General features: G+C 62.4%; 89 protein-coding genes, 2 tRNA genes, 3 pseudogenes and 1 other annotated feature. Of the genes and pseudogenes, 61 read left to right on the plus strand and 33 right to left on the minus strand.

What is annotated here, in order from left to right:
* Positions 1 to 15: 15 nt before the first annotated feature.
* Positions 16 to 288: pseudogene (locus tag BSP239C_RS15155) on the minus strand (transposase); the annotation flags it as partial.
* 297 nt (positions 289 to 585) lie between these two features.
* Between BSP239C_RS15155 and BSP239C_RS15160 the strand changes: the two are divergent.
* Positions 586 to 813: a hypothetical protein gene (locus tag BSP239C_RS15160; protein ID WP_180959057.1), complete on the plus strand. Its 228-nt coding sequence runs from the start codon at positions 586 to 588 to the stop codon at positions 811 to 813.
* 40 nt (positions 814 to 853) lie between these two features.
* Here BSP239C_RS15160 and BSP239C_RS15165 read toward each other — a convergent pair whose 3' ends face one another.
* A complete protein-coding gene (locus tag BSP239C_RS15165) occupies positions 854 to 1123 on the minus strand; it encodes a DUF3263 domain-containing protein (RefSeq protein WP_101574202.1) in 270 nt (89 codons plus the stop codon).
* Positions 1124 to 1256: 133 nt separating this feature from the next.
* On the opposite strand from BSP239C_RS15165, the gene BSP239C_RS15170 reads away from it, so the two are divergent.
* The 5 genes from BSP239C_RS15170 to BSP239C_RS20780 all read left to right on the plus strand — a co-directional run bounded on the left by BSP239C_RS15170 (position 1257) and on the right by BSP239C_RS20780 (position 3435).
* Complete coding sequence (locus tag BSP239C_RS15170; protein ID WP_101574203.1) at positions 1257 to 1892, plus strand: hypothetical protein; 636 nt, start codon at positions 1257 to 1259, stop codon at positions 1890 to 1892.
* 24 nt (positions 1893 to 1916) lie between these two features.
* Positions 1917 to 2321 (plus strand): hypothetical protein, encoded by a 405-nt coding sequence (locus BSP239C_RS15175; RefSeq protein ID WP_101574204.1) that lies wholly within the window; start codon positions 1917 to 1919, stop codon positions 2319 to 2321.
* A gap of 120 nt (positions 2322 to 2441) precedes the next feature.
* Entirely contained in the window at positions 2442 to 2651 is a 210-nt protein-coding gene (locus BSP239C_RS15180) for a hypothetical protein (RefSeq protein WP_101574205.1), read from the plus strand.
* Entirely contained in the window at positions 2651 to 3292 is a 642-nt protein-coding gene (locus BSP239C_RS15185) for a hypothetical protein (protein ID WP_101574206.1), read from the plus strand. The genes BSP239C_RS15180 and BSP239C_RS15185 overlap by 1 nt, the downstream gene beginning before the upstream one ends.
* Positions 3289 to 3435: a hypothetical protein gene (locus BSP239C_RS20780; RefSeq protein ID WP_180959058.1), complete on the plus strand. Its 147-nt coding sequence runs from the start codon at positions 3289 to 3291 to the stop codon at positions 3433 to 3435. Before BSP239C_RS15185 ends, BSP239C_RS20780 begins: the two co-directional genes overlap by 4 nt.
* 4 nt (positions 3436 to 3439) lie before the next feature.
* On the opposite strand, the gene BSP239C_RS21185 is transcribed toward BSP239C_RS20780, so the two are convergent.
* The 4 genes from BSP239C_RS21185 to BSP239C_RS15200 all read right to left on the minus strand — a co-directional run bounded on the left by BSP239C_RS21185 (position 3440) and on the right by BSP239C_RS15200 (position 5930).
* Entirely contained in the window at positions 3440 to 3697 is a 258-nt protein-coding gene (locus BSP239C_RS21185; protein WP_257930243.1) for an IS110 family transposase, read from the minus strand.
* Positions 3595 to 4425: a transposase gene (locus BSP239C_RS15190; protein WP_257930239.1), complete on the minus strand. Its 831-nt coding sequence runs from the start codon at positions 4423 to 4425 to the stop codon at positions 3595 to 3597. Before BSP239C_RS15190 ends, BSP239C_RS21185 begins: the two co-directional genes overlap by 103 nt.
* 273 nt (positions 4426 to 4698) lie before the next feature.
* Positions 4699 to 5688, minus strand: coding sequence for an IS3 family transposase (locus BSP239C_RS15195; protein ID WP_101574207.1), 990 nt, complete (start codon positions 5686 to 5688; stop codon positions 4699 to 4701).
* Positions 5542 to 5658, minus strand: a sequence feature (AL1L pseudoknot). It overlaps the preceding gene by 117 nt.
* Positions 5619 to 5930 carry a transposase gene (locus tag BSP239C_RS15200; protein WP_101574208.1) on the minus strand — a complete coding sequence of 104 codons (312 nt, stop codon included), beginning with the start codon at positions 5928 to 5930 and terminating at the stop codon, positions 5619 to 5621. Before BSP239C_RS15200 ends, BSP239C_RS15195 begins: the two co-directional genes overlap by 70 nt.
* 214 nt (positions 5931 to 6144) lie before the next feature.
* Here BSP239C_RS15200 and BSP239C_RS15205 point away from each other — a divergent pair, with 214 nt between their 5' ends.
* The 3 genes from BSP239C_RS15205 to BSP239C_RS15215 all read left to right on the plus strand — a co-directional run bounded on the left by BSP239C_RS15205 (position 6145) and on the right by BSP239C_RS15215 (position 8126).
* Positions 6145 to 6573: an organic hydroperoxide resistance protein gene (locus BSP239C_RS15205; protein WP_101574209.1), complete on the plus strand. Its 429-nt coding sequence runs from the start codon at positions 6145 to 6147 to the stop codon at positions 6571 to 6573.
* Positions 6574 to 6642: 69 nt separating this feature from the next.
* Complete coding sequence (locus BSP239C_RS15210) at positions 6643 to 7206, plus strand: hypothetical protein (RefSeq protein ID WP_101574210.1); 564 nt, start codon at positions 6643 to 6645, stop codon at positions 7204 to 7206.
* Positions 7203 to 8126, plus strand: a complete 924-nt coding sequence (locus tag BSP239C_RS15215) for a dihydrodipicolinate synthase family protein (RefSeq protein ID WP_101574211.1) — start codon at positions 7203 to 7205, stop codon at positions 8124 to 8126. The genes BSP239C_RS15210 and BSP239C_RS15215 overlap by 4 nt, the downstream gene beginning before the upstream one ends.
* A 29-nt stretch (positions 8127 to 8155) precedes the next feature.
* Here the strand turns inward: BSP239C_RS15215 and BSP239C_RS15220 are convergent, their stop codons facing one another.
* The 9 genes and pseudogenes from BSP239C_RS15220 to BSP239C_RS15260 all read right to left on the minus strand — a co-directional run.
* Positions 8156 to 8974, minus strand: coding sequence for a siderophore-interacting protein (locus BSP239C_RS15220; protein ID WP_101574212.1), 819 nt, complete (start codon positions 8972 to 8974; stop codon positions 8156 to 8158).
* A gap of 50 nt (positions 8975 to 9024) precedes the next feature.
* Positions 9025 to 10344: a glutaminase gene (locus BSP239C_RS15225; RefSeq protein ID WP_101574213.1), complete on the minus strand. Its 1320-nt coding sequence runs from the start codon at positions 10342 to 10344 to the stop codon at positions 9025 to 9027.
* Between the two features lie 95 nt (positions 10345 to 10439).
* Entirely contained in the window at positions 10440 to 11690 is a 1251-nt protein-coding gene (locus tag BSP239C_RS15230; RefSeq protein WP_101574214.1) for a Zn-dependent hydrolase, read from the minus strand.
* A 21-nt stretch (positions 11691 to 11711) separates the two neighbouring features.
* A complete protein-coding gene (nhaA, locus tag BSP239C_RS15235; RefSeq protein ID WP_101574215.1) occupies positions 11712 to 13019 on the minus strand; it encodes a Na+/H+ antiporter NhaA in 1308 nt (435 codons plus the stop codon).
* Positions 13020 to 13389: 370 nt separating this feature from the next.
* A complete protein-coding gene (locus BSP239C_RS15240) occupies positions 13390 to 14919 on the minus strand; it encodes a SulP family inorganic anion transporter (protein ID WP_257930240.1) in 1530 nt (509 codons plus the stop codon).
* A gap of 39 nt (positions 14920 to 14958) precedes the next feature.
* A complete protein-coding gene (locus tag BSP239C_RS15245) occupies positions 14959 to 15687 on the minus strand; it encodes a DUF2993 domain-containing protein (protein WP_101574216.1) in 729 nt (242 codons plus the stop codon).
* A gap of 49 nt (positions 15688 to 15736) precedes the next feature.
* Positions 15737 to 16504, minus strand: a complete 768-nt coding sequence (locus tag BSP239C_RS15250; protein WP_257930241.1) for an LUD domain-containing protein — start codon at positions 16502 to 16504, stop codon at positions 15737 to 15739.
* Positions 16501 to 18048 carry a lactate utilization protein B gene (locus BSP239C_RS15255; RefSeq protein WP_374701038.1) on the minus strand — a complete coding sequence of 516 codons (1548 nt, stop codon included), beginning with the start codon at positions 18046 to 18048 and terminating at the stop codon, positions 16501 to 16503. The genes BSP239C_RS15250 and BSP239C_RS15255 overlap by 4 nt, the downstream gene beginning before the upstream one ends.
* Positions 18049 to 18350: 302 nt before the next feature.
* Positions 18351 to 19040 (minus strand): annotated as a pseudogene (locus BSP239C_RS15260) ((Fe-S)-binding protein); the annotation flags it as partial.
* A 221-nt stretch (positions 19041 to 19261) separates the two neighbouring features.
* On the opposite strand from BSP239C_RS15260, the gene BSP239C_RS15265 reads away from it, so the two are divergent.
* Both BSP239C_RS15265 and BSP239C_RS15270 read left to right on the plus strand, forming a co-directional pair.
* Complete coding sequence (locus BSP239C_RS15265; protein ID WP_101574218.1) at positions 19262 to 20014, plus strand: FadR/GntR family transcriptional regulator; 753 nt, start codon at positions 19262 to 19264, stop codon at positions 20012 to 20014.
* A 36-nt stretch (positions 20015 to 20050) separates the two neighbouring features.
* Complete coding sequence (locus BSP239C_RS15270) at positions 20051 to 20971, plus strand: SCO6745 family protein (protein ID WP_101574219.1); 921 nt, start codon at positions 20051 to 20053, stop codon at positions 20969 to 20971.
* Positions 20972 to 21045: 74 nt separating this feature from the next.
* On the opposite strand, the gene BSP239C_RS15275 is transcribed toward BSP239C_RS15270, so the two are convergent.
* From BSP239C_RS15275 to orn, 3 genes are all read right to left on the minus strand, one after another.
* Positions 21046 to 22737 carry a SulP family inorganic anion transporter gene (locus tag BSP239C_RS15275; RefSeq protein WP_101574220.1) on the minus strand — a complete coding sequence of 564 codons (1692 nt, stop codon included), beginning with the start codon at positions 22735 to 22737 and terminating at the stop codon, positions 21046 to 21048.
* Positions 22734 to 23159: a helix-turn-helix transcriptional regulator gene (locus tag BSP239C_RS15280; RefSeq protein ID WP_101574221.1), complete on the minus strand. Its 426-nt coding sequence runs from the start codon at positions 23157 to 23159 to the stop codon at positions 22734 to 22736. The genes BSP239C_RS15275 and BSP239C_RS15280 overlap by 4 nt, the downstream gene beginning before the upstream one ends.
* Positions 23160 to 23244: 85 nt before the next feature.
* Complete coding sequence (gene orn / locus BSP239C_RS15285; protein WP_101574222.1) at positions 23245 to 23850, minus strand: oligoribonuclease; 606 nt, start codon at positions 23848 to 23850, stop codon at positions 23245 to 23247.
* A gap of 169 nt (positions 23851 to 24019) precedes the next feature.
* On the opposite strand from orn, the gene BSP239C_RS15290 reads away from it, so the two are divergent.
* The 3 genes from BSP239C_RS15290 (at position 24020) to BSP239C_RS15300 (ending at position 28574) form a co-directional block, all read left to right on the plus strand.
* Complete coding sequence (locus tag BSP239C_RS15290) at positions 24020 to 25639, plus strand: hypothetical protein (RefSeq protein ID WP_101574223.1); 1620 nt, start codon at positions 24020 to 24022, stop codon at positions 25637 to 25639.
* Between the two features lie 224 nt (positions 25640 to 25863).
* The gene (locus BSP239C_RS15295; protein ID WP_101574224.1) at positions 25864 to 26808 is read left to right on the plus strand and encodes a tetratricopeptide repeat protein; all 945 of its coding nucleotides are present in this window, start codon (positions 25864 to 25866) and stop codon (positions 26806 to 26808) included.
* A gap of 53 nt (positions 26809 to 26861) precedes the next feature.
* Positions 26862 to 28574 carry a hypothetical protein gene (locus BSP239C_RS15300; RefSeq protein WP_101574282.1) on the plus strand — a complete coding sequence of 571 codons (1713 nt, stop codon included), beginning with the start codon at positions 26862 to 26864 and terminating at the stop codon, positions 28572 to 28574.
* Positions 28575 to 28690: 116 nt separating this feature from the next.
* Here the strand turns inward: BSP239C_RS15300 and BSP239C_RS15305 are convergent, their stop codons facing one another.
* Both BSP239C_RS15305 and BSP239C_RS15310 read right to left on the minus strand, forming a co-directional pair.
* Positions 28691 to 29083 (minus strand): hypothetical protein, encoded by a 393-nt coding sequence (locus tag BSP239C_RS15305; RefSeq protein ID WP_180959063.1) that lies wholly within the window; start codon positions 29081 to 29083, stop codon positions 28691 to 28693.
* A gap of 92 nt (positions 29084 to 29175) precedes the next feature.
* Entirely contained in the window at positions 29176 to 29526 is a 351-nt protein-coding gene (locus BSP239C_RS15310) for a hypothetical protein (RefSeq protein WP_101574284.1), read from the minus strand.
* A 408-nt stretch (positions 29527 to 29934) separates the two neighbouring features.
* On the opposite strand from BSP239C_RS15310, the pseudogene BSP239C_RS21190 reads away from it, so the two are divergent.
* The 11 genes and pseudogenes from BSP239C_RS21190 to BSP239C_RS15365 all read left to right on the plus strand — a co-directional run bounded on the left by BSP239C_RS21190 (position 29935) and on the right by BSP239C_RS15365 (position 43893).
* Positions 29935 to 30663, plus strand: a pseudogene (locus BSP239C_RS21190) (lysostaphin resistance A-like protein).
* Positions 30664 to 30721: 58 nt separating this feature from the next.
* Positions 30722 to 31933, plus strand: a complete 1212-nt coding sequence (locus tag BSP239C_RS15320) for a cysteine desulfurase family protein (RefSeq protein WP_101574225.1) — start codon at positions 30722 to 30724, stop codon at positions 31931 to 31933.
* The gene (gene mnmA / locus BSP239C_RS15325; protein WP_101574226.1) at positions 31930 to 33123 is read left to right on the plus strand and encodes a tRNA 2-thiouridine(34) synthase MnmA; all 1194 of its coding nucleotides are present in this window, start codon (positions 31930 to 31932) and stop codon (positions 33121 to 33123) included. Before BSP239C_RS15320 ends, mnmA begins: the two co-directional genes overlap by 4 nt.
* 86 nt (positions 33124 to 33209) lie before the next feature.
* Entirely contained in the window at positions 33210 to 35258 is a 2049-nt protein-coding gene (locus BSP239C_RS15330; RefSeq protein WP_101574227.1) for a S9 family peptidase, read from the plus strand.
* The gene (locus tag BSP239C_RS15335; RefSeq protein ID WP_101574228.1) at positions 35251 to 36384 is read left to right on the plus strand and encodes a hypothetical protein; all 1134 of its coding nucleotides are present in this window, start codon (positions 35251 to 35253) and stop codon (positions 36382 to 36384) included. The genes BSP239C_RS15330 and BSP239C_RS15335 overlap by 8 nt, the downstream gene beginning before the upstream one ends.
* Entirely contained in the window at positions 36381 to 38549 is a 2169-nt protein-coding gene (gene ligA, locus BSP239C_RS15340) for an NAD-dependent DNA ligase LigA (protein ID WP_101574229.1), read from the plus strand. Before BSP239C_RS15335 ends, ligA begins: the two co-directional genes overlap by 4 nt.
* A gap of 116 nt (positions 38550 to 38665) precedes the next feature.
* Positions 38666 to 39187 (plus strand): hypothetical protein, encoded by a 522-nt coding sequence (locus tag BSP239C_RS15345; protein WP_101574230.1) that lies wholly within the window; start codon positions 38666 to 38668, stop codon positions 39185 to 39187.
* Between the two features lie 123 nt (positions 39188 to 39310).
* Positions 39311 to 39616 (plus strand): Asp-tRNA(Asn)/Glu-tRNA(Gln) amidotransferase subunit GatC, encoded by a 306-nt coding sequence (gene gatC, locus BSP239C_RS15350; protein WP_101574231.1) that lies wholly within the window; start codon positions 39311 to 39313, stop codon positions 39614 to 39616.
* On the plus strand, positions 39616 to 41118 hold the full coding sequence (gene gatA, locus BSP239C_RS15355) for an Asp-tRNA(Asn)/Glu-tRNA(Gln) amidotransferase subunit GatA (RefSeq protein ID WP_101574232.1): 1503 nt from the start codon (positions 39616 to 39618) through the stop codon (positions 41116 to 41118). The genes gatC and gatA overlap by 1 nt, the downstream gene beginning before the upstream one ends.
* Complete coding sequence (gatB, locus tag BSP239C_RS15360) at positions 41115 to 42596, plus strand: Asp-tRNA(Asn)/Glu-tRNA(Gln) amidotransferase subunit GatB (protein ID WP_101574233.1); 1482 nt, start codon at positions 41115 to 41117, stop codon at positions 42594 to 42596. Before gatA ends, gatB begins: the two co-directional genes overlap by 4 nt.
* 115 nt (positions 42597 to 42711) lie before the next feature.
* Positions 42712 to 43893: a hypothetical protein gene (locus tag BSP239C_RS15365; protein ID WP_257930242.1), complete on the plus strand. Its 1182-nt coding sequence runs from the start codon at positions 42712 to 42714 to the stop codon at positions 43891 to 43893.
* A 36-nt stretch (positions 43894 to 43929) separates the two neighbouring features.
* Here the strand turns inward: BSP239C_RS15365 and def are convergent, their stop codons facing one another.
* Positions 43930 to 44502, minus strand: coding sequence for a peptide deformylase (gene def / locus BSP239C_RS15370; RefSeq protein ID WP_101574285.1), 573 nt, complete (start codon positions 44500 to 44502; stop codon positions 43930 to 43932).
* Between the two features lie 502 nt (positions 44503 to 45004).
* Between def and cysK the strand changes: the two genes are divergently transcribed.
* The 11 genes from cysK (at position 45005) to BSP239C_RS15425 (ending at position 58505) form a co-directional block, all read left to right on the plus strand.
* Positions 45005 to 45931 (plus strand): cysteine synthase A, encoded by a 927-nt coding sequence (gene cysK / locus BSP239C_RS15375; protein ID WP_101574235.1) that lies wholly within the window; start codon positions 45005 to 45007, stop codon positions 45929 to 45931.
* Positions 45932 to 46058: 127 nt separating this feature from the next.
* Entirely contained in the window at positions 46059 to 46739 is a 681-nt protein-coding gene (gene epsC, locus BSP239C_RS15380; protein ID WP_101574236.1) for a serine O-acetyltransferase EpsC, read from the plus strand.
* A gap of 286 nt (positions 46740 to 47025) precedes the next feature.
* A complete protein-coding gene (locus BSP239C_RS15385) occupies positions 47026 to 48204 on the plus strand; it encodes an LLM class flavin-dependent oxidoreductase (RefSeq protein ID WP_101574237.1) in 1179 nt (392 codons plus the stop codon).
* Complete coding sequence (locus BSP239C_RS15390; RefSeq protein WP_101574238.1) at positions 48204 to 48914, plus strand: NAD(P)H-dependent oxidoreductase; 711 nt, start codon at positions 48204 to 48206, stop codon at positions 48912 to 48914. The genes BSP239C_RS15385 and BSP239C_RS15390 overlap by 1 nt, the downstream gene beginning before the upstream one ends.
* Positions 48915 to 48916: 2 nt before the next feature.
* Positions 48917 to 49381 (plus strand): MarR family winged helix-turn-helix transcriptional regulator, encoded by a 465-nt coding sequence (locus BSP239C_RS15395; protein ID WP_101574239.1) that lies wholly within the window; start codon positions 48917 to 48919, stop codon positions 49379 to 49381.
* Between the two features lie 87 nt (positions 49382 to 49468).
* A complete protein-coding gene (locus BSP239C_RS15400; RefSeq protein ID WP_101574240.1) occupies positions 49469 to 50416 on the plus strand; it encodes a 2-hydroxyacid dehydrogenase in 948 nt (315 codons plus the stop codon).
* A gap of 157 nt (positions 50417 to 50573) precedes the next feature.
* Positions 50574 to 52286: a dihydroxy-acid dehydratase gene (gene ilvD / locus BSP239C_RS15405; RefSeq protein WP_101574241.1), complete on the plus strand. Its 1713-nt coding sequence runs from the start codon at positions 50574 to 50576 to the stop codon at positions 52284 to 52286.
* Positions 52287 to 52746: 460 nt separating this feature from the next.
* Entirely contained in the window at positions 52747 to 53730 is a 984-nt protein-coding gene (locus BSP239C_RS15410; protein ID WP_101574242.1) for an ABC transporter permease, read from the plus strand.
* Position 53731: 1 nt separating this feature from the next.
* Entirely contained in the window at positions 53732 to 54649 is a 918-nt protein-coding gene (locus tag BSP239C_RS15415) for an ABC transporter permease (protein WP_101574243.1), read from the plus strand.
* Positions 54642 to 56747, plus strand: coding sequence for an ABC transporter ATP-binding protein (locus BSP239C_RS15420; protein ID WP_101574244.1), 2106 nt, complete (start codon positions 54642 to 54644; stop codon positions 56745 to 56747). The genes BSP239C_RS15415 and BSP239C_RS15420 overlap by 8 nt, the downstream gene beginning before the upstream one ends.
* 60 nt (positions 56748 to 56807) lie before the next feature.
* Positions 56808 to 58505, plus strand: a complete 1698-nt coding sequence (locus BSP239C_RS15425; protein ID WP_101574245.1) for an ABC transporter family substrate-binding protein — start codon at positions 56808 to 56810, stop codon at positions 58503 to 58505.
* A gap of 109 nt (positions 58506 to 58614) precedes the next feature.
* On the opposite strand, the gene BSP239C_RS15430 is transcribed toward BSP239C_RS15425, so the two are convergent.
* Positions 58615 to 59184, minus strand: a complete 570-nt coding sequence (locus BSP239C_RS15430) for a PH domain-containing protein (RefSeq protein WP_101574246.1) — start codon at positions 59182 to 59184, stop codon at positions 58615 to 58617.
* A gap of 77 nt (positions 59185 to 59261) precedes the next feature.
* On the opposite strand from BSP239C_RS15430, the gene BSP239C_RS15435 reads away from it, so the two are divergent.
* A complete protein-coding gene (locus tag BSP239C_RS15435; protein WP_101574247.1) occupies positions 59262 to 60203 on the plus strand; it encodes a D-2-hydroxyacid dehydrogenase family protein in 942 nt (313 codons plus the stop codon).
* A 99-nt stretch (positions 60204 to 60302) separates the two neighbouring features.
* Here BSP239C_RS15435 and BSP239C_RS15440 read toward each other — a convergent pair whose 3' ends face one another.
* Positions 60303 to 61124, minus strand: coding sequence for an aldo/keto reductase (locus BSP239C_RS15440; protein WP_101574248.1), 822 nt, complete (start codon positions 61122 to 61124; stop codon positions 60303 to 60305).
* Positions 61125 to 61412: 288 nt separating this feature from the next.
* Here BSP239C_RS15440 and BSP239C_RS15445 point away from each other — a divergent pair, with 288 nt between their 5' ends.
* The gene (locus BSP239C_RS15445; protein ID WP_219618913.1) at positions 61413 to 62345 is read left to right on the plus strand and encodes a hypothetical protein; all 933 of its coding nucleotides are present in this window, start codon (positions 61413 to 61415) and stop codon (positions 62343 to 62345) included.
* Positions 62346 to 62392: 47 nt separating this feature from the next.
* On the opposite strand, the gene BSP239C_RS15450 is transcribed toward BSP239C_RS15445, so the two are convergent.
* Positions 62393 to 62911: an adenine phosphoribosyltransferase gene (locus BSP239C_RS15450; RefSeq protein WP_101574250.1), complete on the minus strand. Its 519-nt coding sequence runs from the start codon at positions 62909 to 62911 to the stop codon at positions 62393 to 62395.
* 76 nt (positions 62912 to 62987) lie between these two features.
* Here BSP239C_RS15450 and BSP239C_RS15455 point away from each other — a divergent pair, with 76 nt between their 5' ends.
* Entirely contained in the window at positions 62988 to 63611 is a 624-nt protein-coding gene (locus BSP239C_RS15455; protein ID WP_101574251.1) for a protein-L-isoaspartate O-methyltransferase, read from the plus strand.
* Positions 63612 to 63765: 154 nt separating this feature from the next.
* On the opposite strand, the gene BSP239C_RS15460 is transcribed toward BSP239C_RS15455, so the two are convergent.
* Positions 63766 to 64164, minus strand: coding sequence for a hypothetical protein (locus tag BSP239C_RS15460; RefSeq protein WP_101574252.1), 399 nt, complete (start codon positions 64162 to 64164; stop codon positions 63766 to 63768).
* Positions 64165 to 64595: 431 nt separating this feature from the next.
* Here BSP239C_RS15460 and BSP239C_RS15465 point away from each other — a divergent pair, with 431 nt between their 5' ends.
* Entirely contained in the window at positions 64596 to 65624 is a 1029-nt protein-coding gene (locus BSP239C_RS15465) for a hypothetical protein (RefSeq protein ID WP_101574253.1), read from the plus strand.
* A 113-nt stretch (positions 65625 to 65737) separates the two neighbouring features.
* Here BSP239C_RS15465 and BSP239C_RS15470 read toward each other — a convergent pair whose 3' ends face one another.
* Both BSP239C_RS15470 and BSP239C_RS15475 read right to left on the minus strand, forming a co-directional pair.
* Complete coding sequence (locus BSP239C_RS15470) at positions 65738 to 67588, minus strand: ABC transporter ATP-binding protein (protein ID WP_101574254.1); 1851 nt, start codon at positions 67586 to 67588, stop codon at positions 65738 to 65740.
* Positions 67585 to 69378 (minus strand): ABC transporter ATP-binding protein, encoded by a 1794-nt coding sequence (locus tag BSP239C_RS15475; protein WP_308298072.1) that lies wholly within the window; start codon positions 69376 to 69378, stop codon positions 67585 to 67587. Before BSP239C_RS15475 ends, BSP239C_RS15470 begins: the two co-directional genes overlap by 4 nt.
* A gap of 333 nt (positions 69379 to 69711) precedes the next feature.
* Between BSP239C_RS15475 and BSP239C_RS15480 the strand changes: the two genes are divergently transcribed.
* From BSP239C_RS15480 to serA, 5 genes are all read left to right on the plus strand, one after another.
* The gene (locus BSP239C_RS15480) at positions 69712 to 71649 is read left to right on the plus strand and encodes an acetolactate synthase large subunit (RefSeq protein ID WP_101574256.1); all 1938 of its coding nucleotides are present in this window, start codon (positions 69712 to 69714) and stop codon (positions 71647 to 71649) included.
* Positions 71646 to 72158, plus strand: coding sequence for an acetolactate synthase small subunit (gene ilvN, locus BSP239C_RS15485; protein WP_096178825.1), 513 nt, complete (start codon positions 71646 to 71648; stop codon positions 72156 to 72158). Before BSP239C_RS15480 ends, ilvN begins: the two co-directional genes overlap by 4 nt.
* Positions 72159 to 72292: 134 nt before the next feature.
* On the plus strand, positions 72293 to 73324 hold the full coding sequence (ilvC, locus tag BSP239C_RS15490) for a ketol-acid reductoisomerase (protein WP_101574257.1): 1032 nt from the start codon (positions 72293 to 72295) through the stop codon (positions 73322 to 73324).
* A 129-nt stretch (positions 73325 to 73453) separates the two neighbouring features.
* Positions 73454 to 74746: a GNAT family N-acetyltransferase gene (locus BSP239C_RS15495; protein ID WP_101574258.1), complete on the plus strand. Its 1293-nt coding sequence runs from the start codon at positions 73454 to 73456 to the stop codon at positions 74744 to 74746.
* 111 nt (positions 74747 to 74857) lie between these two features.
* Positions 74858 to 76450 (plus strand): phosphoglycerate dehydrogenase, encoded by a 1593-nt coding sequence (serA, locus tag BSP239C_RS15500; protein ID WP_101574259.1) that lies wholly within the window; start codon positions 74858 to 74860, stop codon positions 76448 to 76450.
* Between the two features lie 35 nt (positions 76451 to 76485).
* Here serA and BSP239C_RS15505 read toward each other — a convergent pair whose 3' ends face one another.
* Together BSP239C_RS15505 and BSP239C_RS15510 are read right to left on the minus strand one after the other, a co-directional pair.
* On the minus strand, positions 76486 to 77310 hold the full coding sequence (locus BSP239C_RS15505; RefSeq protein WP_145997469.1) for a phosphatase PAP2 family protein: 825 nt from the start codon (positions 77308 to 77310) through the stop codon (positions 76486 to 76488).
* A gap of 15 nt (positions 77311 to 77325) precedes the next feature.
* Positions 77326 to 78177 carry a CoA ester lyase gene (locus tag BSP239C_RS15510; protein WP_101574260.1) on the minus strand — a complete coding sequence of 284 codons (852 nt, stop codon included), beginning with the start codon at positions 78175 to 78177 and terminating at the stop codon, positions 77326 to 77328.
* A 190-nt stretch (positions 78178 to 78367) separates the two neighbouring features.
* Here BSP239C_RS15510 and BSP239C_RS15515 point away from each other — a divergent pair, with 190 nt between their 5' ends.
* Positions 78368 to 79405: a 3-isopropylmalate dehydrogenase gene (locus tag BSP239C_RS15515; RefSeq protein ID WP_101574261.1), complete on the plus strand. Its 1038-nt coding sequence runs from the start codon at positions 78368 to 78370 to the stop codon at positions 79403 to 79405.
* Positions 79406 to 79589: 184 nt separating this feature from the next.
* Entirely contained in the window at positions 79590 to 80681 is a 1092-nt protein-coding gene (locus BSP239C_RS15520; RefSeq protein ID WP_101574262.1) for a branched-chain amino acid aminotransferase, read from the plus strand.
* Positions 80682 to 81017: 336 nt separating this feature from the next.
* On the opposite strand, the gene BSP239C_RS15530 is transcribed toward BSP239C_RS15520, so the two are convergent.
* Positions 81018 to 81200, minus strand: a complete 183-nt coding sequence (locus tag BSP239C_RS15530) for a hypothetical protein (RefSeq protein WP_101574264.1) — start codon at positions 81198 to 81200, stop codon at positions 81018 to 81020.
* 101 nt (positions 81201 to 81301) lie between these two features.
* Here BSP239C_RS15530 and BSP239C_RS15535 point away from each other — a divergent pair, with 101 nt between their 5' ends.
* The 9 genes from BSP239C_RS15535 (at position 81302) to BSP239C_RS15575 (ending at position 91566) form a co-directional block, all read left to right on the plus strand.
* Entirely contained in the window at positions 81302 to 82762 is a 1461-nt protein-coding gene (locus BSP239C_RS15535; protein ID WP_101574265.1) for an MFS transporter, read from the plus strand.
* Between the two features lie 281 nt (positions 82763 to 83043).
* Positions 83044 to 84420 carry a DUF222 domain-containing protein gene (locus tag BSP239C_RS15540; RefSeq protein WP_374701039.1) on the plus strand — a complete coding sequence of 459 codons (1377 nt, stop codon included), beginning with the start codon at positions 83044 to 83046 and terminating at the stop codon, positions 84418 to 84420.
* A gap of 143 nt (positions 84421 to 84563) precedes the next feature.
* Positions 84564 to 85202, plus strand: coding sequence for a GNAT family N-acetyltransferase (locus tag BSP239C_RS15545; RefSeq protein WP_101574267.1), 639 nt, complete (start codon positions 84564 to 84566; stop codon positions 85200 to 85202).
* 67 nt (positions 85203 to 85269) lie between these two features.
* Complete coding sequence (locus tag BSP239C_RS15550) at positions 85270 to 87579, plus strand: prolyl oligopeptidase family protein (RefSeq protein ID WP_101574268.1); 2310 nt, start codon at positions 85270 to 85272, stop codon at positions 87577 to 87579.
* A 78-nt stretch (positions 87580 to 87657) separates the two neighbouring features.
* Complete coding sequence (locus BSP239C_RS15555) at positions 87658 to 88746, plus strand: biotin/lipoate A/B protein ligase family protein (protein ID WP_101574269.1); 1089 nt, start codon at positions 87658 to 87660, stop codon at positions 88744 to 88746.
* A complete protein-coding gene (locus BSP239C_RS15560; protein WP_226830989.1) occupies positions 88725 to 89615 on the plus strand; it encodes a peptidase E in 891 nt (296 codons plus the stop codon). Before BSP239C_RS15555 ends, BSP239C_RS15560 begins: the two co-directional genes overlap by 22 nt.
* 143 nt (positions 89616 to 89758) lie before the next feature.
* Positions 89759 to 90544: an FAD-dependent thymidylate synthase gene (thyX, locus tag BSP239C_RS15565; protein WP_101574270.1), complete on the plus strand. Its 786-nt coding sequence runs from the start codon at positions 89759 to 89761 to the stop codon at positions 90542 to 90544.
* Between the two features lies 1 nt (position 90545).
* On the plus strand, positions 90546 to 91124 hold the full coding sequence (locus BSP239C_RS15570) for a maltokinase N-terminal cap-like domain-containing protein (protein WP_101574271.1): 579 nt from the start codon (positions 90546 to 90548) through the stop codon (positions 91122 to 91124).
* Between the two features lie 7 nt (positions 91125 to 91131).
* Positions 91132 to 91566 (plus strand): HIT family protein, encoded by a 435-nt coding sequence (locus BSP239C_RS15575; RefSeq protein WP_101574272.1) that lies wholly within the window; start codon positions 91132 to 91134, stop codon positions 91564 to 91566.
* Between the two features lie 49 nt (positions 91567 to 91615).
* Here the strand turns inward: BSP239C_RS15575 and BSP239C_RS15580 are convergent, their stop codons facing one another.
* The 3 genes from BSP239C_RS15580 to BSP239C_RS15590 form a co-directional block, all read right to left on the minus strand.
* On the minus strand, positions 91616 to 92668 hold the full coding sequence (locus BSP239C_RS15580) for a zinc-binding dehydrogenase (protein ID WP_101574273.1): 1053 nt from the start codon (positions 92666 to 92668) through the stop codon (positions 91616 to 91618).
* Between the two features lie 119 nt (positions 92669 to 92787).
* Positions 92788 to 93663 carry a 3-methyladenine DNA glycosylase gene (locus BSP239C_RS15585; protein ID WP_180959061.1) on the minus strand — a complete coding sequence of 292 codons (876 nt, stop codon included), beginning with the start codon at positions 93661 to 93663 and terminating at the stop codon, positions 92788 to 92790.
* A 71-nt stretch (positions 93664 to 93734) separates the two neighbouring features.
* Positions 93735 to 96548 (minus strand): ATP-dependent RNA helicase, encoded by a 2814-nt coding sequence (locus tag BSP239C_RS15590; RefSeq protein WP_101574275.1) that lies wholly within the window; start codon positions 96546 to 96548, stop codon positions 93735 to 93737.
* 73 nt (positions 96549 to 96621) lie between these two features.
* On the opposite strand from BSP239C_RS15590, the gene BSP239C_RS15595 reads away from it, so the two are divergent.
* The 5 genes from BSP239C_RS15595 to BSP239C_RS15615 all read left to right on the plus strand — a co-directional run bounded on the left by BSP239C_RS15595 (position 96622) and on the right by BSP239C_RS15615 (position 100657).
* On the plus strand, positions 96622 to 97428 hold the full coding sequence (locus BSP239C_RS15595) for a fumarylacetoacetate hydrolase family protein (protein WP_101574276.1): 807 nt from the start codon (positions 96622 to 96624) through the stop codon (positions 97426 to 97428).
* A 143-nt stretch (positions 97429 to 97571) separates the two neighbouring features.
* Positions 97572 to 98984 carry a glutamate--tRNA ligase gene (gene gltX, locus BSP239C_RS15600; protein ID WP_226831013.1) on the plus strand — a complete coding sequence of 471 codons (1413 nt, stop codon included), beginning with the start codon at positions 97572 to 97574 and terminating at the stop codon, positions 98982 to 98984.
* A gap of 2 nt (positions 98985 to 98986) precedes the next feature.
* Positions 98987 to 100276: an alpha/beta fold hydrolase gene (locus tag BSP239C_RS15605; protein ID WP_101574278.1), complete on the plus strand. Its 1290-nt coding sequence runs from the start codon at positions 98987 to 98989 to the stop codon at positions 100274 to 100276.
* 199 nt (positions 100277 to 100475) lie between these two features.
* Positions 100476 to 100547: transfer RNA gene (locus BSP239C_RS15610), tRNA-Gln, on the plus strand.
* A gap of 37 nt (positions 100548 to 100584) precedes the next feature.
* Positions 100585 to 100657 (plus strand) — tRNA-Glu (locus tag BSP239C_RS15615).
* The last annotated feature ends 187 nt before the right edge of the window (positions 100658 to 100844 follow it).

Below are 100844 nucleotides of genomic sequence, written 5' to 3' on the forward strand. Positions count from 1 at the left end.
GTTCGGGGCTCAGAATTTTCCCCGCGCCACCTCGTTCAAAATGTCGATGGCCAGTTCCTTTTCCGCCACCAGCTTCTTCAATCGGGCGTTTTCTTTCTCGAGGTCCTTGACCGCTTTGGTCTGCGTGGCGTTCTTCTCGGACCCGTACTGCTGAAGCCACCGATACCAGGTCGCCTCGGTGATCTGCAGCTCCTTGATGACCTCGATCATCGGGCGACCTTCATTGAGCATCTTCTGGCCCTGACGCACTTTCGCGATGACCTGATCCGGGGTATGTCTACGTGCCATGATCTGTGAATTTCCTCCTTGCATCCATTATCGGATGCGAAACTCACATAGTCACCGGACTCCTACTCGGGGACCCAACCAGGCTCTTCTTCGGGAAGCTGAGAAACCATCTACTGCATTCTCTTTCAGCCCCCCTGGACCTTCGTCGCCTTCCTGGACTCGGGCACTGGATCTGTGGGCTTGGCAACGGAGCCACTTCTAAACAATGCCCGACTAGATAGTTCAGCCAAGAAACTATTGCGCGAGGCTGGCGATAAGGTCGTCATTAGTGGCCACATTCGACCTCACCTTGAGGCGATGGTTGACCACTACAAGTGGCTAGTAAACACTGCCGTTGCTGAGCAGGTCGACATTATCCAAGAACACGACCAGCTAGTTGAAAGACGCAACCTCATTTTGGCTGGTGGTAGAGATGATGGGCGTGACATGGACGTGAAAATCGCTGACCTTGAACGCCAGCTCGCGGAACACCGGGCCCAGGAAGACAATGGCGAAGCAGGGCAGCAGGCACAGCACGAACCGTAACCGGGCACTGGTCGAGGTTGGGATGACATGCGGTGTCGCGCTAACGCACGAACGTCTTCCACCGTCCTTGTCGTCGTTCGAACGCGAACCGCTCCGCCCGCAACAGCCTGACCCGCTCCACAACGTCTGGCGCGTAACTGTAAGCCGCGTCCGTATCCACCAGCCCCTCGAGCACAACAGCGTACTTCTCGGGCGGCAGATCAATGCGCCGGCACAACGCTTCACGGGCTTCGGCAGATGACGCTGTCTTCTCGAGGTCAAGGATCATCCGATCATGCGCGGACAGCTCGTTCACAGTGCCAGGAACCATAGAGGCCAGCGTGGCAGAAGAGGCTGAACTTCATATTTTCATGGGATGTGCGGCAAGGGCGAAGTCGGGTAGCTTCTCAGGTGCCGCTGAATGGCGGTAAGTTAACTTGGGCAAAGAACGGAAGGTTAGTCTCATGAAACTGATGAAGACACTGGTCGCTAGCGCCGCAGCGGCCACAATGCTCGTCAGCCTCGCTGTGACTCCAGCTGCAGCGACAACCCCCAACCAAATCTCCGATGAAGATCTGAATACCGTACAAGGCTCCTCACCTTACGTCGAAGCAGAGACTGAAGAGGAGGCGATGAAGAAGCTCGACAAGATTGAGCAGGAGAACCCTGGGGGCGTGTCAGCACAGGCTGGGAGTGCCAGATTCGGTCCGTGCAAGCTCTATCCTGAGAGTTTCCACACGCGAGATTCGGGCAACCACGATTACGGAGGAGTCAAACCAGTCACTGTGTGCACGAAGAAGGTGACTGGGATCAAGATGGCCTCCCAACTGCGCTACAAAAACGCTTTGATGTGGGTGAAAACCGGTATTCAGGTACCGCAAACCGCGCAGGCCAAAGATCTCAAAGTTGGTAAGTATAAATACAAGGACAAGAAAGACTGGGCGGTCAAGTTCCAGCAGAAGAACATGAACTACCTATGCAAAGGTAAGAAGAAGCACAATTGGTCAGCCAGTACGATTGGCCGGCTCCGCTATCACGGACACACATACTGGGCTCGCGTATACGCAAGCCCACGCAGCGCAAACTGCGGACCGCACTGATTCTCCTAGAGAAAGACTAGAGACATGAGCAACCAAACTGTGTATCTGTTATTCGCTGAACAGACCTCCCCCTTCGACGATGAAGAATTGATCGACCCGTTGGTTGGTATTTTTGCTAGCAGAGCCGAGTGTCTTCGCGTCCAGAAGGAGCAGCCAGAATACAAAATCAGCTGGGAGGAACGTGAGGTCGAGGATGCGGACGACCACACGATCGAATCCGGTGACACCGTTTACGCATACCACTACATGGCGACGTACAGACCGACTCCCGATGGTGGAGAAGCGATCGAGCTCTTGAGCGATGCCGCAGTTGAGGACATCTTCTTCCAAGAAGAGAACGCCCGGAAGAAGCTTGAGGTCGGTGACCTCCAGGTGATCAAGGTCGGTGAACTTCGGCTGAAAGGTGATTTTCAGATTATCGAAGGCTAACGCGCCAGAGTAGTTTCAACCTTGAAGAGTGGCCCACGCAAACGCGCTAGGGCCACTCTCTTTTTGTCTCCCGCGTGTCGTCTCTGGCATCTTTCCCGTGTCCGGTCGCATGCTCCGTGCATGATAGTTCGCAACCTCACCGCCGACGCCCTCGGGAAGACAGTCACCCTCCCGACGTTGGCACACCTCGGTCGCTGCGCACGCGGCACACTCCACAACATCACCCTCGAAGCCGCCACCGACACCTCCACCCTCACCATCGGAGACCACCGGCACTCGGCCCCCAATGACGCGACCATCCACGTCACCACCGAAGTCAGTGGGCTCTGATGGTCAAGCGCAAAGACATCGATCGCAGCGGGTGGGACCCGGCCAAGTGCCAAGGATTCAGCAAGTCCACCCAACGGCAGTGCAACTCCTACCCCGTGCACGGACTCACCGTCTGCCGGGTGCATGGGGGATCCAGCAAGCGCGCCAAGACCGCCGCCACCCGCAACCTCGAGCAAGAGAAGCTCACCCGTGTTGCCCGACGCCTCGGCACACCCCACACCGACCTAGACCCCGCACAGGCACTCCTGGACCTCGTCGCGTCCAAAGCCGGCGAGGTCGAATGGCTCAGGCATCAGGTGGAGCTCCTCGAAACGGACGGTGAACTCTGGTGGGGGAAGACGAAGGAGTCCGAGGAAGACAACCCTATGGGCGGAAAGTCTGAGACCGTCCAGGAAGCCCGTCAGCACGTTGTCTACACGCTGTTGCACAAAGCTCAGGACCAGCTCGCCCGGTACGCCAGCGAAACGTTGAAGGCGGGTGTGGATGAGCGACAAGTCCGCATCGCTGAGCGCACTGGTGAACAGTTCGAAGCAGTCATCACCGCCCTGTTGCCCGCGATCGGTGCCACCCCGGAGCAGATGAAACTCGCGGCAGCCGAGAGCCCGAAGATCCTCCGCAACGTCGGGGGAGGCGCCAAGTGACGATCCAGCAGGTGCAAGCCCAACGTGAACGCATCCGCCGTGCTGCCGGTCTCCTCGCGGTCGAACACCATGCGGCAGGCTCCACGCCCGCAGGCATGACGATCAAAGCCCACGCCCTGTCAAGCTCCGGGACGGTTCTATAGATTGTCAAGCGATTCCGAGGTCCACTTTGAGATCATTAAATACCTCTCTAGCAATGAATCGCTTCAAGCACCGCATGACGTCCTTCTTCGACAGTCCCACGCTCTGCCGACGCTCCATGTACGCGATCATCCTCTCGTCGTATCGCAACCGGCAGACTGTCACCATGTGCAGTGCTCGATTCGCTTGCCGATCACCACCACGATGAAGCCGCATTCGATGCGACTTTCCTGACGAAACTGGTATCGGAGCTGTGCCACACAGTCGGGCGAACGCTGCCTCCGACACGCCAACCGGTCGATATTCTCTCCGGCAGTGATCACGAACTGAGCAGCGTGCCTGGTGCTGATTCCGACTCGTGACAGCAGAGTCGGTGCCACAATCGTGACCAGCTTGTCCAGATGACCATCGAGCGTGGCGATCTCTGTGTCGAGGTCGCGTACTCGGTTGGCCAGTCCATGCAGACACAGTTTGGCGGCCTGTGCGGGGTCGTCAAGACGATCGCCATCTGCTCGAAGCTTGGCGCACTGTCTGGCCAGCCCTTGGCCCGATCGCGCATCCAAGTGCTCACGAAGAGAAGCGGGAGCAGTGATGGCAACGTCTTGGAGCTGAACAAGAGCCACAGTACGCGCTTTAACCGCCGATGCCCGGACCACGGTTAGCTCTCTGATGGACTCGATGATCTCGGTCGACACCTTTGGCACCGCGGTTGCTTCACCGGCCAGTGTCTTGCGCACATCGACCTCATGATCGACCAGGAATCTTGACAGGCCTGCAGCGTACGAGCCCGTTGATTCCAGTCCGATCTTGTCGACGGCCCCGAACCCAACTACCCAGTCCAGCAGTTTGTTGTATCCGCTGGTGGTGGCGTTGAACTGCCGATCAGCGATCTTTTCGCCTGTCCGGGTCAGTATCGTCACATGGTGAGTGTCCTTGTGCGCATCGACTCCCGCGATGATGGTTTCGTGAGTCGAAACAGGTAAGGCCTTCATGATGTGGTCCTCTCCTTCACGAGTAACGTGTTGGATGACTCGAGCCGGGCCGGGAGGACACAACAGTGATGAGACATGTTGAACAGGGTCCTATGAAGTCACATCCCCGCTCAGCCTGGTCTTCCAGACTTTGCTCGAGGCTCCTGGCGGTATCGACGAGTCCTGGGCAGGACAACTCCGAAAGCCGAAGCGTCAGTTTCATAGGAAGTCAGATCCCGCCAGAAGCCTCACTACCATTCTCGCTGTTTCGTAGAGGCTGTTTTCCTTGGTTTCCTAAGCGGCTACCGACTCGATGTCATCCTGGTTGATCCACGCAGCATGCACCTCGAACGGCGGCCGGTACCCGATCGCCGAATGCAAGCGTTCCTGGTTGTACCAAAAAACCCATTTCGACGTCTCTGCCATCACCTCAATCAACCCCGACCACTCTTTCCGATCAATTAACTCAGCCTTATAAACCGAGTTCAGCGCCTCAGCCATGGCATTGTCGTAGGAATCCCCACGGGACCCCACAGACGCCACGACCTCTGACTCCGCCAGGGTCTCGCCATAGCGAATCGACCGGAATTGCACGCCGCGATCCGAGTGGTGGACAAGCCCGGATACGTCCTCGCCGGCACGGAATTTCGCAGCCAGAGCCATCGTCAACGCATCCCTGGCTAGAAACTCGCGCATATGGTTCGTCACCTGCCAGCCCACGATCTCACGATGGAAGACATCGAGGATGAACGTCGTGTACACCCACCCAGCAGTCGTCGGCACGTACGTGATGTCAGCGACCCAAAGACAGTTCGGTCCCGCTGCTGAGAACTCGCGTTCGACGAGGTCGTTCGGGCACTCCTCGGCCCTGGCCGAGGCCGTCTTCGGACGCTTCCGCTTCCGACGGATCCCGTCGATGCCCAGCCACCTCATCAACCGCTCGACCGTGCACCGGGCGATGTTGCCGAACCGATCTGCGTAGTCACGGTTGATCGCCTTCCACATCTTGCGTACCCCGTAGCACGAATAGTTCGCCTCATAGACGTCCTTGATGACGACTATGAGTTCCCGGTCCCGAAGAGTCCGGGCAGAGGGCTGCCGCTTTCTGAAGGCGTAATACGAGCTCACAGCAATCCGCGCAGCAGTCCCTGACAGGGCGCGCACGATTGGCTCGACTCCAAACTCGTGTTTGTTCTCGTCGATGAAGTCAACGATCACTTTGATGGGCGGTCGAGCTCCGCCGCGAAGAAAGCCGAGGCCTTCTTCAGGATCTCGTTGGCCCATCTTGACTCGGCTAACTCGGCTCGCAGACGGCGGTTCTCAGCTTCAAGGTCGACTGACTCCGTCGGCGTAGCTTTACCGGAGTCCTTGTGTTTGCGCACCCAGACTCGCAGGGTTTCTTTGCTCAGCCCGAGTTCGTTCGCGACGCGGGTGATGGCCCCGTTCGCAGTATCGGGGTCAGCTTGGGCATGCATGACGAGCTCGACGGCACGAGCCTTGAGTTCGTCGGTGTATTTCACTGGCACGAGAGAATCTCCTTCTTCCAATCTCCCTGCCTCTATTATCCCCGGAGCGATTCACTTTTCGCATACCCGGGACTCGTAAATTTCCTCTTTCAGCTGATCAGGGGTCCGCAGGTATGGACTTCCGTCGGCGAAGTGACAATACTCGGTGCCAGGTGCCTTCTGCGTGAAGGACCACGAACTGTGACATCACGATTCGACGAACAGGAGACGTGTTATGAATACCCCAGAGAGCATTGCCTACACCGCAAGGGCCGAGGTCACCGGAGGCCGCGACGGTCATGGAACCACGGATGACAAGGTCCTCGACGTCGACCTGCGCAGCCCCAAGGAAATGGGCGGACCCGGTGGCGGAACCAACCCGGAGCAGCTCTTCGCCGTCGGCTATGGAGCCTGCTTCCAGGGCGCAATGGGCTTGGCCGGCAAGGAACTCGGTGTCGACACCTCGAAGTCCGTCGTCAACTCCGAGGTCGGAATCGGCAAGGAGGGCGAGAGCTTTGGAATCAGCGTCAAGCTCACCGTGACCATCCCCGGCGCCGATCAGGACACCGCACAGAAGGTCGTCGATCGCACCCACGAGCTGTGCCCCTACTCGAAGGCCACTCGCGGAAACATCCCGGTCGAGCTCGTCGTCCACGGCTCCTGACCAACAGCCACCGACCATGCCGGCACCCGAGAAGCTACTCGGGTGCCGGCATGAGTTGTGGGAGTACACATGAGCATTGACCTCGCTCTCACCGTCGTCGGCAGCATCAACGCTGATATCATGGCCACCACCCAGCGCCTGCCCGCAGCCGGTGAGAATCAGATCGCGGTCTGTGAAGGGGCGAATGCGCATGTGAGCCTCGCCGGGCGAGAATTCCACGCCCATGAGTCCGTGCTCACGCAGCTCGAAATCTCCCTTGACCTCATCAAAGAACTGTCACATTCCGTGCGCGGGCGATTCGTCATCAACGCCGCACCGGCATTGCCCTTACCCGCCGAGGTGGTCGAACGCGCCGATCTCATCATCGTCAACGAAACCGAATACGACCTGCTCCCGCAGCTGCCTGAGGCGAAGCTGGTTGCAGTCACGTACGGCTCGCAGGGCTCGGCCCTGTACGAACACGGTCGGCAGGTGGCCTTCGCGAAGGCACTGCCCCGCAGCCCGGTCAACACCGTCGGCGCCGAAGCAGTGATGGACCCGTCTTCCCAGCCCGACTTCCACCAGCTTGAGGACTACCTGCGATCGGTGGCTTCCACTGACACCGAGGCCACTTCCACGGAGACAATGACATGACAGATCCAGCCGACCATTCCCACTCCCTGTTCACCGGTCTGAGCGCCTTCCCGCTGACCCCGATCCGGGACGAGGAGATCGACGAGGCTGCATATGAAGGACTGATCGGTCGCCTCGTCGCAGCCGAAGTAGATTCGATCACCGCACTGGGCTCGACCGGATCATACGTCTACCTCACCCCGGACGAACGTGCCCGGGTCGCCCGACTGACCGTTGACCATGCCGCCGGGATTCCCGTGTTCGTCGGGGTCGGTGCACTGCGCACACGGGAAGTGCTGGCCAACGTGCGTGCCGCTGAGGCCGCCGGCGCCCAGGGTCTCCTGCTCGCTCCCGTCAGCTATCAGCCGTTGACCGAGGACGACGTATTCGAACTCTTCCGGACGGTCACCTCGGCGAGCGATCTGCCTGTTGTCGTCTACGACAATCCCGGCACCACGCACTTCACCTTCACCACCGACCTCTACGCGCGCCTGGCCGCGCTTGAGGGCGTGGCCTCGATCAAGATCCCCGGACTGGCGATGTCGCCCCCGGATTTCACCGCTCATGTCGAGGCGATCCGTGCCGCCACCGACGATCAGGTGAGCATCGGGATCTCCGGCGATGCCTTCGGGGCGGCCGGGCTCAATGCCGGCTGCGATGCCTGGTACACGGCAGTCGGCGGAACCCTGCCGAGCCCAATGCTCTCAATCACCCGGGCCGCTCTCAACGGTGAGGCCGAGAGAGCATCGGAACTCTCCGCACAGCTCCAGCCGTTGTGGGACCTCTTCGCCGAATTCGGCGGCAGCCTGCGGGTCACCGCCGCCATCGCAGAACATCTCGGACTCGTCGGCCCCTCGTCCCTGCCTCTGCCGATCCTCGGCCTGACAGATACTCAGAAACAAAGGATCGCCGAGGTGGTCGAGACCCTCAATCTCAGCTGATCGACCGAAGGTGCTGTTGGGCCACAGGTTCAGTCGATCTTGCCGATGGGTTCGCGTTTCTCGGCCTGGAACTGGTCCTCGGCCCGACCGCGGGCCCAATAGGCGGAGATCGACAGCGATTCGCGTGGCACCTCGTGTTCCTTGAGGACCTTCCGGATCGTTTTGATCGTCTCCCGCTCGCCATGGGCGAAGACCTGCGGTGTTCCCTCGGGCCAGTCGAGACCGCGAACAGCGGCAATGAGCTCATCGTCATTGTCGACCCAGACCACGGTGATGCCGGCCGGTGTCACCGGAAGCACTCGGTCTGCTTCCTCGGCCACGGCGGCGATGACGGTTCCCTTCGCCTCGGCGTCCATGGCTTCGAGGGCCGTGCTGACGGCCGGGATCGCGGTGTGGTCGGCGATGAGCAGATGCCATGGGGCATCCGGATTCGGCTGGTATTTGCCTCCGGCTCCGACCATGACCAGTGTGTCGCCGGGCTGAACCTGTTTGGCCCAGGGTCCCGCGACGCCCTCATCGCCGTGGATGACGAAGTCCAGGGACAGCCACTTCTCGTCCTCATTGAATTCCCGCACGGTATACGTACGGTTACGGGGAAGCATCTCCGGAGAGTTCTCACGCAGATCCGTCAGGTCGTAGGGCGGGGTCAATCCGTGCGCGGGATCTGCGAACATGAGTTTGACGTATTTGTCCGTCGCCTCGTTGGGCGAGATCGCGTCGAAGCCGTCGCCACCGACCTTGATCCTGATGAGATTCGGGGTGATGTCCTTGATTTCTTGCACGGTCAGGACAGCCTGTGGGCGAGGCGGGCGCGGGGCACGAGTCTCTGAGACCGGTGGGTTCGTCATGAAGCTCCTTCTCATTGGATAAGTTAGCCTCACCTTAGCAAAGGGGTTTGTCAGACGGCTCTCTGGGACCAATCCTCACGCAGCCGACGCAGACCCTTGAGCGCCTTGGGGGAGTCGACGTATTCGACGTCGGGCAGGGACGAGCTCGGGCTCTTGCACAGTAGCATGTCTTCGGGGTCCATGAGCGCGATGCGTTTTCCGTCCTCCTCGAGCCGACTCATCGCCTCGGTGAGCATGCGCCTGGCCACCCCATTGATCTCGTTGACCCTGCGCAGGTCGAGGACGAAGGCCTCAATATTGGATTCGGGCGCATCCATGGTTCGGATGACGTTTTCGGCACCGCTCCACTGGATGAGGCCCTGCAGACTGCAGATGCGAACCATGACGCCCTGAGAATCAACGAAGCGCCGGTCACGACGAATGATCGAACGAGCCGGTTCAGGAGCGTCCATGATGTGCAGACTCAGCTCGCGTGAGAGAGTCCGGAATATATTGGCCCCACGAACACTCGTCCCGTGCTTGTCTAAGCGCGGAGAGAAGGTGGCGATGCCGACCTGCCCGGGCAGGACCCCGAAGACTCCGCCGGAGACGCCGGACTTGGCGGGTATGCCGACCTCCGTCATCCAGTCACCGGCAGCGTCGTACATGCCACACGTCATCATGACGCCGAGGACATGTCGGTTCACACGGGGTGAGAGCACCTGCTTGCCGGTGATGGGGTTGACCCCGCCAGCGGCCAGAGTGGCGGCCATGATTCCCAGATCTTTGGTGGTGACGACGACCGAGCACTGGGCGATATAGCCCTGGACCACCTCGTCGGGCTGGTCGGTATAGACACCATAGGACCGGAGCATATTGGCGATCGCGACATTGCGGTAGGCCTCACCCCATTCGCCTTCGGCCACTGAATCATCGATGTGCAGCTCGCGACCGGCGAACTCGGACAGGCCGGCTCGAACGATCTCGATCCGTTCGGCCAGTGAGGTGCCCGGCTCACCCAGGAGCGAATGGATGACCATGGCTCCGGCATTGATCATCGGGTTCAGCGGCTTACCGGACATCTTGTCCAAAGAGATCTCGTTGAAGGCTTCGCCGCTGGGCTCGACACCGACCATCTCGAGGACCGCTGCCAGCCCTTCCTGCTCGATGGCCATGCCGTAGATGAACGGCTTCGACATCGACTGGATGGAGAACTCGTATTCCGAATCACCCGAGGCATATTCGACCCCGTCGAGGGTGGAGATGCAGATGCCCAGTTTCTCCGGATCGGCCGAGGCCAGATCGGGTATGTAGTCCGCGTTCTCACCGGACCGGTCTGATCTGTGACGATCGAGAGTCTCGTCCAAGAAATCAGGGATAGGGGATCGCATTGCACCTCCTGCAGTGTGATGAAATTCGGCTGAGTGTGTTGGGGCCCGCTGCTGCCCGCCTGCTATTCTCACATACCCCTGTGCAGGTGGGGAGACTATCCTGAGAGTGCGGTCCCGTCGAGGCGCAGCACGGTCTCGAGCAGAACCTCGATTCCCGGGAGAATGTCATCGAGTTCGGTGAATTCTTCGGGACAGTGGCTGCGGCCATCGCGCGAGGGCACGAAGATCATGCCCACCTGTGTCTTGGCGGCGATGATCCCCGCATCGTGACCGGCACCGGAGAACATTGTGGCGCGTGTGTGACCAAGCTCATCGGCCACCTCGGCGATGGTGGAGGTGATCGGTTCATGCAGCGGCACGGGCGCATCGTCCGTGGTCCACTCCATCTCCACGTGCACACCGCGTGCATCAGCATTCTGACTGGCGGCATCGGTGAGCCTGCGCTGCACCTCCTGCAGCCATGAACCGTCGGGGCCGCGGAATTCGCCTTCGACGCTGGCATTGGCCGAGACGACATTCACGGCCTCGGGAGTGAACTGGATCTGACCACTGGTGCCGCGGGTGTTCGTCCCGGACTCGGCGATCGATTCGACGGCGAGCACGGTGCCCGCGGCCGCACACCCTGCGTCGGCGCGGACATCCATCGGGGTCGTACCGGCATGATCCTGACGGCCGGTGAAGAGTGCCTTGAAGTGGTTGATCCCGGTGATCGTCTCAACCACGCCGATCTGTTTGCCCATCCGCTCCAGCTCCGGCCCCTGCTCGATGTGAAGTTCGAGGAACGCGATGACCTTCGAGAAGTCGTAGCGTGCATCGAGGAAGGCTTCGGGATCGATGCCGGAATCGGGCAGTGCTTCGGCGAGGCTGCGTCCACCGGTGTCCGTGGCTGCCAGAGTGGTGCGGTCGACGAGTCCGGTCATCGCCCGGGAGCCGACGCAGAAGAAGCCGAAATCATTGGGCTCCTCGTTGAAGAAGACCACGACCACAAGATCATGGTCGAGTCGAACGTTGTTCTCCCGCAGCAGCCGCACGACCTCGATGGCGCCGAGGACGCCGGTGATCCCATCGAAGCGGCCACCGCCGTCAACGGTGTCGGTATGGGACCCGAGCATGATCTCTCGCCCGCCGAGGCGACCGGGCAGCACCCCGATGACATTGCCGGCCCCGTCGATCCGTGTCGTTAGGCCCGCCTGCTTCATCAGTGTCCGAGCGTAGTCGCGACCGGCGACGTCGAACTCGCTCAGCGCTCGCCTCGTCCAGCCCGGACGGTCCGAGTCGACGAGAGTGGCAAGCTGGGTGAGTTCGGACTCGAAGCGTTGTCCTACCGGGGTGATGGTGCTCATCATTGAGCCTTTCTGGTGGTGCCGTCAGAGGTGGTCCACATCCAGAGTAGCGTTCTCTGTCTTGCGGTACCGGCGGTTCCTGCCGCCCAAGACCACCGATGCCAGAAGCGCCGCGATGACCGAGGCGCTGAGAATCGCGACCTTCGCATAGTCGTGGTCCGGGGAGCCCGGGGTGAAGCTGAGTTCGGCGACGAGCAGGGACACAGTGAACCCGATTCCTGCGAGCAGACCGACCCCTGCCAGATCGGGCCATTTCAGGCTCTGGTCCAGTCCGGCCGAGGTGAATCGGGTGACCAGCCACGTCGAGGTCAGAATCCCCAACGGTTTGCCCACAATTAGGGCTGCCATGATCGCAAAGGTCAGCGGCTGTGTGAACGCCGTGGCCAGCCCCTCGAGGCCGCCCACGGCGACACCCGCGGCGAAGAAGGCGAACACGGGGACCGCGAACCCCGCGGACAGGGGGCGCAGGCGGTGTTCTATCATTTCGGCGAGGTTGGGCCGCTCTTCGTCGCTCTGAGCGTAGAGGCGGGAGCCCTTCGCCTCGCGAGCCTGACGTCCCTTTCGTCGGCTGGCCAGGGCGGGGATGGTGAACCCGAGCAGCACGCCTGCGATTGTGGAGTGGACACCGGAGGAATGCATGAGCGCCCAGGCGATGAGTCCCAACGGCAGCAGGATGACCCAGGCTGCCCAGGCGCGGTCGACGAAGAATGTTCTGAACCGGGAGGCGATGAGTCCGTAGGCGATGATGGCCGCAACGGCCGCCAGGAGGGGGACGAAGGTAATGGTCTCGGTGTAGAAGACGGCGATGATGCCGATCGCCAGCAGATCATCGACGGCGGCGAGGGTGAGGAGGAAGACGCGCAGCGACTTGGGCAGATGGGAGCCGATGATTGCGAGGATCGCGACGGCGAACGCGATGTCCGTCGCAGTGGGAATCGCCCACCCGCGCAACAGCTCCGGGTGGGAGACCATGAGCACCGTGTAGATGAGGGCAGGGACGATGACCCCGCCGGCAGCAGCAGTGATCGGGACGATGGCCGTGCGGAAGCTGCGCAGATCCCCGTGGGTGAACTCGGTCTTCAGCTCCACCCCGACCAGGAAGAAGAAGATCGCCAGCAGACCGTCGGCGGCCCACGTTCCCAGACTCAGCTGCAGGTGCCACGGGGCGAAGCCGACCTCGATGTCTCTGAGCGCGAAGTATGAGTCAGAGAGCGGAGAGTTCGCCCAGATGAGAGCCGTGAGAGCGGCGATGACGAGGAGTCCGCCGCCCACGGTGTCCTTGCGCAGGGACGTGAACAGGCGAAAACCGGTGGCGGGGGATGGTGAAGTCACGATGGGTCCATTTCATTGCCGGAAGGTGTGCTTCTCCGGCCCGACACTTGTGCGGGTGCTCTGATGAAACAGTCAGTGATCGAACGCCGAGGCGGTCGTGCTCATGACGGCGTGTTCAGAGGGCAGTCTGTTCAGTCAGCAGTCTGCGCAGATAGCGGGCCGGGGTTGGTCACCGGCCAGAAGTGGAGCTGTGCCCGACATCATCAGTCCCCACGAGGTGATGTAACCATTTGTGCCTGAGTGCCCAAGGACCCACACCTGCGGTGTGAATACGGAGTCGGGCTGTGTGGGAATCATCGGGGCCAGTTTACCGGACGCCCCTGCACGTTCACGAGCCCAGCCTGCACGTTCACGAGCCCAGCCTGCGGGCTCAGGACCCCAGACCGCCGGAGAGCCGGGCGTGGAGGCGCTCTGTGTACTCATTCATGCCGATGAGTTCTACGCTCTTGCCCAGCTGCTCGTATTTCGTCACGATCGCATCGAGGGCTGCCACGGTCGAGGCATCCCAGACATGGGAGCCGCTCATATCGATGACGATGCGATCGGGATCGTGCGAATAGTGAAACTGTGTTGTCAGATCATTCGACGAGGCGAAGAACAGCTCGCCGGTGACCCTGTAGTGGGCGCTCGCCCCAGCTGCGGCTCCAGCCTCGGTGACCTCTCGGTCGACGGTGACGAAGTGTGCGACGCGTCGGACGAAGAGAACACTGGCGATGAAGACTCCGATGACCACGCCGATCGCAAGGTTTCCGGTGAGAACCACGACGACCACTGTTGCGATCATGACGAAGGTTTCACTCTTGGGCAGCAGCTTCAGAGTCGAGGGGCGGATCGAATGCCACTCGAAGGTGTCGATGGACACGATCATCATGATCGCCACGAGTGCGGCCATGGGGATGATGCTGACGATATCGCCGAGTACGACGACGAGGATGAGAAGGAACGCTCCGGCCATGAACGTCGATATGCGAGTTCGCGCTCCGGAGGCCTTCACATTGATCATCGTCTGACCGATCATGGCGCATCCGCCCATGCCGCCGAAGAGGCCGGAGATCATGTTCGCCACCCCCTGCCCCCAGCTCTCACGGGTCTTGTTCGAATGGGTATCGGTGATCTCATCGACAAGTTTGGCCGTCATCAGCGACTCCATCAGACCGACGAGCGCCATCGCCAGCGCATACGGCGCGATCGTGGTGAAGGTGTCCCACGTAAGAGGAACATCTGGGATGAAGAGTTGGGGCAGGCTGCGGGGCAGTTCACCCTGATCACGCACCGTGGGCACATCGACGGCGAAGAGCACTGTGATGGCGGTGATGAGGACGATGGAGACTAGAGGCGCGGGGACGATCTTCGTGAGTTTCGGCATCAGCACCATGACGAGGATTCCGAGTCCCACCAGTGGGTAGACAAGCCACGGCACTCCGATGACATGGGGCAGCTGGGCGGAGAAGACAAGGATCGACAGTGCATTGACGAAGCCGACCATGACGCTGCGGGGAATGAAGCGCATGAGCTTGGCAACCCCTGAGCCCGCCAGCAAGATCTGGAAGACTCCGGCCAGCATGACGGTGGCGATGAAGAAGTCCATGCCGTAGGTGCGGGCGACGGGGGCGATGACCAGGGCGACGGCCCCCGTCGCGGCTGAGATCATCGCCGGCCGGCCGCCGAGGAAAGCGATCGATACAGCCATGATGAAGGCAGAGAACAGCCCGACCTTCGGATCGACCCCGGCGATGATGGAGAACGCAATCGCCTCCGGGATGAGCGCCAAGCCCACGACGAGTCCGGCGAGAACCTCACGAGTGAGCAGTCGCGGTGAACGCAGTGCAGCGAGCACGGAGGGTTCAGGGCGGTACCGAGCGGGATCGTCGCCTAAGTCAATGATGGGTGATGTCGTCACCAGACGAACATTACCGGCTCGTCTCCGGCTCCGTGTAAGTCAGTTCAGCGAGACGCCGGTGCCGTGGAGGCTGACGACCAGGCCGCTATCGGTGGCCTTGATATCGGTGAGTTCGAGGCCGGCAGGCAGGGAGTCGAGGTCGATGACGATGTCTGAGATCGACGAAGTCAGAAACGAGGGGATCGAATCGATGTCGACCTCAGCTGATCCGAGCCTGATCGTGGTGGCATCGACGACGACCTGTCGGGACTGTGCCTTGGGTTCGATGCCGACGAGCAGATCCTGACCGAGCAGTGAGCCCTTGAGGAAGAGCTTGTCGTCGATCGTGGTGAACTTCATGCCGCTGGGCAGCGTGGCGTGTTCGGCGGCCAGCGAGTCGATCGTCTCCAGCGGAATCACCCCGCTTGCCTCCACCGTGCCGATGGGTCGTGAGGTGTCGACGGGAACGTCGAAGAGTTTCGCATCGACGTCGGTGAAGTCGACGTTCTCATAGTGGGCCCGATCGGCAGTGACATGCACAGTATTGAGCTTTCCCCCGGCCATCTGCGTCAGCACCGGGAAGCCCTCGACGTTCACATCGGCATCGCCGTAGGGCTTAAGGCCCTCAGCGATCTTCGACTCGGTGGTGAAGTCGACCACCCGGTCGGCGGCGATGAAGCCGATGAGCAGCGTGGCCACGATGATGACAGCGGTGACGATGAGTTTCGTCCGCCGCTTTCGTCGCCGAGGTGGTTCGTGCGGGTACTCCAGAGTTCGAGCCGTCGTCATGGGCACCATTGTCGCGTACCGTGACTGTCCCTGTCGCAGTGGGACCGATTCACTCCTCGACGATGACCACGTCGAGGGTGCGCGGACCGTGGACGCCCTCGACGCGTTTGAGTTCGATGTCGCTCGTCGCCGAGGGCCCGGAGATGAACGTCAGTGCCGCCTCCGGAGTCAGACGTGCGATCCCCTCGGGCACGATATCGACGATGTCGGCGACGCGGACGACACACACGTGATGATCGGGTACGAGCGTGATCGCCCTTCTGCCGCACTCCGGTGATCCGTCGAGGACGATGGTTCCGGTCTGCGCGATCGCCACCGCCGAGGCGGTCACCACTGCCGCCTGCGTGTCGAGTTCGGGGACGCTGAGCTCCTGACCCGGAGTGTCGACCGAGATCTCACCGGAGAATTCCTGCAGCCAGGCCTCGTCGAGTCCGCGGGGCACGACGATGTTCGAACCCGTCTCAAGGAGTCCTGCGATGGTCGCAGCAGGGTCGCCGGTGACGCGGTGGACGTTGGCTTTGTAGTCCTCAAGTCGGTCGACGAGGAGTTCGATGAGGTCCTCGCCGGAATGTGTGCCGGTGCGCAGATAGTCCGCGCTCTGATTGACCATGCCCCCGCCGGCTGCGGGAGTCGTCGAACCGGCGTCATCGGAGGTGTCCTCGGCGCCGTGGCCCGCACCGGTCCTGGACCCCGCAGCTTCAGCGGGTGAACCGGTGGGGACGGTCCCGGAGGCGGAGGAGACGTACTCGCCCCCGCCTCGGCGACCGAGGGCCTGATTGATGCGGCCGAGGATTTCTTCTCGTGCGGTGTCCGTCATGTCTCGTCGTCCTCTTCCTCTGCACGGGCCTCGTCCTGGGTGCGGGCTTCGTCCTCGGACCACAACGCCCTGAAGCTCTTCTCCGGCAGCCCGGGGATGTCACGGCTCGAGGTCCATGCGCCGGCGATGCCCGGCAGCGAGTTGATCGGATTGCCTCCGGTGGCCTTGTGGGCGAGGGGCAGACCGGATTCGGCCGCGGCCATCCTCTTGCCCTCGCTCATCATCCACGACGCTCCGGTCAGCGCTGTGTCGAGCTGGGAGGAGACAGGGGAGTGGTTGGCTTCGACGTCCTCGTTGCGCAGGTGGACGAGGATCTCGGGAATGTTGATCTTGACCGGGCACACGTCGTAGCAGGCTCCGCACAGGCTCGAGGCATAAGGCAGCGACCCGTTCTCCTCGGTCTTCACGCCGGTCATCAGCGGTGAGAGGATAGCGCCGATCGGACCAGGGTAGGTCGATCCGTAGGCGTGGCCGCCGGTGCGTTCGTAGACGGGGCAGACGTTCATGCACGCCGAGCAGCGGATGCAGTTGAGCGCCGTGCGTCCGTGCTCATCGGCCAGGGCGCGGGTGCGTCCGTTGTCGAGGATGACGAGGTGCACGTTCTGCGGACCGTCACCGGGAGTCTTGCCCGTCCAGAAGGAGGTGTACGGGTTCATCCGCTCCCCGGTCGAGGACCGGGGCAGCAGCTGCAGGAAGACCTCGAGATCGTCGAAGCTGGGCAGCAGCTTCTCGATGCCCATCACCGTGATCAGGGTCTCCGGCAGGGTCAGGCACATGCGGCCATTGCCCTCTGATTCGACGACGCCGAGCGTCCCGGTGTCGGCGATGCCGAAGTTCGCTCCGGAGATCGCGACCTTCGTCGTCAGGAACTTGGAGCGCAGATATCGTCGGGCTGCCTCGGCGAGGACTGCCGGTTCGTTCGTCAGCTCATCGGCGTCGGGCATCTTGTCCATGAAGATGTCGCGGATCTCATCGCGGTTGCGGTGGATGGCGGGGACGAGGATGTGGCTGGGCTTGTCGTCGCCGAGTTGGACGATGAGTTCGGCGAGGTCGGTTTCGAACGCATCGATGTCCTGAGTCTCGAGGTGCTCGTTGAGCCCGATCTCCTCGGTCGCCATCGATTTGACCTTGATCACCTCACGACGCCCCGAGTCGAGGACAGGAGCGTTGGCCTCGACGAGTTCGGTGACGATGGCGTTGGCCTCATCGGCATCGCGTGCCCAGTGGATGATTCCGCCGGCAGCGGTGAACTTCTCTTCGAACTGCGCCAGATACTCGGGCAGGTTCTCCATCACATGATTCTTGGCTCGTGATCCCGCCTCGCGCAGGGCCTCCCAGTCATCAAGTTCGGCCACGACCTCGGCGCGTTTATCGCGGATCGAGGCGGTGGCATGTCCGATGTTGTCGCGCAGCTGTTGGTTCGACAGATGTCGGTGCGAGACCTTCGCGAAGGACTCGTCTTCGATGATGTTGCCCTGCCCACCGGGGATCTCATGGTCGTCGTGGTGTGTGGACCGCAGCAGCGGCATTCCCAGAAAGGTCATCGCAGGCTCCCTCCACTCACGGTTGCTCCTTCACTTTGGACACGCAATGGGTCCTCCTTGGTCGAAGCGAGGATCCGAGCCAGGTGGACCGTGGACTGCCCGACTCGCAGACCCGACTGGACTTTGCTCGGCTCCGTCGGGCGCGTGCTGTCTCCGCTCGAGCCCAGGTGGTCATCGCCACCGGCGCCGACGACAGCCGTGAGGTGGTCCGTATTGTCATCGCACGGATCGTTTGAGCTCGTGTGCTTCACATGCACGGCCGTGACGTCTGGGGTGCCCTCGAAATTCCCGGTGCGTTGGAAGCGGGACATTCCGCCGCCCATGTGCAGGAGACAGGACGCGTCTCCGCCGGTGCAGACCTCGGCGCCGGTCGACTGGACGGTGCGGATCTTATCGGCGAGCATCGCCGAGGAGACCTCCGGGTTCTTCACCGAGAACGTCCCTCCGAAGCCACAGCACGAGTCCGCGAGCGGAAGTTCGACGTAGTCGATGCCCTCGACGGAGCGCAGCAGATCGGACTGCCGATCACCGAGACGCAGCAGGCGCATCCCGTGGCATGAGGGGTGGTAGGTCACGCGGTGGGGGAAATACGATCCGAGGTCCGCTGCGGCATCCGTGACGCCTTGGACATCGGTGAGGAACTGGGAGAGTTCATAGGTGCGTCCGGCCACTTCGGCGGCTTCCGAGGCCAGGGCATCGTTGCCCATCCGGCTGGCGACCATGGGCTGTTGGTGTCCCAGCGAGGCCACACAGGAGGCGGAAGGGGCGACGGCGACGTCCCATTCGGTGTCGGTGAAAGCCCGAACGTGGTTGGCGATGACCGGTTCGGCCTGCGCGAACTTGCCGGAGTTGATGTGCATCTGACCGCAACAGGACTGGCCTTCGGGGAAGATCACCTGATGTCCGAGTCTGCGCAGAATCGTCACGGTCGCCTGAGCGACCTCCGGGTACATGGCATCGACGATGCACGTGGCGAACAGTGCAATCTTCATCTGACCTCCAAGCCGAGTTGCCTGCAGCGCCAAGAATCGGATCCGGGGCATGGCCTCTGGGCGGAGGTCGATCGAATGCGACGGAAGTGGTTCTTGTCACAAATGTGGTCAGACCATATCATAGAGGAAAGTTCCAGCAAAGACCTCGGTGCTGGTGACATCGGCACCGCGCAGATGCCGGGCCTTCTGACTGACTCACGGACGGCGAAAAGACAATTACGATGAATAAGGCTTATGAAATAGTGCTTGCCGGAATCGAGCGTGCGTTCCTCGACGGCAGCCTCACCCTGGGCGACCGGCTGCCGGGGGAGCGGAGCCTGGCCGAGCGCTTCGGCGTTTCGCGCTCCAGTGTGCGCGAAGCCATCCGCATCCTCGACGCCGTCGGCCTCATCCGCTCCGGCGTCGGATCGGGGCCAGGAGCCGGATCGGTCATCGTCTCCGAGCCCTCGGTCGGCCTGTCACGGGCCCTGAAGCTGCACGTCTCGGCCCGACATATCGCCCCTGCGGATGTGCTGACGACACGAGTCGTTCTCGAATCCGATGCGGTCGCCACCGCCGCAGAAGCTGTCGCTGCCGGTCACGATGAGGCCGGGGCAATCGTCCCAAATGGGGGACTGGGTGAGGCCCACCTCAAGCGAGCGGATGAGCTCCTGGCTAAGATGCGCGAACCCGGCATCGTCAAGGAATCCTTCCACGATCTCGACGCCCGATTCCACCGTGAACTGTGCGCTGCCGCAGGCAACCCGGTCACCGACATCATCCTCGCCTCACTCTCGAGCAGCATCATCGACTATGTCTCGTCGGCGGCCGCCGCGACCCAAGACTGGGCCTGGGTGCAAGCCGAACTTACGAAACAACACGCCGGTCTCCTCGACGCCATTCTGACCGGCGATGCTGACCGGGCGCGGCGCGAATGCGCGGCCCATATTCACTGGTTCGCCAGCACCACCGACATCGGTGCGGCACGAACATGACCAGCACAACAGGAACCTGACCCTAGGATTGGCACCATGAACCCTTCACGCACACAGAACATCAGGACCGTCTCTTCGCGTCTCAACTCATTCCACTCGGCCATGTACTTCTCCGAGACCGTGGGGCAGGAATATGCCAAACACGGACTCGAAACCGGAGTCGAAGGGACCCTGGCGGCACGGTCGGCGCCCTTGGGTCGCGTGAACGCCGGGGTCGTCAGCGCCGCCTACTACAACTACTCACACGCCTTCCTCTCAGACCAGTTCCCGAAGCTGTGGGAGAAGGTCTCACCGGAAACCATGGTCCAAGCTCGCTTCGATGCGGTGGCCGTCTTCATGGCCGAACTCTTCGAATCCCGCGAGGACATAGCCCTGCTCACCGAGGCGGCCACGGAGCTGGCCACAGCCATGACGCCGGTGCTGGCGAATATGGACTTCTCGGGTCGGGTGTTGGCCCAGGCCACAGCGGACGCAGTCTCCGCGCACACGGCCAACACCGCGTTCGAGCAGCTATGGGACGTGGCGACGATTGCCCGAGAATTTCGGGGAGACGGCCATGTGGCCTCGCTCGTGACGGCAGGTGTTCCAGGCATCGACGCACTCATGCTCGATGTCGCCACGGGCGCCTCGTTCAAGCCGCGTGCGGCGCAGAAGACCCGTGGATTCACCGATGAGGAATGGAAGAGCGCGCAGACGCGCCTGGCCGAAGCCGGACTCATCACCGTCGATGCCGACGAGCGCGGCTTCGACCTGCCGGCCATCACCGATGCCGGCCGCGATCTCAAGGAACAGGTCGAGCAGCTCACCGACGGCACGGTCGCCGCCGCCTGGTCAGCACTCAGTGATGAGGAGATCGAGGCACTCGTGTCTCCGAGCCGCAGCCTGATCAAAGTCCTGGCCCAGTCGGGTGCCTTCCCGGCCACGATCTTTGCCCAGCCGGCCAAGAAGGCCAGCTGAGCGTCGGACCAGCGTTGGGTCTGACTCGAGACAGCGTCGAATCAGCATCGAGGCAACTTCGAGCCAGCCTCGTATCAGCGTCGAGTTGAGGCCCTCTCCACGTGGGAGCGGGCATGCTCGATCGCACAGGGCAGGTCATCGAAGAGGTGCCTTTTGTCCCTGAGCGCACCGAGGACACCGACGTGCCGAAACAGATCGACGTGGGCGTCCTTGACGCCCTTGATGAGCACCGTGATTCCGCGGCGTTCGAAGGTGTGGACCACCTCGGCGAGGATGCGTGCACCGGAGGCATCGACGAGTTCGAGCTGAGACATCCGCAGAATCACGACGAGGATCCCGTCGAGTTCCATGACCTCGTCGAAGACCCGATCGGAGGAGGCGAAGAACAGCGGCCCATCGAAGCGCACGATCGAGATCGAGTCGTCGCCGGGCTGCGTGTCCTCTCCAGCGGAGACCTCTTCGATCGTCACTCCTGTCGTCCGGGACAGATTGCGCAGCGCGAAGGCAGCGGCCACCACCATGCCGATTCCGACGGCGATGATGAGATCGAAGGAGATCGTGATCAGCGCGGTGATGACGAAGCCTGCGGCATCGGAACGCGTGGAGCGCATGATGGCACGCACCGTGGTCAGATGAACCATTCGCACCGCGGTGACGAAGAGGACTCCGCCCAGTGCCGCGAGGGGAATCTGGCCTACCGGCGCGGCCGCGGCGAGGACGATGGCCAGCAGAACGAGGGCGTGGACGATCGATGCCAGCCTGGTGCGACCACCGGCCCGGATATTGACCGAGGTGCGAGCGATCGCACCCGTGGCGGGCATGCCGCCGAAGAGTGAGGAGCCGATGGACGCAATGCCCTGTCCGACCAACTCCCGATCTGGACGGTAGGCGCCCGCATCCGACATCGAGGAGGCCACCCGTGCCGAGAGCAGCGATTCGATCGCGGCCAGCGCCGCGATCGTCCCCGCCGCCGGCAGCAGCCCACCGATGGCACCGAGGTCGATGGCCGGGACAGAGGGCAGGGGCAGCGAGCGTGGAATCGCTCCGATGGTCGCCAGAGGATTGGGCACGAGAGCGGCGAGGACCGTGGCGATGACGATGCCGACGAGCGAACCCGGGATCGAGGAGTGGATCTTCGGTGCCAGGACCATGCACACGACGACGATCGCGACCGCCGTCAGAGAATAGGGCAGATAGGACCAGTCAGCCTCGCCGATGAGCTGAGCGGCCGCGACGAGCGCATTCGTACTGTGCTCACCGGGCCGCGAATCTGCCGGCGTGGTGACGAACGGGACCTGCTGCAAGAAGATGATGGAGGCTATGCCCAGGGTGAACCCCTCGATCACCGGCCAGGGAATGAATGAGACCGCGCGCCCCAGACGCAGCAGCCCGGCCGCCACGACGATGATCCCGGCGATGAGCGTCACCACCACCACAGCCTCGGCGCCCTGAGAGGCGACGATGGGCACGAGCACGACCGCCATGGCACCGGTGGGTCCCGAGATCTGGACATGCGAGCCACCGAAGACCGCAGCGAGCAACCCCGCCACGATGGCAGTGATCAGGCCCTGCTCCGCCGTGAGGCCCGAACTCACACCGAAGCCGAGCGCCAGCGGAAGGGCGACGATGCCGACGGTGACACCGGCAACGAGGTCCTTGGGCCAGGAACGGCGGGTCTCGCTGTAGTCGGAGACGCCCGGCAGCAGAGAACGCACCCGCTGGAAAGCGGCCCGCAGGGTCGCCGAGGTGGTGGTAGGCGAAGTCATGACGTGGGCTCGCCCGTGGCCGCGGTGCTGCCCGCAGTCGCGGCGTTGTCCACAGCTGCAGGGCCACCTGGAATCTGCGGCAGCGTCTGGGCCTGGGCTAAGCGGCCCCCATCGTCTTCGAGCATCGACAGCAGCAGCGACCTGGCCACGGAGAGCAGTTCGGCGGTGCGCCGGTCGGCAAGGCGGTAGTAGACATGGCTGGCCCGACGCTCGGATTCGACCAGGCGGTGTCGGCGCAGAACGGCAAGATGCTGGGACAGATGGGAGGCTTCGAGCTCGGTCTCGGCCTGCAGATCGGTGACACTGACCTCCGGAGCACCGGCGAGGAGCTCGAGGATCCGGATTCGATACGGGTGGGCCAGGCCCTTGAACAGGTTCGCTTTGACCTCATACAGAGGCCGCTGCATGTGATTTAGTGGCATGATGAAGTCATCATTTCACAAGTACGAAGAAAACGGCGCATTGCGCGGTTTTCTTAAATCGGTGCGGGAGCGCTGCGATGCCGGCTCAGCGCGAGATATGTGACCCCACCTCGGCGGCAATGGACTTCGCCTCTTCTGACGTCGGCCCCTCAGCTGAGAAGACGGCCTTCCGGTAGTACTGGAGCTCCATGATCGAGTCGAGGATGTCGCCGAGGGCACGGTGGCCGCCGTGCTTCTCCGGGGACTGGAAGTAGGCGCGGGGGAACCACTGCTTGCTCAGTTCCTTGATCGAGGACACATCGATGATCCGGTAGTGGAGGTGATCGACGAGCTCAGGCATCTGCTTCGTGAGGAACACCTTGTCCGTGCCCACGGAATTGCCGCCCAATGGTGCCTTGCCGGCCTCCGGGACATGCTGTTTGATGTACTCGAGCACCCGAGCCTGCGCGTCGGCGACCGTCGTTCCCGCATCGAGTTCGGTGATGAGTCCCGAACTCGTATGCATCTGGGTGACGAAGTCGTTCATGTTCTCCAACGCCGCAGCGGAGGGCTTGATGACGATGTCGATGCCCTCGTCAAGGGGATTGAGGTCGAAGTCGGTGATCACAGCCGCCACTTCGATGAGCTCGTCCCTGACTTCGTCGAGGCCGGTCATTTCACAGTCGATCCACACAATTTTGTCGTTGCTCACCAGCCCAGCTTAAAGCAGAGCGTGGGCCGTGGGCATCTCGCTTCGCTGTGCGCACCGACACACGCTGAGTACACGCACAAAAACAATACGCGCGCAGTGACTTAAACTTGGACTGTCCCACGGGTCAACGTGGGACCAGAAGAGACTTTGTTGAGGGAAGGGTTCGTACGTGCGCTACACACTTGCTGTGATTCTCATGGTGGTGGGTGTCGTTGTCGGAGGCCTCGGAATTCTGCAGAAGACCCTGTGGGCGCCGGACGACCAGATCACCGCGACCACAGAGATCGATGCAGACACACCGGCTGTCGTCGTCGACCCCGGAATGCTCAATCTCTACGAAACCCCCGCGACCCTCGAAGCCAAGGGCTCCGGTGATCTGACGATCGCTCAGGCCCCGATCGAAAACGTCGACGCCTGGACCGGAAACTCCCCAGTCGCACACGTGACGGGACTGGCACCCGATGGCGGACTGACCGTGAAGCCCGAAAACGGCGATGCCAAGATGCCCAGCCCGGCCGGAGCCGACCTCTGGACCGCTGAAGTCACCGGAGCAGACTCGGTCAAGCTCGACTGGACCGATGATGCGAACCGGACAGGCTTCCTCATCGCCGGCAGCGGTGAACCAGGCGACGTCAAGACCGTCACCATCTCCTGGCCCAACCACGCGGAGACCCCTTGGGCCATCCCCCTGATGATCATCGGCGGGGCACTGATCGTCGGCGGCATCGTCGTTCTCTTCTTCAACCGCAAGAGCGCGAAGAAGGAGAAGAATCGGCGCACGGCCCGCCAGGAACGTCGCCGCAAACTGGCGGAATACGGAACCGCATTCGCGATCGTGCCGGTGCTGGCTCTGAGCGCCTGCGGACCTGAAGAGCTGCCCAAGCCTGAGCCCTCGGAGGCCCCGAGCACTGCAGCAGCCGGCGTCAACGACGACCAGGCCAAACGAATCCTCGACTCCGTGGCCGACGACATCAAGGCTGCGGATAAGAAGACTGACAGCGCCAAGCTGAAGAAGCGTGCAACCGGGCCTGCCCTGCAGCAGCGCGAAGACGCCTACAAGGTGCAGGAGAAGGTCGAGAAGCAGAAGCTGCCGCCGGCAGTGGCCAAAGAGAAGGTCGTCGTCAACTACACCGCGGCCACCGATTCTTGGCCGCGCATGACCAGCCTCATCACCTCGGCGGGCAATGACACCCAGCTCCTCGTCCTGACCCAGGAAGATCCGCGCTCTGACTACAAACTGTGGTCACAGACCCAGTTGGTCCCGGGCACCAAACTTCCGGATATTCCCGACTCCCGACAGGGATCGGCACTCCTTGATCCGAAGACCAAGGACTTCGTGACGACCCCGGAGAAGGCAGTCTCCGACTACGCCAAGGCGCTGGGTTCGGGGAAGGACTCGAAGGAAGCCAAGAAGTTCGAGGCCGATGACTTCTCGAAGTCGATCTGGAAGAACCAGGCAGCACAGAAGAAGAGTGCCGAAGACGGCAAGGCCGAGGTCGACTACAAGTACACCCCGGGCAAGGAGATCGTCGCGCAGGGGACTGCCGGAGACGCCGCCGTCGTCACCGGAGTCGTCGAGGCCGAGTCCACGATCTCTCCGGAATCCGTTGACGGACGCACCGGAACCCTGACTCTGTCCACCCCGCAGAAGGAGCTGACCGGATCCGACAGCACCCAGAAGCCGGTGACGACGAAGACAACCCAGGTCCTGACGTTCCTCGTGCCCAAGGATGGCAAGGTCCGCCTCATCGGCGGCCTGGAGACTCTCAGCGGCGTCGAACTGAAATAGCCCGGGCTTAGAATAGTCGGCTGGTCCCGAGGCTGAATAGTCGCAGGGCCGCAGTTTGAAATAGTCGCGGGCCCGGCGGTGTTGATACGTTCTATGCTGGATGTCATCAGCACCGTCGGAGCTTAAGAATTCCCGACGGACCTCAGCACTGTAGGATTCCCGACGGATACGCACCACGCACCGTACGAATTCGCACTTCCCGCAACAAAGGAGACCACGTGTCAATGGATCCCTCGCAGGACAACGCACAGCCGAACCAGGGACTCGACCTGTCCGCGGTGCGCAGCAAGAATCTGCCGCACGAGGAGCAGCGCGGTGGACCGGGGCAGGTTGCCAACGCAGCGGCGGACCCGAGTGCGGTTCCAGTACCGGCCTTGGTATTCGACGTCGACGAGGCCAGCTTCAACGACGTCATCGCGATCTCTGACCGGGTTCCCATTGTCATTGACCTGTGGGCTGATCGCAGCGAGGAGAGCAAACAGCTCTCTCCGGTCATCGCACGCCTCGTCGAGTCCTTCGGCGGTCGGCTGGTCCTGGCACGCGTCGATCTCGACGCCAATCCGCGCCTGCAGCAGGCCTTCGGCGTCGAGTCGATCCCGAACGTCATCGCCATCGTCAAGGGCCAGCCCGTACCTCTGTTCCAAAGTATGCTGCCCGAGCCGCAGGTGAAGGCCTACTTCGATGAGCTGCTGAAGCTGGCCGGCGAGAACGGTGTCACCGGTCATGCTGTGGTTGCCGGAGCCGAGCAGGAACCAGCGGGCCCCGCCCACCCCGAGGCAGAAGAGGCCCTGAGCCAGGGAGACTTCGACACAGCCGAATCCCTGTTCAAAGCTGCCCTGGCCACATCGCCGGCAGATGAGGAAGCGAAATCCGGTCTGGCCAGAGCCGGACTGGGGCGTCGCCTCATCGATGCCGATCCTCAGCAGCTCATTGCCACCGCCGATGCGAATCCGAAGGACGCCGAAGCGGCCAAGGCGGCTGCCGATGCAGAGATCGTGGGAGGCAACCCGAGCAGTGCCTTCAATCGACTGATCTCTCTGATCCGCGTCAGCGCAGGCGATGAGAAGGAAGCGCTGCGTCTGCGGGTTCTCGAACTCTTCGAAGTCCTGGGCGCGGATGATCCGGCCGTGACCAAGGCACGCACAGCATTGATGAGGGCCTTGTTCTGAACCAGAGAGTCCGTCTCACCACAGCCATTCTGTTCGCGGTCGCAGCGGTGATCGTGGCAGTACTGGTGATCTCAGCGCTGTCCGTCGTCGGCACCGACGAGGTCACCGAGACCGACGCCTTCAAGGTCAAGGACGGCGCCTATGCCGTCGTCCTCGACGAGGCGATCGTTCCCTATTCGGGCACCAGCGTCACCGTTGAGGCCGCGAATGCCGACGGTAAGAAGCTGTTCGTCGGCACCGCCAACGGCGTCGACACTGACAGCATCCTCGATGGTGTGGCACAGGAGCAGATCAGCAACGTCGAGTTCCCGAACACTCTCGAGCACCGATTCATCCCCGGCGACGCCGCTCCCGAAGCGACGCTGACAGACAGGGACTGGTGGACCAGCAAGGACACAGGGGAGAAGGTCGCGAAGACCTTCGACCTCGACGCCGACCCGCAGGTGCTCGTCATCTCCGCCGCAGACAAGGGCGAGAATCTCGATGGAACCACGGTCTCGCTGAAGATGCGTGTGGAGGGAGTCCTGGCATTGAGCCTGCTCGGCATCGCATTGGGCATCATCTTCGCCGGATTCGCGGCCTACTTCTTCCTGCGCTGGTTCAATTGCCGGATCCGACCGGAGAAGAAGCCGGTCGCGCGAAAGACTGACCGCGGGGCGGGTCCAGGGGCCGGCCTCGGCGCTGGGGCGAACGCACAGGATTACACGACGGGCACCGGTCGGGTGCGAAGCTCCCGCCTCGTGAAGAACCCTGATGAGGCGAAGGCAGAGCCACCTCGGCGGAGGAACACACGAGGCAGGCGCTCACTGCGCTCGGTCACAGCGTTGAGCCTGACGACGGGAATGGCCTTGAGCGGATGCAGTGCGCTGCCCGTGGCGCAGCCGCACAGCCCTGAGATCACGCCCTACGAGCGCACGGCGATGCGCCCGGGTGAGGCCGGGAAATTCATGACCGACTACACCGAGTCGCTCGATAAGATCCTCGACGACGGAGGCACCGACCTCGAGAAGATTCAGGGCGAACCCCTGATCGATCGGACCCGCGCCCAGATGCAGATCGCGAAGAAGGCTAAGCAGAAGCTGCGGGCACCGAATTTCAGCGAGGTCGTCGCCGGTAGCCCGAGCTTCACCGAGTACCCGATGTGGTTCTACGCCTTCGGCACCTCCGACGGTGATAAGAAGCTCACACAGGTCCAGCTCGCGACCCGGGAATCGGCGGCGGCGGATCCGATCGTGCGCACCGCCTCCTACATCCCGACCGATCAGACGCCGACGCTCATGGCCGACGGACACGGGGCAGTCAAGCCCGGGCCCAAGGGATTCGACGATGAGATGACGAAGACCGCGGACCAGGTCTCGAAATTCCTCGCCGACGGCAAGGCCGATAAGGCCGATGCCAAGGGGCTGAAAGAAGGCGGGTTCAAGGATTTCAGGGGCTACCTGGGCGACCTGCGGGGTAAGGACTCCGGATTCGACAAGGTCGATATCTCCTGCAAACCCTACGAGAAGCTCGACTTCACCTCGATGACCCTGAGCACCGAGCACGGCGCCATCGGGATGGGCGAGGTCCGCTGCACCCTGACGATCAAGGTCCCCGACGACTATTCGGTCGACCTGGGTGACACCATCGAGGCAGTGAAGACTAACGACAAGGACGGCAACACCGTCAAGGTCGACACCGCCCATCCGTATGTGCTGATGAAGACCAAGGATGAGCTGAGCGCCGTGTCCACCGACTGGAACGTGCTGTCCTCACACATCGAGTGACAGTCTCGTACATCGAGTGAGACTCACGCATCAATTGACAGTCAGGCCCCGCCGCGGTTGGGCCTGACTTTTCAATTTGGGTGGTCTTCGCTGGTGCGGCCTCGGTCGGTGTGACCTCAGCTGGCGCGGATTCTGCGGCCCACGAGGGAGAGCCACCAGAGTCCGACGAGCGGCAGGATGAGCGGGATGAACCCGTAGCCGCTGCCGAAGGACGACCACACGGAGGGCTTCGCGAAGTCTTCCGGATGGGTGAAGCTGAGGATGCCGACGACGATGACGCCCACGAACTCGATCACGCAGGCGCCGATCGCAATCCGGTGCGAGATGCGGTTGCCGATGACCAGGCAGATTGTGGCCACGATGTAGATGATCGCGGCGATCACGGACAGCGAATACGCGACCGGTGCCACGTCGAACTCGCGGATGACCTGATAGCCCGCGCGAGCTGTGGCCGATAGAGCGAAGACTCCGTAGACGGCAGTCAGTGCCCGGCCCGGGCCGGTGTGCATCGCCGAATACGGTGAGCGATTGCGTTTCGCGGCGCGGTCCTTCTTCGCCGAGGCGGCCGCTAAGCGGACACCGCCACCGTCGTGTCGCTTCTTCAGTGCCAAATCTGGTCCAATCTCTCGATCATGACGATCACCGTCAGTCCTGCTGCTGCGAGCACGCCCGGCCCCCATCTGCTCAGTTCCGCGAACGCCCAGAAACCAGCCAAGGCGATGACGAGGATCGCGGTGATGACGTAGCCGAAGTACAAGAGCGGATCGACGCCGTGGGTCGACCCGAACGTGGCGATCGAGAGCACCAGCTGCACGATGAGCAGCAGCAGAAGCAGTGCAGTCGCGCCGAGCAGCAGTTTGCCGGCGGGTCTGTTGCGGATGGTTTCGACGATCGACCAGATGGCCAGAACGGCGGAGACGGCATAGAGCACGATGGTGAAAACGGTGAACACCCGACCCAGTTTAGTCGGCACCGGACTAAGAACTGTCACCGGAGCACTCCTAAGCACTCAACGGTGCGCAACAGAGCACTCAACTGTGCGCGAAGAGAGTCCGCGCCCAGATTCCACGGACCTGTAGAACAATAGATGTTGTTGATACTGTCGGAGCATATGCCTGACACCTTCGATGACTTCTTCCCACGCACCTCGACAGTAATGGACCGTGGGGACCGCCTGCGCAGAGTTCCTTGGGCCGCGTTGGTCACCTTCGTCGCCGTCTCCTTCGGACTTGCCTGGCTGGTGAGCATGCCTCTCTGGCTGGCCTCAGGGGACAGCCAGGCATCGGCTCTGTTCAACCGCATATTGCCGGTGGTTACGATGTTCACTCCGCTCATTGCAGCAGCGGTCGTGGTGTTCGTCATGAAGGTGCCCCGTCGCGAGTGGGCACGGTTCCTTGGCCTGTGGCCGCTGCGGCCCGCCAAGCGAGTCGTCTGGTTCGCGGTCATCATGACGGTGGCGCCCATGGTGCTGGTGTTTGCATGCATCGCCATCTCGGCCCTCTTCGGGTGGATCCACCTCGATCTCGTTCACTTCTCCGGCTTCCAAGAGACGCTCGATGCCCGTATCGAAGAGTCCATGCTGCGGCCGATTGCCCTGGCTTCGGTGGCGGTCATTCCACTGGCGTCGGTCTTCAACGCGCTGCCGGCCTTCGCTGAGGAAGCAGGCTGGCGGGGCTGGCTGTTGCCCGCATTGCGGCCACTGGGAACCTGGCCGGCACTGCTGCTCAGCGGGGCCATCTGGGGGTTGTGACATTCGCCGATCATCCTTCTGGGCCAGAACTTCGATGAGCCGAACATCTGGGGCGTGCTGCTGATGACCGGCGGTTGCATCGCCTGGGGAGTGCTCTTCGGCTGGCTTCGTCTGCGCACCGGGTCCATCTGGCCCGCCGTCATTGGTCACGGCTCACTCAATGCTTCGGGCAACCTCGTCTTCCTCGTAGGTACGGCGGGCGACTCCGCGAATCTTCCTCTGGTCAATCCGCTCGGTGTCTCCGGCTGGATCGTCATCGGCATCGTCGTCATCGTTCTTGCCCTGACCGGACAGTTCAAACGCGAGCCGCAGCTCCGCCGACAGTCGGTCCGGCAGTGACTATGAGATGCGGCACTGATCCTGGCCGAAGTGCCGATCACGACCTAAAATAGGGAGAGTGCCGATTTACCTTGACCACGCAGCCACCTCGCCGATGCCGGCAGAGGTGCTCGACGTCTACACCGACGAACTGAGCCGACGGGCCAATCCCTCGGCTCTGCACACCGTGGGTCAGGCCGCGCGGATGCGTATCGAGACCGCCCGCGAGGACATCGCCCGTGGCGTCGGCGCAGCCACATCATCCGAGGTCATCTTCACTTCCGGCGGCACAGAAGCCGATAACTTCGCACTCAAGGGCCTCTACCTGGCCCGCAACGACTCCACCTTCGAAGCACCGGTTCGCCCGCGCGTGCTCACAACGACGATCGAGCATCATGCGATCCTCGACTCGGTGGAGTGGCTGGGCACTCAGGGTGCCGAAATCGTCTACCTCGACGTTGACGAAGAAGGCCACCTCGATCTCGATGCCGCCCTGACCGAACTGCGCCACGCCCCCGAGCGCACCGCTCTCATCTCCATCATGGCCGCGAACAATGAGATCGGCACCCTCCAGCCGATCGCCGAAATCGGCTCGTGTGCCAAAGATCTTGGTGTTCCCTTCCACATCGACGCCGTGCAGGCACTGGGCCAGATCCCGCTGAACTTCGCCGAGCTCGGCGCGACCGCCATGTCGATCACCGCCCACAAGATCGGCGGGCCCGTGGGCATCGGCGCACTGCTGCTCGACCGCGCCGCCGTTCCTGCGCCCATCCTCCACGGTGGGGGACAGGAACGTGGAGTCCGGTCCGGCACACTCGACGTGGCCGGTGCTGTGGCCTTCGCGAAGGCCGTGGACCTCGCCACTGCCGATATCGACGCCCGAGCCGCCCGCTTCTCATTCCTGCGCGACCGGCTCATCTCCGGCATAGAGGACACGATTCAGGGCGCCACCCTCTCCGGTCGCCGAGGTGGAGGCAGACTCCCCGCGAACGCGCACTTCACATTCTCCGGGTGTGAAGGCGATTCCCTGCTCTTCGGCCTCGATGCGAGAGGACTGGCGACCTCAACGGGCTCAGCCTGCTCGGCCGGGGTCTCCCGTCCCTCCCACGTGCTGCTGGCCTGCGGCATGAATGAGGACGTCGCCAGATCAGCACAACGATTCAGCCTCGGCCACGACTCGACCGAAGACGAAGTCGATCGCCTTCTCGAGGTTCTGCCCGAAGTCGTCGAACAAGCACACCAGGCTGGAATGGTCTCGGCCACTCCACGCTGGATGCAAGGAGCATCATGAAAATTCTCGTCGCCATGTCCGGCGGAGTCGACTCATCAGTCGCCGCAGCACGCGCCGTCGACGCAGGCCACGAAGTCGTCGGAGTCCACCTCGCCCTGTCCCGCATGCCCGGAACCCTGCGCACTGGTTCACGCGGCTGCTGCACCATCGAAGACTCCCGGGACGCCCACCGTGTGGCCGGAATGCTCGACATCCCGTTCTACGTGTGGGACTTCTCCGAGAGGTTCAAAGAGGACATCGTCGATGACTTCATCGCCGAATACGCGGCCGGGCGCACACCCAACCCGTGCATGCGCTGCAATGAGCGCATCAAGTTCGCGGCCCTCCTCGATCGTGCCCTGGCACTGGGCTTCGACGCCATCGCCACAGGCCATTACGCCGAGGTGCTGCGCGACGAGAACGGACTCCCCGAACTTCACCGCGGAGAGGACCTCGCGAAGGATCAGTCCTATGTCCTCGGCGTACTCTCCGGCGATCAGCTCGAACACTGCTATTTCCCGATCGGCGCCACCGCATCGAAGGCGGAAGTCCGCGCCGAGGCGGCCGAGCGTGGGTTCTCCGTGGCCAACAAGCCTGACTCCTACGACATCTGCTTCATCCCCGACGGCGATACGAAGGCGTGGCTGGCGGACAAGATCCCCATGCGTCCGGGCCTCATCAAGGACGCCGAAGGTGAAACCCTGGGCGAACACGATGGTGCGATGACCTACACCATCGGCCAGAGAAAGGGCCTGGGCATCCAGAAGCCCGCCGCCGATGGTCAGCCGCGCTTCGTCACCGGCCTCGACCCGGCCTCGAACACGGTCACGGTCGGCTCCCGCAGTGATCTCGGGGTCTCTCACCTGACCGGCATCCGAACCACCTGGGCCGGTCCGGCACCGGCCGATATCGGCACCGAACCTGCAACCGCCATCGACTGCGAGGTCCAGATCCGGGCGCACAGTGACCCGGTTCCGGCCAGGGCGTGGCTCGGCGACTACATCTCCGAGGCGCCCGAACATGAAGTCAACCCGATCGTCGATGAGGTCGAGGTTCCGGCCGCACGACCTGCCGGGCAGCTCATGCACATCGACGTCGATGAGGAACTCTCCGGCGTTGCTCCCGGGCAAACCATGGTCATCTACCGTGGAACCCGGGTTCTCGGGCAGGCCACCATCGACGTGACAGCCAAGGACCGCCTCGGCGTCTGAGGACGATTCGTCCGGCTCGGCGTCTGCGGGCAAAGACTGCTGCAGCGTCTGAGCTGTGGTCTTCGCCCCTGCGTTAACCTGGGGGTATGAAGGAATTTCCCCAAGATGTCGTCACGGCACCTTTCGGAACCTGGTCGTCTCCGCTGAGCGCGGCGGAGGTGGCTGCGGGCTCCGCACCGATCTTCGATGCCGCATTCCGTGGTGAGCACATCTACTTCTCCACGAAGGTCCCAACGGAGAATTCGCGCACAGGCCTTATCCGGACGTCACTGTCACATCCGGGGCTGAAGGAGCAGGTGCTGCCCGCAGACTTCAACATCAGGTCCTCGGTCCACGAATACGGGGGAGGCGCATGGGCACTGGATCCCAACAGCGATGTCATCTACTTCGTCAACGCCTCAGACCAGCGGATCTGGCAGATCATTCCAGGCCGATCTCCGCACGCCCTGACCCCTGATACTTCCGGCCGCATCCGGTACGGCGACCTGACGATGACCCGCTGGGGTCTGCTGTGTGTGCGCGAGGACTGCCGGTCCACCCGCAGAGAACGAGCCATCGTCCTGATCACCAGGCACGGGACGACGAATGTGCTCTCACGCCATTCCTACTTCATGGCGTGGCCCCGCCTGTCACCAGATGGTTCGACACTGGCGTTCATCGGCTGGGAACATCCCAACATGCCCTGGGACCAGACGAACCTGTGGCTCATCGACGTTCGCACCCAAGACACTCCCGTCGCCGGCGTCATGCGCGGACACGATATATCGCTCCTGCAACCCGAATTCACCTCGGACTCCTCGCTCATTGTGAGCTCGGACCAAAACGGTCACTGGGCCCTGTACTCATTGGACTTCGAACCGATCGACTGTCTGGTGCGCGACCGCCGGGCTGCCAAAGAGTCCAGGCAGACGAGCACAGACTCCACGGATAAGTTCAAGGACTCCACGCGGACAAGCGAATTCGCTGATGAGCTCGACGTCACCGCTCTGCGACCGCTCCTCGACACCGGCAGCGAGATCGGCGGCCCACTCTGGCAGCTGGGAGCGATCTGGCATCTGAATGATGACGAGGAGATCTGGGCCCACTCCCAGTCAGCGACCTCTTCCCTCGTCAGAACACGACTCCCACGGTCGGGCAACGACGTCCTCAGCAGTGACTTCGAAGAGATCACCGCACCGGGAGAGCCGTTCGGCAGCCTCGAACTCCACGACTTGAGCCACAGCCATATTCTCCTGACCGCGAAGTCCGCGGACTCGACCGGTGCCCTCTACGCCGTGGACCGGGCCACCGGCACCTTCATCGAGATCGCCCAGGAACGCCTCGACGCACACCAGGATTACTGCTCGCGGCCTCGAACGCGAGAGCTCGGCGGCGTCCCTGTCGTCATCCACCCGCCGCACAACCCACGATTCACCGCCCTTGAGAGCGAACGCCCGCCCTACGTGATCTCCATCCACGGAGGACCGACAGGTCAAGCGACCCCCGACATGTCCGCCCGGTTCAGCTACTTCACATCCCGAGGCATCGGGGTGATGGAGGTCAACTACGGCGGTTCGACCGGCTACGGCAGGGCCTGGCGCAACCGTCTGCGCGGCCAATGGGGCATCGTCGACGTCTCCGACACCCTGGCCGCGGTCGACGCATTGGTGGCTGAAGGGCTGGCCGACCCCCACCGGATTGCGATCTCCGGAGCCTCCTCAGGCGGGTGGACGGTGCTGACCGCGTTGGCCTCCTCAGAGACCTTCGCCTGCGGCACCTCCTACTTCGGGGTCACCGACCTGATGCGCTTCGTCGTGGACACCCACGACTTCGAGAAGCACTACATCGACGGACTGGTCGGCCCCTGGCCGGAGGCCCAGGACGCCTACATCACCCGGTCACCGATTCGACGTACAACGCACATCACTGTCCCCGTGGCCATCATGCAAGGCGATCGCGACCCGATCGTCCCACCCAGTCAGGCCCAGGAATTCGTCGATACCTTGGAATTGACCGGAGTGGAGTACATTTACCGTCTGTACAAGGGCGAATCCCACGGGTTCGTCCGAGCTGAAACCATCATCGATTCCCTGGAAAGCGAGTTCGGGTTCTATGCCGACGTCTTCGGAATCCCACACAGCCGCAACCATGGCTGAACCGACCGAAACCCCTGCCAACCTCGCACCCGCGGGAACGACCACCGGCATCTGGATCCCCGGCCCCCGGCCCGAGGCCGAAGCTGGTTCCCTGTCCGGGGCCGCCGGCTACATCGCGAACAGCCCCGTCCGTGAGGCGGCCGCAGCGGCGTTTGATCACCTCGGCGAGCAGCTGCCGCCCGTACCGCTGAATGCTCACCGGGCCGAGGACCGGTGGGGCGCAGACGCGATCGGGCGAGCTGTCGGTCTGCTCACCGACCTTCACGTCGACCGAGCGTCCTTCGGTTGGCGCCTGACGAGCGCAGCGGGTCGCGACGAACGACTCGAATCCTCTGCACTCAGCGAGGCCTTCGACGCCATCGCCGAGTACGGTGACGGCTACACCGGTCAGGTCCAGGTCTCCCTGCCCGGACCGTGGACCGTGGTCACCGCCCTGAGCCTGGCCTCCGGGGCCCCTGTCCTCGGTGATCTCGGAGCCCGCCGCGATGTCATCCAGGCCTATGCGTTCGGACTGGCAGCCTTCGCCGACAAGCTCTCCACACTGGGCATGGCGCCTGTGATCCGCCTCGTCGAGACCCGCCTGCACCCGGTCCTCACCGGCACCTGGCCCACGGTCTCCGGCTGGGCCACCCTGCCCGCGGTGTCCGAGAATCAGGTCTACGCCGCTCTGCAGTCGACGCTGCGGCATCTGCCCCCGGTGCTGCTCAGCCTCCCCGATTTCGATTCCATTGCGCTGCAGGGCAAGGAGATCACCGCCGCCGAGGTGGTCCGCAATTCCGGTGCCACCGCTGTGTCAGTGCCGTTGGCTAGCCTGAAGGCACACGGGTGGGAGCAGCTGGCCATGATCTCCGAAGCGGGGGTCGGGACATGGATGGGTCTGCCGCCGGCCGCAGGAGCGCGTCCGAAGGAGGTCAAGCACTGGTTGAACAGGATCATGACGCCGTGGAACCGCATCGGCATGAGCACTAGAAGTCTGCGTGATTTCGGAGTCCTCGCGGGCGAAGAGCTTCCGATGACCTATCCGCCGCTGCTGACCTCGGTCGACGGAGACGGTGCCGAGAACATCAGCACGGGAACGATGATGATCGCCGCAGGTCTGCGGCGTGCCTTTGAGGAGATCGAATGACAGACACGCCCGATAACTCAGACCTGTCGGATGCCAGCTCTCGGGCTCAGGCGCATGCGGAACTCGTGGAGAAGATCGAAGAATATCGTGGGGCGTACTACCAGGACTCCCTGCTCGTCTCCGACACCGAATACGACGATCTCGTCCATCGCCTCCAAGACCTCGAGGAGAAGTTCCCCGAGCTCATCACCGACTCCTCACCGACCCAGACCGTCGGCGGCGTCATCGACACATCGACCTTCGACCCGGTCGAGCACATCGGCCGGATGTACAGCCTCGACAATGTCTTCGACGTCGAAGAACTCAGAGGATGGTACGACCGGGTCCGCGCGGCCACCTCGGCGAAGTCGAAGTTCCTCTGCGAACTCAAGATCGACGGACTCGCCGTCAACCTCCTCTACCGCAACGGTGAACTCGTGCGCGCCGCCACCCGCGGTGACGGACGTATCGGTGAGGACATCACCGCGAATGTCCGCACCATCTCCGACATCCCGGACAAACTCGACACCGACTACCCACCCGCCGAGGTCGAGATCCGCGGGGAAGTGTTCTTCCCTCTGGAGAAATTCACCGAACTCAATGCCGCTCTCGTCGCAGAGGGCAAGGCCCCATTCGCGAACCCCCGCAACTCCGCCGCGGGATCCCTGCGCCAGAAGGACCCCGCCGTCACCGCTGTACGTCCGCTGCACATGCTCGTCCACGGCATCGCAGTTTGGACACCGGCCGATGATTCGCATCCCGAACCCGCACATCAGTCCGAGGTCTACGAGGCGTTCAGAAGCTGGGGACTGCCCATCAGCGAATACTTCAAGGTGCTGGACACGGTTGACGAGATCGAAGACTTCATCACCTACTACGGTGAACACCGCCACGATGTCACCCACGAGATCGACGGCATCGTCATCAAGATCGACGATATCGCCGTCCAGGAGACCCTGGGCTACACCTCACGTGCACCGCGCTGGGCGACAGCCTTCAAATACCCGCCCGAAGAGGTCACCACGAAGCTCCTCGATATCCAGGTTCAGGTGGGCAGGACCGGTCGAGTAACCCCGTTCGCGGTGATGGATCCGGTCACCGTGGCCGGATCCACGGTGGAACGTGCGACCCTGCACAACGGCTACGAGGTGGCCCGCAAGGGCGTGCTCATCGGTGACATTGTGACCCTGCGCAAGGCCGGCGACGTCATTCCCGAAGTCCTCGGTCCGGTCGTCGCCCAACGCAACGGCAACGAGTACGAGTTCGTCATGCCCACTCACTGCCCCTCGTGTGGCACGAAGCTGGGGGAGCAGAAGGCAGGCGATAAGGACAAACGCTGTCCTAATGCCCGGTCATGCCCGGCCCAGCTGGCTAATCGCATCTTCTACCTGGCATCCCGTGCGGCCTTCGACATCGAGGCCCTGGGTGAAGAGGCGGCTCTGGCTCTGACCGCTCCAGCCGAGCCCGAGGCGCCGCCGCTGACCTCCGAAGCGTTCCTCTTCGACCTCACGGCTGAAGATCTGGCCGAGGTGAAGATCTGGCGCAACAAGAAGGTCAAAGGTGTGGAGACGGGGGAGCGCGAACTCGTGCCCTATTTCTACACCCGCGCAACTGCGAAGAAGCCGAGTGCTCCGAGCGCGAACACGAAGAAGCTCTTCGATGAACTCGACAAGGCCAAGGACCAGGACCTGTGGAAGGTCCTCGTCGCACTCTCGATCCGTCACGTGGGTCCAACTGCAGCACGCACCCTAGCCGGACATTTTCGAACCCTCGAAGCCATCCGGGCTGCTGAACTCGAAGAGCTCTCAGCCGTCGACGGAATCGGATCGACGATCGCGGCGAGCATCCGTGATTGGTTCGCCGTGGATTGGCATATCGAGATCGTTGAGGCCTGGGCAGCCGCCGGAGTCCGGATGGAGGACGAGCCTCAGGAAGCCGGAGCCCAGACTCTGGAAGGTCTCACGATTGTGGCCACCGGTTCGCTGTCCACGTTCACCCGTGACGGAATCAAAGAGGCGATCCTCGGCGCCGGCGGCAAGGCGGCGAGTTCCGTGTCGAAGAAGACCGACTATGTGGTGGCTGGGGAAAACGCCGGGTCGAAGTTGGAAAAGGCCGAATCGTTGGGCGTCAGGGTCCTCGACGAGGACACGTTCCGCACGCTCCTGGAGACTGGCAGCCTCGACTGACGATCTGTGACGAGCCGTGATCTGGCGCACTCCTGCCACGGATTCGTCACCGAATATCAAGGATCATCTCAGCAGCAGTGAAGTGGGGAAACAGTTTGATCTGGAAGAGTGATGGTATGAAAGCAATTCCCCGATTGATTGCCGGCACTGCCGTCGTTCTCGCCGCAGTACTCACCACGGCACCGGTGACGGCAGGCATTGCCGACTACATCCTCAACCCCGGACAGCAGCCGATCAAACGTGCCGCTCCCGCACTGACCGGTTCCTCAGCTTCACCGCTCGCCCCCACCCGAACCCGCGATGACGACAAGTCTCGCAACGGTGACACCACCGGCGACGACACTCGCAACGGTGATCAGAATCGTGAGAGTAACCACGCCGCCAATGCGCAGCCCCACACGGAGACGACGCCCGACGGCGGGCTCGACTTCGTCAGCGCCACGGCACCGAGTGAGAGTGCCGGTCTGGTGGCACACACCGTTGCCGACGCTCAATCACGAGTCAACGACCTCGCCGGCGATCTGCAGGCAGGAGTCGCGTCCGGAGAGTTCTCCCAAGCTGACGCCGACAGGGTGCTCGGGGACATCTCGAGCTACATCAGAGGCGAACGCACCTGGCCCGAACAGTCCGCCACCTGAGTGACCCGCCTCGGCGAAGCCACGCACTGATGCCCCGGCGAACCTCACATCGTTCCCTTCAGAACCGGTCCGGCAAAGAGACTAGACTTGCTGACGAGTAAACAGACCGATGAAAGGCAGGGAATGACGGAGTCCTCCGCAATCACCCCCGAGCAAGTCGAGCATTTGGCTTCGCTGTCTCGGATCGCCATGGGCGAAGACGAGCTGAAATCGCTCGCCGGTGACCTGAGCACCATTTTGAGCAATGTTGCCAGGGTCAATGAAGTGGCCGGCGATGATGTGCCGGCAACCAGCCACCCGATCGCACTGTCGAACGTGCTGCGCCCCGATGTTGTGGGTGAGACCCTGACCAACGAGCAGGCTCTGGCCTCGGCCCCAGCATCTGCTGACGAGAAGTTCCTGGTCCCACAGATCCTTGGGGAGGAATGATGAGCGAACTGATCAATAAGAGCGCCCTCGAACTCGCCGCAGGATTGAAAGCCGGCGAGTTCTCCTCCGTCGCGGTGACCCAGGCTCACCTGGATCGCATCCACGCTACCGAAGCAGACTTCGGTTCGTTCATCACCGTCACCGACGAACTTGCGCTGGAGACGGCGAAGTCGGTCGACGCCAAGCGCAGCGCCGGCGAAGAGGTTCACGCCCTGGCCGGAGTGCCCGTGGCGCTCAAGGACCTCATCGTCACCGAAGGTGTGGCCACGACCGCGGCGTCGAAGATGCTCGAGAACTGGGTTCCACCCTACGAATCGACCGTGCATAACAAGGTCAAGGCCGCCGGACTCCCTGTCCTGGGCAAGACCAACCTCGACGAGTTCGCCATGGGTTCGACGACCGAGCACTCTGCTTTCGGCATCACCCGTAACCCGTGGAACCTCGAGCACGTGCCCGGGGGCTCCTCCGGCGGTGCGGCCGCTGCTCTCGCAGGTTTCCAGGCTCCGCTGTCGGTCGGCACGGACACCGGCGGTTCGGTGCGACAGCCTGCCGCGTTCACCGGAACTGTCGGTGTGAAGCCGACCTACGGTTCGATCTCCCGCTTCGGCATCATCGCCATGGCCTCAAGCCTCGACCAGGTCGGACCCATGGGCCGCAACGTCGCCGACGCCGCAGCTCTGCACGAGCTGCTCGCCGGTCACGACCCGCTCGACTCGACCTCGCTGCCGGACCCGGTGGCAGGGTTCGTCTCGGCGGCACAGACATCGAACCTGGGGGGCAAGAAGCTCGGCGTCATCAAGCAGCTGCGTGGTGAGGGCTACCAGGACGGCGTCCGCGATGTGTTCTCGACCGCCCTCGACGTGGCGGCTGCGGCCGGTGCTGAAATCGTGGAGGTCGACTGCCCCTCGATCTCCTACGCACTCGACGCCTACTACCTCCTCATGCCCTCCGAAGTGTCGTCGAACCTGGCCCGCTACGACGGTATGCGCTACGGACTGCGGGTCGAGCCCGAGTCCGGTCCGGTCACCGCTGAGACGGTCATGGCAGCGACCCGTGCTGCCGGTTTCGGTGATGAGGTCAAACGCCGCATCATCCTCGGCACCTATGCACTCTCCGCCGGCTACTACGACGCCTACTACGGGTCTGCCCAGAAGATCCGCACCCTGGTGCAGAATGACTTCACCAAGGCGTTCGAGTCCTGCGACGTCCTCGTCTCACCGACGGCACCGACGACGGCTCTGAAGTTCGGCGCGGAGGCGGCATCCGACCCGATGGCCCTCTACCTCGGCGACGTGGCGACGATCCCAGCCAACCTGGCCGGAATCCCCGGACTCTCCCTGCCAGCAGGACTGGCCGACGGTCTGCCCGTCGGATTCCAGATCCTCGCCCCGGCACGACAGGACGTGAAGATGTACGAGGTGGCCGGCCCACTCGAAGCCGCCTTGGAAGCCTCCGGGACTCGAGTGCTCGATACTCTCGCGGAAGGACTGACCACCAAGTGAAATACGAAGACGCGATCAAGAAATACGATCCGGTCATCGGCATCGAGGTCCACGTCGAACTGGGCACCGCGACGAAGATGTTCGACGCCGCACCCAACACCTTCGGCGGGGGACCGAACACCAACATCACCCCCACCTCCTTGGGGCTGCCCGGCTCACTTCCCGTCGTCAACGAGAAGGGCGTCGAGTACGCGATCAAGATCGGCCTGGCACTGGGCTGCGAGATCGCGGAGACCTGCCGTTTCGCCCGGAAGAACTACTTCTACCCGGACGTGCCCAAGGACTTCCAGACAAGCCAGTCCGATGAGCCCATTGCGGCCGAGGGACAGGTCGAGATCGAACTCGAAGACGGAACGATGTTCACCATCCCTGTCGAGCGCGCTCACATGGAGGAAGACGCCGGCAAGAACACACACATCGGCGGCGCCACCGGTCGCATCCACGGAGCCGACCATTCCCTGGTCGACTACAACCGTGCCGGTGTGCCCCTGGTTGAGATCGTGACCCACCCGATCACCGGGACAGGGGATCGGGCCGCCGAGGTGGCTTCCACCTACGTACGGACCCTGCGCGACATCTTCCGTGCCCTCGACGTCTCCGAAGCACGCATGGAACAGGGCAACGTCCGTGCCGACGTCAACGTGTCCCTGCGCGAGAGCCCCGATGCTCCACTGGGCACCCGCACAGAGACGAAGAACGTCAACTCCTTCCGCTCGATCGAACGTGCGGTCCGCTACGAGATCGCCCGCCAGGCGACCCGTCTGGAAGCCGGCGAGAAGATCGTGCAGGAGACCCGTCACTTCCACGAAGGCACGGGGGAAACGTCATCGGGGCGTCCGAAGTCAGATGCCGATGACTACCGGTACTTCCCGGAGCCGGACCTCGTTCCGCTTGTGCCCAGCCGTGATTGGGTCGAAGAGCTGCGGGCGACTCTGCCCGAGCTGCCGGCCCAGAAACGCCGTCGCCTTGCAGGCGTGTGGGGCTTCTCCGATCTGGAGATGCGCGACGTCGTCAACGCAGGTCTGCTCGAAGCCATTGAGGACACTGTGAGCGCGGGCGCCAAGCCCGCCGCAGCACGCAAATGGTGGACCGGTGAGGTGGCCAGGTTGGCCAACCAGAAGGAACAGCATCCCACTGAGCTTGTCACACCGGACCAGGTCGCAGCCCTGATCGGGCTGATCAACGACGGCAAGCTCAACGACAAGCTCGCGAAGGACGTCCTCACAGCTGTGGCCGACGGAGAAGGCGAACCCGCCGAGGTGATGAGCGCCCGTGGTCTCGAGATCGTCGAAGACACCGGTGCACTCGAAGCCGCAGTCGAGGAGGCCATCGCTGCCAACCCTGACGTGGTCGAGAAGATCAAGGGCGGAAAGATGCAGGCCATCGGTGCCCTGATGGGACCGATTATGAAGGCCACCCGCGGTCAGGCCGATGCCGGAAAGGCCAAGGATCTGATCCTTGCCAAGATCAACGGCTGAGTTCGCAGTCGTCTGACAAGGATCGGTCGACTGAACAGGATCAGGCGACTGAACAGAACTCAGGATTGATCCAGCCACACCCTCTAGACTTGAACATCAAAGAAGTCCGGAGGGTGTGGCTGTTCTCATTCTCACGGGCCAGGTGCTGACTTCGCCGGGCATAGAACCGGTGGATTCGGCGTGCGGGTGCCATCCGTATGTGGAGGTGAATGCGGTGTCCCAGTCGTGGAAGTCGTTGTGGAAGAGCGAATGCGGGAAGTCTCTCCCGGTCTATCGCGTCCTCGTGCCCGAAAGCGTCAACAAGGGCATCATGAAGGCCTGGAATGCTCGCGGTTACCGCTACACCGCGGGGTCCCCGAGCGCGATCATGCTCACCGGGGGAATGCGCCGAAACTTCTTCCGCTCCAGCATGCTCTTCAAAGGCGGAACCGGAACCGGAGCCGCTGTCACAGCCGGCTTTGCCGCCCCCGGTGGACTGGCACTGCTGTCGGGCTTCGCCGATGCTGCACTGGCTTTCGGGGCGCTCGGGGGAGTGACTGCAGTGGGGACAGGTGTGTTCGCGGCAGTCACCGGACCGAAGTACTTCCGTGACCCCAAACGGTTGAGCCGGAAGAACCGCGCTCAGGTAGGACAAGCGCAGTGGATCACTCCGGCGTCGCTGGGATTCCAGCCTGGCCGCAAGGAAAGCCGCGACACCGACGAACAACGACTGTTCCACCTCGCAGTGACCATCGCGCGCAAGATTGTGCGCACACGAGCCTGGACCCACCCGATCCTGCGTGACCATGTCTCACGTGTCGATCTTGACCATGCTGTCGCCTCAATCGGTGTGCGGTTGGCCGAACTGGTTCGGCTGCGTGAAGAGATTGAGAGCATCAGGGACGAAGGAACCGCGAAGTCGGTGGAGACGTACCTGTCGAAACTTGCTGTGGCCTTCACCTCGATGGCCAACCGGGTGCTGTCCATGCATGAGTACTACGAGCGTCTGACCGAACTCGACCAGCAGCTGATGCTGCTTCACAATTCCGAACGCTCACGTGAACTCGGCGACCGGGTCCTCGATGTTCTGTCCCGGACAGCGGCCGATGACTCCGCGGACTGGCAATTCAGAGAGCTGCGGATCGACGCCGAGTCGCAGTCATCGATCATCTCCGGTCTTGTCGCCGAGCTCGACCAGACAGCAGACGACTTCGACGATTTCGACGCACGTCTGGCCGCTGCCCAGGAGTCGATCGACGCAATGGAATCCGCACCGTCCTCCTCATCCTCACCGGAAGACGACCGCCGGCCGGAGTGATCCGTCTGCAGTCAGCCGGGCGAACTCAGTGCCGACTCAGTGACCGAACGGATCGGGGTCGACGCCGGGCATCCATGAACGCCCGGGAACGGTGTATCCGTTGGCGGCCTGCTCCTTCTTCCACTTCTTAGACCAGCGCTTGTCGAGACGATCGACATAGAGCATGCCCTGCAGATGATCGTATTCGTGCTGCATGATGCGCGCGAACCACCCTTCGGCGGTCAGAGACACCGACTGGCCGGTCTCATCGAGACCATTGACCGTGACCCGCTCCGCGCGTTTGAGCGGAAAGTCGAGGCTGGGCACCGAGAGACATCCCTCGGTCTCCTCGTCGGGATCCGGGCGGGTATCGGGAACCTTCGAGGCGATGAGCAGCGGGTTGATGAAGGTGCCGCGTCTGCGGACTCCGTCATCATCCTCGGCGTTGAAGACGAAGATGCGTTTGCCCACGCCGATCTGGGGAGCGGCCAGACCGACACCATTGCTGGCGTCGAGGGTCTCGTGCATATCAGCGATGAGGGTTGCGAGTTCGTCGTCGAAGTCAGTGACCTTCTCCGCACGCTGATGCAGAACAGGTTCTCCGTAGATGACGATGGGATGAATAGCCATGAGGACAATCGTATCGGCTTTCCCGCCGCGTTCCGTCTGCGAAGAGTTCATCCGAGCGCTCACCTGCCCGCCTGTCGTTCCACAAGGAATTCTGCGCTCCGACCATCTCCCTGACCACCCCGGCGTCTCATATTCGCGTCTGAGCAGCCGTGCGGCTGGACTGGCGATGGGCACCGGAACCGTAGAGTTAAGAGAGCTGACAGTGAAGAAATCCACCACAATTGTTCAGCGGTTCGGCCGCTCGACGCGTTCAGCGCCACGGTGCGAGGCGCGCAGTTGATCGCCTATGACGCGCCATGACATCATATTTCGCCGGAAGCGAACATGGATTGTTGAGCAACCATCTCGGGAACAACAGCAGGTGGCGGGTGGTTATGATGGTGTCGAACCGTCTCGGTCCACGAGATGAGATCAGCAGCTGAAGCCTTTGGCTGGTGGTTGAGTGACGTCTTCGTCACAGCCCTCACTGCCGGGCGAACAATTAAGCGTGAAAGGACATGTCTTGACCATCTTCAACAATGTTTCCGAACTGGTCGGCCGCACACCGCTGATTCGTGTGAACAAGGCCAGCGAACGCTCCGGCGCGGAGATCGTCGCCAAGCTGGAATCCTACAATCCTGCGAACTCGGTCAAGGACCGCATCGGCGTCGCGATGATCGATGCCGCCGAAGCTTCGGGAGAGCTCAAGCCGGGCGGAACGGTCGTCGAGGCCACGTCGGGCAACACCGGTATCGCATTGGCGATGGTGGGCACTTCGCGCGGATACAAGGTTCTGCTGACGATGCCGGAGTCCATGTCGAAGGAACGCCGCGCCCTGCTGCGTGCCTTCGGTGCCGAGCTCGTCCTCACCGACAAGGCCCAGGGCATGAAGGGTGCTGTCGACAAGGCTGAAGAGATCGCAGCAGATGGTGCCGTCCTCGTCCGCCAGTTCGAGAACCAGGCCAACGCTGACATCCATCGCACCACCACCGGCCCCGAGATCCTCGCCGACACCGACGGCAAGGTCGACATCTTCGTCTCGGGCATCGGAACCGGCGGAACCATCACCGGTGCCGGAGCCGCACTGCGCGAGGCGAACCCTGACGTCAAGATCGTTGCCGTCGAACCCGCTGCATCGGCACTGCTCTCCGGTGGTAAAGCCGGCCCGCACACCATTCAGGGACTGGGCGCGAACTTCGTCCCCGGCGTGCTCGACACGAAGATCTACGACGAAGTCGTGACCATTGAGAACGATGACGCCTTCACCCGCGCCCGCGAGGTTGCGAAGGAAGAGGGGCTGCTCGTCGGAATCTCCTCCGGTGCCGCACTTGTGGCAGCCGAAGAGCTGGGTGCACGCCCGGAGAACGCAGGCAAGCGCATCGTCGTGATTCTGCCCGACTTCGGTGAGCGCTACCTGACCACACCGCTGTTCGCCGAGTACATGGACTGAACAGAGGAATTTGGACTGGGCACTGCCTGAGGCGGATGCCGATTCCGCGGTGTGAGGGCGCCAAACACATGTTTGGCGCCCTCACGGCATAGAGGATTGACGATCACGAGCACGAAGGACTGTTGAGATGAAGGCACTGTGGACTGCAGCTGCTGCGGCGATCGGCGCGGTCGCCTATGGGCTGAGCCGCCCGGGGGTGCGCGCAACTCTGCGCGAAGATCTCGATACCGTGCGCAGGCGTGACCCTGCGGCCACCAGCGATTTCGTCTCGCTGGTCTCCTATCCGGGCATGCATGCGATCTGGGCGCACCGCGGTTTGCACCGACTGTGGCAGAACGACACCACGAAGGTGCCCGCCAGGCTGATGTCTCAGGCCGTGAGGACCCTGACGGGAGTGGAGATCCACCCCGGCGCGCAGATCGGGCGACGCTTCTTCATCGACCACGCCAACGGAGTCGTCATCGGCGAGACCTCGGAGATAGGCGACGACGTGATGCTCTACCATCAGGTCACCTTGGGCGGGACGTCGATGGAGCAGGCGAAGCGGCACCCGACCATCGGCAATCACGTCCTCGTCGGGGCCGGGGCGAAGATCCTGGGCCCTGTCGTTGTGGGCGACAATTCCTCGGTCGGCGCGAATGCTGTCGTCGTCAAAGACGTCGCCGCCGACTCGAGTGCGGTCGGAATCCCCGCGAAGGTCAGGCCGTATAAGAAGTCCACCGGCGCCGAGGCGGTCGCCACGGAATCCGGTGACACCAGTTCCAAGTACGCCGACTTCGAACTGATCGACCCCGCCATCTGGATCTGAGCCAGAGGCCCACTCACCGAGGCCACCCGTCACCACTGCCACCCGCAGCAGCAGTCATCGCCGGGTCCACCCAGCCGACATCCCCGGAGGATTTCGACTGGGAGGGCCTGGCGGTTTTCGACTATGAAGGGTCGGCGATTGCTGTGTCTCGGCTTCCCCGAATCTTGTGTGACAAGGCTCGGGAATACTTCACGCATACTGTCTGTTAAACTTTCAACTAGTTACTTCAAAACTGAAGCAATTCAGTTCGACGAGGGTTCGCGAGCGGCGAGCAGAAGGAGCAGACATGGAATTAGGAATCTTCACCATCGGAGATGTCACCACCGATCCCACCAATGGGTCCACGGTGTCTGAGAATCAGCGGATCAAGAACACTGTCGAGATCGCCAAGAAGGCCGAGGAAGTCGGCCTCGACGTCTTCGCCACCGGTCAGCACCACAACCCGCCGTTCGTCGCCCCCGCGAACCCGCCGGTCCTGCTCTCACACATCGCGGCACAGACGGAGAAGCTGCGTCTGTCGACAGCCACCACGTTGATCACCACCACCGACCCGGTGCGCATCGCAGAGGATTACGCCTATGCTCAGCACCTTTCCGATGGCCGCATCAGCCTGGTCATGGGACGCGGCAACACGGGTCCAGTCTACCCCTGGTTCGGCAAGGACATCCGTTCGGGCATTCCACTGGCGGTCGAGAACTACAACCTGCTCTACCGCCTCTGGCGTGAGAAGAACATCGATTGGGAAGGCAAGTTCCGCACGCCTCTGGGCGGGTTCACCGTGACACCGACACCACTCGATGACGTTCCACCCTTCGTGTGGCATGGCTCGATCCGCAGCCCCGAGATCGCTGAACAGGCCGCGTACTACGGTGACGGATACTTCCACAACAATATCTTCTGGCCCGTGTCGCACACCGCCCGCATGGTCCAGCTCTACCGCCAGCGCTACGAATACTACGGACACGGCGCGGCGCACCAGGCGATCGTCGGACTCGGCGGTCAGGTGTTCATGCGCAAGAACTCGCAGGACGCCGTCAACGAGTTCCGTCCCTACTTCGACAACGCACCGGTCTACGGGCATGGACCCAGCCTCGAAGACTTCTCGACGCAGACCCCGCTGACCGTGGGATCGCCGCAGCAGGTCATCGAACGCACACTGAGCTTCCGCGACTGGGCCGGGGACTACCAGCGTCAGCTCTTCCTCATCGACCATGCGGGACTGCCGCAGAAGACGGTGCTGGAACAGCTCGACCTCCTCGGCGAGGAAGTCGTGCCGGTCTTGCGGAAGGAATTTGCGAAGGACCGTCCGGCCGATGTCCCCGATGCACCGACACACGAATCCCTCGTCATCCGCCACCGCGAGGGTCGGGACCCTATCCCCGGCGGTGGCCCCGGATCGCGTGCCTATGCCGATCGTCAGGCCAGGGCCGCGGAGCAGACTGCCACGGAAGGAGCTGATCGCTGATGCGGATTCTCAGCATCACGACCTCGTTGAGCGAGGACTCAACCACACTGAAACTGTCGAACAAGATCATCGCAGCGGCCACTTCTGCGGCAGACGATGCGGGATTGAGCGCGGAGACCGAGCACATCAACGTGCGCAATCTGAGCTCGGACCTCACCGATATGGCACTGACCGGATTCCGCTCGGAGAACCTCGAAGAGGCATTCGCCAAGGTTGCCGAGGCGGATGTGATCGTCACCGTCGCACCCGTGTATAAGGTCGCGCCGGTGGGACTGCACACCTTGTTCTGGCAGCTCATCGACGAAAAGGCCCTGGCGAACAAGCCCGTGCTCATCGGCTCCACCGGTGGCACACCGCGGCACTCGATGGCGGGGGAGACCGTGCTGCGCCCGATGCTGTCCTACCTCAAGGGCATCGTCGTGCCGACGACCATCTTCGCCGCGACCGATGACTGGGGCAGCGTCGAGGGCGGCCGCAACCTCAACGCTCGGATCGCCCAGGCCAGCGACGAACTGATCGGTTTGGCTGCGAGCCTGCACAGTGTCGCTGCTGATTCGGCTGCCGACAACGCAGACAAGCCCGACGACGCCGGTGCAGCGTCGGCGACGACCGGTGAGTTCGGAAGCCGCGGCGCGCGGCGGGATCCGAGTATCAATGATGAGTTCGATCCCGAGCTCATCACGCCGTTCGCCCAGTTGCTTGAGGGCTGAAGATGGTCGACATCAAGCTCGGCCGGGACAGTGACGCACTCGCGCAGGAGTCGTGGCGTGCCTACTTCGAGACCTCACAGCGCATCCGGCAGAACTTGGAGGGCAACCTCAAGGACAGGGCGGGTCTGACCGTCAGCGACTACAACACATTGCTGCTCCTGTGGGAGGAGCCGACCCATCTGCTGACGATGAGCGTGCTGGCCAAGAAACTCGTGTTCTCGCCATCACGGCTGAACTACCGGATCAAGGTGCTTGTAGACGCCGGCCTGGTGACGAAGACAGAATGTGCGGACGACAAACGGGCACACAACGTCGGCCTCACCGAGGTCGGTGCTCAGGTTTTCCTCAATGCGGGACGCCAGCACCGGGAGAACATCGACGATGTCTTCCTCTCCCACGTCAGCGATGAGGAACTCGAAGTCATCGGGGCTGTGTTCGCACGAATCGGCCGCGCCCTGCCGGAGTGAGACTGTCGCCCTGCCGGAGTGAGACTGTCGGAATAGGTCTGGCGGACAGCCCTGCCCGAGTGGGACAGTTCGTGGGACAATGTGGCTATGTCGATCAAGACCATTGCCTTCCCAGATTCTGAACTCCGCAACCGCGTCATCGCCCGGATCCCGGCGCATCAACGCGCCAACGTCGACCTCGTCGTTTACTCGGATGCCGAGAAGTCGGCGAAGCTGAGCCGAGACGATGTCGATGTCGTCGTGCTCCCGTACCTCAATTCGGGACCGACTATCGAGTTGCTCGACGATCTGCCGAACCTGGGTTTGGTCATCACCCAGACCACCGGCTACGATCCGGTTGCGCACCTGCCTGAGCGTGGCATCGAGGTGGCCACCGCCTCGGGCGTGCACACCGGCGGAACCGCAGAACTTGCGCTGACGCTGACCCTGGCCAGCTTGCGCGGCATCGACGATGCCGTGCGTGCCCAGAGTGCACGCATCTGGAACCACAAACGCAACCGCTCCCTGCAGGACCGTCGCGTCATGATCATCGGCGCCGGTGAGATCGGGTCGGCTATCGCCGATCGGTTCGCACCCTTCGAAGTCGACCTCACGCGGGTCGCGACGAAGGCACGTGAGGATGATCGTGGCCACATCCACGGCGTCGATGATCTGCCGAAGCTGCTTCCTCACACCGAGGTGGTCGTGCTCATCACACCGCTGACCGAGTCCACGAACAAGCTCGTCGACAAGGACTTCTTGGCCCAGCTGCCCGACAACGCTCTCATTGTCAACGTCGCTCGGGGCAAGGTCGTCGACACCGAGGCACTCGTCGCCGAACTGAGCACGGGCCGTCTCCATGCCGCTCTCGACGTCATGGATCCCGAGCCGCTGCCGGAGAACCATCCGCTGTGGGGGACACCGAATACCCTCATCACACCTCATGAGGGAGGCGACACCTCAGCGTTCGAACCACGGGTGGTGCAGATTCTGGCCGAGCAGGTCCGCCGCCTCAACGATGGCGAAGCGCCGCTCAACCTCGTCTCGACGGAGTGATCGCAGCAGTTCTCGATCTATCGCTCAGCGGTTCTTCTCGAACCGCTGAGCGGTTCTCGTTGCACTGCCTCATCAGTTCTCGCTGACCGGTTCAAAACTAGTTCCAACATGCGAGAAATTGGCCTATACATGGTGGACTCCGGCGTAGAGTGCCTGCATGAGCATTGATACGAATTCCACCAACCCAGACATCAAACCACGTTCTCGCGACGTCACCGACGGCCTCGAAGCCACTGCCGCACGCGGCATGCTCCGAGCCGTCGGCATGGGCGACGACGACTGGGTCAAGCCACAGATTGCCATTGCGACCTCGTGGAACGAGATCACCCCGTGCAACATGTCACTGCAACGCCTCGGCGCGGCCGCCAAGGAAGGCGTGCACGAATCAGGCGGATTCCCCCTGGAATTCGGCACCATCTCCGTCTCCGACGGCATCTCCATGGGCCACGAGGGCATGCACTACTCGCTGGTCTCACGTGAGGTCATCACCGACTCCGTAGAGACCGTGATGAGCGCCGAACGACTCGACGGATCCGTCCTCATGGCCGGCTGTGACAAGTCGATCCCGGGCATGCTCATGGCATCGGCCCGCCTCGGCCTTTCCAGCGTCTTCCTCTACAACGGCTCGATCATGCCGGGCACCGCGAAGATGTCGGACGGGTCCGAGAAGGAAGTCACCCTCATCGACGCATTCGAAGCCGTCGGTGCCTGCCGCGCCGGAACCATCACCCAGGGTGACGTCGACGCCATTGAACGCGCTGTCTGCCCAGGTGAAGGTGCCTGTGGCGGCATGTACACCGCGAACACCATGGCCTCGGCAGCCGAGGCGATGGGCATGTCACTGCCCGGTTCGGCCGCCCCACCGGCCATCCACCGCGACCGCACGATGTTCGCGCGCAAATCCGGTGACGCCGTCGTCAACCTGCTGCGTCAGGGGATCACGACGAAGGACATCATCACGAAGGAATCGCTGCACAACGCGATCGCTGTGGTCATGGCCTTCGGTGGATCGACCAACGCGGTTCTCCACCTGCTGGCCATCGCCCACGAAGCCGGAGTCGAACTCGCCCTCGATGACTTCAACCGCATCGGTGACAAGGTTCCGCACCTGGGCAACGTCAAGCCCTTCGGTCAGTACGTGATGAACGATGTCTTCAAGATCGGCGGCGTGCCCGTGATCATGAAGGCTCTGCTCGACAACGGCCTGATCAACGGTGACTGCATGACCGTGACAGGCAAGACCGTGGCCGAGAACCTCGAACACATCAACCCGCCGGATCCCGACGGCAAGATCCTGCGCGCGATGGACAACCCGATCCACGCCACCGGTGGCCTCACCGTGCTCAAGGGCTCGATGGCGCCCGAAGGCGCGGTCGTGAAGTCCGCCGGCTTCGATGCCGATGTCTTCGAAGGCACTGCGCGCGTGTTCAACCAGGAGAAGCCGGCCATGGACGCCGTGCTCAACGGTGAACTGAAGAAGGGCGATGTCGTCGTCATCCGCTATGAGGGCCCCAAGGGCGGCCCCGGCATGCGCGAGATGCTCGCCATCACCGGCGCGATCAAGGGCGCGGGCATCGGCAAGGATGTCCTGCTGCTCACCGACGGTCGCTTTTCGGGCGGCTCCACCGGCCTGTGTATCGGCCACATTGCCCCCGAAGCTGTCGATGGCGGGCCCATCGCACTCGTCGAGGACGGGGATAAGATCACCGTCGACATCGCGGCCCGTTCGATCGAGCTCGATGTCTCCGAGGAGGTCCTCGCTGAGCGTCGCAAGACTTGGACGATCCCCGACAACCACCGCCTGACCGGTGTGCTCGGCAAGTACGCGAAGCTCGTGCAGTCGGCCTCCACCGGAGCGGTCTGCTTCTGAGCAGAGAACACCTGATGATCTGATCATCGAAGAGCTGACCCGCCTCTGCGTGGGGGAGCGAATCATCGCCGAGGCGGTACGGACGAATGTCCGCACCGCCTCGGCGTTTCTGTGCCTGAGGAAGCGAAATACCAACTGTTGTTACCTAAATGTAACCACGGCGTGTCGCCCGAGAATCTGCGGCACGGGCGGTAGGAGAAAAAGAAATTGAGCAAGGCTCTTTGTGCGGAGGATCACACATGGATACAGTTCATCTTACGTTCAGTTGTTTGTGATGGTTCATGGAGGAACTGTGCAAAATCACTGAACTGACAACACTTGACGCAAAGGAACTTTGATTGCAGATGACTCGTCAACCCCTCGAGATTCGCAAAGAGATCTATTCCCTCATCCCCGGGCCGATGCATCAGCCAGAGACCGATCACGGAAGCTCTCACGCTGCAGCTGCTTAGGTCTGGGCATGGGCAAATACGTTCTTCGACGTTTCGTCAACTATTTCATCTTGGCCTTCATCGCTACTGTCACCGCCTACATCACCTCGAGTGCCTTCATGGATCCGGCCGCCCGGTATCGGGGCCAGAATCCGCCGCTGTCGGAAGCCTCGATCAAGTCCATCCTCGACGGACACGGGACCAACCCGGATGTTCCGATCATCGAACGCACGTGGTCATGGCTGACGAATATCTTCCTCCACGGAGACTTCTCGACGACGGTCCACAACAATCCTGTCTTCCAGGAGATCATGACTCGGGCAGGTGTCAGCCTCAAGCTTCTGCTCATCGGTTCCATCCTCGGCGCCATCCTGGGTGTCGTCCTCGGCGTGTGGGGTGCCGTTAGGCAATACAAGGCCTCCGACCAGGCCGTGACTTATGCGTCCTATCTGATCATCGCCACACCGACATTTGTCATCGGTGTGGTACTAATGATCATCGCCACTGCGTTCAACGGTCTCATCGGCACAAGTCTTATTCGCTTCACGGGCGAATACACGGCGGACATACCGCCTGGCGTCTTCCCGTGGTTCACCGATCAGCTCTCTCATATGCTGTTGCCGACTTTGGCATTGGTGATGATGGGCGCTGCCACATACTCGCGCTATCAGCGGTCGGTCATGCTCGATGTGTTGGCCTCCGACTTCATCCGCACCGCACGCTCGAAGGGACGCACCCGCAAGACCGCCTTGGTCAAGCACGGTGTTCGCGTGGCTCTCATCCCGATGTCTACTTACTTCGCTTACGCCTTCGGCACACTTGTCGCGGGTTCGGCGATGCTCGAGGTGGTGTTCTCCTGGCACGGCATGGGTGAGTTCACCATCAACTCGATCCTGCAGTCCGATATCAATGCTGCTGCCGGGTCCGTTCTTTTCATCGCAGTGCTGACTCTGATCTCTTCGACTCTTTCGGAGGTTCTCTACGCTGCCCTCGACCCGAGAGTGAGGATCTGACATGGCCACCGATCTTCCGATCTCCACGACTCCCGACACCGAGGTTGTGCCTCGTCGTTCGAAACCCACCTCCCGTCTGGCCCTGGTCTGGCGCCGACTGCGCTCGACTCCGCGCTTCTGGGTCGGCGGCATCATGCTCGCCTTCTTCGTTCTCTTCGCGCTCTTCGGCAATTCGATCAACATTTACACGCCCACCGACCAGGACATCTACGCACTCAACAAAGCGCCGAGCGCACAGCACTGGTTCGGCACGAACACCATCGGCCAGGACATCTATGCCCAGACTGTTGCAGGCCTGCAAAAATCTCTGCTCATCGGCATCATCGCCGGGCCTGCAGCGAGTCTTCTGGCAGCGATCATCGGTTCGACAGCAGGCTACTTCGGCGGCCGCATCGAAGTCGTCATCGTGTGGTTCATCAACCTGCTTCTCGTCCTGCCCTCGTTCTTCATCCTCGTTCTCCTGGCGCCGATGCTGCGCCAACTGTCGTGGATGGCGATCGTCGTCTTCCTCGCCCTGTTCGGATGGATGATCATGGCCCAGGTTGTGAGGAACCAGACGAAGGCCATCAAGGACCGTGACTTCGTCAAGGCGGCACGGTACATGGGGGTCTCCACTCCACGGATCCTGAGTCGGCACATCATTCCGAACGTTGCGTCGATCCTCATTGTCGATGCCACTTTGGGCGTGGTCTCGGCGATCCTGACTGAAACCTCCCTGAGCTACTTCAACCTCGGAATCCAGAAGCCCGATGTCTCCATCGGCACACTCTTGGCCGAGGGGTCCGGGGCGGCTGTGACCCGACCGTGGCTATTCGTCTTTCCCGCCGGCGTCCTCGTTCTCATGCTCTTCGCCATCAGCTTGATGGCTGATGCACTCCGTGACGCCATCGATCCCACCTCAGGAGCCAATCGTGACTGAGACTCTCAGCACCAACCGATCCACACCACCTGCACAGGCCCCGATCCTCGAGGTCCGGGACCTGGCCGTCACCTTTCCCAATCCGAAGGGGGATGTGCAGGCGGTTCGCGGAGTCAACTACGAAGTCATGCCGGGTGAATTCCTGGGCATCGTCGGAGAATCAGGCTCCGGCAAATCCGTGTCGTCGATGGCTGTGATGGGGCTGCTTCCCTCCACCGCCCAAGTCAATGGCTCTATCCGATACCGCGGACGATCACTGTTGGACATGGACGACCATGCGATGTCGAAGTTGCGCGGTTCCGAGATCGCCATGGTGTTCCAGGACCCGCTGTCGGCACTGACTCCGGTCTATTCGATCGGCGAACAGATCTCAGAGGGTCTACTCCTCCACGATCCGAGCCTGTCGAAGGAGGCAGCGCACAGCAGGGCGATCGAACTTCTGCGTGTGGTCGGCATTCCAGGACCCGAACGAAGGGTCAGGGCATACCCTCACGAGTTCTCCGGAGGAATGCGCCAACGAGCCATGATCGCGATCGCGATCGCCAACGATCCTGACCTCATCATCGCCGATGAGCCGACCACCGCACTCGACGTCACGATCCAAGCCCAGATCCTCGACGTCCTGCAGAAGGCGCGTGAGATCACTGGAGCAGCTATTGTGCTCATCACGCACGACCTCGGCGTGGTGGCAGGCAATGCAGACCGCATCGCCGTCATGTACGCCGGTCGCCTCGTCGAGACGGGGCCGGTCGAACAGGTCTTCGCTCGACCACAGATGCCCTATACGACCGGGCTGCTGCGTTCGGTGCCGAACCTGGCGACGGCCGGAACCCAGCGACTCGTTCCCCTCGAAGGGAAGCCGCCTTCGCTGTCGAATATGATCCCGGGCTGTCCCTTCGCTCCGCGGTGCCCGATCGCCCTCGACATCTGCCATGAGGTCGAACCCGAACTCGTCTCACACGGCACACCCGATGTTTCCGCCGCCTGCCACCGGGCCGATGAGATCGCCTCGGGAAGCCTGACCGCCGGCACGATCTTCCCCCGACCCGAGCCGGTCGAGAAGCGGGTGAAGAACAGCGAAGCCGAACGGGTCCTCGAAGTCACCGGGCTGCAGAAGCACTTCCCGCTGCTCAAGGGAGCAGTCTTCAAACGGCAGATCGGAACCGTGCGAGCCGTCGACGGCATCGATCTGGAGATCAGAGAAGGACAGACACTCGGTCTCGTCGGAGAGTCCGGCTGCGGCAAGTCCACGACCATCGGTGAGGTCCTGGAGATGGTGGCGCCTCAGAAGGGACAGATCGTCATCAACGGCGTTGACGTTTCTGAGCTGTCAAAACGAGAGCGTTTGGCGATGCGCAAGGATGTCCAGGTCGTGTTCCAGGATCCGATGGCCGCGATCGATCCGCGGTTGCCGATCGGCGAGGTGATCGCGGAACCACTGACCGTTCACAAGGTCCCGGCCAAGCAGCGTCATGACACCGTCGCAGAGATGCTCGAACTGGTGGGCCTCGACGCGAACATGGCAGATCGGTATCCGCACGAATTCTCCGGAGGCCAGCGTCAGCGCATCGGCATCGCCCGGGCACTCGTGACCAACCCGAAGCTGTTGGTGCTCGACGAACCGGTCTCCGCCCTTGACGTGTCCGTACAGGCTGGTGTCATCAACCTGTTGGAGGACCTGCGCGACTCACTCGGGCTGTCCTACCTGTTTGTCGCCCATGACCTGGCGGTCGTGAGACAGATCGCCGATCACGTTGCGGTGATGTACTTGGGCCGTATCGTCGAATTCGGCTCCTCTGAAGATCTCTACGACAACCCCCAGCACCCCTACACCAGGGCGCTGATGTCGGCGATTCCGGTGCCCGATCCGAAGATCGAACGATCGCGTGAGCGAGTGCTGCTCTCCGGTGACCTCCCGAGCCCGACCGACGAGATCTCCGGGTGCAGTTTCCGCACTCGGTGCCCGCTCTTCTCGCTGCTGCCCGAGAGCGAGCAGCACAGATGCACGCACGAGGATCCCCAGCCTCGGCGGGCGGAGGCGACCCTGGTGGCCTGCCATTTCTCCGAACGTATCGGCGAACTCGAACGCTCGGACTGAGTGAGCCCGACCCAGCACTCACCCATCGATTCCCACACAGAGAACAGGAAAGAGGAACTCATGAAAATGAGGAACAAGGCGACAATGGTTGTCGCCGCGACCGCGGCATTGGGGCTCGCCCTCTCCGGCTGCCAACAGGACAACAAGGACTCAGCAGGAGTCGACAGCGACAAAGCGAACGAGGAGATCGCGGGATTGCCGTCTGTCGATTACCAGAAGGCAGACTATGACGAGATTGACGATGGTGGAACCCTCACCTATCCGATGACCGAGATCCCGGCCAGCCTCAATTATTACCATGCTGACGGTGCACACGTGGACAATAACAATCTCTACAGCACCTCGCTGGGCGGACCGGTCAAGATCAAGGAAGATGGTAGCTGGGAAGTCGACAAAGACTATGCAGAGAGCGTGGAGATCGCCAGCGAAGATCCTCTCGTAATCAACGTCAAGCTCAACAAAGACGCAGTCTGGGAAGACGGCACCCCGATCGACGTCGAGGACTATGAGGCGTTCTGGAAGACGCAAAGCGGTGAGAACAAGAAGTTCGAGGTCGCCTCGACCAAGGGCTTCGAGGACATCAAGAGCATCAAGTCCGGTAAGGACAAGTATGACGTCAATGTCACGTTCAAGACCCCGAACATCGACTGGCCTAACTACATCGGTGCCTTCATCCCGAACGAGATCGCGGAAGATCCCAAGACATTCAACAAGGACTACGTCAAGAAGGTGCTGCCCTCGAACGGGCCGTTCAAAGCCAAGAAGGTCGATAACAAGTCTGGCGTCATCACCATGGTCAGGAACGACAAGTGGTGGGGTCAGGAACCCAAACTGGATAAGGTCGTCTTCAAGATCGTCTCGCAGGCGCAGCAGGCCCAGGCCTATGCGAACAAGGAGATCGACCTCGTTGACATCGGCACCGACGGCGACGCATATGAGACGGCTGGCAAGCGCAAAGACGGCGAGATCTTCAAGACTCAAGGCATGCAGTGGACGCACGTGACCATGAACGCAGAGAAGGGCGCCCTCAAGGAGCAGGAAGTCCGGGACGCGATCGGTCACGCCATCAATCGCGAGGCCATCGCCCAGGCAGCCATCGGCCCCGTCGAAGCACCGGTGACACTGGTCAACAATGTCACCTTCATGCCGGGCCAGGACGGTTATCAGGACAATGCTGACGGCAGTCTCGACTTCGATCAGGATGCCGCGAAGAAGATCCTCGACGATGCAGGCTGGAAGGCCGGCGATGACGGGGTGCGTGAGAAGGACGGTGAGAAGCTCAAGTTCAATATCGTCGTCCCCGCAGACACCGCCTCCAACGCCCAGCGCGCGGAGCAGATCATGAAGGATCTCAACGAGGTCGGCTTCAAGATCAAGATCGAGACCGTCCCGGTGGCTGCGTATTTCGCCGATCACGTGCTCAACGGCAACTTCGACATGGCCACGTTCACCTGGGAAGGCACAGCTTTCCCGATCTCGTCGGGGTCGAACCTGTTCTACCCGGCCGATTCCGAGCAGAACCATTCGAAGATCTCCAGCGATGCGATCGGTGAGAAGTTCAAGGCCGCAACGAAGACCCTCGACCCGGACGAGGCGAAGAAGCTGGCGAACGAGGGTGATGCCGAAGTGCTCAAACTCAAGCCTCTGATCCCGTTCTATCCGACCCCATACGTTTGGGGCGTCAAGGACGACATTATGAATCTCGGGCCGCGCCAGCTCGAGACTCCCGATTGGACGACGATCGGCTTCAAGAAGTGATTGTGAGGCTCACCATCTGATCAATCCACGTGATCAAAACGATCACCCTCAATCGCCGGCCCCGTGGACTCACGTTCTCCCACGGGGCCGGCTCCATTGACCCACACGTCTACAGGCTGCCGAAGACGACAAGCAGGATGAGGACGAGGCAGACTCCCAGGACGCCGAGGTTCCACACCGTTGTGGTGGTGCCGGGGGTGTTGGTAGGTTTCGCGAGATTCGAACCCTGGTGATTGTTCTCCCAGCGGCGGAGCAGTTCGAAGGCAGGGTGGTTGTCGACGGACTCAGGGCGTGTGCCGCCGGTGAGCCCCGAGTCGATCTTGCGGCGGGGCATCCCGGGCGCATTCCACGGGCGGTATGTGCGGGTGGTCCCATTCGGTGCGATGGCCATGATGGAGACGACCGTGCTCAGCCGGATGTCAGTGATGTCGGCAAAGGGCACAGTGGTGGTGCGCAGGATTTCACGAATTACGACATGCTCGGATTCGACGATGACTGCTGGCCGCCACAGGAGCATGAAGACGAGCCACCCCACCAGAGCTAGGGGTGGAAGGAACGTTCCCACGGTGTCCCAGGAGCCGCGCACGATCGCATCAACCAGAAGCAGGGCAAGGAACGCCCATACGATGATGGTGATGATGGGGCCGCTGCGTTGTCTGAGAATGATCGGTGCGCTCACCGGCCCAGCCTATCGGCTATACGATGAAAGACAGGGGGGGGGCTGTCGAACCCCGCAACCTCCGAGGAAGGACAGGCATGCACATCGTTGTGCTCGATGACTACCAGAACGTGGCGGCCGGCTATGCGGATTGGCAGGCGTTGGGGGCTGAGACCACATTCGTCTCCCGCCCGATCCGCGATACCGGGGATCTCGTGGAGACGGTGACCGGCGCTGAGGTTGTCGTTGCCATGCGTGAGCGCACCGTCTTCTCCGCCGAACGGCTGTCACAGCTTCCGGACCTGAGACTGCTGGTGACCACTGGCCGAGTCAACGCATCGATCGATCTGGACGCCGCACGAGCGCAGGGGGTCACGGTCTGCGGAACTGAATCCACCACATCGGCGACTCCAGAGCTGACCTGGGGGCTGATTCTCTCCGTGCTGCGCAGCATCCCGGCCGAAGATGCCGCCGTGCACTCCGGCGGCTGGCAGTCCACCGTCGGCGGTGACCTCTTCGGACACAAGCTCGGCGTGATCGGACTGGGCAGGCTGGGCACCCAGGTTGCCCGTGTTGGAGCTGCCTTCGGAATGGACGTCGTGGCCTGGAGTCAGAACCTCGATGAGGCGCGGGCCGCTGATGTGGGGGCACACGCTGTGAGCAAGGAAGAACTCTTCGCCACCTCCGACGTCGTGACCTTGCACTACAAGCTCAGCGAACGCAGCCGACGTCTCGTTGGTGTCGAAGAGCTGTCGCTGATGAAACCGAGCAGCATCTTCATCAATACCTCTCGGGCAGGTCTCGTCGACACGGAGGCCCTGACCTCGACATTGCGCGAGGGGCGTATCCGCGGTGCCGGCCTTGATGTCTATGACTCCGAGCCGCTGCCAGCCGACCATCCTCTTCGCAGCACACCGAGGACCGTGCTGACCCCGCACCTGGGCTACGTCACAGATGACACATATCGCATCTTCTTCACCCAAGCCGTCGAAGACATTGCCGCGTGGTCGGCGGGGGAGCTGGTTCGTCAGCTGACGTAAGTTCGACGACCTGGGGGCGAGGGCACGGAAAGGCCCGCTGCGGAGCAAAGATGCTGCGCAGCGGGCCTTGAACGCTCAGCGTCAGTTCACTTCAGAACCTCAGTTGACCTCGGCGGGGTCACCGGAGACACGACCGCCGTTTTCCAGCGAATCGATGGATGCCACCTCGGCGGTGGTGAGTTCGAAGTCGAAGACATCGAAGTTCTGGGCCATGCGATCCCGGTTGTTTGACTTCGGGAAGACGACATGTCCCCGCTGCAGGTGCCAGCGGATGATGGTCTGCGCCCAGGACTTGCCGTGGGTTGACGCGATCTCACCGATGACTGTGTCCGCGTAGTCGACCTTGCCCTGCCCGAGGGGGCCCCAGGCTTCGACCTTGATGTCGTGCTCGGTCAGCAGCGGACGAGTCTCGATCTGCTGGAACTGCGGGTGGCACTCGATCTGGTCGACGGCCGGGATGATCCCGGTGTCGAGAATCTGGGGCAGGTAGCGGTGGTCGAAGTTCGAGACACCGATCGAAGTGGTCAGACCCTGATCACGGTAGGAGGGGAAAGCCTCCCAGGTCTCGACCGAGTTGTTGTTCTCAGGTGTCGGCCAGTGGATGAGGTAGAGGTCGACGTGGTCGAGGCCCAGTTTCTCGAGGCTCTCGCCCAGGGCGCGTTTCGATTCCTCGGCACCGTGGCGATCGTTCCACAGCTTGGTGGTCACGAAGAGTTCATCTCGGGCGATGCCGGAGTTCGCAATGGCGCGGCCCACGCCCTCTTCATTGCCGTAGACGGCAGCCGTGTCGATGTGGCGGTAGCCGACCTCGAGCGCATCGGTGACGATGCGCTCGGTCTCCTCGGGGTCGACCTTGAAGACGCCGAAGCCCAGCTGGGGAATGGTCTTGCCGTCATTGAGTGTGAGTGTGGGAACCGTCAAGGTGCCGCCTTTCGTCACGGGTAATGGTCTGATGTGGTGCAAACGCAGGGCACCGCGGTGGCGGTGCCTGTCCGAGCCTATAACGCGCCGACCGCTGAGTTGTATTCCCAGTTGCCAGGCACAGCTTTCAGACTGGAAGCGTGATCGTTGACTCAACAAGTGCACCGACCGCGGGTCCTGGACCGGGTGTGACGGAACTGCCACAGCCCGGATGCATCGATTAGGAGAAGCCCGGTTAAGTTGAAGAATATGCGCACCACTACTCCGGCACACAGGGTCACTCTGGTCATGATCGCCCTCGCAGCGTTGACCATCGGATTGTCGGGCTGCATCGGTCGGCCAGACCTCAGCGATCGTGCAGCCGAGATCGAGGGTGCGCTCTCTGCACTGCCTGGAGTAGAGAGTGTCAGTGGCGAATATCAGAACAGTTTCGAAATAGGGCGGCGGCTGGTCTATAGGGTAGATATGGTGCCAGGAGCGACCGACGATGACCTTGTCAATGTGGCAGAGAATCTCAACAGCGAGGCCGGGGACGATTTCGTCGACTATGGGCGAGAGCTGACGTTGAGGTTGCCGCACATTTCTGTCGCAATCAACGGCAAACCGGACCTCGACCAGCTGAGGCAGCAACTTCCGCGACTCAGGAGCCTGGCGTCAACGCTGAACGCAAAGACGCTGAGCTGGGAGGCCAACAACGACAATGATCGTGATGATTCGCTGTCGATTTGGGATACCGACGGAAACGCATTCACCGTGATGTCTGCTGTCAGAGATGTGTTCGGGTCGCAAGAGATGCGAGTGAGTTTCGGAAACTCTGGGACCGCGGAATGGAAGGTGGCATTTCCCTATTCTCTGCAGGCGCAGGACAAACTGGCTACCGCGTTTCATCCGGGCACCCGGGAGCTGGACAGGATCGAGATCCACGATGACCAGGTGACATTTGCCTCCGCACATCTCACCGACGAGGTGAATGCCACGACGAAGCTCACGACGCTCATCGATCAGATCAACGACGGTACGTCAGAGCCATGGAATTTTACCTGGTGGGCGGATCAGCCCGAAGGACGTCAGCACAATAAGACGGCAGGAGGAACGGTGAGCGTTGGTGCCTGCACCTATAACACGAACGGCAATGGGGAACGGGAGCCGGCTGATTATCGGGCGTCGGCGGCGTTGAAGATTCAAGACACCTTGCGCGCGAAATACGATACCTGCCCGTAGCTGACTGCTGCTGGCCCAGACTGACTGCTCCTGGCCAGTGAGGTGTTTCAGTCTGTGAAGACGGTGTGCACATCACCGGTGATAGCTCGTCCGCCGAGCGCCTCGAGCTCAAGGGCGACTGCCGAGCCGACCACCTCCGCGCCGAGTTCCTTCACAAGAGCCTGCGCAGCGGACAGGGTGCCGCCAGTGGCGAGGATGTCATCGACGAGCAGAACGCGCTCGCCCTCTTGGAGCACATCGGGACCCTCGATCGTTGCAGTCCCGTATTCGAGTGAGTATGACACCGCTGCAGCCGGGCGGGGGAGTTTGCCTGCTTTGCGGATCGGCAGAATGCCCACACCAGTCATTGCCGCGATCGTTCCCGCGAAGAGGAAACCGCGAGCCTCCAGGCCACCGACGATGTCGAACTGTCCTTCAAAGGGTGCGATGAGCGCCTCGGTGACGGCACGCAGCGCGGGACCATCGGCGATGAGCGGTGAGATATCGCGGAAGCTGACTCCCGGCTGGGGGTAATCAGGGATCGAGGTGATCAGGGTCTGCGCGCGTTCGAGGTCAGTATTCGTCACGGGTCAACGATACTCGTTTGGCAGTAGCGATATCGGGTGGGGGAGTAGCGTAGATGTCACAGCATTGGAGGATTCTATGGCATCCGATCGACAAGCTGACTCACTCGCCGAAGCCTTCGCCCAGGTTCCTCGCGAGCTGTTCCTGCCTGCTAAGGAACGAGGCTTCGCTTCCAGCAATGTGCCGCTGCAGATCGGCGATGGGCAGACTAACTCACAGCCGAGCACGGTCGCCGACATGCTGACGCTCCTGGGCCCACGTGAGGGTGACCGGGTGCTCGATCTTGGGTCCGGCTCGGGATGGACGACGGCTCTCCTCGGCGTGCTGGTCGGAGGACGCGGTCGAGTGAGCGGAGTGGAGCGCTACCGTCGGCTCATCGACGGCGCGCGGGCGTCCCTGAGCGAAATTGATCCGGACGCCGTCGACCTGGGTAGTGTCGAGATCATCGCAGCGACCGAGGGAGTGCTTGGTTTGCCGGAAGCCGGCCCTTTCGACCGAATTCTCGTTTCGGCCGGGTCTGAATCGCTTCCGTATGAGCTTGTCGAACAGCTCAGCATCGGAGGTGTCATGGTCATCCCCGTCGGTGGGGAAATGCTGAGAGTTGTGCGCATCGGATCCGCAGACTCGGGAGCTGACGCAGACGCGGGCATCACCGTCACTCGGCATGGCAGCTATCGCTTCGTCCCCCTCATTCGCGATTGACCTGATTCGCGGCTGTCCGGCTGTGTGGCCCGCGCCGCGACTGAGCAATGCTGATCTGAGTCATGTTCAAGGTACTCCGTGATGGGTGCGATACTGACGAGGTCGAGATCGCTCGTCACGCTCTGTATCGCTTTGTACCGCTTTGTACCGCTGATCAGTGGTTAACGTCATCCTTGTGCTGCTGGTTGTATTTTCTACGTCGGACGAACCAGGCGATGGTGAGAGTCAAGGTGACGAAGGCGAAAGGCACAATCATGTGCAGATCATCTTCCCGGTAGTGCGGAGTCTTCCATGACCACTGCAGCAGAGGATGCCCGAGCTTTGCTTCGACGACGATGAGTACACAGATAGCCGGGAAGAATACGACCGGGATCAACAGGCCTGACAGAGAAGTCTTCTCAACTTCGTCGAGGGAGGGAATGGTCAGCCGAGCCCCACGCTTGCGTGCATAGCGCTGAGTCGCGACGCGGGGCAGATCGAATGTCGTCACAACGACGACGAGGATGCCTGCCCACCACAATCCTGAAGCGATGAACAGCAGTCCGATGATCATCGCGGTCCATCTAGTCACCTGCTGCCCCCGAGCGATGGCGTCGCCGATGATCCGTCGCTCCTCGGCTATGGTGACGAGCTCGGTCCTGACCGTGGAACCGGCTCCAGCTCAGGCTTGAGTTTCGAGTTCTGGGCCGCCTTCGCTGCCAGCTTCGGCTGCGGCCGCAGGACCGACTCCGTTCTCCGTCTCCGCGTCCATCGGCCTCCTCCTCGTCGAGTCGAACAGTTTGTTTCACAACAATACACATTGTCGTGTGGATTAGCAGTTGAGGATCTTCAGCTCGGTGAACCGGCACCAGCCCGGTACATGAACCGATCTGGTGCCGGTTCACCGAGCTGAAGAGCGGCAGGTCGTTTGAGCTACCCGAAATCGTTGGGGACGGTCATATGCAAAGTATTGCTGTTTGATGACGTTTGATAGATTGTAGTGTCATGTATCAAGTCTTTGCGACGACGGATCTGATGCGTCTCGGCTACTCGGACCGTGACATTCGTGCCGCGATCGGGTGTTGCCTCGAGCGCGTTGCGCGCGGTCGGTTCGCTGTCACGGGCACGTGTGCGAATCCTCGGCATGTGAAGATCTGGGCAGCTCTCGCGGACGGGGATGCCGACGAACTCGTGCGACTGGGAGATAAGCGTGATGCCATCGAGCGGGTAAAAGTGCTGATCCGAGCTCGCGCCGACAGGATCAACAGGAAGACTACGAAGGGCCCACAAGCGACGAGCGATGTCTTCTCCCACCTGTCCGCCGCATTGCTGTGGCAGCTCGAGGTGGTGCAGATCGAGCATTCCCGGGTGGAAGTCATCAGGCCGAATTCCAGTGCGCGGTTCGCTCAACTGATCGTTCGTAGGCGAGAGCTCGGCACCGTACATGTCGAGCTGCTCGGCGGTATGATGCTGACCTCGAAGCCGCGGACGCTCATCGACGTCGCCCGTGACTACGAGCTTGAGGTCAGTATTCCGATGCTCGATGATGCTCTGCGGAGACAGCTGGTCACCAAGGAGGAGCTCCGCACCTTGCTTGCAACCTGCAAGGAGGCCCGGAACTGTCATCGAGTCGATGCGGCACTCGCCCTGGCCGATGCCCGGCACGAGTCACCGGGAGAATCTATCGTCGCGATCCGTCTGCATGAACTCGGCCTGGATGATATCGAGCCGCAGTTCGAGATCTTTGATGAGAACGGGTTCTTCGTGGCGCGCACAGACTTCATCCATCGGCCGTCGAAGACGATCATCGAATTCGACGGCCGCGCCAAATACACGCTCAACGGTCGTGACCTGCGAAGGGAATTCGACCGCGAGCGTGAACGCGAACGGCGCCTGCGTGCACTTGGGTACCACGTGATCCGTGTCTATTGGAAGGATCTGTGGCATCGGCAGGCGTTTGTCGACATCGAAAGGCTAGTGCGGACACGAACTCCACGGCAGAGAACTCCTCGTGCAGCACCACCAGCTCGGTGAACCGACAGTAGCCAGGTCCATGGGCCTAGCTGGTGTCGGTCCACCGAGCTGATATCGAATGAGGCTGGGTTGGCTGGGGTGGCTGGGTGGCTGGGGCGAACGAACGCTTCCAGCTACACCAGCGAGTCCCGCCACGCCTTGTGCAGCTGCGCGAACTTGCCTGCCCCTGAGATCAGCTCATCCGGCGTGCCGTCTTCGATGATGCGTCCGGAGTCCATGACGAGGACACGATCGGCGATCTCCACGGTGGAGAGCCTGTGGGCGATGATGATCGCGGTGCGTCCCTCGAGCACCGTCGCCAACGCTGTCTGGACGAGGCGTTCGGAGGGGATGTCGAGGTGCGCGGTCGCCTCGTCGAGGACGACGATGTCCGGGTTCGCCAGGAACACGCGAGCAAAGGACACCAGCTGCCGTTGTCCCGAGCTGAGCCGACCGCCGCGCTTCTTCACATCGGTCTCGTAGCCCTCGGGCAGATTGCGGATATAGGGATCCAGGCCGACGGCCGTGGCCGCGGCAAGAACCTCGTCATCGCCGGCATCGGGGTTGCCGATGCGAATATTGTCGGCAATCGTGCCCGCGAACAGGAACGACTCCTGGGTCACCATGACCACGCTCTTACGCAGCTGCGCATCATCGAGATCACGCAGGTCCACCTCGTCGATGGTGATTCGGCCTTCACTGGGATCGTAGAAACGCGTGACCAGCTTGACCAAGGTCGACTTGCCCGCACCCGTGGCACCCACGAGCGCCACGATCTCTCCCGCAGGGATGCGCAGGTCGAACCGGGGGAGGACATCGGGGCCGTCGCCGTAGGAGAAGCGGACATGGTTGAGGTCGATCGAACGCCCACTGGGCGCTTGGCCGGACCCTTCCGCCGAGGTGGCACCGGAGTTCCGGTCGGTACTGTGCGCAGGCAGGACCTTCGGGTGGGCCGGTGCGACCACCTCCGGATCGGTGTCGAGGACGGCAGCCATCTTCTCCAGTGCCGCCGAGGCTGATTGGTAGAGGTTGAAGGACTGAACAAGTTCATCAAGGGGACCGTAGAAGCGGCGCAGGTAGAGGATGAACGCCGCGAGAACGCCGATCTGCGTCCAGCCTTCGATGACGAGCCACGCACCGACGATGATGATGACCGTCTGCGTGACATTGCCGACCAGCCTCGTCCAGCCCGCGAACCAGGCGACTCCGCGCAGGGCATCGGTGTTGGCGTCGCGGTACGCAGTGTCCTCGTCCTTGAGCGTGCCCCGGCGATCGGGCTGCCGGCGGTAGGCCTGAACAGCACGGATCCCGCCCATGGTCTCGACGAAGTGGACGATGACCTTGGCGATCGAGGTCCGCGTGCGACGGTAGGCGTTCCTCTGCGAACTGTGCGCAGACTTCGTGATGAAGAACAGCGGAATGAACCCCAGGAAGACCACGAGTGCCAGGGGCACGTCGAGGACGATGAGGGTCACGGCGATGAAGGTCATCTCGAACAGCGCCAGAGCCGTGTCGAAGAGTGAGTAGGTGAGGAACTGCTGCACCGACTCCATGTCCGAGGTCTGCCGCGACACCAACCGGCCCGAGGTCGAGCGCTCGTGATAACCCAGGTCGAGACGCTGGATGTGTCCGAACAGTCGCGAACGGAGACTGTAGACGACCTTCTGCGCGGTGATGCCGACGAGCCTCGTCGAGGCGAAAGCGAGCACCGCCGAGGCAATCGCGGAGATGACGAAGGCAGAGACCGCCCGAATCAGTGGCCCCGGATCACCGGCGACTGCCTGCGGAACACCATTGTCGAGCGCATCGGCGATGAAGATCGGACCGATAACGAGGAACAGCGCGGTGAGCACGACGATGACGAGCAGGAAGACCGCCATCGGCAGGTGCGGGCGGACCAGGGAGAACAGCAGCGCACGGGCCTTCTTCGCGATGTCCGGCGGAAGCTGTTCGACCTCATCCTCTTCAACACGCGGAATGCTCATTGCCCACCTCCTTCAGTGAATTGCTCGGCCGTCGCTTGCCCAGGCGTCGAGTGCTCCGCCGCTGCGGAGGCGCCCATGAGTTCGCGATAGAGCGCTGAGGATCCGAGCAACTCATCGTGGGTGCCCAGCGCGACGATGCGTCCTTCGTCGAGGACGGCGACCGCATCGGCCAGTGCCGAGGTGGACGGACGGTGGGCGATGATCAGCGTCGTCGAATCGGGCAGGATCTCCCGCAGCGCCCGTTGCACCCGATCTTCCGTGTCGACGTCGACCGCGGAGAGCGGATCGTCGAGGACGAGGATCCGGGGTGCGCCGATCACGGCACGGGCCAGGGCCAGGCGTTGCCGCTGTCCACCGGACAGGGACAATCCTTGCTCACCGACCTGGGTATCGAGACCCTCTGGCAGCCGCTCGACGAAGTCCTTCGCCGCCGTGATCTCCAGGGCGTGCCAGATCGCGTCATCGTCGACCCCGGGCGCACCCATGCTCACGTTCTCGGCCACCGAGGTGGAGAACAGGATCGGGTCCTCGAACGACACCGACACCAGGTTGCGCACCTCATTGACGGGCAGCTCACGAATATCAGTGCCATCGACGCGTACGGATCCGCCGGTGACATCCTGCAGCCGCGGAACAAGAGAGGCCAAGGTCGTCTTGCCCGATCCGGTGGCCCCGACGATGGCCAGAGTCTGGCCCGGAGCGATATGCAGATTGAGATTCTTCAACGTATCGCGGTCGGTGTCGGCGAAATGGAAGTCGACATTGTCGAAGTCCAGTTCACCTTTATAGCGCCCCACATCGGGAGCATCGGCGATCCGACCGTCGGCGTCGGTGATGTCGTGCCTGATGTCAATGACCTCCCAGTACCTGGCAGCTGCGGTCAGAGCCATGAGGGCATCGGCGAGGAGGAAGCCGAGCATTTCGATCGGCATCCGCATCACCATGGAGATCGTCACGCCGGCGACGACGGTGCCGATGGTCATCCAGCCCTGCACGACGCCCCAGGTGCCCACGGCCACGATGGCGGCCTGGGCGAGTGTGGGCAGGAGGATGAGCACACTCCAGAACCACGAGTCGAGCTTCGCCTTGCGCACCTCGAGACCCTGGAACTTCCGCGACAGGTGGGAGAAGCGCTGCGCGGCCCAGGGGGAGCGGCCGAAGGACTTGAGGATCCTGATCCCCTGAATCGATTCCTCGACCTCGGTGGTGATCTCACCGACCGTGTCCTGAGAGCGTCTGGAGGCTTCCCTGTACCTCTTCTCGAATACCGTGACCGTCGCAATCGTCGGTACGGCCATGATCAGCATGATGAGGCCGAACACCGGATGCAGGAACGTGAGAATGATGGTGCCGATGATGATGATCAGCGGGGTGGTCACAAGGAAGGGAATCCCGAAGGCGAAGAAGCGGCGCAGCTGAGACAGGTCATTGATCGCGCGCGAGAGCAGCTGTCCCGATTCCCAGGAATCGTGGATGGCCACCGAGGTGTATTGGAGCCGGTCGAAGAGACGCGAACGCCAGGTGATCTCCCACTGGGCGACGACCGGCGCGATGAGGAGCCTGCGCGCCCACAGCGCCACCGCCTCGGCGATGCCGATGACGAGGACCCCGAACACTGGCAGCCACAGTCCCGACAGGTCGCGGTGGGCGATGGGCCCGTCGATGATGTGACCGGTGATCAGGGGGATGATCAATTGGATGCCGTTGGCCAGGAGGGTCAGCGCGAGTACAACGATGTACACGCCGATGCGAGAGCGCAGATCGGGCCAGAAACGTAAGAGGGGACGCACCTTCAAGAGCCTAGTCGGGCCGCGTGTCGGAGTCTATGGTTCTCACAATCGGGCTTTCCCTTCCTCTCAAGGCGGAATCGAGTGGGCATCGCAGAGGTCTCACGCTTCAGTCGATAGTCGTCCCAAGTTTCGAGACGATCCATTGCGTCGTTTGACACGCTGATCGCCCGAGGTGAACTATTGAGCCATGACTCACCTTCTTGTCGTCGTTATTACCCAGCGCGCGGATCTTCCGTAGCCTGTCAACACGACACGTTCCGCGCGCCCCTACCGAAACCGGAGGGGCTTTTTTCATGCGGAGACAAGATGGATCACTAGGAAGGATACGAAACGATGGCAGCCACGCCCTCGGCCCAGTCAGCGGGAACTGGCACCGCGCCCAGCGCAGCCCCGGTGACCGCGACCCCGTCAAGCATTCGACGCAACTCGACCCCTGAGGTCCTCACCGGAGCGCAGGCGATCGTCCGCAGCCTCGAACTCCTCGAGGTCGAGACTGTCTTCGGCCTTCCCGGCGGTACCATCCTTCCGACCTACGACCCGCTGTTCGAGACCGACAAGATCCGTCACATCCTCGTGCGCCACGAACAGGGTGCCGGACATGCGGCCGAAGGCTACGCCGCCGCCTCGGGAAAGCTGGGTGTGTGCATCGCAACCTCGGGCCCGGGGGCGACGAACCTGATCACGGCGCTCGCCGACGCCCATATGGACTCTGTGCCCGTCCTGGCCATCACCGGTCAGCAGAGCTCGAAGCTGCTGGGTACCGACGCATTCCAGGAAGCCGACATCGTGGGCATGACGATGCCGGTGACCAAGCACAGCTTCCTCGTCACCAAGGCAGAGGACATCCCCTCGGCGATCCTCAACGCTCACCACATCGCCACCACAGGTCGGCCCGGCCCGGTCCTCGTCGACGTCACCAAGGATGCACAGACGGGTGCCGCACCCTTCGTCTGGCCCGGGGAGCCGCAGCTGCCCGGCTATCGTCCCATCCTCAAGCCCCATGCGAAGCAGATTCGCGAGGCCGTCCGGCTCATCTCGGAGGCTCATCGCCCCGTGTTCTACATCGGCGGCGGTGTCATCCGCTCCCAGGCAGACAAGGAACTGCTCAAACTCGCCGAGGCGACCAATATTCCCGTGGTCACGACCCTGATGGCCCGCGGAGCGTTCCCCGACTCGCACCAGCTCCACCTCGGAATGCCCGGAATGCACGGCAGCGTGCCCGCCGTGACCGCCTTCCAGAAGGCCGACCTGCTCATCACAATCGGTGCCAGGTTCGATGACCGAGTCACCGGCAACCTCGATTCCTTCGCCCCGAACGCGCAGGTCATCCACGCCGACATCGACCCTGCCGAGATCGGAAAGAACCGGGACGTCGACGTCGCCATCGTCGGTGACGCCCGCGAGGTGCTCGCCGAGATGCTCAGCGAGATGCGCGACAAGTTCCCCAAGGCTCTCGACCGTCAGCGCGAACCCTGGTGGCGCTTCCTCAACCGGCTCAAGACGACCTACCCGCTGGGCTACTCCACCCAGGACGAGCTCTGCGATCCGCAGTACGTGATCTCGCGGATCTCGGCCCTGACCGGACCCGAAGCGGTCTACGCAGCGGGAGTGGGCCAACACCAGATGTGGGCCGCCCAGTTTGTCGAGTTCGAGCGCCCCAAGTCGTGGCTGAACTCCGGTGGCCTCGGCACCATGGGCTACTCGGTGCCTGCCGCGATGGGCGCAAAGGTCGCCGAACCGGACCGCGTCGTGTGGGCCATCGACGGTGACGGATGCTTCCAGATGACCAACCAGGAACTCGCAACCTGTGCGCTCAACGGCATCCCGATCAAGGTCGCGATCATCAACAACTCTTCGCTGGGCATGGTCCGCCAGTGGCAGACCCTGTTCTATGACGGCCGGTACTCCAACACCGACCTCAACACGGGCCATCAGACGATCCGGATCCCGGACTTCGTCAAGCTCGCCGAGGCGTACGGCTGCCTGGCCCTGCGTGTGGACAGCAACGATGACGTCGATGCTGCGATCAAGACGGCGCTGGAGACCAACGACCGTCCAGTCGTCCTCGACTTCACGGTCCCGGCGGATGCCATGGTGTGGCCGATGGTAGCCGCTGGTGTCTCCAACGACGAGATCGAATACGCACGCGGCATTCGCCCGGAGTTCGACGGTGAGGGCGAGGAACAGGCCGAGAGCCTGATCGCGGAGGCCGGTACGGAAGAAGACGGCACGGTTCGCTCCGTGGCACAGATCGAAGGGGGCCTGGAATGAATAACCGGCACACACTCTCAGTCCTGGTCGAGAACAAGCCCGGCGTGCTCACCCGCTTCACCGGACTCATCGCCCGCCGCGGCTTCAACATCCACAGCCTCGCAGTCGGGGTGACCGAGCATGATGAGCTCTCGCGCATCACGGTCGTCGTCGACGTCAAGGACGTGCCTCTGGAACAGGTGACCAAACAGCTGAACAAGCTGGTCAACGTCATCAAGATCGTCGAGCTCGAACCGGCCACATCGGTCCGACGTGCCCACATCATCTACAAGGTCAAGGCCAACGCCACCACCCGCCCGCAGGTCGCGGCGGCGGTGGAGATGTTCCGCGCCAAGATCGTCGACGTGGGACCTGACTCCGTCAGCGTCGAAGCCACTGGCGAGCTGGGCAAGGTCGAGGCGCTGCGCGAAGTCCTCGAACCCTTCGGGATCAAGGAGATCGTCCAGTCGGGCACCGTGGCCATCGGCCGCGGCTCGAAGTCGATCACCGACAGGGCCCTGCGTAGCTGAATCCAGTGACGCTGCGCAGCTGACGTCTTCACGTTCCACTTCGTGGAACGAGATCCATCTCAACAAATGAACAGCAGTACCAAACTGTGAAATGATGGGGGAGTACCCCAAACCTCTGAAGGAGCAAGAGAACTATGGCAGCAGAACGCTATTACGACGACAATGCAGATCTGTCCGTCATCCAGGGCAAGAAGGTTGCCGTCATCGGCTACGGCAGCCAGGGCCACGCACACTCACTGAGCCTGCGCGACTCCGGCGTCGAGGTCCGCATCGGCCTCAAGGAAGGCTCCGCCAGCCGCGACAAGGCCGCCGCTGAAGGCCTCGAAGTCGGCACCCCCGCCGAGGTCTCCGAATGGGCAGACCTCGTTGTGATCCTCGCTCCTGACCAGGTTCAAGCCGAGATCTACAACGCAGAGATCGCTCCGAACCTGAGCCCAGGCAACGCGCTGCTCTTCGCTCACGGCTTCAACATCCGCTTCGACTACATCCAGCCTCCTGAAGGCGTCGACGTCATCATGGTCGCACCCAAGGGCCCGGGACACGTTGTGCGTCGCGAATACGTCGATGGCCGTGGCGTGCCCGTTCTCGTGGCAGTCGAAGCAGATGCCTCAGGCAACGCTTGGGAGCTCGTGCTCTCCTACGCCAAGGGAATCGGCGGACTGCGTGCCGGCGGCATCAAGACCACATTCACCGAAGAGACCGAGTCGGATCTCTTCGGCGAGCAGACCGTTCTCTGCGGTGGCACCTCCCACCTCGTGCAGTACGGCTTCGAGGTCCTGACCGAGGCCGGCTACCAGCCGGAGATCGCCTACTTCGAGGTTCTCCACGAGCTCAAGCTCATCGTCGACCTCATGGTCGAGGGTGGAATCGCCAAGCAGCGCTGGTCGATCTCCGACACCGCTGAGTACGGCGACTACGTCTCCGGACCGCGCGTCATCACCCCGGACGTGAAGAAGAACATGGAAGCCGTTCTCGCGGACATCCAGAACGGCAAGTTCGCCGAGCGCTTCATGAACGACCAGAAGAACGGTGCGCCCGAGTTCAAGGAGCTGCGTTCGAAGGAAGAGACGCACCCGATCGAGACCACCGGCCGCGAACTGCGCAAGATGTTCGCATGGCTCAAGGACTCCGATGACGACTACACCGAGGGCACTGCCGCTCGCTGATCGTCACACTCCGAAGCCCCGGACGGCCCTCTGGCCTCCGGGGCTTCGGTTGTGCCCGGCCGCTGTGAAGCGACTGATTCCACTTGATTCGGACTCGTAATCCTGGTGATGTGAATTACTGTTGGAAGCGTGACGAATTACAGCTTCGAGAACTTCAAGCCCGGCTTCGACGAGTCCACTGGTGCTCCAGATGAGCGCACACAGGGGTACTTCGCATCGACGAGTGTGGGATTCCATGACGCCAGATCGACTGATGATGCGCTGAAGAACCGTGTCGAGCGGGCCATCGCCGACGGTCGCAATCTCACCGCCGTCTACGCGAAGCAGGAATACGAACACGCCCTCGACGCCAGCGTTCCTGTGGCGACCTTCGCCTGGTTCGAGAAGCTGGTCAACGTCGGTGGTGGGCGTTTGGTACCCGGTCATCTGATCACCTGGGTGACGGTGCGGCCGACCCATCGTCGGCGCGGACTGCTGCGGTCACTGATGACGACCGACCTCGCCGAGGCAAAGGCCGACGGATACCCGTTCGCCGCACTGACAGCGACCGAAGGTGGAATCTACTCCCGCTTCGGCTTCGGTGTCGCCACCTGGTCACACTCCATCGAGGTCGACACCTCGCCCGGCTTCAAGATGGTCCATGAACCCGACCGTCGGGTCGAACTGTGCCTGCCCGGCGAACTGCGCGAACTGGCTCCGAAGATCTACGGAGAGTTCATGCGCACCTCTCCGGGGGCGATGGAACGCCAGCAGACCTACATCGAACGCGCCACCGGAGCACTCAACACCGACACCGGTGAAGCCGACCGCGGTGTGCGTGCGGCTCTGCACTTCGATGAGCAGGGCGAAGCCGACGGCTACGTGTCCTATAAATTCGCCGGCTGGTCGAAGAATCCGCCGACGATCGAACTCATCGACTTCGTCGCGGTCACGGACGCCGCCTACGCCTCACTGTGGTCATTCCTGGCCGCCATCGATCTGTCGACGCGAGTGACCTTCGGAGAATCTGCCGAGGATTCGCCGCTGCCCTGGTTGCTCACCGACTCCCGCCGAGTCCGGACCGTGTCCACAGAGGACAACATCTGGATCCGGATCCTCGACGTCAAAGCGGCCCTCGAGGCCAGGCCCTGGTACGTACCCGGCACACTGGTGATCGAAGTCGATGACTCCCTTGACCTGGCCGGCGGCCGGTTTACGATCACCTCGGATGGGGAGAACGCCGTCGTCGAAACCGCACCCGATTCGACCCCTGCCGATCTGAGCCTGGGCATCGCGGAGCTCGGCTCCCTCTACTTCGGAGGTGCCGACCCGGTGATCCTTGCGCGGGCGGGGCGCATCGACGAAAACGTGCCCGGAGCGGCCGTGCGCGCGAGCTCAATGTTCAACCTGGGTCGGATGCCGTACTCGCCCAACGGCTTCTGAGGTCCTCGCCTCAAGTGAGCCGAGACGCACTTCCCAGAATTTGAGACTTTGTGAAAGCATTCACAAAGTCTCATAAGATGGACGCGTCCCGGACGCAACAGGAGGAACTCAGTGCCCAAGCCCATCGTGCTCATCGCCGAAAATCTGTCACCGGCCACCATCGATGCCCTCGGAGGGGACTTCGAGATCCGTCACACCGAAGGTGCTGACCGCTCTCAGCTCCTCAACGACATCGTCGATGTCGACGCGATCCTCGTCCGCTCCGCCACTCAGGTCGATGCCGAAGCGATTGGTGCCGCGAAGAAGCTTCAGGTCATCGCCCGTGCCGGCGTCGGACTCGACAATGTCGACGTCCCAGCCGCCACCTCGGCGGGCGTCATGGTCGTCAACGCTCCGACCTCGAACATCATCTCCGCGGCCGAGCTCACCATGGCCCATATCCTCGGTTCGGCACGCTACTTCGGCGCCGGCAACACCTCGCTCAAGGCGGGGGAGTGGAAGCGTTCGAAGTACACGGGCGTGGAGCTCTACGAAAAGACTCTGGGCATCGTCGGACTCGGCCGCATCGGCGGACTCGTGGCCGAACGTGCGAAGGCATTCGGCATGCGCCTGGTCGGCTACGATCCTTACATCACGCAGGCACGCGCCGCGCAGATGGGCGTCGAGGTCGTCGACCTGCCCGGGCTGTTGGCCGTCAGTGACTTCGTCACCGTCCACATGCCCAAGACCCCGGAGACGATCGGCATGATCAGCACCGAGGAATTCAAGGCAGCCAAGCCGGGCGCACGGTTCATCAACGTGGCCCGTGGCGGCATCATCGACGAGGATGCCCTCGCCGAGGCGGTCGCAGCAGGAGAGGTCGGCGGTGCCGGCATCGACGTGTGGAACACCGAACCCCCTGAGCACTCGGCGCTGATGGAACTCGACGCCGTCAACGTCACGCCCCACCTCGGCGCCTCGACCGCTGAAGCCCAGGAGAAGGCAGGCGTGGCCGTTGCCAAGTCGGTGCGCAAGGCACTGGCAGGCGAACTCGTTCCCGATGCGGTCAACGTCGCTGGTGGAGCCATCCACGAGGATGTGCGACCGGGCATTCCCCTGGCCGAGCGGCTGGGACGTGTCGTCAACTCACTGGCAAACTCCTCGGTCACCCACTTCAAGGTCGAGGTCAACGGCGAGATCGCGGACAAGGACGTGTCCGTCCTCAAGCTCTCCGCGCTCAAGGGCCTGTTCAAGGACGTCGTGTCCGATCAGGTCTCCTACGTCAACGCGCCCCTGTTGGCCGAAGAGCGCGGAATCGGCGTCGAGCTCGTGACCGATCCCTACTGCGAATCCTTCCGCAACGTCACGCGACTGACCGCGACGACAAGCGAAGGGCAGCGGATCTCCGTCTCGGGTACCGTGACCGGTCCGAAGCTCGTGCAGAAGCTCACCGAGGTCAACGGCTTCGACCTGGAGATTGAACTCACCGACAACCTGCTCATCTTCCGCTACGAAGACCGTCCGGGCATCATCGGCCAGCTGGGCCAGGCGCTCGGAGCCAATGCGATCAACATCGCCGGCATGCAGGTCTCGCCTTCGGCCACAGACAATGATGCGCTCTCGGTTCTGGCTGTCGACTCGGCAGTGTCCGAGGAAGTCGTCAAGGCCGTGGCCGGAGCAGTCAACGCTTCGGCATTCAGCGGAGTCTCATTGAGCGAGGACTGACCTTCACCGGTCGTATAGCTGCGAACGGAACCCGTTCACCTCTGAAGTCGAGGTGAGCGGGTTCTTATCGTTATCAAGGTCCACAGTTCGTCGGCGAGGACGGCGGCCGAGATGCCGATGAGGGCCCCGCCGATCGTGTCGGAGAGCCAGTGCACCTGCAGTGCGGTGCGCGACCACATCATCAGCAGAATCCACGCGAAGGCCACAATGATCGACCAGTGGAACCGCAGGCGCACGGGTTCGAGCGGGGGAGTGATCTCGGCCGGAACTGCGTCGGTCGAGGTGGGAGAGGTGAGAGCAGTTTCGGACTCAGTGGGGAGAGTCTCGGCACCGCCGGGTAGAGTCGCGGTCTTGTCCTCCGGCGGGACCGCCAACGGGGCAATCGCGCCCACCTCGGCCAGCCGGAGCATGTGCGCACGGGAGGCGATGAACGCCAGCCCCATTGCCAGTGCTGCCGCACCCATGGAATGACCCGAAGGGTACGAATAGCCCAGAGACTCATAGAGCTGCTCACTGGGCCGGACCCGGGTGACCACTGCCTTGAGCAGCTCGGACAGGGCGATGCCCACGAGCATGGTGGTGACGAGGACGCCCGCGGCACGGAATCGTCGCAGGAGGACGAAGATCGCAGCCAGCAGGCCGGTGCAGATCACGGCACCCGTACCTCCGCCCACCTCGGCGAGGATAACCGCCAGCCAATACCCGGTGGTGTCGGGTTCAAGGCCGACGAAGTTCAGCCAGCCCTGATCAACCGTCGTGGGCCCGGAGACATTGACTCTCAGCCACAGGCCGAAGGCGACGACGAGGAGGACCGCTGGCAGGGTCGACCAGAGGATCCACGAGGGTTGACGGACCGGCATATTAAGGACTCAGACTCAGGCGTTCCAGAGGCCGTAGGTCGACGCCAGGGAGGCGATCTTCTTCGCGCGTGCCAGACGCGGCAGGTACGAACCGTCCGTGATCTCGGACCCGCCTTCTGCAGCCTCGAGCAGCTGACGCGCCCAGTCGCGCTCATCCTCGCTGGGGCTCATCGATTCGTTGAGTGCCACGACCTGGTCGACGTTGAGCACAAGCTTTCCTGTCATGCCCATCATGTGGGTCACCTCGGCGTCCTTGCGGACCTGTTCGTCGCTGGCGGTCGCTGCGGACGGTCCGTCGATCGCGCCGGGCAGTCCACCCATGCGCGAAGCGATGGTCAGGCGCGACCGGGCATAGGCCAAAGCCATCGGGTCGCCGGAGAAGCCGGTGTCCTTGCGGAAGTCGTTCGTTCCGAAGGCCAGGCGGAAGGTGCCCGGCGCCTCGGCGATCTTGGTTGCGTTCTCCACGCCCATCGCAGATTCCAACAGCGCGATGACCGGGAGTCCGGCCTTCGCGCGCATTGCAGTGTAGGAGACCTGCTCGGGACGTTCGGTCTCCGGCAGCATCACACCACGCAGTCCGGGCAGCATGGCAATGGCGGCCAGGTCGTCGTCCCAGAACTCTGAGTCCATCTTGTTGATCCGGACCCAGGCGGACATGCCGCCTTCAAGAGCACGCACCACGTTGTCGCGGGCTTCGAGCTTCTTATCGTCAGAGACCGAGGCCTCGAGGTCGAAGATGACGGAATCCGACTCGGAGATCTGCGCCTCTGTGAAGATCTCCTCTTTGGCTGCGTTGACCAGCAGCCAGGAGCGGGAGAGCTTGGCGGGGAGGGCGGCGGCTCGTGCGTTGCGGATCGTATCTGTCAATGATCGACTTTCTCTGGGGGTTTCGGGGTGTTCCTCCCATCTTCGACGCTCGGGCCGGGAAATTGTAGTCGGGAACGAAGTTTGAGACATGAAATTGTGGATGACGGGATTCGGTGAACCTGAGAGCCGAAACGTGTCCGGATAGTAGGACGACCTAGTTGCATCGTGAGATGAGTTCTACTCTGTGACCATGAAGTTTTCAATTGCAGTCATGCCAGGCGACGGAATCGGCAACGAAGTCGTCCCCGAAGGTCTCAAGGTGCTCAAGCGCGCCATCGAGGTCTCCGGTGAGCCCGTTGAACTCGAACTCACGGACTACGATGTCGGTGCCAGCCGCTGGCACGAGACCGGCGAGACCATGACGGACGAGGAGCTGGAGTCGCTGCGCAAGCACGACGCGATCTTCTTCGGTGCCTGTGGTGACCCGAGCGTGCCCTCGGGTGTGCTCGAACGCGGCGTGATCCTCAAAATGCGCTTCGGCCTCAGCCACGCCGTCAATCTGCGTCCCTCGAAACTCTTCGCAGGAGTCACCAGCCCACTGGCGAACCCCGGAGAGATCGACTTCGTCGTCGTCCGCGAGGGCACCGAAGGTTCCTACACCGGAATGGGCGGCTCCGTCCGCACCGATACTCCCTATGAGGTTGCCACCGAGGTCTCGGTCAACACCTGGTACGGCGTCGAACGAGCCGTCCGCGACGCCTTCGAGCGAGCGCAGGCGAGGAGCAAGAAGCTCACCTACGTCCACAAGCACAACGTCATGGTCCATGCAGGTCATCTGTGGCGCCGCGTCGTGGAGAAGGTTGGTGCCGAATACCCTGAGGTGACGTTCAACTACGAGCACACCGATGCGTCCACGATCTACATGGTCACCGATCCCTCACGCTACGACGTGATCGTGACAGACAACCTCTTCGGTGACATCCTCACCGACCTGGCTGCCGCAGTGACCGGCGGCATCGGATTGGCAGCCTCGGGCAACCTGAATGTCGAAGGCACGGCACCGAGCCTGTTCGAACCCATCCACGGTTCGGCCCCGGACATCGCCGGGCAGCAGATCGCCGATCCGACCGCCTCGATCCTCTCCGGTTCGCTGATGGCCTCGCATCTGGGGCTCGAGGTCGTGGCGAAGTCGATCGAGGCCGCTGTTGAGGCTGACTTGGCTGATCGTGATGGAACCAAGCGATCCACCGTCGAGGTGGGCGACGCGATTGCGGCCCGCCTGGGCTGAGGCGGCATAACCGCCTCGGCTGGGGCGACACAAACCACCTCAGCTCAGACGGCACAACCGCCTTCACGGAATCATAGAATCGCCCCTGTTCGACGATGACAGGGACTTCACCCCGGTGCGCATCGCACCGGGGTGATGTACTACCCTGACAGTGTCACTCATCACAAATGAGAAAAGAGTTCTTATGACTAAGTTTGCCGTTCTCAAGAATGTCCAGCCGCAACCCGAGCTGGTGCGAGAGAACATCAAGAAGGATCCCGGATTCGGGCTCTACTTCACCGACCACATGGCACACGTCAGGTACACCCTTGACGATGGCTGGCACGCTCACGAGGTGAAGCCGTACGGCCCGCTCGTGCTCGATCCTGCTGCTGCTGTGTTCCACTACGCGCAGGAGATCTTCGAAGGTATGAAGGTCTACCGCCACGCAGACGGCTCCGTCTGGACCTTCCGCCCCGAGCGCAATGCCGCGCGCATCAACAAGTCCGCCGAGCGTCTTGCGCTGCCGCAGATCTCGGAAGAGGACTTCATCGAATCGATCAAGGCTCTGGTTTCGCTCGATCAGCAGTGGGTTCCCACCCCTGAATCTGAAGCCGATGAGTCGAGCCTGTACCTGCGCCCCTTCATGATCGCCACCGAGCGATTCTTGGGTGTGCGGTCCAGTCATGAGGTCGACTACTACGTCATCGCCAGCCCCGCCGGTCCCTACTTCTCCGGCGGCATCAAGCCGGTCTCGATCTGGCTGTCGCAGAACTTCAACCGGGCCGGCTCCGGCGGCACCGGATTCGCCAAGTGCGGCGGCAACTACGCGGGCTCGCTTGCCGCTCAGAACGAAGCCGCAGCCCAGGGGTGCCAGCAGGTGCTGTTCACCGATGCTGCAGAGAACAAGTATATCGATGAGCTGGGCGGAATGAACCTCATGCTCGTGACCAAGGATGGCCGCCTTCTCACTCCGCAGCTCGGTGATTCCATTCTTGACGGAGTCACTCGCCGATCCCTGCTCGACCTCGCCCCACAGCTTGGGCTGCAGCCGGAAGAGCGCAAGGTCACCGTCGACGAATGGCGCGAGGGTGCCGCCAACGGCGACATCGTCGAGGCCTTCGCCTGCGGCACGGCCGCGGTGGTCACGCCGATCGGTCGAGTCGTGAGCAATGACTTCACGATCGATCATGGTGAAGAGCCAGGTGAGAAGACCATGGAGTTCCGCAAGACTCTGCTCGACATTCAGTACGGTCGGGCTGAGGACACGAACAACTGGATGGTTCGCCTGGCCTGAGGGCCTGCTGAGCCGTGCAGGCTCAGACCATCCAACATTATGAGGGTCGGGTATCGCGATTTCGTTCGCGGCACCCGACCCTTTTAACGTGCCTTGGATCTTGGCTGGTTTGTCGATGGGCTCATTAGGCTTGGCGAATGCGCGCGAGCACATGAGCTGCCGATGCTGCCTCTGCGAGATCCGAGTCGCTGAGATTGCTGACCAGGCGGTCAGCGGGGATGACCCGACTCAAATCGGTTGCAGCGTCGCCTGAGTGGAGATCGATGGCGGCGAGAGAGCTAGTAGCGATTCCCTCCAGCGGGATGTCAGTTGAGCGGATGCGAAATGCTGCTGTGATCATGAATATGCCGCTGGCGACTCCCAGTACTCCCAGTAGAACCGCGACGGCCAGTCCGACAAGTACAGTGAAGCCCCGAGCACCACCTCTCGGCGGAAGTAGTTACGCTGGCCGATCTTCTTCGACAACCGGGCAACGCCGGCTTTGCCTAAGACGACTCGAACCGCTCCAATGCCGAACATTGGTCGTGTCCTTCGTGTCGGGTTCTCTTGCCGAAGTTCGCCTGCAGGTTCTATCGCAGACAATTTTACTCACAAATGCGTTAAAGAGGTATTGTGGCCTCGTGCCTACTGCAACCTCGGCGACTACGCCGACCGCTTCCGAAGTCGTCGCAAACCTTCCCTGGCGATGGAGAACCCAAGGTGCCATCTTCATCATCGGTGGTCTGGGTTTCATGTTCGATGCCTGGGATGTTGCCCTCAACGGGTTCCTGATTCCGCTACTCAGCGACTATTGGAGCTTGAGCGCGGGCCAGGCCGCCTGGATCGCAACAGCCAACCTCATCGGCATGGCACTGGGTGCCTTCATCTGGGGCGGCATCGCCGATGTGATCGGTCGGAAGAAGGCGTTCACCCTCACGCTCCTCGTGTTCTCCGTCTTCACAGTCGCCGGAGCCTTCTCCCCGGCATTCGGCTGGTTCACCCTCTTCCGATTCCTCGCTGGATTCGGGCTCGGCGGATGCATCCCCGTCGACTATGCGCTCGTCGGGGAATTCACCCCCAAGAAGCACCGCGGTCGCGTCCTGACTGCGATGGACGGATGGTGGCCGATCGGTGCCTCACTGTGTGCCTTCGTCTCTGCATCATTGCTGGGCGTGGGGGATTGGCGCCTCATCATGCTCGTCATGATTGTGCCCGCTCTCCTGACGGTTGCCGTGCGTTTCGGAATTCCCGAATCACCTCTCTACCTTGCCTCCGTGGGACGGTATGCCGAAGCCGACGCCATCATCACCCGGCTTGTTGAGCGCACCGGCGCCGAGGAGACGACCTGGACCCACGATGTCCCTGCCGTGAGTGGGGACAAAGCCTCCGACACAACCCACGAATCCACCGTTACGACCCAGGTGTCACAGCAGTCATCCGATTCGGCTGGAACGGTCACCTCCGTCAACAAACAGCTGCGTGCAGCCAGTGGCCAGCTTGTGCAGCTGTGGCAGTACTCCGCTAAGACGACTCTCGTGTCCTGGGCCCTGTTCGTGTCCGTCCTCCTTGTCTACTACGCGGCACTGACATGGCTGCCCGGCATCCTGAAGAAGCAGGGCATGGGGGACCAGGCTGCATTCATGGTCACCGGGTCGATGACCGCGGTGGGAATCCTCGGCGTCATCGTCTCGGCCCTGATCGTTGAACGGGTGGGCCGAAAATGGGTGCTCGGCGTGACCTCGATTGTCTCCGCGGTCCTATTGGTTGGTGCAGCAGTGTTCATCGAGGCCTCGGGCTCCGAGCTGACCTTCGCCGCCAAAGCCAGCATCATCGGTTTCGGATTCGTCGTGCAGATCGCGATCCCTACCCTCTACACCTACGTATCAGAGCTGTACCCGACCCGACTGCGCGGTTCGGGATTCGGCTGGGCATCGGCTGCCTCCCGCATCGCGACCGGCATTGCTCCGCTGGTCTTCGGTGCTTTCATGTGGCCGGTGCTCGGACTCACCGTGACGTTCATTCTCACCGGACTGCTCGTGGTCGTGGCGGTGGTGCTGATGGGTCTGCTTGCCAGAGAGACCACAGGCGAAGCACTCGACTGAGGACCGAATCGTTCGGAACCGTTCCTGATCTGGCCTGACCTGCCGCCTGACTTGGAGTGATGCTTGGCCAAAATCTCGTGTCAGGGGCGACGGCTACTGTGATCGGTATGGGAGCGGGGACGGTTTCAGACGTGATCACCGAGATTCATCGGTGGCGCAAGGCGCTGTCCGATCTGCCGCCAGCGAGCACGGAAGCCGAAGCGATCGACAGAATCACTGCCCTGGAAGAATTGACGTCAGTGAGTGCAGCTGCGCAGGCCAGAGAAACGTTGACCTTCGACATGCACCGTCGAAATCGCGAAGCCGAAGAAGGGGTGCCGAGTCGCAGCCAAGGCAAGGGCCTTGGTGCCGAGATCGGGCTGGCACGGAAGGTGTCTCGGGCCAGAGGGAACAGACTGCTCGGATTCTCTCGCTCGCTGCTGCTGGACCTGCCCAAGACCTATGCCTCGCTGAAGAGTGGAGACATCTCGGAGGAGAAGGCGCGAGTTGTTGCGAAGGAGACCGATTGGCTCCCGAAGGACAAACGGCACCAGGTCGATGACCAAATGGCCGATCGCCTCGCCGAGGTTGGCGTCGGTCGATTGGGCAATGAAGTTCGCGCTCTGGCTCAGCAGCTCGACCAGAAAGCCGCCGTCGACCATCTCGACAGGTGTGTGGAAGAACGTGGTGTCTCGGTGCGGCCAGCGCCTGGGAACATGGCGTACCTGACAGCGCTTCTACCTTTGTCACAGGCTGTGGCGGCATATACCAACCTGTCGAAGTCGGCACAGTCGATCGTCGGGGTAGGACAGTCCGAAGGGCGAACTCAAGGACAGGTCATGGCCGATCTCTTAATTGAGAGAACCACGGGCCAAGACTGTGCTGAGGCCATCCCGACCGAAGTCCACGTAGTGATGAATGAAACCAGCCTCTTCGACACAGGCGAAACGTCAGCATGGTTTCCAGGTTTCGGCCCAATCCCAGCAAAGACGGCACGTGATTTCATCGCAGACAACGAAGCCTCAGTCTTCATCCGCCGCTTGTACACACGTCCATCCGACGGACAGCTGGTCCGAATGGACTCGAAGCGACGTGAATTTTCCGGACTGCTTCGCCGTATGGTGGTGATCCGCGACGACGTCTGCCGATCGCCCTGGTGCGATGCCCAGATCAAACACGCAGATCATTCGCAGGCATTTGCCGCCGGCGGTGAGACCAACTGGGACAATGCTCCGGGGCTCTGCGCCGCCTGCAACTTCCTCAAAGAAGTTCCCGGCTGGCGCCATGAGGCCACGGCAGAAGAACTGGTCGTACGAACACCTACGGGGCACCGATATCGGATCGGCACCAGACCGATCGGGACACCGGTGGCCAATTCCCGTGAACGGCCTCGATCCAATCACCCCGATGAGCAGGTGTCGGATGCAGGAGGCGAAGAGTCGCCGGCTCCAGCACGCGAAGAGGCTCCGAATGCAGCAAGTGTCGAGGCACCAGGTGCGCTTAGTGATCCCGACCTGTTTTATGTGAGACTTCGACCGCTTCGAAAAATCGAGGCACCGAAGTTGGAAGGAATACATTCTTCCCTCAAAATAGACGTGTGGGAAAGCTATATTGAACCGCCGAGTCCAGTGGAACTGAACCTAGAGAAACAACTGGCTGAATTCGCCTCCGTGGGGTGATGTCCTCAACCAGACTTGTGAACCAGATGCCGGAATCAGACATCTGCTCCAGGCGTCAGGTCTCGGCGTATGTTTCTCAGCCCACTGACGAGAATTTTCTCTGAGTTCAACTGCTCGACTGCTGTTGTCGTTAAGGTGGAAGCATGGTTGAACGTGCCGAGTGTGAAGGACTTGGAACGTCATCTGCAGAGTTCGACGTTGAACTGATGTGGGGCGTACCGGGCGGTCTCGGCCCGAGTTGGGCACCGATGAGTTCAACAGCGGGACTCCCGCGAGCCCTCCCTTCGCCAGCCGAAGTCGAAGAGCTCTATGCAACGGCAGCAGCCGAGCCGCCATTACTCGAAGATCCGAAACATGCAGCGTTGTTCGGGAGCCTCTACGATCTCTCGGTCCGAAACGGTCAGGTACTCGTCGCAGCAGCGCGTTCCAGCGGACGTCTGAGGTCAATCGCCTACGGCCATTACTGGTCCTGGATTGAACAGGACCACGACTGGGCGCACGAACTCCGTGCCACTCTCGGGGACGCCGCTGCAACGATCGAATGGTCGTTCGCGCTCAACCTGTTGGCACGTGACCCTCATTTGCGTCAGTCCGGACTCGGCCGGGCCACTCTGCAGACGTGGTTGACCGGCATCAGCGGATACGGCTGCTGGCTGCAGACCACCGACATCGACACTCCGGCACGTCGGCTCTATGAAAGCCTCGGCTTCTTCGCCCTCGGCCATGGGCCCCAGGCGCCTAACGGACAACCGGGACTGGTCATGTTCCGACCACCTGCATGAGTCGTGCAGTCCTCGAGCGGTGCTGTCCTTGAATCGTGCATCCTCCGGCGATCATTAGGATGGTGGCATGCGCAAAGAAGCTCCGGCAGACAACCAGAAGACCGATCCCTCCAGCGGCGCCACCAAGTCGCGGCACGCTGCCCCCATGCCACACGACGAGAACCTGTGGCTGGAAGATATCCACGGTGATGATCAGATCGCGTGGGTCAAGGACCAGAACGCGAAGACCATCGCACGGTTCCAGGACGACCTGTTTGACTCAATCGCCGGTGATATCCGGACCGCACTGGACTCCGAGGGAAAGATCCCGATGGTGGCTAAACGCGGCGATCACTACTTCAACTTCTGGCGTGACTCCACGAATCCGAAAGGCATGTGGAGGCGAACCACCTGGGACAGCTACGTATCCGATTCCCCGGAATGGGAGGTCCTCATCGACCTCGACGCCCTCGCCGCTGCAGAGGAGACACCGTGGGTGTGGGCCGGAGCTTCGGTGCGTCGCTCAGACAACGCCCGCGCCCTCGTCTCCCTGTCACCGGATGGTGGAGATGCCCACCGGGTGCGCGAATTCGATCTGGAGACCCAAACCTTCGTCGACGGTGGCTTCGACCTGCCCTCGGCGAAGACTCGCTTCGCTTGGCTCGATGACGACACGATCATCGTCGCCACCGACACAGGCGAGGACTCTCTGACCACCTCGTCCTATCCGCGCCAGGCACGAGTTCTCACACGCGGACAGGCTATCGCCGATGCTCCGATCGTCGCCGAAGTTCCCCGCGACCATGTCGCCATCTTCGTGGGCAGCGATGTGGACGCCGCAGACCCCGAGTCAACCGACAGAGCGTTTGCCATCGACGCCATCGACTTCTTCAACACGCAACTCAGCTTCATCGACCTCGACGACGTCAAGGACGAATCCGAGGCAGTGCCCACCGACGCCTCGGCGTGGGAGAAGGCCTGGATCGTCGTCGATGTGCCGACCGACGTCGAAGTCGGATTCGAACGGGACATCGTGCTCTTTCGACCCCAATCCGTGTGGAGGCACGAAGACTTTTCGGTTCCGGCCGGTGGCCTGGCCGTGGCCGGCATCGCCGAGGTGAAGGCCGGGACGATTGCACCGACCGTCATCTTCACCCCAGATGAGCACACCGCCCTGCAATCGTGGACCTGGACACGGGACTACTTGATCCTCGAGCTGCTGGCCGATGTGCAGTCACAATTGGTGGTCCTGATTCCGAACGACAACTTCTCCTCATTTTCGCTGCCTGGGGTCCCCGCCAATCACATGGTCGGGCTCGGGGCCGTCGACAAGCACGATGACGCGACCGCTAATGACTATTGGCTGGTCAGCACGGGATTTCTGACTCCCTCGACCCTGTCGTACGGGAGCCTGGAGCCCTCGAACAGCAGTGCAGAATCCAGCACTGCTGGCAGTCCCAGCACCGTTGGAGACTCCAGCGCGCCCGTCGTCATCAAGTCGGCACCGGCACTCTTCCCAAGCGAGGGATTCTCCGTCGAGCAGCACTTCGCCACGAGCGAGGACGGAACGAAGATCCCCTACTTCCAGATCGCCGATAGCGCGTTGGCCCTCGATGGGAGCAACCCGACCCTCCTGGATGGGTACGGCGGATTCGAAGTCAGCCGGACACCGGTGTATTCCCCAGTGATGGGCATCGGATGGCTGGGCCGCACGACGACGGGGGCCTCAAACGATCCTGCCAACCCACAGCCCACCGCTGCGGCCTTGACCCCGATTCCTGCAGGACGTCGCGGGGTGTATGTCCTTGCCAACATCCGCGGGGGTGGAGAATACGGGCCACGGTGGCACACCTCGGCGATGCGAGAGAACCGGATGCGCGCCTATGAGGACTACGCAGCTGTTGCCCGAGACCTCATCGAACGCGGGGTCACATCCGCGCGCAGCCTGGCATGCGCAGGTGGCTCCAACGGTGGGCTGCTGGTGGGAAACATGCTCACACAGCATCCCGAACTCTTCGGTGCGATCTCGTGCGGAGTCCCACTTCTGGACATGCGCCGCTACACCAAACTCAGCGCCGGCTATTCGTGGAAGGCAGAGTACGGTGACCCCGATGTGGCTGAGGACTGGGCGTTCATCCAGAGGTTTTCGCCCTATCATCTGCTCGAAGATGGCACCGACTATCCGCCCGTGCTGTTCTGGACGGCGACCTCCGATGACCGGGTCGGTCCGGTGCAGGCACGCAAGATGGCTGCTCGGATGCAGAATCGTGGGATTGGCGACGTCTGGTTCTTCGAAGACACGGAAGGCGGACACTCGGCAGCGTCGGACAACAAGCAGGCGGCTTTCACCCGCGCACTGAGCTACCGATTCCTGTGGACCTCGCTGACCGGGGAGTGAGCTGACCAGGAAGCGAACCGTCCGGGGAGTGAGCAAACTCATAGCTTCTGAGTGGAGCCTGGGCGTAGCGTTGGGAGCATGACGAACGACATGCACGAATCCCAGCGCTTTCACGCCGAGTACAAGGTCATCGGCGGAAAACTCGTGGTCGCCGATGTGGAGACCGATGGAAAGATCATCACCGAGGTCAAGATCTCCGGCGACTTCTTCCTCGAGCCCGAAGAAGCCTACTTCGACCTTGCACCGGCGCTTGTGGGTGCCAGCGTCACCGCGGACAACGCGAATCTGCGCCAGCGTCTCGACGCAGCCCTTGCCGGGTACGGTTCGGAGTTGGCGATGCATGGATTCTCCACCTCGGACATCGCCACAGTCGTCCGACGTGCTCTGGGGTCGGCTGCGAACTTCACCGACTTCGACTGGCAGGTCATTCGCGGCGAGGTTCTGCCCACGCAGGTCAACGTCGCTCTCGATCAGGTGCTGCTGGAAGAGGTGGCGGCGGGGCGTCGGAAACCTACCCTGCGGTTCTGGGAGTGGGACGATACCGCCACGGTCATCGGAGCTTTCCAGTCCTATGTCAATGAACTTCGCCCAGAAGGCGTTGAGAAGTACGGTGTGCAGGTCGTGCGCCGCATCTCCGGCGGGGGAGCGATGTTCATGGAAGGCGGGAACTGCATCACCTATTCGATGTTCGTTCCACCTGCATTGGTCGCTGGCCTCGACTACGAGGAGTCCTACGTCTTCCTCGACCAGTGGGTGCTGGCAGCGTTGAAGAGCCTCGGCGTCGAAGCCTTCTACAAGCCGATCAACGACATCTCCTCAACCGGCGGCAAGATCGGTGGTGCGGCCCAAAAGAGAATGCGCGACGGCACACTGCTCCACCACGCGACTATGAGCTACGACATCGACGCCGACAAGATGGTGGAAGTTCTGCGCATCGGCGAAGCGAAGATCTCCGACAAGGGAGTATCAAGCGCCAAGAAGCGCGTCGATCCGCTGCGCAGCCAGACCGGTGAGGCCCGCAAGGACATCATCGACGTCATGGCCGATACATTCGCCGACCGCTACGGAGCACACTTCGACGCATTCACCGACGACGAGCTGGAGAAGGCTCACGCTCTCGTCGCAGAGAAGTTCGGGACCGAGAAATGGACGCACCGAGTGCCGTGAGCCAGTCGCCGCGTGAGCACAGCCCAGCGGGTGAGCAAAGCCCAGGGTGGGAATCCCACCCTCGAACGCTGACTGAAGCGTCGGAACAGTCCACGATCGTTGCTCTCGGCGGTGGCGGCTTCTCAATGCCAGAGTCAGGGCAGTCAGCGATCGATGACTACCTGCTCGAGCGCGCATCCCTGGTGCGAGAGGCACGCGAGACAGACATGTGCAGTACAGACACACGTGACACAGACACACGTGGCACCGGAGCACACCATCACCGAGGTGGTGGTGGCGCTTCGCTGCTTCCTCGCGTGTGCTTCGTCCCGACCGCATCGGGGGACAACCCCGACTACGTTCAACGCTTCGAAACAGCCTTCGCCGGCCGGGCCGAGACGTCTGTGCTCTCGTTGTTCGGCCAGAGTCCCTGGGACTACGAGGACCCAACGACGCTGCTGGATGTGGACCTCATCTACGTCGGCGGCGGATCCACCGCCAACCTGCTGAGCCTGTGGCGTCGCCACGGCGTAGACGACATCATGGCAGAAGCCGCGGCGGGTGGCACGATCCTGGCCGGCATCAGTGCCGGTGCAAACTGCTGGTTCGAGGCCTCCTCGACAGATTCCTTCGGCCCATTAGCCCCGCTCACCGACGGTCTTGGCTTCATTTCGGGAAGCGTCTGCCCCCACTATCACGGTGAACCTGGCCGGGCCGAGACCTTCCGAAAATGGATCGGGACCGGCCAACTGCCGGGTCCCGGACTTGCCATCGATGACCATGCCGCGGTCGTCTTCGAAAACCTCGTGGCCACCTCGGTGATGGTGGAATCAGCGGAGGCAAACGCCTACACCGTCGACTCTCGAAGCGACACACGCCTCGAACTCTGAGGATCAATCTGCCCGGATCATTCGGCGTCCGCCGCAAGCAGCAGACGCCGCTGCAAACAATAGTGGCGGATCATCGACCATCGTTGGGCCTCGTGTCTGTAGGATTGGGAATCAATCAAGCCATACCCTGCACAAGGAGAGCCATGCGCCAGGTCGAACCGTCCGTAGAACTGCTCGCAAAACCCAGCATCGACTGGGAATCGATGAGGACATACCTCGACGAGGTGGGCGGAACTAGCTGGGCGGAACGTGTCGAAGACGCCGATTCTCCCGACGCCGAGGATATCGTCGAGTTCTCCGGACGCATGTGCTACCGCTCGTGGGAGCCGGGACTGAACCCGAACGTGTCCCGCGTGCGCACCGACTCGGCACAGTACCTGGGCAACGTCATCGCCTCCCAGCACGGGTCGGTCCTCGAACACGCGAACTTCACCTTCGTGCTGCACAATGTGTCCCGAGTGCTCACCCACGAACTCATCCGCCACCGCGCGGGATCGGCGTTCTCGCAGGAATCCCTGCGCTACGTGCGCCTGGCCGACATTCCGTTCTGGTTCCCCGAATGGGCACGCGAAGACTCGGAGCTCATGGAACGCTCTCTCAAGGTCCTCGACACCCTCGAAGAACACCAGAAATGGATGGCAGAGCACTTCGAACTCGACGAAGCCAGCACCAAGTTCTCCCATAAGAAGCACATGACCTCGTTCATGCGCCGCTTCGCACCCGAGGGGCTGGCCACCGGCATCGTCTACACCGCAAACCTGCGCTCCCTGCGTCACGTCATCGAGATGCGCACCGCCAAGGGTGCCGAGGAAGAGATTCGTCTCGTGTTCAACAAGATCGGTGAGGCCATGCTCCAAGAGGCCCCAGCGGTCTTCTCCGACTATGAAGTGGTCGACGGGGAATGGATCCCCGGGACCCGGAAGGCATGACATGGCTGATATCTACAACGCTGAACTGAAACCAGGAAAACTCGACGTCATCTCTGCATGGCTGAGCCAGCAGTCGTGGGCAGCCGGGGCCGATGTGGCCCCGGAGTCGCTGGAATCGATCAGCTCCTACCGGTTTGATGATCCAGCCGGTGAAGTGGGCGCCGAGATTCATATCGTCGCCGCCGGTGATCGCGTCTTCCAGGTGCCGCTGACCTATCGCGGTGCGGAGCTGGCTGGTGCCGACAAACACCTGATCTCGACCATGGAGCATTCCGTTCTCGGCAAGCGCTGGGTCTACGCCGGCATGGGCGACCCGCACTTCAGACAGCGTCTCGACCATGCGATCGCCACTGCTGGAACGTCGGCCAAACAATACAAAGTCGACGATGAGGGCAACCGCGGTGAAGAGATCACCGACGTGGCTCATGCCTGGGGCACAGGACCGTTGGCCGGTGCCGAAGACGTTCAGATGCTGTATGAACTCAACCTCGACTCTCCCGCTGAAGGTTCCGATGCGGGACTCCTCCTGGGCCGCTGGTCGGGCCAGGAAGCTGCGGTCGTCCTCGCCGTGATGGTGTGATGAGCCGATGAGTCATGATTGCCTGTTCTGCTCGATCATTGCAGGTGACGTCCCGAGTGCGAAGGTCGCTGAGACTCAGTCGACCTTCGCATTCATGGACATTCAGCCGGGCTCCGACGGGCATCTGCTCGTCGTCCCGAAGAGTCACAGCACCGACCTGCGCGACATCCCATCCGCCGACCTCGCCGAGGTGGCTATCGAGTCACAGCGCATCGCCAAGCAGGTCTTCGATGCCTGGGATGCCGACGGGGTCAACCTGCTCAACTGCTGTGGTGAAGATGCCTGGCAGACGGTCTTCCATTTCCACATGCATGTCATCCCGCGTTACCGCGACAAGGGCAAGGACCGGCTCAGACTGCCGTTCGAACCCGGTGTTCTTGGCGAGGCTGAATTGATTGAGGGCCTGGCTGGGACGATGCGCTCGGCACTGCAGGAGAGCTGACACAGAGGCACGAGCCCGAGTTCAGGTGTTCATTGGTTCAGGCCTGAATTCACCGGCTCAGGTCGATGATCGTCATTCCCGATCCTGTGTTCGACTCCAGCGCCTCCATTGCGGCAGGAGCCTCTGCAAGGCCGATGACATTGGTGACCAGGTCCTGCGGTCGCAGTTTGCCCTCGATGACGAGATCGAGCATCTCCGGGTATTCTGCAGCGGCCATCCCATGGGAACCGAGGACGCTGAGCTCGAGACCGATGACACGTCCCAGATCGACGACCGGTGGCGTGGCCAGCAGACCGATCTGCACATGGCGTCCCAAGGGCGCCAGCGAAGCGATCCCGGCAGCGATCGTGTCCTCTCGACCCAGGGCATCCACGCTCACGGCCACACCGTCGGGGCACTCATCCGAGAACTGTGCGACCACCTCGGCGGACAGGGTCTCGGGACTCTTGCCAGAGGCGTTGATCGTGTGCACGGCACCGTGCTCTCGGGCTCGATCGAGGGCAGCATCGCTGACGTCGATCGCAATGACCTGAGCGCCGATGGCGCGCGCGATCATGATGGCAGACAGGCCGACTCCGCCGCAGCCGAAGACGGCGACGGTCTCACCCGCGTGCAGCTTCGCCCGCACCCGCAGTCCGTGGAAGGCGGTGGCGAACCGGCAGCCGAGCCCCACCGTCGCCGAGGCAGGAAGATCGTCGGGGACCGCAATGAGGTTGGCATCGGCGTTGTGGATGACCACCTCATCGGCCCAAGATCCGAAGTGGGTGAACCCGGGTTGGGTCTGGTCCGGGCAGACCTGCGCACTGCCGCTCACACACCACCGGCAGCGACTGCAGCCGCACACGAATGGCACGGTCACACGCTGACCAATACGGAAATCCGTGACCTCGGGCCCCGCCAAGGCGATGCGACCAACCAGCTCATGTCCGGGAACATGGGGCAGGGTGATCGTCGAGTCGTGGCCTGACCAGGCGTGATGGTCGCTGCGACAGACTCCGGTGGCTTCGACGTCGATGACGACGCCGGAGGCGGGAACGGAGGGTGACTCGATGTCTCTCAGCTGAGGGAGGACAGAGAACTCTTCATAGACGATTGCGCGCACACGCTGATCCTATGCAGGCCGGTCCCGGTATCACAGTCTGGTCCGCACTGTGTGCACTCGGATGGTCCCAGCACGAACATGGTCCCAGTGCGAACATAGGTCCGCCGTTCGGATGAGCCCTACTTGGCGTGAACTCCGACGCAGGCCAGAGCATCGAGCAGCCTCTGCCGCAGAGCCTGTGCCCGTGCGGAGAAGACTCGTTGGCGGTCCATGTATTCTGCCTTGCCCGCGGCGGTTTCGATGGCGACGACACCGTAGCCCCAGTCACGCAGATCGTAGGGGGAGGCCTCCATATCGAGGGTGCGGATGTCCAATGTCAGGTCGAAGCAGTCGACGACGAGGTCAGAGGGTGCGATAGGTCCGATCTTCATCGCCCACTTGTACAGGTCCATTCCCGCGTGCAGACAGCCCGGCTGTTCATTGGCGACCATGGACTCGCGTGTGGGCTGAAGCGTGTTGCGGGGCCGAGCGGGTTCGGTGAAGAAGCGGAACGCGTCGTGGTGCGAGCACTGGATCCGGTGGCTTTCGACGACGGCGTCGGTGGCCGCAGGACTCAAGCGCAGAGGCACCTGCTGGTGGCGACGCTGCTCCTCGGTGAGCTTGTAGACCATCGCCCATTCGTGGATGCCGAAGCACCCGAAGTTTGCTTCCCGGCGCAGGGTCGATTGCAGCAGTGAGGCGATGAACTTCGCCCCATCGCCACGGTCGTCCAACCAGGACTCGACAACCACCTCGGCGATGGTGCCGGCGTGACTTCTCGTGTACCAGCGCCGGTCGAAATAGGTCTGGTCTGCTTCATCAGCCAATTCGAGCTGCACGCCGGGGCCAGGATTCCACTTGGCCAACTGACCCGCTTTGAATGGATAGTAGGTGAACAGGAAATCTTCTACCGGGTGCTTCTCGCCCTTGAGACGGCGGGCAATGTGAGCATCGGTGCGCTCCGCGATCTTCGTAGCGTGGTCATCCCGCAGCGCCCGCCACCTTGGTGCGCTCATCGCAGCACCGGCAGCAGCACAAGCAGCACTGAGAGAGTCGGTGCTGTCGGCAGTCGGGGAGGCGGTAGACGTCACCGCTTCATTGTCCCAGACTGCTTGGTCCCGCGCATCGGGGGAGCCGTGAGCGGATCCTCGGGCCAGGAATGCTTCGGATACCGGCCGCGGTTCTCGGCTCTGACGTGGGAGTACGCATTGGCCCAGAAGGAAGCGAGGTCGCTGGTGACCGCCAGCGGTCGGCGAGCGGGGGACAGGAGGTGGATGACCACAGGGACCCGGCCTTCACATACGCTCGGTGCCCTCTGCCATCCGAAGCACTCCTGGAGTTTGACGGCGAGAACGGGCCCCGGTTCGGACTCGGCATCCGAATCCATGAGGTCGGGATCGGGGTAGTCGAGGCGAATGCGTGAACCGCTGGGCACCTCGATACTCACCGGCACCAGCTCCTCGAGGCGTGCTGCCTGCGGCCAGGGCAGAAGCGTTCGCAGCGCAGAGACCAGATCGACCCTGCTCGGATCCGCCCCACGTGCGATCCGATCCAGAGCGGCCGGGCACCACTCGGTCAGCGTCTGCGACAGCCGTGACCAGCGCACATCCGGCCACGGGGCACCATAGACGGCGTGCAGCAGCCCCAGCCGGGAACGCAGCTCCTCGAACGCTTCGCTGGGTCGCAGAATCTCCCGAGCGCCAAGCTCACGCACCGACCGTGCGATCGCGAAACGGGCCAGATCTGTACTCGCCTTGATCGGTGTGGCAGTGAGTTCGATGCCGCCGAGGCAGGTCCGGCGCACCGCACGCACCTTCCCCTGCTCGAAGGTCGCCGTCTCATCTGTCGCCAGCAGCCCGGCACCTGCAAGTTCAGCGGTGTCCTCATCGATGACAGCAGCGGCCCTGATCACAGCGCGCCCACCCGAGAGGCCGACATCGGAGATCGCCAACCAGGGACTGCCCTGCAAAGACGAGTTCCGGGGCAGGGACGCGGCGGTTCCCGAGGCCAGCAGGTATTCCGACGCTGAGGAACTGCGCAGCCGTGCGATCTGGAGGGGGTGGGCGAGTGCAACCACGAGCCCCAGGTCATCGGGGCGCAGGGAACCACCCCGACCCGCACCTCGCCCCGTGCCTCGATCCTCACCCTGGCTTGTGGGTTCGGCGGCGAGTGAATCATGTGTGGTGGAGCTCTGAGGGCCTGAGAATTCCGCGGCCAGTCCGGCGAAGCGTTTCACATCTTGGGTGAAACGACGGTCCTTGCTTCTCCGCAGCTCGCGCAGGGTGGCCACGAGATCGGCGCCCGGGGCACGCTGCTCGGACTCGATGACGGCGATCGCCTCGGCCGCAGCCCCAGGTGACAGCATGGCGGCTCCATCGAAGAGACCGCGAGCCGACCACACTGAGGCTGGAATCCGGGCGATGGCCCGCCCCAGCTCGGTCACGGTCGTTGAGGCAGTCTCGTATGACCCTTCCTCAGCACTCGCCCCGTCCTCGGACTCGGTGAGCTCGAGCGCGCCTAACGCCACGAGATTCTCGACGGCCAGGCGGTGTGGGCCCTCGGGCATCGGCTCCGGCAGCAGCGCAGTGTTACCACCCCACACGGCGACGGTCAGGACCGCCGAGGTGAGATCTGAGGTCGCAATCTCCGCAGGCGTATGCTCGGGCAGGCTCGCCCAATCCGATTCGGAGAGGCACCGATAGGCCGTGCCCGGGCCCAGCCGCGAGGCACGACCGGCACGCTGTGTCCCAGAGGCCTTCGACTCACGGGTCGTGACCAGGCCCGACATGCCACGGCGAGTGTCCAACCGTGGACCCCTGGCCAGTCCCGAGTCGATGACGATGCTCACCCCGGGAACCGTCAGGGCCGACTCCGCGACCGAGGTCGACACGATCACGCGACGCTGACCAACCTCGGCGGGATGAGGTCGCAGAATTGCGTCCTGGTCCTTGGCCGGAGTGCGTCCGAGCAGGGTGTGAACCTCGGTCCCGGAACCAGCAGGAAGGGATCGAGTAATTCGGGCGGCGATCTCCTCGACTTCACGGGCGCCGGGAGCGAAGACGAGCACGTCCCCGTCCGTGTGCGTCGACAATGCTTCGATGCTCGTGCGGGCCACGTGATCGAGGAAGTCCCAGGTCACCCCGCGTGCATCTAAGGGTCGTTGCTTCGCCGGGGCCCACCTGACGTCGAGGGAGTGGATTTTCGCAGCAACCGAGAGCAGTGCGGCAGGTTCGTCGCCACCATCAGTAGAGACTCCGTCTGCACCGTCTCCGGAGCCCAAGCGGCGCGCCCACATCTGGGCGTCAAGGGTTGCCGACATCACGACGAGGCCGAGGTCCTCACGCAGATCGATGAGTTCGCGGCACAGGGCGAAGGTCAGATCGGTGTCGAGCTGCCGTTCGTGGACCTCATCGAGGATGACCGCTGAGACACCTGCCAGCTCGGGATCACGCAGCAGCCGGTTCAGCAGCACTCCCGTGGTCATGAACTCGATCCTCGTGCGCGCCGAGGTCCGTGACTCGCCGCGGACTGTGAAGCCGATGTCCTCGCCGAGGCGGGTCCGGGTCAGCGTCGCCAGCCGCCTGGCCGCTGCCCGAGCCGCCATGCGCCGCGGCTGGGTGACGATGATTCGCCCCTGGGCGGGCGGAGAATCAGCAGAATGTCCGAACTGCGACTCATCCCGGTTCCCAGACACGGTCCCGGTCAGGTGTTCGGCCAGGCGTCCGGCCAGATGTTCGGCAATGAGCGGCGGCACCAGGGTGGTCTTGCCGGTTCCGGGCGGGGCCTCGACGACGAGGCGCGGAAACCTGCCGACGAGGGTGTTCGCCAGCTGGTCGATGAGCGCGGCGGCGGGCAGTCCCACGGCAATGGTCTGCAGATCGAACGGACGAGAATCGGGCATGCCTCAAGTGTCTCAGCCCGAGCGCAGAAAGCCCGTGTGTCAGCGGCCCAGCCGACTGACTAGACTGGGGCACATGCGTATTGCCAGATTTGTGCACCAGGATGAACCCAAATACGGAGTCGTCGAAGGCGACGTGCCGCAGATTGAGGACGGCACGTGGGACACGTCCGGCCTCAGCCTCGCCGTTCTCGACCAGGACCCGTTCTTCGCTCCGGCCCAGTCAACGGGCGAAAGGCTGAAATTCGACGACGTTCGTCTCGTCAGCCCGATCCTGCCGCGGTCGAAGGTCATCGGCGTCGGACGCAACTTCGCCGACCACGCCGCCGAGCTCGGCAATGAGGTGCCCGTCAGCCCGCTGACCTTCTTCAAGCCCAACACCTCGGTGATCGGGCCCGGCGATCCGATCCGTCTTCCCGCCATCAGCGAATATGTATCCTATGAGGCCGAACTGGCCGTCATCATCGGCCGCGTCGCCAAGGGTGTGAAGGCCGAGAACGCCTTCGACCATGTCCTCGGCTACACCAGCGGCAACGACGTGACCATGCGCGACATTCAGAAGTCTGACAATCAGTGGTCACGGGCGAAGGGCTTCGACACCTCCTGCCCGCTGGGTCCCTGGATCGAAACGGAACTCGACGTCGATAATCTCGGCATCCGCTCATGGGTCGATGGGGAGCTGAAGCAGGACGGCAACACCGCAGACTTCATCTTCGACATCCCGACGCTCATCGAGCACCTGTCGGAGACCATCACACTGCTGCCCGGTGACGTCATCCTCACCGGCACTCCCGCCGGCGTGGGCCAGATCGTGTCCGGCAACCGGGTCGACATCGCCATCGACGGACTCGGAGTCCTCACCAATATGGTCATGGACGCCTGAGACCAGCACCGCGCACGACCAGCACCGCGTCACACCGCTACACAACTCGCAGCACTCAAGACTCGCAGCCAAGAGACCGAAGGATCATAGTGAGCGTCAAAGTTCGTTTCTGCCCATCACCCACCGGCACCCCGCACGTCGGCATGGTCCGCACCGCCCTGTTCAACTGGGCGTATGCAAAGCACACCGGCGGAAAATTCGTGTTCCGCATCGAGGACACCGACGCCGCCCGTGACACCGAGGAGAGCTTCGGCCAGGTCCTCGAGGCCATGAAGTGGCTCGGCCTCGAATGGGACGAAGGCATCGACGTGGGCGGACCCGACGGACCCTACCGCCAGTCCCAGCGCGGCGACATCTACGCGGGCGTGATCGAGAAGCTCAAGGCCGCCGGACACATCTACGAGTCCTATTCGACCAACGAAGAGGTAGAGGCCAGGCACAAGGCAGCGGGTCGTGACCCCAAACTCGGCTACGACGGCTATGACCGTGACCTCACCGCCGAGCAGATTGCTGGTTTCAAGGCCGAGGGACGCGAACCCGTCTGGCGTGTGCGCATGCCCGCCGATGACGTTAAGTTCACCGACCTGGTCCGCGGAGAGATCACCTTCCGCGCCGGCACCATCCCCGACTACGTCGTCGTCCGTGCCAACGGGCAGCCGCTCTACACCCTGGTCAACCCCGTCGACGATGCTCTCATGGGCATCACCCATGTGCTGCGTGGCGAGGATCTGCTGTCCTCGACCCCGCGTCAGGTTGTGCTCTACGAGGCGCTCAAGGACATCGGAGTCGCAGCAGCGACTCCCGAGTTCGGTCACCTGCCCTACGTGATGGGAGATGGCAACAAGAAGCTGTCCAAGCGTGATCCGGAATCCAACCTGTTCCTCCACCGCGACAACGGCTTCATCCCCGAAGGCATCATCAACTACCTGGCTCTGCTCGGCTGGTCGATCGGACCCGACGAAGACGTGTTCAGCGTGAAGGAGTTCGTCGATGCCTTCGACATCCATGATGTCCTGCCCAACCCCGCCCGCTTCGATGTGAAGAAGGCGACATCGATCAACGCCGACCACATCCGGCTCCTCGATGTCAGCGACTTCCGTGACCGTCTGGTGCCCTATCTCCAGGCCGGCGAGGTGCTCCCGGAGAAGCCATCGGAGGCTCAGCTGGAGATCCTTGACCAGGCGGCTCCGCTCGTGCAGACGAGGATGAACCTCCTCGGCGAGGCTCCCGACCTGTTGGCGTTCCTGTTCACCCCCGATGCCGAACTGACCATGACTGAGGACGGGCTGAAGACCCTGAAGGATTCGGCCCCCGAGGTGCTCGCCGCTTCGATGGAGGTTCTCGAAGGAGTCGAAGACTGGACGACGGACACGCTGCACGAAACGCTGCAGGCCAAACTGGTCACCGAGATGGAGATCAAGCCTCGACTGGCCTTCGGTCCACTGCGCGTGGCCGTGTCCGGCCGCAAGGTCTCCCCACCACTGTTTGAGTCGATGGAGATCCTCGGCAAAGACTCGTCGCTGACCCGTCTGCGGGCTCTGGCAGCCCAGCTGTGACGATGCTCAACCAGCAGACTTGGACGCGTCGGGGACTGCATCTGCGCGATGTGACCTTCGAAGCCCCGTTCGACCACTTCGGTGGTGGAGCGGGGCTGTCCGCAGCGACACCGGGGACCATCGAGGTCTTCGCTCGAATCACCGCGACAGAGGCCGACAGCACCAAGCCCTACCTCGTGTTCCTCCAGGGCGGGCCGGGTGTCGAAGCGCCCCGACCCACCACTCCCGTTGGCCAGTCCACTTGGCTGGCACGTGCACTCGAAGAGTTCCAGGTCGTCATGCTCGACCAGCGGGGCACCGGGAAATCGAGTCCCATCGGTTCCGTTGACGGACGCATCACCGGCCTCGAGGGAGTCGGCGAAGACGCCGCCGATATTGCAGCGGCGCTGAGTCACTACCGTGCCGATTCGATTGTTGCGGACGCTGAGATCCTGCGCCAGGGGCTGGGTGTCGAATCCTGGTCGCTGCTAGGACAGTCGTTCGGCGGCTTCACCGCCCTGCGGTACGTTTCGGCGCACTCGGGGTCGCTCAACGAGGTCTACTTCACCGGGGGACTGCCCGCGATCGGAATGGATCCCGCCGCCGTGTACGCCACCACGTGGGAGGGCATGAAGCGGAAGTCGGAGCAGTTCTACCAGGCGTTTCCCCGTGACCGTGAGAAGCTGGCCCGTCTCATCGATCTCGCCGAGGCGGAGGGCGGTATCGCACTGCCCGGTGGGGCACGGGCGACGACGGAACGCATCCGTCTCCTCGGGCACTTCCTCGGAGCCTCCGACGGGCCCGAGAAACTGCACTATCTGCTGGACCAGGACCCTGCCTCGGCGGCCTTCCGGCATGATCTGGCTGCTGCACTGCCGTTCTCGGGACGAAACCCGCTCTACGCGGTAGTTCACGAATCCTGCTGGGCCGACGGCGGCATCACCGACTGGGCGGCTCGGCGGGCTATGCCTGCCGATGTCAAGGCCGATCCGACCCTGTTGGCGGGGGAACATGCCGGACCGGAGTCACTGAACGAGGATCCGGAGCTTGCACCCTTCGCCGAGGTGGCACAGTTCGTGGCACGCCACGATTGGCCCCGGCTCTACGACGTTGACGCACTGCAGGCCTCACAGGTGCGTGGTGCGGCAGCGGTGTACTTTGAGGACGCCTACGTCCCTGTGGACTACTCGCTGGCGACGGCGGACCTCCTTGCTGGTGTGAAGCCGTGGGTGACGAATGAGTACGAGCACAACGGCCTGCGCGCCGACGGATACCGGGTGCTTGACCGTCTCATCTCCCTGGCGCGGGACTGAGCCTGGTCCTGCAGGAAATGAACTTGGTCGTGCGGGAACAAATCCTGAAGCGCATGCGTCAAATCGTTCGCGCAGGAGTCAATGTTAAGAAGGTCACACCGAAAAAGGGCTTCACGGATTTGGAGCTTGGCGGGGGATTTGTGTAGAGTTGTATCTCGTTGCTCAGGGAAATTCCTTAGGGAATGAGCCTGAATAACATTGGGGTATGGTGTAATTGGCAGCACGAGTGTTTCTGGTACATTTAGTCTAGGTTCAAGTCCTGGTACCCCAGCGAACAGCTTAGGAGTATGACTCTGAGCTGTTTATTGGCCCCCGTCGTCTAGTGGCCTAGGACGCTGCCCTCTCAAGGCGGAAACGGCAGTTCGAACCTGCTCGGGGGTACGGTTGAGTCCCGCATCGAGGAATCGGTGTGGGGCTCGCTCTAATTCACGGCCGTTTTCCGGGTTATAGGCCAGATTGTGTGTACAGCATAGGGACTTTGCCCAGTAGGCAGTAGGCCAAGACGGGGCTGAACATGGTCTGGAAGCATGTTCAGTGTCCAATCCCAGGAATCATCCCCGCTGTGGTG

Source organism: Brevibacterium sp. 239c (genome assembly GCF_900169365.1).
In the GTDB taxonomy this organism is placed as follows: Bacteria; Actinomycetota; Actinomycetes; order Actinomycetales; family Brevibacteriaceae; genus Brevibacterium.

Coding starts and splice junctions, on each gene's coding strand:
- BSP239C_RS15385 (WP_101574237.1), top strand. CDS start 47,026: ATGGAATTAGGAATCTTCACCATCGGAGATGTCACCACCGATCCCACC.
- BSP239C_RS15560 (WP_226830989.1), top strand. CDS start 88,725: ATGGACGCACCGAGTGCCGTGAGCCAGTCGCCGCGTGAGCACAGCCCA.
- BSP239C_RS15445 (WP_219618913.1), top strand. CDS start 61,413: ATGATCGCCCTCGCAGCGTTGACCATCGGATTGTCGGGCTGCATCGGT.
- BSP239C_RS15335 (WP_101574228.1), top strand. CDS start 35,251: ATGGCTGAACCGACCGAAACCCCTGCCAACCTCGCACCCGCGGGAACG.
- BSP239C_RS15280 (WP_101574221.1), bottom strand. CDS start 23,159: ATGCCACTAAATCACATGCAGCGGCCTCTGTATGAGGTCAAAGCGAAC.
- BSP239C_RS15480 (WP_101574256.1), top strand. CDS start 69,712: ATGGCAGCCACGCCCTCGGCCCAGTCAGCGGGAACTGGCACCGCGCCC.
- BSP239C_RS15595 (WP_101574276.1), top strand. CDS start 96,622: ATGCGTATTGCCAGATTTGTGCACCAGGATGAACCCAAATACGGAGTC.
- BSP239C_RS15180 (WP_101574205.1), top strand. CDS start 2,442: ATGATAGTTCGCAACCTCACCGCCGACGCCCTCGGGAAGACAGTCACC.
- BSP239C_RS15545 (WP_101574267.1), top strand. CDS start 84,564: ATGGTTGAACGTGCCGAGTGTGAAGGACTTGGAACGTCATCTGCAGAG.
- BSP239C_RS15400 (WP_101574240.1), top strand. CDS start 49,469: ATGTCGATCAAGACCATTGCCTTCCCAGATTCTGAACTCCGCAACCGC.
- BSP239C_RS15205 (WP_101574209.1), top strand. CDS start 6,145: ATGAATACCCCAGAGAGCATTGCCTACACCGCAAGGGCCGAGGTCACC.
- BSP239C_RS15195 (WP_101574207.1), bottom strand. CDS start 5,688: ATGGGCCAACGAGATCCTGAAGAAGGCCTCGGCTTTCTTCGCGGCGGA.
- BSP239C_RS15605 (WP_101574278.1), top strand. CDS start 98,987: ATGCTCAACCAGCAGACTTGGACGCGTCGGGGACTGCATCTGCGCGAT.
- BSP239C_RS15515 (WP_101574261.1), top strand. CDS start 78,368: ATGAAGTTTTCAATTGCAGTCATGCCAGGCGACGGAATCGGCAACGAA.
- BSP239C_RS15575 (WP_101574272.1), top strand. CDS start 91,132: ATGAGTCATGATTGCCTGTTCTGCTCGATCATTGCAGGTGACGTCCCG.
- BSP239C_RS15175 (WP_101574204.1), top strand. CDS start 1,917: ATGAGCAACCAAACTGTGTATCTGTTATTCGCTGAACAGACCTCCCCC.
- BSP239C_RS15275 (WP_101574220.1), bottom strand. CDS start 22,737: ATGACTTCGCCTACCACCACCTCGGCGACCCTGCGGGCCGCTTTCCAG.
- BSP239C_RS15395 (WP_101574239.1), top strand. CDS start 48,917: ATGGTCGACATCAAGCTCGGCCGGGACAGTGACGCACTCGCGCAGGAG.
- BSP239C_RS15555 (WP_101574269.1), top strand. CDS start 87,658: ATGACGAACGACATGCACGAATCCCAGCGCTTTCACGCCGAGTACAAG.
- BSP239C_RS15590 (WP_101574275.1), bottom strand. CDS start 96,548: ATGCCCGATTCTCGTCCGTTCGATCTGCAGACCATTGCCGTGGGACTG.
- BSP239C_RS15295 (WP_101574224.1), top strand. CDS start 25,864: ATGGATCCCTCGCAGGACAACGCACAGCCGAACCAGGGACTCGACCTG.
- def (WP_101574285.1), bottom strand. CDS start 44,502: ATGGCTATTCATCCCATCGTCATCTACGGAGAACCTGTTCTGCATCAG.
- BSP239C_RS15210 (WP_101574210.1), top strand. CDS start 6,643: ATGAGCATTGACCTCGCTCTCACCGTCGTCGGCAGCATCAACGCTGAT.
- BSP239C_RS15585 (WP_180959061.1), bottom strand. CDS start 93,663: ATGAGCGCACCAAGGTGGCGGGCGCTGCGGGATGACCACGCTACGAAG.
- BSP239C_RS15415 (WP_101574243.1), top strand. CDS start 53,732: ATGGCCACCGATCTTCCGATCTCCACGACTCCCGACACCGAGGTTGTG.
- gatC (WP_101574231.1), top strand. CDS start 39,311: ATGACGGAGTCCTCCGCAATCACCCCCGAGCAAGTCGAGCATTTGGCT.
- ligA (WP_101574229.1), top strand. CDS start 36,381: ATGACAGACACGCCCGATAACTCAGACCTGTCGGATGCCAGCTCTCGG.
- gatA (WP_101574232.1), top strand. CDS start 39,616: ATGAGCGAACTGATCAATAAGAGCGCCCTCGAACTCGCCGCAGGATTG.
- BSP239C_RS15270 (WP_101574219.1), top strand. CDS start 20,051: ATGAACCCTTCACGCACACAGAACATCAGGACCGTCTCTTCGCGTCTC.
- BSP239C_RS15345 (WP_101574230.1), top strand. CDS start 38,666: ATGAAAGCAATTCCCCGATTGATTGCCGGCACTGCCGTCGTTCTCGCC.
- epsC (WP_101574236.1), top strand. CDS start 46,059: ATGAAGGCACTGTGGACTGCAGCTGCTGCGGCGATCGGCGCGGTCGCC.
- BSP239C_RS15265 (WP_101574218.1), top strand. CDS start 19,262: ATGAATAAGGCTTATGAAATAGTGCTTGCCGGAATCGAGCGTGCGTTC.
- BSP239C_RS15255 (WP_374701038.1), bottom strand. CDS start 18,048: ATGACCTTTCTGGGAATGCCGCTGCTGCGGTCCACACACCACGACGAC.
- BSP239C_RS15305 (WP_180959063.1), bottom strand. CDS start 29,083: ATGCACACCGGCCCGGGCCGGGCACTGACTGCCGTCTACGGAGTCTTC.
- BSP239C_RS15455 (WP_101574251.1), top strand. CDS start 62,988: ATGGCATCCGATCGACAAGCTGACTCACTCGCCGAAGCCTTCGCCCAG.
- BSP239C_RS15225 (WP_101574213.1), bottom strand. CDS start 10,344: ATGCGATCCCCTATCCCTGATTTCTTGGACGAGACTCTCGATCGTCAC.
- BSP239C_RS15410 (WP_101574242.1), top strand. CDS start 52,747: ATGGGCAAATACGTTCTTCGACGTTTCGTCAACTATTTCATCTTGGCC.
- BSP239C_RS15520 (WP_101574262.1), top strand. CDS start 79,590: ATGACTAAGTTTGCCGTTCTCAAGAATGTCCAGCCGCAACCCGAGCTG.
- BSP239C_RS15425 (WP_101574245.1), top strand. CDS start 56,808: ATGAAAATGAGGAACAAGGCGACAATGGTTGTCGCCGCGACCGCGGCA.
- ilvN (WP_096178825.1), top strand. CDS start 71,646: ATGAATAACCGGCACACACTCTCAGTCCTGGTCGAGAACAAGCCCGGC.
- BSP239C_RS15190 (WP_257930239.1), bottom strand. CDS start 4,425: ATGAAGGCCTTACCTGTTTCGACTCACGAAACCATCATCGCGGGAGTC.
- BSP239C_RS15215 (WP_101574211.1), top strand. CDS start 7,203: ATGACAGATCCAGCCGACCATTCCCACTCCCTGTTCACCGGTCTGAGC.
- BSP239C_RS15540 (WP_374701039.1), top strand. CDS start 83,044: ATGCACCGTCGAAATCGCGAAGCCGAAGAAGGGGTGCCGAGTCGCAGC.
- BSP239C_RS15390 (WP_101574238.1), top strand. CDS start 48,204: ATGCGGATTCTCAGCATCACGACCTCGTTGAGCGAGGACTCAACCACA.
- BSP239C_RS15550 (WP_101574268.1), top strand. CDS start 85,270: ATGCGCAAAGAAGCTCCGGCAGACAACCAGAAGACCGATCCCTCCAGC.
- BSP239C_RS15160 (WP_180959057.1), top strand. CDS start 586: ATGGTTGACCACTACAAGTGGCTAGTAAACACTGCCGTTGCTGAGCAG.
- BSP239C_RS15185 (WP_101574206.1), top strand. CDS start 2,651: ATGGTCAAGCGCAAAGACATCGATCGCAGCGGGTGGGACCCGGCCAAG.
- BSP239C_RS15470 (WP_101574254.1), bottom strand. CDS start 67,588: ATGAGCATTCCGCGTGTTGAAGAGGATGAGGTCGAACAGCTTCCGCCG.
- ilvD (WP_101574241.1), top strand. CDS start 50,574: ATGAGCATTGATACGAATTCCACCAACCCAGACATCAAACCACGTTCT.
- BSP239C_RS15570 (WP_101574271.1), top strand. CDS start 90,546: ATGGCTGATATCTACAACGCTGAACTGAAACCAGGAAAACTCGACGTC.
- BSP239C_RS15435 (WP_101574247.1), top strand. CDS start 59,262: ATGCACATCGTTGTGCTCGATGACTACCAGAACGTGGCGGCCGGCTAT.
- ilvC (WP_101574257.1), top strand. CDS start 72,293: ATGGCAGCAGAACGCTATTACGACGACAATGCAGATCTGTCCGTCATC.
- BSP239C_RS15170 (WP_101574203.1), top strand. CDS start 1,257: ATGAAACTGATGAAGACACTGGTCGCTAGCGCCGCAGCGGCCACAATG.
- BSP239C_RS15230 (WP_101574214.1), bottom strand. CDS start 11,690: ATGATGAGCACCATCACCCCGGTAGGACAACGCTTCGAGTCCGAACTC.
- BSP239C_RS15165 (WP_101574202.1), bottom strand. CDS start 1,123: ATGGTTCCTGGCACTGTGAACGAGCTGTCCGCGCATGATCGGATGATC.
- BSP239C_RS15250 (WP_257930241.1), bottom strand. CDS start 16,504: ATGACGGACACCGCACGAGAAGAAATCCTCGGCCGCATCAATCAGGCC.
- BSP239C_RS15505 (WP_145997469.1), bottom strand. CDS start 77,310: ATGCCGGTCCGTCAACCCTCGTGGATCCTCTGGTCGACCCTGCCAGCG.
- BSP239C_RS15330 (WP_101574227.1), top strand. CDS start 33,210: ATGAAGGAATTTCCCCAAGATGTCGTCACGGCACCTTTCGGAACCTGG.
- mnmA (WP_101574226.1), top strand. CDS start 31,930: ATGAAAATTCTCGTCGCCATGTCCGGCGGAGTCGACTCATCAGTCGCC.
- BSP239C_RS15465 (WP_101574253.1), top strand. CDS start 64,596: ATGTATCAAGTCTTTGCGACGACGGATCTGATGCGTCTCGGCTACTCG.
- thyX (WP_101574270.1), top strand. CDS start 89,759: ATGCGCCAGGTCGAACCGTCCGTAGAACTGCTCGCAAAACCCAGCATC.
- BSP239C_RS15460 (WP_101574252.1), bottom strand. CDS start 64,164: ATGATCATCGGACTGCTGTTCATCGCTTCAGGATTGTGGTGGGCAGGC.
- BSP239C_RS15530 (WP_101574264.1), bottom strand. CDS start 81,200: ATGTTCGGCATTGGAGCGGTTCGAGTCGTCTTAGGCAAAGCCGGCGTT.
- gltX (WP_226831013.1), top strand. CDS start 97,572: ATGGTCCGCACCGCCCTGTTCAACTGGGCGTATGCAAAGCACACCGGC.
- BSP239C_RS15245 (WP_101574216.1), bottom strand. CDS start 15,687: ATGACGACGGCTCGAACTCTGGAGTACCCGCACGAACCACCTCGGCGA.
- BSP239C_RS15220 (WP_101574212.1), bottom strand. CDS start 8,974: ATGACGAACCCACCGGTCTCAGAGACTCGTGCCCCGCGCCCGCCTCGC.